Source organism: Pseudomonas sp. R37(2017), assembly GCF_002113375.1.
Lineage (GTDB): Bacteria > Pseudomonadota > Gammaproteobacteria > Pseudomonadales > Pseudomonadaceae > Aquipseudomonas.
Genome location: NZ_NEHO01000010.1, coordinates 112,241 through 208,245 on the forward strand (window position 1 = coordinate 112,241; position 96,005 = coordinate 208,245).

At 59.5% G+C, this 96,005-nt stretch carries 89 protein-coding genes, 4 tRNA genes and 2 pseudogenes (1 of these 95 cut by a window edge); 50 read left to right on the forward strand and 45 right to left on the reverse strand.

From position 1 onward, the window contains the following. Nucleotides 1–81 carry the start of a serine hydroxymethyltransferase gene (glyA, locus tag CAG47_RS17535; protein WP_085726111.1) on the reverse strand. Its footprint begins 1,173 nt before the window's first position, so only the first 81 of its 1,254 coding nucleotides appear in the window; its start codon is at nt 79–81; its stop codon lies beyond the left edge, outside the window. Nucleotides 82–332: 251 nt separating this feature from the next. Further along, on the reverse strand, nt 333–4,181 hold the full coding sequence (locus tag CAG47_RS17540; protein ID WP_085726112.1) for an EAL domain-containing protein: 3,849 nt from the start codon (nt 4,179–4,181) through the stop codon (nt 333–335). 285 nt (nt 4,182–4,466) lie between these two features. Between CAG47_RS17540 and ettA the strand changes: the two genes are divergently transcribed. Beyond that, nucleotides 4,467–6,131, forward strand: coding sequence for an energy-dependent translational throttle protein EttA (gene ettA / locus CAG47_RS17545; protein WP_085726113.1), 1,665 nt, complete (start codon nt 4,467–4,469; stop codon nt 6,129–6,131). A gap of 348 nt (nt 6,132–6,479) precedes the next feature. Beyond that, the gene (gene gdhA, locus CAG47_RS17550; RefSeq protein WP_085726114.1) at nt 6,480–7,817 is read left to right on the forward strand and encodes an NADP-specific glutamate dehydrogenase; all 1,338 of its coding nucleotides are present in this window, start codon (nt 6,480–6,482) and stop codon (nt 7,815–7,817) included. Here the strand turns inward: gdhA and CAG47_RS17555 are convergent. The 4 genes from CAG47_RS17555 to CAG47_RS17570 form a co-directional block, all read right to left on the reverse strand. After that, nucleotides 7,814–8,308 (reverse strand): GreA/GreB family elongation factor, encoded by a 495-nt coding sequence (locus CAG47_RS17555; RefSeq protein WP_085726115.1) that lies wholly within the window; start codon nt 8,306–8,308, stop codon nt 7,814–7,816. The genes gdhA and CAG47_RS17555 overlap by 4 nt on opposite strands. A gap of 70 nt (nt 8,309–8,378) precedes the next feature. Then, entirely contained in the window at nt 8,379–8,735 is a 357-nt protein-coding gene (locus CAG47_RS17560; protein ID WP_085726116.1) for a hypothetical protein, read from the reverse strand. A 123-nt stretch (nt 8,736–8,858) separates the two neighbouring features. Next, complete coding sequence (locus CAG47_RS17565; RefSeq protein WP_085726117.1) at nt 8,859–10,712, reverse strand: DUF4105 domain-containing protein; 1,854 nt, start codon at nt 10,710–10,712, stop codon at nt 8,859–8,861. A gap of 93 nt (nt 10,713–10,805) precedes the next feature. Beyond that, a complete protein-coding gene (locus tag CAG47_RS17570; RefSeq protein ID WP_085726118.1) occupies nt 10,806–11,294 on the reverse strand; it encodes a DUF3015 domain-containing protein in 489 nt (162 codons plus the stop codon). Nucleotides 11,295–11,572: 278 nt separating this feature from the next. Here CAG47_RS17570 and CAG47_RS17575 point away from each other — a divergent pair, with 278 nt between their 5' ends. After that, nucleotides 11,573–14,011, forward strand: a complete 2,439-nt coding sequence (locus tag CAG47_RS17575; RefSeq protein WP_085726119.1) for a Lon protease family protein — start codon at nt 11,573–11,575, stop codon at nt 14,009–14,011. A 300-nt stretch (nt 14,012–14,311) separates the two neighbouring features. After that, entirely contained in the window at nt 14,312–14,653 is a 342-nt protein-coding gene (locus tag CAG47_RS17585; RefSeq protein WP_085726121.1) for a hypothetical protein, read from the forward strand. Nucleotides 14,654–14,659: 6 nt separating this feature from the next. Here the strand turns inward: CAG47_RS17585 and CAG47_RS17590 are convergent, their stop codons facing one another. Beyond that, nucleotides 14,660–16,489 carry a hypothetical protein gene (locus tag CAG47_RS17590; RefSeq protein WP_085726122.1) on the reverse strand — a complete coding sequence of 610 codons (1,830 nt, stop codon included), beginning with the start codon at nt 16,487–16,489 and terminating at the stop codon, nt 14,660–14,662. A gap of 171 nt (nt 16,490–16,660) precedes the next feature. On the opposite strand from CAG47_RS17590, the gene CAG47_RS17595 reads away from it, so the two are divergent. The 3 genes from CAG47_RS17595 to CAG47_RS17605 all read left to right on the forward strand — a co-directional run bounded on the left by CAG47_RS17595 (nt 16,661) and on the right by CAG47_RS17605 (nt 18,308). Continuing rightward, nucleotides 16,661–17,149 (forward strand): TIGR00645 family protein, encoded by a 489-nt coding sequence (locus CAG47_RS17595; RefSeq protein WP_085726123.1) that lies wholly within the window; start codon nt 16,661–16,663, stop codon nt 17,147–17,149. A gap of 130 nt (nt 17,150–17,279) precedes the next feature. Then, the gene (locus CAG47_RS17600) at nt 17,280–17,570 is read left to right on the forward strand and encodes a DUF6482 family protein (protein ID WP_085726124.1); all 291 of its coding nucleotides are present in this window, start codon (nt 17,280–17,282) and stop codon (nt 17,568–17,570) included. A 120-nt stretch (nt 17,571–17,690) separates the two neighbouring features. Then, the gene (locus CAG47_RS17605) at nt 17,691–18,308 is read left to right on the forward strand and encodes an FKBP-type peptidyl-prolyl cis-trans isomerase (RefSeq protein WP_085726125.1); all 618 of its coding nucleotides are present in this window, start codon (nt 17,691–17,693) and stop codon (nt 18,306–18,308) included. 133 nt (nt 18,309–18,441) lie between these two features. Here the strand turns inward: CAG47_RS17605 and CAG47_RS17610 are convergent, their stop codons facing one another. From CAG47_RS17610 to CAG47_RS17620, 3 genes are all read right to left on the reverse strand, one after another. Further along, nucleotides 18,442–18,699 carry a hypothetical protein gene (locus CAG47_RS17610; RefSeq protein WP_085726126.1) on the reverse strand — a complete coding sequence of 86 codons (258 nt, stop codon included), beginning with the start codon at nt 18,697–18,699 and terminating at the stop codon, nt 18,442–18,444. 195 nt (nt 18,700–18,894) lie between these two features. Then, entirely contained in the window at nt 18,895–19,236 is a 342-nt protein-coding gene (locus CAG47_RS17615) for a zinc ribbon domain-containing protein YjdM (RefSeq protein ID WP_085726127.1), read from the reverse strand. Between the two features lie 172 nt (nt 19,237–19,408). Next, entirely contained in the window at nt 19,409–20,377 is a 969-nt protein-coding gene (locus tag CAG47_RS17620) for a polyprenyl synthetase family protein (RefSeq protein WP_085726128.1), read from the reverse strand. A gap of 239 nt (nt 20,378–20,616) precedes the next feature. Between CAG47_RS17620 and rplU the strand changes: the two genes are divergently transcribed. The 5 genes from rplU to CAG47_RS17645 all read left to right on the forward strand — a co-directional run bounded on the left by rplU (nt 20,617) and on the right by CAG47_RS17645 (nt 24,376). After that, the gene (gene rplU, locus CAG47_RS17625) at nt 20,617–20,931 is read left to right on the forward strand and encodes a 50S ribosomal protein L21 (protein ID WP_007950961.1); all 315 of its coding nucleotides are present in this window, start codon (nt 20,617–20,619) and stop codon (nt 20,929–20,931) included. 35 nt (nt 20,932–20,966) lie between these two features. Further along, the gene (gene rpmA, locus CAG47_RS17630; protein ID WP_003281574.1) at nt 20,967–21,224 is read left to right on the forward strand and encodes a 50S ribosomal protein L27; all 258 of its coding nucleotides are present in this window, start codon (nt 20,967–20,969) and stop codon (nt 21,222–21,224) included. A gap of 195 nt (nt 21,225–21,419) precedes the next feature. Beyond that, nucleotides 21,420–22,643, forward strand: coding sequence for an Obg family GTPase CgtA (gene cgtA, locus CAG47_RS17635; protein WP_085726129.1), 1,224 nt, complete (start codon nt 21,420–21,422; stop codon nt 22,641–22,643). A gap of 137 nt (nt 22,644–22,780) precedes the next feature. Beyond that, nucleotides 22,781–23,899, forward strand: coding sequence for a glutamate 5-kinase (proB, locus tag CAG47_RS17640; RefSeq protein ID WP_085726130.1), 1,119 nt, complete (start codon nt 22,781–22,783; stop codon nt 23,897–23,899). A 12-nt stretch (nt 23,900–23,911) separates the two neighbouring features. Beyond that, nucleotides 23,912–24,376, forward strand: coding sequence for a CreA family protein (locus CAG47_RS17645; RefSeq protein WP_085726131.1), 465 nt, complete (start codon nt 23,912–23,914; stop codon nt 24,374–24,376). A 179-nt stretch (nt 24,377–24,555) separates the two neighbouring features. Here the strand turns inward: CAG47_RS17645 and rpsT are convergent, their stop codons facing one another. Further along, nucleotides 24,556–24,834, reverse strand: coding sequence for a 30S ribosomal protein S20 (gene rpsT / locus CAG47_RS17650; protein ID WP_007970922.1), 279 nt, complete (start codon nt 24,832–24,834; stop codon nt 24,556–24,558). 252 nt (nt 24,835–25,086) lie between these two features. Here rpsT and murJ point away from each other — a divergent pair, with 252 nt between their 5' ends. The 6 genes from murJ to ispH all read left to right on the forward strand — a co-directional run bounded on the left by murJ (nt 25,087) and on the right by ispH (nt 32,648). Further along, the gene (gene murJ / locus CAG47_RS17660; protein ID WP_085726132.1) at nt 25,087–26,625 is read left to right on the forward strand and encodes a murein biosynthesis integral membrane protein MurJ; all 1,539 of its coding nucleotides are present in this window, start codon (nt 25,087–25,089) and stop codon (nt 26,623–26,625) included. Nucleotides 26,626–26,755: 130 nt separating this feature from the next. After that, nucleotides 26,756–27,694, forward strand: a complete 939-nt coding sequence (ribF, locus tag CAG47_RS17665; RefSeq protein ID WP_085726133.1) for a bifunctional riboflavin kinase/FAD synthetase — start codon at nt 26,756–26,758, stop codon at nt 27,692–27,694. Between the two features lie 13 nt (nt 27,695–27,707). Then, complete coding sequence (gene ileS / locus CAG47_RS17670; RefSeq protein WP_085726134.1) at nt 27,708–30,539, forward strand: isoleucine--tRNA ligase; 2,832 nt, start codon at nt 27,708–27,710, stop codon at nt 30,537–30,539. Beyond that, nucleotides 30,532–31,044: a signal peptidase II gene (gene lspA, locus CAG47_RS17675; RefSeq protein WP_085726135.1), complete on the forward strand. Its 513-nt coding sequence runs from the start codon at nt 30,532–30,534 to the stop codon at nt 31,042–31,044. Before ileS ends, lspA begins: the two co-directional genes overlap by 8 nt. A gap of 7 nt (nt 31,045–31,051) precedes the next feature. Next, nucleotides 31,052–31,489, forward strand: coding sequence for an FKBP-type peptidyl-prolyl cis-trans isomerase (fkpB, locus tag CAG47_RS17680; protein ID WP_177409028.1), 438 nt, complete (start codon nt 31,052–31,054; stop codon nt 31,487–31,489). A 211-nt stretch (nt 31,490–31,700) separates the two neighbouring features. Then, complete coding sequence (gene ispH, locus CAG47_RS17685) at nt 31,701–32,648, forward strand: 4-hydroxy-3-methylbut-2-enyl diphosphate reductase (RefSeq protein WP_085726137.1); 948 nt, start codon at nt 31,701–31,703, stop codon at nt 32,646–32,648. Here the strand turns inward: ispH and CAG47_RS17690 are convergent. After that, nucleotides 32,602–33,153: a GspH/FimT family pseudopilin gene (locus tag CAG47_RS17690; RefSeq protein ID WP_085726138.1), complete on the reverse strand. Its 552-nt coding sequence runs from the start codon at nt 33,151–33,153 to the stop codon at nt 32,602–32,604. The genes ispH and CAG47_RS17690 overlap by 47 nt on opposite strands. 130 nt (nt 33,154–33,283) lie before the next feature. Here CAG47_RS17690 and CAG47_RS17695 point away from each other — a divergent pair, with 130 nt between their 5' ends. From CAG47_RS17695 to thiO, 7 genes and pseudogenes are all read left to right on the forward strand, one after another. Further along, on the forward strand, nt 33,284–33,757 hold the full coding sequence (locus CAG47_RS17695; protein ID WP_085726139.1) for a GspH/FimT family protein: 474 nt from the start codon (nt 33,284–33,286) through the stop codon (nt 33,755–33,757). Then, a complete protein-coding gene (pilV, locus tag CAG47_RS17700) occupies nt 33,754–34,203 on the forward strand; it encodes a type IV pilus modification protein PilV (protein ID WP_085726140.1) in 450 nt (149 codons plus the stop codon). Before CAG47_RS17695 ends, pilV begins: the two co-directional genes overlap by 4 nt. Beyond that, entirely contained in the window at nt 34,200–34,907 is a 708-nt protein-coding gene (locus CAG47_RS17705; protein WP_085726141.1) for a PilW family protein, read from the forward strand. Before pilV ends, CAG47_RS17705 begins: the two co-directional genes overlap by 4 nt. Nucleotides 34,908–34,917: 10 nt before the next feature. Beyond that, a complete protein-coding gene (locus tag CAG47_RS17710) occupies nt 34,918–35,397 on the forward strand; it encodes a PilX N-terminal domain-containing pilus assembly protein (RefSeq protein WP_085726142.1) in 480 nt (159 codons plus the stop codon). Between the two features lie 187 nt (nt 35,398–35,584). Further along, nucleotides 35,585–35,797, forward strand: a pseudogene (locus tag CAG47_RS17715) (hypothetical protein); the annotation flags it as partial. Nucleotides 35,798–35,811: 14 nt separating this feature from the next. Beyond that, the gene (locus tag CAG47_RS17720; RefSeq protein ID WP_085726144.1) at nt 35,812–36,213 is read left to right on the forward strand and encodes a type IV pilin protein; all 402 of its coding nucleotides are present in this window, start codon (nt 35,812–35,814) and stop codon (nt 36,211–36,213) included. Nucleotides 36,214–36,270: 57 nt separating this feature from the next. Then, nucleotides 36,271–37,371 (forward strand): glycine oxidase ThiO, encoded by a 1,101-nt coding sequence (gene thiO, locus CAG47_RS17725; RefSeq protein WP_085726145.1) that lies wholly within the window; start codon nt 36,271–36,273, stop codon nt 37,369–37,371. A 39-nt stretch (nt 37,372–37,410) separates the two neighbouring features. Here the strand turns inward: thiO and CAG47_RS17730 are convergent, their stop codons facing one another. The 4 genes and pseudogenes from CAG47_RS17730 to CAG47_RS17745 form a co-directional block, all read right to left on the reverse strand. Beyond that, nucleotides 37,411–38,748: a sigma-54 dependent transcriptional regulator gene (locus CAG47_RS17730; protein ID WP_085726146.1), complete on the reverse strand. Its 1,338-nt coding sequence runs from the start codon at nt 38,746–38,748 to the stop codon at nt 37,411–37,413. A gap of 149 nt (nt 38,749–38,897) precedes the next feature. Next, nucleotides 38,898–39,047 (reverse strand): annotated as a pseudogene (locus tag CAG47_RS29380) (hypothetical protein); the annotation flags it as partial. A 46-nt stretch (nt 39,048–39,093) separates the two neighbouring features. Then, a complete protein-coding gene (locus tag CAG47_RS17740) occupies nt 39,094–39,327 on the reverse strand; it encodes a PP0621 family protein (protein ID WP_085726148.1) in 234 nt (77 codons plus the stop codon). A 125-nt stretch (nt 39,328–39,452) separates the two neighbouring features. Further along, on the reverse strand, nt 39,453–40,475 hold the full coding sequence (locus tag CAG47_RS17745; protein WP_085726149.1) for an outer membrane protein assembly factor BamD: 1,023 nt from the start codon (nt 40,473–40,475) through the stop codon (nt 39,453–39,455). A gap of 151 nt (nt 40,476–40,626) precedes the next feature. Between CAG47_RS17745 and rluD the strand changes: the two genes are divergently transcribed. The 7 genes from rluD (at nt 40,627) to CAG47_RS17780 (ending at nt 45,720) form a co-directional block, all read left to right on the forward strand. Next, complete coding sequence (gene rluD, locus CAG47_RS17750; protein WP_085726150.1) at nt 40,627–41,589, forward strand: 23S rRNA pseudouridine(1911/1915/1917) synthase RluD; 963 nt, start codon at nt 40,627–40,629, stop codon at nt 41,587–41,589. Further along, a complete protein-coding gene (gene pgeF / locus CAG47_RS17755) occupies nt 41,586–42,311 on the forward strand; it encodes a peptidoglycan editing factor PgeF (RefSeq protein WP_085726151.1) in 726 nt (241 codons plus the stop codon). Before rluD ends, pgeF begins: the two co-directional genes overlap by 4 nt. A 129-nt stretch (nt 42,312–42,440) precedes the next feature. Beyond that, on the forward strand, nt 42,441–45,005 hold the full coding sequence (gene clpB / locus CAG47_RS17760; protein WP_085726152.1) for an ATP-dependent chaperone ClpB: 2,565 nt from the start codon (nt 42,441–42,443) through the stop codon (nt 45,003–45,005). Nucleotides 45,006–45,305: 300 nt separating this feature from the next. Next, a tRNA-Asn gene (locus tag CAG47_RS17765) sits at nt 45,306–45,381 on the forward strand. A 9-nt stretch (nt 45,382–45,390) separates the two neighbouring features. Next, a tRNA-Pro gene (locus CAG47_RS17770) sits at nt 45,391–45,467 on the forward strand. Between the two features lie 5 nt (nt 45,468–45,472). After that, a tRNA-Lys gene (locus CAG47_RS17775) sits at nt 45,473–45,548 on the forward strand. Nucleotides 45,549–45,643: 95 nt separating this feature from the next. Further along, nucleotides 45,644–45,720: transfer RNA gene (locus CAG47_RS17780), tRNA-Pro, on the forward strand. A gap of 165 nt (nt 45,721–45,885) precedes the next feature. Here the strand turns inward: CAG47_RS17780 and CAG47_RS17785 are convergent. The 4 genes from CAG47_RS17785 to CAG47_RS17800 form a co-directional block, all read right to left on the reverse strand. Further along, nucleotides 45,886–47,184 (reverse strand): NAD(P)/FAD-dependent oxidoreductase, encoded by a 1,299-nt coding sequence (locus tag CAG47_RS17785; protein ID WP_085726153.1) that lies wholly within the window; start codon nt 47,182–47,184, stop codon nt 45,886–45,888. A gap of 329 nt (nt 47,185–47,513) precedes the next feature. Then, nucleotides 47,514–47,687: a DUF3094 domain-containing protein gene (locus CAG47_RS17790; protein WP_007970531.1), complete on the reverse strand. Its 174-nt coding sequence runs from the start codon at nt 47,685–47,687 to the stop codon at nt 47,514–47,516. 53 nt (nt 47,688–47,740) lie between these two features. Further along, the gene (locus CAG47_RS17795) at nt 47,741–48,268 is read right to left on the reverse strand and encodes an MOSC domain-containing protein (protein ID WP_085726154.1); all 528 of its coding nucleotides are present in this window, start codon (nt 48,266–48,268) and stop codon (nt 47,741–47,743) included. Beyond that, nucleotides 48,265–48,891, reverse strand: a complete 627-nt coding sequence (locus CAG47_RS17800; RefSeq protein WP_007970534.1) for a DUF1780 domain-containing protein — start codon at nt 48,889–48,891, stop codon at nt 48,265–48,267. Before CAG47_RS17800 ends, CAG47_RS17795 begins: the two co-directional genes overlap by 4 nt. A gap of 219 nt (nt 48,892–49,110) precedes the next feature. Here CAG47_RS17800 and CAG47_RS17805 point away from each other — a divergent pair, with 219 nt between their 5' ends. The 3 genes from CAG47_RS17805 to CAG47_RS17815 are packed head-to-tail and all read left to right on the forward strand — an operon-like array spanning nt 49,111 to nt 52,963. Further along, a complete protein-coding gene (locus CAG47_RS17805) occupies nt 49,111–50,454 on the forward strand; it encodes an aromatic acid/H+ symport family MFS transporter (protein WP_085726155.1) in 1,344 nt (447 codons plus the stop codon). A 3-nt stretch (nt 50,455–50,457) separates the two neighbouring features. After that, the gene (locus CAG47_RS17810; protein ID WP_085726156.1) at nt 50,458–51,678 is read left to right on the forward strand and encodes a benzoate/H(+) symporter BenE family transporter; all 1,221 of its coding nucleotides are present in this window, start codon (nt 50,458–50,460) and stop codon (nt 51,676–51,678) included. A 16-nt stretch (nt 51,679–51,694) separates the two neighbouring features. Continuing rightward, nucleotides 51,695–52,963, forward strand: coding sequence for an OprD family porin (locus CAG47_RS17815; RefSeq protein WP_085726157.1), 1,269 nt, complete (start codon nt 51,695–51,697; stop codon nt 52,961–52,963). Between the two features lie 8 nt (nt 52,964–52,971). On the opposite strand, the gene CAG47_RS17820 is transcribed toward CAG47_RS17815, so the two are convergent. Further along, a complete protein-coding gene (locus CAG47_RS17820; RefSeq protein ID WP_085726158.1) occupies nt 52,972–53,214 on the reverse strand; it encodes a DUF2790 domain-containing protein in 243 nt (80 codons plus the stop codon). 122 nt (nt 53,215–53,336) lie between these two features. Between CAG47_RS17820 and CAG47_RS17825 the strand changes: the two genes are divergently transcribed. After that, complete coding sequence (locus tag CAG47_RS17825) at nt 53,337–54,269, forward strand: LysR family transcriptional regulator (protein WP_085726159.1); 933 nt, start codon at nt 53,337–53,339, stop codon at nt 54,267–54,269. Nucleotides 54,270–54,339: 70 nt separating this feature from the next. Beyond that, complete coding sequence (locus CAG47_RS17830; RefSeq protein ID WP_085726160.1) at nt 54,340–55,029, forward strand: energy-coupling factor ABC transporter permease; 690 nt, start codon at nt 54,340–54,342, stop codon at nt 55,027–55,029. 18 nt (nt 55,030–55,047) lie between these two features. Here CAG47_RS17830 and yacG read toward each other — a convergent pair whose 3' ends face one another. From yacG to CAG47_RS17850, 4 genes are read right to left on the reverse strand one after another with little or no spacing between them, the layout of a single operon-like run. Further along, a complete protein-coding gene (gene yacG / locus CAG47_RS17835; protein WP_008022439.1) occupies nt 55,048–55,248 on the reverse strand; it encodes a DNA gyrase inhibitor YacG in 201 nt (66 codons plus the stop codon). Beyond that, nucleotides 55,245–55,868, reverse strand: a complete 624-nt coding sequence (gene coaE / locus CAG47_RS17840) for a dephospho-CoA kinase (protein ID WP_085726161.1) — start codon at nt 55,866–55,868, stop codon at nt 55,245–55,247. The genes yacG and coaE overlap by 4 nt, the downstream gene beginning before the upstream one ends. Beyond that, complete coding sequence (locus tag CAG47_RS17845; RefSeq protein ID WP_085726162.1) at nt 55,865–56,737, reverse strand: A24 family peptidase; 873 nt, start codon at nt 56,735–56,737, stop codon at nt 55,865–55,867. Before CAG47_RS17845 ends, coaE begins: the two co-directional genes overlap by 4 nt. A 1-nt stretch (nt 56,738) precedes the next feature. Beyond that, complete coding sequence (locus CAG47_RS17850; RefSeq protein ID WP_085726163.1) at nt 56,739–57,956, reverse strand: type II secretion system F family protein; 1,218 nt, start codon at nt 57,954–57,956, stop codon at nt 56,739–56,741. Nucleotides 57,957–58,184: 228 nt separating this feature from the next. Between CAG47_RS17850 and CAG47_RS17855 the strand changes: the two genes are divergently transcribed. Then, nucleotides 58,185–58,607 (forward strand): pilin, encoded by a 423-nt coding sequence (locus tag CAG47_RS17855; protein WP_085726164.1) that lies wholly within the window; start codon nt 58,185–58,187, stop codon nt 58,605–58,607. Nucleotides 58,608–58,993: 386 nt separating this feature from the next. Continuing rightward, nucleotides 58,994–59,350, forward strand: coding sequence for a BON domain-containing protein (locus CAG47_RS17860; protein WP_085726165.1), 357 nt, complete (start codon nt 58,994–58,996; stop codon nt 59,348–59,350). A gap of 152 nt (nt 59,351–59,502) precedes the next feature. Here the strand turns inward: CAG47_RS17860 and CAG47_RS17865 are convergent, their stop codons facing one another. The 16 genes from CAG47_RS17865 to dksA all read right to left on the reverse strand — a co-directional run bounded on the left by CAG47_RS17865 (nt 59,503) and on the right by dksA (nt 80,293). Next, nucleotides 59,503–59,799, reverse strand: a complete 297-nt coding sequence (locus CAG47_RS17865; RefSeq protein ID WP_085726166.1) for a DUF2845 domain-containing protein — start codon at nt 59,797–59,799, stop codon at nt 59,503–59,505. Next, nucleotides 59,799–62,756 (reverse strand): DUF748 domain-containing protein, encoded by a 2,958-nt coding sequence (locus tag CAG47_RS17870; protein ID WP_085726167.1) that lies wholly within the window; start codon nt 62,754–62,756, stop codon nt 59,799–59,801. The genes CAG47_RS17865 and CAG47_RS17870 overlap by 1 nt, the downstream gene beginning before the upstream one ends. Nucleotides 62,757–62,849: 93 nt before the next feature. After that, on the reverse strand, nt 62,850–63,866 hold the full coding sequence (locus CAG47_RS17875; RefSeq protein WP_085726168.1) for a class I SAM-dependent rRNA methyltransferase: 1,017 nt from the start codon (nt 63,864–63,866) through the stop codon (nt 62,850–62,852). A gap of 177 nt (nt 63,867–64,043) precedes the next feature. After that, complete coding sequence (locus CAG47_RS17880; protein ID WP_085726196.1) at nt 64,044–64,916, reverse strand: oxygenase MpaB family protein; 873 nt, start codon at nt 64,914–64,916, stop codon at nt 64,044–64,046. Between the two features lie 60 nt (nt 64,917–64,976). Next, nucleotides 64,977–66,914 (reverse strand): acetate--CoA ligase, encoded by a 1,938-nt coding sequence (gene acs, locus CAG47_RS17885; protein ID WP_085726169.1) that lies wholly within the window; start codon nt 66,912–66,914, stop codon nt 64,977–64,979. Between the two features lie 192 nt (nt 66,915–67,106). Further along, nucleotides 67,107–68,771 carry a glucose-6-phosphate isomerase gene (gene pgi / locus CAG47_RS17890; protein ID WP_085726170.1) on the reverse strand — a complete coding sequence of 555 codons (1,665 nt, stop codon included), beginning with the start codon at nt 68,769–68,771 and terminating at the stop codon, nt 67,107–67,109. 223 nt (nt 68,772–68,994) lie between these two features. Continuing rightward, nucleotides 68,995–69,375, reverse strand: coding sequence for an aspartate 1-decarboxylase (gene panD / locus CAG47_RS17895; protein WP_003228271.1), 381 nt, complete (start codon nt 69,373–69,375; stop codon nt 68,995–68,997). A 185-nt stretch (nt 69,376–69,560) separates the two neighbouring features. Next, nucleotides 69,561–70,421, reverse strand: coding sequence for a pantoate--beta-alanine ligase (gene panC, locus CAG47_RS17900; protein WP_085726171.1), 861 nt, complete (start codon nt 70,419–70,421; stop codon nt 69,561–69,563). Then, the gene (gene panB, locus CAG47_RS17905; RefSeq protein ID WP_085726172.1) at nt 70,418–71,218 is read right to left on the reverse strand and encodes a 3-methyl-2-oxobutanoate hydroxymethyltransferase; all 801 of its coding nucleotides are present in this window, start codon (nt 71,216–71,218) and stop codon (nt 70,418–70,420) included. Before panB ends, panC begins: the two co-directional genes overlap by 4 nt. A 276-nt stretch (nt 71,219–71,494) precedes the next feature. Continuing rightward, on the reverse strand, nt 71,495–71,980 hold the full coding sequence (folK, locus tag CAG47_RS17910; protein WP_085726173.1) for a 2-amino-4-hydroxy-6-hydroxymethyldihydropteridine diphosphokinase: 486 nt from the start codon (nt 71,978–71,980) through the stop codon (nt 71,495–71,497). Nucleotides 71,981–71,983: 3 nt separating this feature from the next. Next, nucleotides 71,984–73,384: a polynucleotide adenylyltransferase PcnB gene (locus tag CAG47_RS17915; RefSeq protein ID WP_085726174.1), complete on the reverse strand. Its 1,401-nt coding sequence runs from the start codon at nt 73,382–73,384 to the stop codon at nt 71,984–71,986. A gap of 813 nt (nt 73,385–74,197) precedes the next feature. Continuing rightward, complete coding sequence (locus CAG47_RS17925; protein ID WP_085726176.1) at nt 74,198–75,637, reverse strand: sigma-54 dependent transcriptional regulator; 1,440 nt, start codon at nt 75,635–75,637, stop codon at nt 74,198–74,200. A gap of 22 nt (nt 75,638–75,659) precedes the next feature. Beyond that, nucleotides 75,660–78,614 carry a sensor histidine kinase gene (locus CAG47_RS17930; RefSeq protein ID WP_177409023.1) on the reverse strand — a complete coding sequence of 985 codons (2,955 nt, stop codon included), beginning with the start codon at nt 78,612–78,614 and terminating at the stop codon, nt 75,660–75,662. Beyond that, nucleotides 78,598–78,774 (reverse strand): hypothetical protein, encoded by a 177-nt coding sequence (locus CAG47_RS28180; RefSeq protein ID WP_003176118.1) that lies wholly within the window; start codon nt 78,772–78,774, stop codon nt 78,598–78,600. The genes CAG47_RS17930 and CAG47_RS28180 overlap by 17 nt, the downstream gene beginning before the upstream one ends. 77 nt (nt 78,775–78,851) lie before the next feature. Then, on the reverse strand, nt 78,852–79,742 hold the full coding sequence (gluQRS, locus tag CAG47_RS17935; protein ID WP_085726178.1) for a tRNA glutamyl-Q(34) synthetase GluQRS: 891 nt from the start codon (nt 79,740–79,742) through the stop codon (nt 78,852–78,854). 110 nt (nt 79,743–79,852) lie between these two features. Beyond that, nucleotides 79,853–80,293: an RNA polymerase-binding protein DksA gene (dksA, locus tag CAG47_RS17940; RefSeq protein WP_085726179.1), complete on the reverse strand. Its 441-nt coding sequence runs from the start codon at nt 80,291–80,293 to the stop codon at nt 79,853–79,855. Between the two features lie 321 nt (nt 80,294–80,614). Here dksA and CAG47_RS17945 point away from each other — a divergent pair, with 321 nt between their 5' ends. Together CAG47_RS17945 and sfsA are read left to right on the forward strand one after the other, a co-directional pair. Beyond that, a complete protein-coding gene (locus tag CAG47_RS17945) occupies nt 80,615–81,787 on the forward strand; it encodes a pyridoxal phosphate-dependent aminotransferase (RefSeq protein ID WP_085726180.1) in 1,173 nt (390 codons plus the stop codon). Then, nucleotides 81,787–82,500 (forward strand): DNA/RNA nuclease SfsA, encoded by a 714-nt coding sequence (gene sfsA / locus CAG47_RS17950; protein ID WP_085726181.1) that lies wholly within the window; start codon nt 81,787–81,789, stop codon nt 82,498–82,500. Before CAG47_RS17945 ends, sfsA begins: the two co-directional genes overlap by 1 nt. Here the strand turns inward: sfsA and CAG47_RS17955 are convergent. From CAG47_RS17955 to CAG47_RS17970, 4 genes are all read right to left on the reverse strand, one after another. Continuing rightward, the gene (locus CAG47_RS17955; RefSeq protein WP_085726182.1) at nt 82,497–82,814 is read right to left on the reverse strand and encodes a Rieske 2Fe-2S domain-containing protein; all 318 of its coding nucleotides are present in this window, start codon (nt 82,812–82,814) and stop codon (nt 82,497–82,499) included. The two genes, sfsA and CAG47_RS17955, sit on opposite strands and share 4 nt — an antisense overlap. A 481-nt stretch (nt 82,815–83,295) precedes the next feature. Then, the gene (locus CAG47_RS17960) at nt 83,296–83,568 is read right to left on the reverse strand and encodes a TfoX/Sxy family protein (RefSeq protein ID WP_007971093.1); all 273 of its coding nucleotides are present in this window, start codon (nt 83,566–83,568) and stop codon (nt 83,296–83,298) included. A gap of 244 nt (nt 83,569–83,812) precedes the next feature. Then, a complete protein-coding gene (locus tag CAG47_RS17965) occupies nt 83,813–84,157 on the reverse strand; it encodes a pentapeptide repeat-containing protein (RefSeq protein WP_085726183.1) in 345 nt (114 codons plus the stop codon). A 90-nt stretch (nt 84,158–84,247) separates the two neighbouring features. Further along, a complete protein-coding gene (locus CAG47_RS17970) occupies nt 84,248–85,804 on the reverse strand; it encodes a bifunctional aminoglycoside phosphotransferase/ATP-binding protein (protein WP_085726184.1) in 1,557 nt (518 codons plus the stop codon). Nucleotides 85,805–85,920: 116 nt separating this feature from the next. Here CAG47_RS17970 and mrcB point away from each other — a divergent pair, with 116 nt between their 5' ends. The 9 genes from mrcB (at nt 85,921) to msrQ (ending at nt 95,783) form a co-directional block, all read left to right on the forward strand. Then, nucleotides 85,921–88,239 (forward strand): penicillin-binding protein 1B, encoded by a 2,319-nt coding sequence (gene mrcB / locus CAG47_RS17975; protein ID WP_085726185.1) that lies wholly within the window; start codon nt 85,921–85,923, stop codon nt 88,237–88,239. Nucleotides 88,240–88,255: 16 nt separating this feature from the next. Further along, complete coding sequence (locus CAG47_RS17980) at nt 88,256–88,993, forward strand: tetratricopeptide repeat protein (RefSeq protein WP_085726186.1); 738 nt, start codon at nt 88,256–88,258, stop codon at nt 88,991–88,993. Next, nucleotides 88,993–89,328 carry a YqcC family protein gene (locus tag CAG47_RS17985; protein WP_085726187.1) on the forward strand — a complete coding sequence of 112 codons (336 nt, stop codon included), beginning with the start codon at nt 88,993–88,995 and terminating at the stop codon, nt 89,326–89,328. The genes CAG47_RS17980 and CAG47_RS17985 overlap by 1 nt, the downstream gene beginning before the upstream one ends. Before the next feature lie 483 nt (nt 89,329–89,811). Next, on the forward strand, nt 89,812–91,536 hold the full coding sequence (locus CAG47_RS17990) for an acetolactate synthase 3 large subunit (RefSeq protein WP_085726197.1): 1,725 nt from the start codon (nt 89,812–89,814) through the stop codon (nt 91,534–91,536). A 2-nt stretch (nt 91,537–91,538) separates the two neighbouring features. Beyond that, nucleotides 91,539–92,030: an acetolactate synthase small subunit gene (ilvN, locus tag CAG47_RS17995; RefSeq protein WP_003205610.1), complete on the forward strand. Its 492-nt coding sequence runs from the start codon at nt 91,539–91,541 to the stop codon at nt 92,028–92,030. 45 nt (nt 92,031–92,075) lie between these two features. Further along, on the forward strand, nt 92,076–93,092 hold the full coding sequence (gene ilvC / locus CAG47_RS18000) for a ketol-acid reductoisomerase (RefSeq protein WP_085726188.1): 1,017 nt from the start codon (nt 92,076–92,078) through the stop codon (nt 93,090–93,092). 144 nt (nt 93,093–93,236) lie between these two features. Continuing rightward, a complete protein-coding gene (gene pssA / locus CAG47_RS18005) occupies nt 93,237–94,091 on the forward strand; it encodes a CDP-diacylglycerol--serine O-phosphatidyltransferase (RefSeq protein WP_085726189.1) in 855 nt (284 codons plus the stop codon). A gap of 58 nt (nt 94,092–94,149) precedes the next feature. Next, nucleotides 94,150–95,163 (forward strand): protein-methionine-sulfoxide reductase catalytic subunit MsrP, encoded by a 1,014-nt coding sequence (gene msrP, locus CAG47_RS18010; RefSeq protein WP_085726190.1) that lies wholly within the window; start codon nt 94,150–94,152, stop codon nt 95,161–95,163. Then, nucleotides 95,163–95,783, forward strand: coding sequence for a protein-methionine-sulfoxide reductase heme-binding subunit MsrQ (gene msrQ, locus CAG47_RS18015; RefSeq protein ID WP_085726191.1), 621 nt, complete (start codon nt 95,163–95,165; stop codon nt 95,781–95,783). The genes msrP and msrQ overlap by 1 nt, the downstream gene beginning before the upstream one ends. Nucleotides 95,784–96,005: the final 222 nt, after the last annotated feature.

Here is a 96,005-nt window from a genome sequence, read left to right on the forward strand (position 1 = left end):
TTCCTGGCGCTGAGCTTCTTGCTCCATGGCGGCAAAGAGATCGGCGTCGTACTTGGCAATAGTCAAATCACGGCTGAACATGGCGGTCCTCAAGGATCGGGGGGGCGGAAAAGGGGGGCATTCTACCCCAACGGGTTTTGGAAGGCATATGAAACGGCATCATGTCGCAGACAAGTGGGCTTCATGACCGGATATGCGGCGTCTGTGGCGGCCTCTTCGCGAGCAGGCTCGCTCCCACAGGGCTCTCGGTTGTACGCAAAGTGTACAAACACTGCAGATCCACTGTGGGAGCGAGCCTGCTCGCGAAGGCGTCATTGGCTGTACCGAAAATCTCAATCGAACATGAACAACGCATCATTGCTGAATTGCCCTTCGAACCGGCCCGCCGGCATCGGGCGCCCGAACAGGTAGCCCTGCACCTCGTCGCAACCGTGTTCGCGCAGGAAGTCCAGCTGTTCATGGGTCTCCACGCCTTCGGCGATCACCGCCAGGTTCAGGCTGTGGGCCATGGCAATGATCGCCCGGGCAATTTGTGCATCCTGCTCGCCGCTGGGCAGGCCATCGACGAAGGTGCGGTCGATCTTCAGTACGTCGATCGGGAACTGCTTGAGGTAGTTGAGCGATGAATAACCGGTACCGAAGTCGTCGACCGCAATGCTCAGGCCGAGGTTTTTCAGACCGTCGAGGATCTGCATCGCCTCGCTGACTTCGCGCATCAGGATGCTTTCGGTGAGTTCCAGTTCCAGGCACGCCGGCGGCAGGCCGGTTTCCTTGAGGATGGTGGCGATTCGAGTGCCGAGCTGACCATCGGAGAACTGCCGCGCCGAGATGTTCACCGACACCTTCGGTACCCGTACCCTGGCCTGATGCCAGGCCTTGAGTTGACGGCAGGCTTCGCCGATCACCCAGTCACCGACATCCACCACCAACCCGAGCTCCTCGAGCACCGGAATGAAATCTCCTGGCGGCACCAGCCCGCGGCGAGGATGACGCCAGCGCAGCAACGCCTCGGCACCGGTCAGGCGCTTGCCGTCACCGCTGAACTGCGGTTGGTAATACAGCGCGAACTCGTTCTGTTCCAGGGCGTGGCGCAAGTCACTTTCCAGTTCCAGTCGCTCCAGGGCGCTGGCGTTCATGTCCGCCTGATAGAACTGGAAGTTGTTCTTGCCACGCTCCTTGGCGTGGTACATCGCCGTGTCGGCGTTTTTCATCAGTTGGCTGAGTTCATTGCCGTCCTGCGGGCTCAGGGCGATGCCGATACTGGCCGTGACGAAGAACTCGCGGCCCTCGAGCACGAAGGGTTTCACCAGGCTGGCGAGAATCTGTTCGGCCACATGAATGGCCCGGTTCAGGGCGATCTCACGGTTGGCTCGCGGTTGCAGGAGCAGGGTGAATTCGTCGCCGCCCATGCGCGCCACGGTGTCGTCATCGTCGACGCAACCGAGCAGGCGGGTGGCCATTTCCTTGAGCATGCGGTCGCCGGCGGCGTGGCCCAGGGAGTCGTTGATCGGTTTGAAGCGGTCGAGATCGAGGAACATCAGCACCACCCACGACTTCTGCCGTTCGGCCGATTGCAGGGCCGTGTGCAGGCGATCCTGGAACAGCGAACGATTGGGCAGGTGGGTCAGGGCATCGTAGTAGGCGAGGCGGTGAATCCGCTGTTCGCTGGCCTTGCGCTCGCTGATGTCGCTGAAGAAGCACACGTAGCTGGCCAGGTCGCCTTCATCGTCGAGTACGGCGGTGATCCCCACCCAGGCCGGGTAATGCTCGCCATTGCGGCGCTTGAGCCAGACTTCGCCTTCCCAGGTGCTGTGCTGGCCCAATTGCTTGAGCACGTAACGCAGATGGGTTTCCTGCTGTTCGTCGACGGTCAGCATGTTCGGCAACTGGTCGAGCACCTGCTCCACGGCATAACCGCTGACACGGCTGAAGGCTTCGTTGGCCTGGACGATATAGCCGGCCGGGTCGGTGATCAGGATCGCCGAGGTCGAGTGTTCGAATACCGTGGCGGCCATGCGCAAGTCTTTTTCGGCCCGGCGTTGCTGGCTGATGTCGCGACCGACCCCCAGCACGCCTTCGAAAGCGCCGTGTTCGTCCCAGACCAGCACCAGCCGCAATTCGATCGGGATCTTGCGCCCGTCGGCCCGCAGGCAATCGAACAGGAACAGCTGGGTTTGCACCTGGCTGCGTAACAGCGCCAGTTGATCCGGTTTATCCAGCGCTTTGCTGACCCGGTCCATCAGGTGATAGATGCCGGTCAGTTGTTGCGGGTTGGCGATGGTCGATTGCCAGCCGTTCTGGAAAATCCATTCGGTGTCATAGCCCAGCACTGCTTGCACCGAAGGACTGACGTAATTGAGGTTGAGGCGGCTGTCGGTGGAGAAGATCACGTCGCTGATGCTTTCGGCGAGCATCCGATAGCGCTGCTCGCTGTCACGCAGCGATTCGCTGGCTTCGATCTGGTCAGTAATATCCTTGGCCACGCCGATGATCCGCGTGACCTGGTCGTCCTTGTCCCGCGCCAGTGCCTGCTCGCGAATCTCGAAACGTCGCCACTGGCCGTCCCGATGGCGGAAGCGCAACTGGCATTGCATCAACTGGCGATAACCGGCCTGGCGCTGGACCTGGCGGGAGCGATGGTAATAGTCGGCGTCTTCGGGGTGCAGGAGGATTTCCCAGAAGTATTCGCCCATCTGCTGCAGCTCGGTGCGGTTGTAGCCCAGGGTCTGGCCCAGATGGTGGTTGCTGAAGATCATGCGCTGGCTGATCACATCCTGCACATACAGATGATCCGGCACCGTGCGCACCACGTCTGACCAGAACCCTTCGCGCTCCTGCAATGACAGTTCGATGAGCTTGCGGCTGGTGATGTCGGTGATGCTCAGGATTACCGCTTTAAAGTCGTCCTGGGTTTGCGGCAGGCGCAGCACCAGCCACAGATGCTGGTCGCGACCGCTGGCATCCTGCAGTTTGATTTCCAGCTCAAGCTGTTGCTGCCGGTTGAGCACCGCGTCGAGCACCTGATTGCCGATGGCGGCGCCGTCCTGCGGGTTGCCGTCGATCAGCAGTTTCCAGGCCTTGTCGGTGTTATCGACATTAAGCAGCTGCAGTGCAACCTGGTTGACTTCGGTGATCCGCAGTTCCTGCAATAGTTGCCGACGTTGTCCCGCAACCGCCAGCCACGTTTTCAGTTGCTCACTGTCCTGCAATTTCGACTTGTCGAAGAAGTTCTTGAGCCCGGACATGTCGAGGACACACAGGGCCACGCCGGTGCCTTCGAAAATATCCTGGTAACGTCGACGCCCTTCGCTCACCTGACGTTGACGCCTGCGCATGTTCAGCAAGGCGAGAAACGGCAGCATGGAAAACGCCAGGCCCAGCAGGCATTTGCCGATGAACGCCGGCAGCAGTTCTTCCAGTACGCGCTGACGGTCGAACAAACCGCGCATTTGCCAATCGCTACTGCTTAGCGGAACCGTCAGTACGCTGTTGGCGATATCGTCGGCGGTCAGCGTTCCCGGGTTGACCGAGGGCTGCGCTTCGTCGCGGCTGATGATCTGATGATTGATGCGGTTCTCCACCAGCCATAACGGGCGGTCAGCGGCCTCGCTTTGCTTGGTCAGGGACGAAAAGAATGTGGGGGTCAGGCGCAAGGCCCAATAACCTCGGGAGCTGCCGCTGGCCTGATGCAACAACAAATGCACCACGGAGCCGTCGGTGGCGTTGCTGAAGTAGTGCGCCTGGGAGTGGCTGCGGCGTACCAGTTCGCCCAGGTAGTCGCTGTCAGCGCTGTCGGGAGCGCTGTCGCTGATGACTCTTCCCGACGGGCTGAGCAAAGCCAGGCTGCGCAGATCAGGCAGCGACTGTTGCAGCTTGCGCAGCAGCGCCTGCAGTTCGTCGGCGTCCTGCGGTTGCTCGACGATCGGCAACAGATTGAGGGCTATCTGCGCGTTGAGCGCCATGTTCAGGCTGACCTGCGCGGCCAGGTCGGCGGTGTAGTCGATGGTGTACTGACGCTGGTTTTTCTGGGTTTCGCGCAACTGATCGAGCAACTGCCAGAACAGCAGGGCCAGCAGCAATAACACAAGTGTCGCCAATGTGCCCTTCAAGGTCCCGCGCAGGGGCGAGCCGGGCGTAGTGGCCGGCGCGCTGGAAGTCAGAAGCGGAGGAACATTGGACAAGCTGTAATCCTGCGGTTTGGCTGGACTGGCGCGACGTGCACTATAAGCCGGACGCCCGAAGGGCGGCTAGCATGCCTTGAGTTGTGGCGAAGTGCCAGCCCCAGCCCGTCGGCTGGACTGCCATCTGTCATTAAGGTAGCTTTGTCGGTTATGCGGGAGCGTTCCAGCTCCCAGGGCTTTTTCAGCGTCCATGTATTGAAATGCTCTCAATCGGGTGACGCGCACAGCCTGGCCAGGCATCGCCTGTGCCCTAATCATTCATCTGTCACTGACCCTAGGTTCTCCATGGCTCAATACGTATTCACCATGCATCGGCTGGGCAAAGTTGTTCCGCCGAAGCGGGAAATCCTGAAAAACATTTCTCTGTCCTTCTTCCCTGGCGCCAAGATCGGCGTGCTCGGCCTCAACGGTTCGGGTAAGTCCACGCTGCTGAAAATCATGGCTGGCGTCGACACCGAGTTCGAGGGCGAAGCCCGCCCGATGCCGGAGCTGAACATCGGCTACCTGCCGCAGGAACCACAATTGGATCCGGCCAAGACCGTGCGTGAAGTGGTCGAGGAAGCGGTGAGCGTGATCAAGGACGCTCAAGCGCGTCTGGATGAGGTCTACGCGGCCTACGCCGATCCGGATGCCGACTTCGACAAGCTGGCCGCCGAACAGGCCAAGCTCGAAGCCATCCTGCAAGCCAGCGACGGCCATAACCTGGAGCGTCAGCTGGAAGTCGCCGCCGATGCGCTGCGCCTGCCGGCCTGGGATGCCAGGGTCGAACACCTCTCCGGTGGTGAAAAGCGTCGTGTGGCCTTGTGCCGCCTGCTGCTGTCCGCACCGGACATGCTGCTGCTCGACGAACCGACCAACCACCTGGATGCCGACTCCGTTGCGTGGCTCGAGCACTTCCTGCACGACTTCCCGGGCACCGTGGTCGCGATCACGCACGACCGTTACTTCCTGGACAACGTTGCCGGCTGGATTCTGGAACTCGACCGCGGCGCCGGCATTCCCTACGAGGGCAACTACTCGGGTTGGCTGGAGGCCAAGTCCGAGCGTCTGGCTGCCGAATCCAAGCAGCAGTCGGCCCACGAAAAGGCCATGAAGGAAGAGTTGGAATGGGTGCGCAAAGGCGCCAAGGCCCGCCAGTCGAAATCCAAGGCTCGTCTGCAACGTTTCGAAGAAATGCAATCGCAGGAATTCCAGAAGCGCAGCGAAACCAACGAGATCTATATCCCGGCCGGTCCGCGCCTGGGCGACAAGGTCATCGAATTCAAGAACGTCACCAAGGGCTATGGCGATCGCGTGCTGATCGACAACCTGTCGTTCTCCATGCCTAAAGGTGCCATTGTCGGCGTGATCGGCGGTAACGGTGCCGGTAAGTCGACCCTGTTCCGCATGCTGATGGGCAAGGAAACGCCGGATTCGGGCAGCATCGAAGTCGGTGAAACCGTGCAGCTTGCTTGCGTCGACCAGAGCCGCGAAGACCTGGACGGCAGCAAGACCGTGTTCCAGCAGATCTCCGACGGTTCCGACCAGATCCGCATCGGCAGCTACGAGATCCCGTCGCGTACCTACGTCGGTCGCTTCAACTTCAAGGGCGGCGATCAGCAGAAGTTCGTCAAGGACCTGTCCGGTGGTGAGCGCGGTCGCTTGCACCTGGCCCTGACCCTGAAAGAGGGCGGCAACGTCCTGCTGCTCGACGAACCGTCCAACGACCTCGACGTCGAAACCCTGCGTTCCCTGGAGGAAGCCCTGCTGGACTTCCCGGGCGCCGCCATTGTGATCTCTCACGATCGGTGGTTCCTTGACCGCGTCGCGACTCACATCCTGGCGTACGAAGACGACTCGCAAGCGGTGTTCTTCGAAGGCAACTACACCGAGTACGAAGCCGACCGCAAAAAGCGTCTCGGCGAAGCGGCTGCCCAGCCGCACCGTGTACGGCACAAGAAACTGGCCTGATTTCGGGTTGGTTGCATAAAGAACGGAGCCTTCGGGCTCCGTTTTTTTTGGTGTGTTTTTTCAATGATTGCGCAGCGCATTCATCGCGAGCAGGCTCGCTCCCACAGGGGAATGCGTTTCAAGCTGTGGGAGCGAGCCTGCTCGCGAAAGCGATCTCCCTTGTGGTGCAAACGCCAGATCATCAATCCCCATTCAGGTGCAAAAACGCCCAAAAAACCAGGTGAATTTATATCCTGCGCACCATTTAATTTCATGAATGCGACATTCTGCTCTGTTCCTGTGCGCGAATCGTTTGTTACAGTCCGGCCCAATCTCTCCCAACGACAATAAATTTGCCGAGACTTTTCCATGATCGAATCCGTCGAATCCTTCCTTGCGCGCCTGAAAAAACGCGACCCGGATCAACCCGAATTTCACCAGGCCGTCGAAGAAGTCCTGCGCACCCTGTGGCCGTTTCTTGAGGCCAATCCGCATTACATGGACTCAGGCATCCTGGAGCGGATTTGCGAGCCGGAGCGGGCGGTGGTGTTTCGTGTGTCGTGGGTCGACGATCAGGGCAAGGTCCAGGTCAATCGCGGCTTCCGCATTCAGATGAACAGCGCCATCGGCCCGTACAAGGGCGGCTTGCGTTTCCATCCGTCGGTGAACATGGGCGTTCTGAAGTTCCTCGCCTTCGAGCAGACCTTCAAAAACTCCCTGACTTCGCTGCCAATGGGCGGTGGCAAGGGTGGTTCGGACTTCGATCCCAAAGGCAAAAGCGATGCCGAAGTCATGCGCTTCTGTCAGGCCTTCATGAGCGAGTTGTATCGCCACATTGGCGCGGACGTTGACGTGCCAGCCGGGGACATCGGTGTCGGCGCGCGGGAAATCGGTTTCCTGTTCGGTCAGTACAAGCGCCTGAGCAACCAGTTCACCAGCGTAATGACCGGCAAAGGCCCAAGCTACGGCGGCAGCCTGATTCGCCCGGAAGCCACCGGTTTCGGTTGCGTCTACTTCGCCGAAGAAATGCTCAAGCGCCGTGGTTTGGCGGTCGAGGGCAAGCGCGTGGCGATTTCCGGTTCGGGCAACGTCGCGCAGTACGCCGCACGCAAGGTCATGGACCTGGGCGGCAAAGTGATTTCGCTGTCCGATTCCGAAGGCACGCTGTACTGCGAAAGCGGTTTGACCGAGGAGCAATGGCTGGCCGTACTGGAACTGAAAAACGTGCAGCGCGGACGTATTCGCGAACTGGCCGACCGTTTTGGCCTGGAGTTCCGCGCCGGTCAGTTGCCATGGAGCCTGAGCTGCGACATCGCGCTGCCGTGCGCGACGCAAAACGAACTGGATGCCGAAGCCGCCCGCACTTTACTGCGCAACGGCTGCATCTGCGTGGCCGAAGGCGCAAACATGCCGACCACCCTTGAGGCGGTGGACCTGTTCATCGAGGCCGACATTCTGTTCGCGCCGGGCAAGGCCTCCAACGCGGGCGGTGTGGCGGTGAGCGGGCTGGAGATGTCGCAGAACGCCATGCGCCTGGCCTGGACCGGCGGCGAAGTGGACAGCAAGCTGCATGCGATCATGCAGTCGATTCACCATGCTTGTGTGCATTACGGCGAAGAGAATGGCCGGGTCAATTACGTTAAAGGCGCGAACATCGCCGGCTTCGTGAAGGTCGCCGATGCGATGCTGGCCCAGGGCGTCGTTTAAGTCGGTTCGATGCGGATCACTTCTATTAGTTGATCCCCGGCAGGTCGCTGCCACAACACTTCATCGTTGAGTCGTGCGCCGAGCAGTGCCCGACCCAGCGGTGAGCCCCAATTGATCAGGCCGTGGGCGGCATCGGCCTGATCCTCGCCTACCAGTTGTACCCGGCGTTCGGTAGCGTGTTCATCGGCGTAAGTCACCCAACTGCCGATCTGCACCTTATCCCTTGAAGTTGCGGCGAGTACCACCTGAGCGCTGCCCAGGCGCTGTTTGAAGTAACGCAGATCACGTTCGAGATCGACCAGGCGCTGTTTGTCGACCTGCTCGCCTTTGGCCGATTGTTCGGCGTGCAGGGCCTGCAGTTCGGCGACCTTGGCCTGCAGCAGACCCAGACCTTGCGGCGTGACGTAATTGGGCTGCGCGCTGACCTGCCGTTCGACGGGCTGATCGGCTTGCGCGGCGGCGTTATCTTCATTGACGAAGGCACGGCTCATGAAATTCTCCCGGTATAGGGTTTTGGCCATGGTCGCAGGCATTTGGTTTCACTGGATGTCTGAAAGCGACTTACGGCGAGTGATAAGCCCGGGCGGCGTCCTGATCTTTCTGCTGCTGCCAGGCTTTGTCCCGTTCCTCCAGATGACTGTTGCGCCCATCCCCCCTGTCCTGGTTATCGCGCATGGCCTGGCACTGGCGGAAACCATCGCTCCAGCCCTCGGCGTACATCGGGTCCTTGAGGTAACGCGGGACGTTTTTGCGGAACTCGCCAATGATCGCCCCAGCGGCTTGGCGACCACTGCTGCAACCGTCATCGAAGCCATCGGCGAAGGCGGGTGGGTAACCTTTGGCGAGCAGGTCTTCGTGGGTTGACTGGCAACCTGCGATCAGCAACAACACACCCAACCATCCCGCATACCGCCACATCTCACGCTCCCAAGCCGATACGCGGCCCCTAAGGAAAGTCTAGAAGTGGATTTGTCGGGTGGTGGTGAAAGGTGCGCAGGCATTTCGTCGAACACCACACCCCTTGTGGGAGCGGAGGTTGGGTCAGTAGTGATACCACTTCAGCTCAAGCATCACTTCGTTCTCGGCCGTCGCCAAGTGGCTGAACTCACGCTGGGCGCTCAAGCGCAGGCCGAGGTTGCGGGAGATTTCCCACTGCTGATTCAGGCTCAGGCTACGACGCACTTCGCCATTGGTGAAGAAATCCCCCTTGGCTTCCAGGCTCAAATTACCCAGCGGGTTTTTCCACAGCACCCCACTGCTGAAACCGGCGGCCGGGGCAATGAACGCGGCGAAGTCGTTGTTGTGTTCGATGCGCACGGTGCCCAGGGCAAATCCGAGCATGTCATCGCCCAGTTGCCAGGTTCCACCGCCGCCACCGTTGACGTGGCTGACCAGGGTCTGGTCATCATGCTTGCCCGGCACCCGCTCCAGGCCACCGGTGACTTGCCATGACAGCGGTTGCAGCAATTCGTTACGCGGGGTCAGGGAGCGAATGGTCGCCAGGTCCAGTCGCTGCACTTGCCAGTCATTGCCTTCGTACTGGCGCAGTTTCAGTTGCAGGATTTCGATCTGCGCGCCAAGGGGAAAGCTCTCGTTGTTGTCATTGAGGTCGTGATAAGCCATACGCAAGCCGTACTCGCCAAAGGCTTTATCGCCACGGGTGCCGAGACCGAGCTGCCAGGTGCGGGACTCGTGGCCGTCTTCAGGCAGGCCGGGTTGCGGGATGTCCAGTTCCGGTGCCGGGTTCTGGTTGATCGCCCGCAGCAGTTCGAAGCTGCGCTGGGCGCGCGCCGGGTCGCGTTCCTGACCGTTGGCGCGGTAGCGCTCCAGACGATAGGCCGCATCGATGATCAGTGCCTGGCGTTCGCGGGGTTGTGCCTTGAACGCCGGGTCTTGCAATTGCGTCTGGTCGGCGCTGATTTTCAGCACCCATTGCTGCTCTTCAGGGCTCAACGGCTCGGCGCGACTGAGCAACTCGCGTTCCCGGGACGGACGATACTGGATCGATTCAACCAGCCCGGCCTCCTTCACGGCCTTGACGGTGTCGGTGGGAATGGCCGTGAGCGGGAATTGCTCGGTCAGGCGCAGGCTTGGACGGGCCACCTGCAACAGTTCCAGCAAGCGGTATGAGCAGTTTTCGTCGAAAAAGAAGTAGTCGAACTTGATCTGCTTCAGCTCCCAGACGTGCTCGACCATGCGCGCGGTCTCCTGTTGGGTCAGGTTCAGCCGGTATTCCCACAGGTCGCGATTTTCCAGGCTGCGGTATTCCGAGAGTTTTTCCTGATAGGGCACCAGCGCGAACAGACCGGGATAACCGCCCATCAGGCCTTTCCAGGCGTAGATGATGCTGTTGTCCGAGCCCTCGATATAGGCGCCGAAGTTGATGGCGTAGCTGAGCAGCGAGGTCCTGTCGCTCTTTACGCCGGCCTGGTCGATGCGCAGCAGGGTGTGGCCGAACATCGAGGACGGGCTGTTCAGATAGGCCGCCGGGAAGATCATCACCGCGCTGTCGGGCGAGACGTCCTTGAACCATTGCTTGAACCCGGTGCATTCCGGTGTCGGCAAACCGGTCAGGCCAAGTTGCTCTTCGAGCCAGCGGGCGCGGGCAGGGTAAACGCATTGTGCGTGCTGTTCACCGGCGCTGGCCGGCGCATACAGCGCTTGCACGGTGGCCGACAGTTCACGGTCAGGGTGTTCATTGCCATCGGCGGCGAGGAAGAATTTCTGATCGCTGACATAGCTGCGCCAACCGCCGAGCTTGGCGGTTTCGTAATGGCCCAGGGATATCCAGAAAGGGTCGTTGGCCAGTTGCTGCAAACGTTGAGGATCGATATGAGGCGCGGCGGACAGCGGGGCGCAGGCACACAGCGCCAGCCAGGCAAGGCGTTTGAGCATAGGTGGCAACTTAAATACTGGAGAAAAAGACCCAAGAAGGGGCAGGTCCAAAAAACAAAACCCGCTTCCCGAAAGAAGCGGGGCGGGTCGAGCTTAAGCTTGAGTGGCGTACTTGGCCAGACGAGGGTCGGCTTTGAGCACGGCCAGGGTGTTGGCATGCACATCTTCGGCCGTCACGTCAGCTTTGCTGAAGATCTGCTGGAAGTGCTCGTGAGTGACGGCGGCGAAGTGCGCACGGTCTTCCGGCGCCACGCCCAGTACCACGGCATAGGTGGTCAGTGCTTCGCCCTGGCCTTTGGCCATGTCTTCGGACAGCTCGTTCATCATGCCATTCATGGCAAACCAGGATTTGCCGCCATAGGTCAGCGCCGAGTTGGTTGCGCAACCGTTGGTACCGGAGGTCATGCCGAAGGTTGCGTTGCCGGAAGTACCGTTGGTGGTGGATGCCAGGAAGTGAGCCGGGGTACCACGCTGGCCTTCGAACAGCATGTTGCCCCAACCGCAATCCGGACCGCCAGGCGCTTGCGCCATGGCATTGATGGATACAGCGGTGAAGAGAGTACCAAGAAGAATCCGTTTCATAGCTTTGTTCTCTTTTATGTGCGTACCAATAAACAAGGGGTCTGGCCCGTCTGGCGCCAGTGGGCCGGTCATTAGTCCAGCCGCGCAGTTTGGAGTTTAGGCACGATCACGGGGTTCCGTGATCTTTTGCGAAACATTCATGGAAAACGGCGTTACAGGCCCGGCCCGCCTGAGGTTGGCGGCTTGACTATGCTCGGGCCTGCGACGCTCCTTGCCAGTCGGGCATGGGCAGCGCCAGAATGCTGGCATCTGCCCCGCACGATTGTTAAGGAAGCCCGATGCCTGATCCTGTTGCTGCCAGCTTGCGTCTTGCGCCCGAAGCGCTGACCCGTCCGTTTTCCGCTGAACAGTTCAGCTTCTCTACCACCAATGATCTGGAGCCCTTTCGCGGTGTGCTTGGCCAGGAACGCGCGGTCGAAGCCTTGCAGTTCGGTGTGGCCATGCCGCGCCCCGGTTACAACGTCTTCGTCATGGGCGAGCCCGGTACTGGCCGGTTCTCGTTCGTCAAACGCTACCTCAAGGCCGAAGGCAAGCGCCTGCAGACCCCGGCGGACTGGGTCTACGTCAACAACTTCGATGAACCGCGCGAGCCGCGCGCACTGGAGCTGCCATCGGGCACCGCCGGTGCTTTCATCGGTGACATCAACGGCTTGATCGACAACCTGCTGGCGACGTTTCCGGCAGTCTTCGAGCACCCGTCCTACCAGCAGAAGAAAAGCAGCATCGACCGCGCCTTCAACCAGCGCTACGACAAGGCCCTGGACGTCATCGAGCGTCTGGCGCTGGAAAAGGACGTCGCGCTCTACCGTGACGCCAGCAACATCGCCTTCACCCCGATGGGCGATGGCAAGGCGTTGGATGAAGCTGAGTTCGCCCAATTGCCGGAAGCCGAGCGCGAACGCTTTCACGAGGATATTTCCGCACTGGAGGAGCGCCTGAATGAAGAGCTCGCCAGCCTGCCGCAATGGAAGCGTGAGTCGAGCAACCAACTGCGTCATCTGAACGAAGAAACCATCACCCTGGCCTTGCAGCCATTGTTGTCGCCATTGTCGGAAAAATACGCCGAGAACGCTGCGGTGTGCGGTTATCTGCAAGCCATGCAGGTGTACTTGCTCAAGACGGTGGTCGAGCAATTGGTGGACGACAGCAAGACCGACGCTGTCGCCCGCAAGTTGCTGGAAGAACAATACGCGCCGAGCCTGGTGGTCGGTCACTCGGCCAGCGGCGGCGCGCCAGTGGTGTTCGAGCCGCACCCGACCTACGAAAACCTTTTCGGTCGTATCGAATACAGTACCGATCAGGGTGCGCTGTACACCACTTACCGCCAACTGCGACCGGGTGCCTTGCACCGCGCCAACGGCGGTTTCCTGATCCTTGAAGCGGACAAGATGCTCAGCGAGCCATTCGTGTGGGACGCGCTCAAACGCGCCCTGCAATCACGCAAGCTGAAAATGGAATCGCCGCTCGGTGAGTTGGGCCGTCTGGCCACCGTGACCCTGACACCACAACACATTCCGTTGCAGGTCAAAGTCGTCATCATCGGTGCCCGTCAGTTGTATTACACGCTGCAAGACCTCGATCCGGACTTCCAGGAAATGTTCCGCGTCCTGGTGGATTTCGACGAAGACATCCCGATGGTCGACGAGAGCCTGGAGCAGTTCGCCCAGTTGCTCAAAACCCGTACTTCCGAAGAGGGCATGGCACCGCTGACCGCCGATGCGGTGGCGCGCCTGGCGACCTACAGTGCGCGCCTGGCCGAGCACCAGGGGCGTTTGTCGGCGCGTATCGGTGACTTGTTCCAACTGGTCAGCGAGGCAGACTTCATTCGTCACCTGGCCGGCGATGAAATGACCGACGCCGGGCACATCGAGCGCGCACTCAAGGCCAAGGCCACGCGGACCGGACGGGTTTCGGCGCGGATTCTCGACGACATGCTGGCCGGGATCATCCTGATCGACACCGATGGCGCGGCGGTCGGCAAGTGCAACGGCTTGACCGTGCTGGAAGTCGGCGACTCGGCCTTCGGTGTGCCGGCACGGATTTCCGCCACGGTGTACCCGGGTGGCAGCGGTATCGTCGACATCGAGCGCGAGGTCAATCTCGGCCAGCCGATCCACTCCAAGGGCGTGATGATCCTCACGGGGTATCTGGGCAGCCGCTACGCCCAGGAATTCCCGCTGGCGATTTCCGCGAGCATCGCCCTGGAGCAATCCTACGGTTATGTCGATGGCGACAGTGCTTCCCTGGGCGAGGCCTGCACCCTGATCTCGGCGCTGTCGAAAACCCCACTCAAGCAGTGTTTTGCCATCACCGGTTCGATCAACCAGTTTGGTGAAGTGCAGGCGGTCGGCGGAGTCAACGAGAAGATCGAGGGTTTCTTCCGTCTGTGCGAAGCCCGCGGGTTGACCGGTGAGCAGGGGGCGATCATTCCTCACGCCAACGTCGCCACGCTGATGCTCGACGAGAAGGTGCTGGCGGCCGTGCGTGCGGGGCAGTTCCATGTGTACGCGGTCCGTCAGGCCGACGAAGCCTTGAGTTTGCTGGTGGGCGAGCCGGCCGGCGAACCGGACGAGAAGGGCGAGTTTCCTGAAGGCAGCGTGAACGCGCGGGTCGTGGAGCGCCTGCGGGTTATCGCGGAAATGATCAGTGAAGATGATCTCAAGGAAGCCGAGAAGGAGTTGGCGCAAGAGGCTTTGGCGCAAACCAAGCCTGCGTGATACCTGGCTCGCCTCGGAACTGTGGGAGCGAGCCTGCTCGCGAAAGCAGACTTTCAGCCAACCCGTTCGTTGGATGTCAGGCCGCCTTCGCGAGCAGGCTCGCTCCCACTGTTTTTTGTGGTGAGCGTCGAAAAAGCGTCGTCAAGATTCACGCTATGACCATTCGGCGCCTTTCGGTCTCGCCTGACCTGCAAGCCAGACTTTTCTTCTATTCTCTGGTCAAGGATATCGACAGCAATCACAGGATAGAAACAGCCTTCCCGCGGGGGCTGAATACCGGATCTACCGAGGGTCGCCGCCATGTCGCGCAACCTCTGTCTTACCCGTCAATGCCTGGGCCTTGTGACCCGTATCGAATGTGCCATCCGTCCATTGGCCGGAGATACGGGCATGTGGACTCTGCTCTTCGCCGCCGGAATGGCCGGCGAACAACCTTCGGCCATCAAGGCCCAGGGACCGTTTCACGGTCCGATCGTCGCTGAATCAATCCTCGACACCATCGTTGAAAGCCTGACCTTGCACGGCTATGAGTTGGCCGACGATCCGCAAATCTGGTGCCTGCACCTGCAAGCCCAATTGCGGGAAATCAACGGTGGCCGCTGCCGAAACGTGGGCGGCTTCGAGTTTCACCCCGAGCATTGAGTCGCACTATTGATCAAGGCGCGTCATGTCGGCCTTGTCGAGTTTGACCTCGAAACCATATTGCACAGTGGCGAGGTCAGTGCGCTGATAGGTTTCCAGGCGCGTAGGCTGCCCGTAGAAGTAATGCACGGCAAACTGCGCCGGACCCTGTGTGCTCGCACCATGGCTGACCGATAGAATTTCCTTCAAGTAATTACCGGTGTCGTCCTTGGCGAAGAAACGCCAGTCCTGGGCGGGAAACGCCTTCAGGTCCACCACCAGCGCGTTGTCTTTGAGCTCAAGGCCCTTGGGCAGTTGACGGGCCTCGACGGTTTTTTGCTCGACTGTTGCCAGGAACAGCGGCATCGAGCCCACCGCGTAGGCCGGCGTTTCCGGAAACAGGTTCAGGTCGTAGGTGATGGTGCCGCGCAGGGGATCGATCTGGTAGGCCTCGGGTGACAGTTCGATCGGTTCATCGCGTTTACCGCGAGCGTCTTCGGTGAAGAAGCTCACCGGACTTTCTCCGGGATTGAACGATGTACCGAGCAGCTCATCGTTGAAGCTGCGCAGGTGGGTGAATTCGATTCGCGCGGCACTGGGTTCGTCTACCGATTGACTGATGCTGACGTTCTTTTTCAGTTGGTCCTCGCTCAGCGTTGCTCCTTTTAGCCAGGTCGGCGCCTGGTCGTCATAGACCACGACGTGCAGGTTCAAGGGCTGGATAGACTTGTCCGTGGTCTCGGCATCGAAGCGCCGGATTGGCAGGTCGAGGTCCTTGCGGGTGACTGTGGCGGCGGAAAAATCCAGGATGCTGACTTCGAGGGTATCGATCGTCCCGTTGAAGTACACCTTCGAATAATGTCGAGCCTGCTGTTTCTCAAAGTTGCGCTGTTCTTCGTCGAGCTGTTTTTCCAGGGACTCGCTCCAGCTCTTTTGCTGCTGCATCTTGGCCAACTGTTGCTGGTAGAAGGCGATTTGTACCGCGGTTTCGTTGATTGAACCGGCGCGCGAGATGAATTGCCCGGTGCTGTCCCTGGCCTGGACGATCAGCGGGTTCAGCGGTGTCTCACGGACTTCGGGTGCCAGCGGCGCGCTGTTGTGGTATTCGATTTCCGCGTAGTTGTTCGTCAATGCAAGCAGGGTGACGCTCAGGTTGTCATTGGTGCGGGTCTGGCCCACGTCCTTTTTCGTCAGGTCGAAGCTATAGAGGCGGTGTGGCGCGATGACCTCGACTTTGCCTTGCAGGCTGACCGGTTGTGGCTGCTGCTTTCTGTCGATGTCGAGGCCTTCGATGAAGGGGTAGGCGACGGTCAGGTCATCGGGGTTGGTCAGGTTGGAGCTCGATGGGCTCAGTTGGATGCCAGGGTCGGTTTCCGACCATTCCGGCTGGAAGGGAATCACTCGCTTATTGCTCAAGGTCACCGACTGCCATTCCAGTCCGTGGGGAAACAAAAACGCGGCAGGAACGCTGAAGGTGAATGGAAACACCGGTTGCAGATCGGTCAGGTAGTCGGAGCTGGAGTCCTTCTGCAGCACGAATAGCCCGTTGATGTAGGTATCGACCAGAGCTTGCGGGGTCGGGTAGTGCTTGAGCATGGCGAGGGCGTCTTCGCCGTATTCGGTCTCGACCGGCTTGCTGTCGAGCTTGAGTTGCGCACGCTCGAGAAGCAGCAGTGAGCTGCCAAGCTCCGATACGGCATCCTTGAGTTTCGGATCCTGAATGGCGTCCAGCGACTTTTCGAACTGCGCGGTTTTTTCTTCGAGGCTGACCTGGCGTTTTTCATCGCTGGGTGAGCAGCCGCTTAGTAACAACACCAGGCAAATTCCGGCACTCGTCAAAGGCAATCGCACATCCATTTCCTGTCTTCCTGTCCGATATCACTTTGCAGTCAATGATTTGGACACTAGCAGAAAAACCTTGATACACAGGCGCAGGTGGCGGATTTTTCGACGGTTTCTGGCCGCTTCTGGGTTTGGACGAGCGGCTGGTATACTCGCCGCCATTTTCAGCCCCACATGTGAGATTCAATGGAACGCTTTGTCGAAAATGCAATGTACGCCTCGCGCTGGCTGTTGGCGCCGATCTATTTCGGCCTGTCCCTCGGGCTGTTGGCGCTGGCGCTGAAATTCTTCCAGGAAGTCCTCCACGTCATTCCGAACGTGTTTTCGATGGCTGAGTCGGATTTGATCCTGGTGCTGCTGTCGCTGATCGACATGGCCCTGGTGGGCGGTCTGCTGGTGATGGTGATGATTTCCGGCTACGAGAACTTCGTTTCGCAACTGGACATCGACGACAGCAAGGAAAAGCTCAACTGGCTGGGCACCATGGACTCTTCTTCGCTGAAGATGAAGGTGGCGGCGTCGATCGTGGCGATCTCGTCCATTCACCTGTTGCGCATCTTCATGGACGCCAAGAACGTCGACCCTGAACACCTGCAGTGGTACGTGATCATCCACATGACCTTCGTGGTCTCGGCATTCGCCATGGGTTACCTGGATAAAGTCACCAAGCACTGATCCTTGCTGGCTGTACCAAGCGCGCCGCCCGTCTGTTGCAAAACAGACGGGCGGCGTCGTTTGTGGCTTGTGCTTTGATGCGCCGAAGCCTATCCCTGTAAAGAGGCTCGCTACTGCGTGAGGTGCGCTCATGAACCTGCAAGAGTTGAATGCGTATGCCATCGCCGGGAAGGTCGATGAGCTGAACCTGATCTCTATGGAGGGGGGCATCTACCTGCTGGAAGCGAGGATGCATGGCGCGGCGTATCCATTGAACGATTCCCATGGGCACATGATGAGCCTGCGTTCGGTGGAGCATGCCCGTGAGGTACTGCGTTCCTTTCCCAAGCTGCACTTCAACCTTGTGCACACGGTCGTGCATGACGAAATGTGCGGTCTGGTTGCGGATGTCGAGGAAAGCCTGAAGGTGCCGATCGCCTGACGTCCTCATCAATGGCATGACATCTGTGCTAGTCTGCTGGCCCTTTTGGTTCCGGGCGCTCCGGGACGCGCTGTGCACGCATGGCAAGTTCCCGAGCCGTCCGCACAGCGGAGCAGTGTCATGTCCGAAGTAAATCTGTCCACCGACGAAACCCGCGTCAGCTACGGTATTGGCCGTCAGCTGGGCGACCAACTGCGCGACAACCCGCCACCGGGCGTAAGCCTGGACGCGATCCTGGCCGGTCTGACCGACGCATTCGCCGGCAAGCCAAGCCGTGTGGGTCAGGAAGAAATGTCCGCCAGCTTCAAGGTCATCCGCGAAATCATGCAGGCCGAAGCTGCAGCCAAGGCTGAAGCGGCCGCTGGCGCAGGCCTGGCTTTCCTGGCTGAAAACGCCAAGCGTGAAGGCATCACCACTCTGGCTTCCGGCCTGCAGTTCGAAGTGCTGACCGCGGGCGAAGGCGCCAAGCCATCCCGTGAAGACACTGTGCGTACTCACTACCACGGCACCCTGATCGACGGCACTGTGTTCGACAGCTCCTACGAGCGCGGCCAGCCTGCAGAATTCCCGGTTGGCGGCGTGATCGCCGGCTGGACCGAAGCCCTGCAGCTGATGAACGCCGGCAGCAAATGGCGCCTGTACGTGCCGAGCGAATTGGCTTACGGCGCTCAAGGCGTTGGCAGCATCCCGCCGCATAGCGTACTGGTGTTCGACGTCGAGCTGCTGGACGTTCTGTAATACCTGGCCCGATATGACGCCGGGCTAATGTGGGAGCGGGCTTGCTCGCGAAGGCGTTTATTCAGTCAACCAATTAGTTGCTTGATGCACCGCTTTCGCGAGCAAGCCCGCTCCCACAGTTTTTTGCAGCGCTTCATATTTCGATCTTGTGGTGCAGTTCGCTGTGCGGGCGCAATGCCCGGGCATAGCAGAATAGAAACAGATTACGCACCAGTTCCTTGAGCACCAGCGGCTCGCTGGAATTCAGGCTGCTGACATCCAGATCACCTTGGTCTTGCAGTTCATGCAAGGCTTCTTCTTCAAGCACTGCGCAGACTTCCCCGGTTTCCCGATGCAGAATCCTCAGGTACGGGTGCGGGCGGTCCAGCCAGGCATCGATCAGATAAGTCATGTCTCATCTCCATTGATTGGGTTCCAATGAGAATAATTCCTATTCAATAAATAGCAAGAGACGATTCGCAGATTGGTCTTTTTTCCGGGTAAAGATTGCGTTAGGTCAAAGCGACTGGCGCTTTGCTATTGCGGAGACTTGATCAAGACGGGGGAGGGGCATCCCGCGGCGGGCGCGGGATGGAGTGCAGCGAAATCAGACTTTTCTGACGAACTCGGACTTGAGTTTCATCGGGCCGATGCCGTCGATCTTGCAATCGATGTCGTGATCGCCATCGCACAGGCGGATGTTCTTGACCTTGGTGCCGACCTTGACCACCAAAGACGTGCCCTTGACCTTGAGGTCCTTGATCACGGTGATGGTATCGCCGTCCTGCAGGACATTGCCGACCGAATCCTTTTTCACTGTGTCGTCGGACACCACATCGGCTTCCCCGTTGGCGGACCACTCGTGGGCGCACTCGGGGCAGATCAGCTGGGCGCCGTCTTCATAGGTGTATTCGGAATTGCATTTTGGGCAGGGTGGCAACGTGCTCACTAAGGCTCCTTGGATTCAGGATCGCTAAAAGCGCACATTATATAGGGTTTTTGCAATCTCTGTAGGAGCGAGCACGCTCGCGATGGTCGTAAACGATAACGCGGGCTAGCTGAATGCCCATGTCATCCCGACGTTTTTTCGCGAGCATGCTCGCTCCTACAGGAGGAGGGGCTTAGTGCGTGCGGGCTACCGCAAACTCACTCAGTTCAACCAGTGCATCGCGGTATTCGCTGGCAGGCAGTGCGTCGAGGCACTTGATCGCGCGGGCCACGTAATCGCGGGCCAGTTGCGCGGTGTATTCCAGCGAGCCCGAGGCTTCCACGGCTTGGCGGATGCTTTCCAGGTCTTCGATTCCGCCTTTCTGGATCGCCTTGCGTACCAGGGCGGCCTGTTCCGGCGTGCCTTCGCGCATGGTGTAGATCAGCGGCAGGGTCGGCTTGCCTTCGGCCAGATCGTCACCGACGTTCTTGCCCAGGGTTTCGGCGTCGCCTTTGTAATCGAGCAGGTCATCGACCAACTGGAAGGCCACGCCCAGGTGATCACCGAATGTACGCAGGGCTTCGGCCTGCTCCGGCGTGGCCTGGCACAGGGCCGCGGCGCTATGGGTCGAGGCTTCGAAGAGCATCGCGGTCTTGCCGCGGATGACTTCCATGTAGGTTTCCTCGGTGGTGCTGGCGTCGCGTACCTTCGACAACTGCAACACTTCGCCTTCGGCGATGATGCGCGTGGCTTGCGAAAGGATCTTCATCACTGGCATGGAGCCCAGTTCGACCATCATTTCGAAGGAGCGCGAATACAGGAAGTCGCCGACCAGCACGCTTGGCGCGTTGCCCCACATGGCGTTGGCAGTCGAGCGGCCACGGCGCATGCCGGACATGTCGACCACGTCGTCATGCAGCAGGGTCGCGGTGTGCAGGAACTCGATGGTAGCGGCCAGCAGGCGCAGATCGTCGCCTTCGCGACCAAGGGCCTTGCCACACAGCAACACCAATAAAGGACGTAGGCGTTTGCCGCCGGCCGAGGTGATGTAGTCGCCGATTTTCGATACCAGCGGCACTCGGGAAGTCAGCTGCTTCTTGATGATGCCGTCGACGGCGTTAAAATCGTCCGCCACCGCGCGGTAGAAAGCTTGGGGTTGCATCAGCGACAGGTGCTCCAGAAGGGTTGCGCGGCATGCTAGGACCCACGCCAGCAGGTGTCAAGGCGCGATGGACGGCCCCTTGCAAGGGACTCGTGCGTTGCGTACAATCGCGCACCCTGAACTTCCTGGGCAGCACCTGCCTTACGCAATTGCAAGCGGGCCTCCAGCCCCATGCAGCCATGCCAGCCAATACCTCTTCTTATAAAGAGCTGGGTGAGCAGGATTATCGGAGAAATACCATGTCTTATGCAGTAATCGTTACTGGCGGCAAGCAGTACAAAGTCGCCCCAGGTGAATACCTGAAGATCGAAAAACTGGAAGTCGCTACCGGCGAATCCGTTACCTTTGATCGCGTTCTGTTGGTTGCCAACGGTGACGACGTGAATATCGGCGCTCCAGTTGTTGCTGGCGCTACCGTTGTGGCTGAAGTGATCTCCCAAGGTCGTCACGATAAAGTCCGCATCATCAAGTTCCGTCGCCGTAAGCACCACATGAAGCGTATGGGCCACCGCCAGTGGTACACCGAGATCAAAATCACCGGTATTCAGGCTTAATTTCAGCCTAATTCCTCACTAGGAGAATTGAACTCATGGCACACAAAAAAGCTGGTGGTAGTACCCGTAACGGTCGCGACTCAGAAGCCAAACGCCTTGGCGTGAAGATGTATGGCGGCCAGGCTATCAAAGCAGGCAACATCATCGTGCGTCAGCGCGGCACCCAATTCCACGCTGGCTACGGCGTTGGCATGGGCAAGGATCACACCCTCTTCGCTAAAGTCGAAGGCGTGATCAAGTTCGAAGTAAAAGGCGCCTTCGGTCGTCGTTACGTGAGCGTAGTCGCGGCTTAATTGCGCGATCGCTGGAAAAGCCCTGTCTCGCGACGGGGCTTTTTCGTTTGTGGGGTGAGTCTCTTGCAAAGCTGTTTGTATGGGCTGTCGGCGTACGATGTAGGTGTCGTGGTTTGGGGTCGCTGCGCTCATTTTTGCAAGAGTCTTATGTCTTGATTGTTTTTCGGCTCGTCCGTATGGCGAGAGGCGTTTGTTATGAAGTTTGTTGATGAAGTATCGATTCGAGTAAAGGCCGGTGATGGCGGCAATGGCTGCATGAGCTTCCGTCGCGAAAAATTCATCGAAAACGGCGGTCCTAACGGTGGCGATGGCGGTGATGGCGGTTCCATCTACATGATGGCCGACGAGAACCTCAATACCCTGGTGGACTACCGTTACACCCGGCACTTCGATGCCGAGCGTGGTTCCAACGGCGGCAGCACCGATTGCACCGGCAAGAAGGGCGAAGACCTGATCCTGCGTGTACCGGTCGGTACCACGGTGATCGACTCTGCCACTCAGGAAGTCATCGGCGACCTGACCAAGGCTGGTCAGAAATTGATGGTGGTGCAGGGCGGCTGGCACGGTCTGGGCAACACCCGTTTCAAATCCAGTACCAACCGTGCGCCGCGCCAGACCACTCCGGGCAAGCCGGGTGAGCAGCGCGACCTGAAGCTGGAGATGAAAGTACTGGCTGACGTAGGTCTGCTGGGTTTGCCGAATGCTGGCAAAAGCACCTTCATTCGTTCGGTATCGGCCGCCAAGCCGAAAGTTGCCGACTACCCGTTCACCACGCTGGTGCCGAACCTGGGCGTGGTCAGTGTCGATCGCTGGAAGAGCTTCGTCATTGCCGATATTCCGGGTTTGATCGAAGGTGCTTCCGAAGGTGCGGGGCTGGGTATTCGCTTCCTCAAGCACTTGGCGCGTACGCGTCTGCTGCTGCACCTCGTGGACATGGCGCCGCTGGATGACGCCAGTGCTCCGGATGCCGCTGAGGTGATCGTCAACGAGCTGATCAAGTTCAGTCCGTCTCTGGCTGAGCGTGATCGCTGGCTGGTCCTGAACAAGTGCGATCAGATCCTTGAGGAAGAGCATGATGCTCGCGTCAAGGAGATCGTTGATCGCCTGGAGTGGACTGGTCCGGTCTATGTGATCTCGGCCATCTCCAAGCTCGGTACCGAGCGTCTGTGCCACGACATCATGCGTTACATGGAAGATCGTGCCGATCGCCTGGCCAATGACCCGGCCTACAAGGAAGAACTGGCCGATCTCGATCAGCGCATCGAAGACGAAGCTCGCGCGCAACTGCAGGCGCTGGATGACAAGCGTGCCCTGCGTCGCAGTGGCGTGAAGTCGGTCCACGACATTGGCGACGATGATTGGGACGAGGAAGATGTGGATGACGAGGACGGTCCGGAAATCATTTACGTGCGTGACTGATTTGTTGCGATAAACTTAAGCGCCGCTCAATCGAGCGGCGTTTTGGTATCTGGAAATCGATTGTTGGTCACGAATAACCACGAATAACGTCACGGGCAGTGCTGGGTCGCGCTGTCCTCAAGCTAAGGTTGAAGATGATGCGGAGCAAGGTGACAGGTGCGCAGCGTTGGGTCGTGAAGATCGGCAGCGCGTTGCTGACGGCGGACGGCAAGGGCCTGGATCGCGCGGCGATGGGTGTCTGGGTTGAACAGATGGTGGCCTTGCATGAGGCGGGTGTCGAGCTGGTGCTGGTGTCCTCCGGGGCGGTGGCGGCTGGTATGAGCCGGTTGGGCTGGACCTCGCGACCCAGTGCGATGCATGAGCTCCAGGCTGCCGCTGCAATCGGTCAGATGGGGTTGGTGCAGGCCTGGGAGTCGAGCTTTGCCGAGCATGGCCGGCATACCGCGCAGATTCTCCTGACCCACGACGACCTGTCCGACCGCAAGCGTTACCTGAATGCGCGCAGCACCTTGCGTGCGCTGGTCGAGCTGAGGGTCATTCCGGTGATCAACGAGAATGACACGGTAGTCACCGACGAGATCCGTTTTGGCGACAACGACACCCTGGCGGCGCTGGTGGCCAACCTGGTCGAGGCTGACCTGCTGGTGATCCTGACGGATCGGGATGGCATGTTTGATGCCGATCCGCGCAACAATCCGGACGCCAAGTTGATCTACGAGGCGCGTGCCGATGATCCGGCGCTCGATGCGGTGGCGGGCGGTACGGGTGGTGCGTTGGGGCGTGGTGGCATGCAGACCAAGCTGCGTGCTGCGCGTCTGGCTGCCCGTTCCGGCGCTCACACCATCATCGTTGGTGGGCGGCTTGAACGTGTGCTGGATCGCCTCAAGGCGGGTGAGCGCATTGGTACGCTGCTGTCGCCGGAGCGCGGCATGCTGGCGGCGCGCAAGCAGTGGCTGGCCGGTCATCTGCAAACCCGTGGCACCCTGGTGCTGGATGCCGGGGCGGTGACAGCCTTGTCCCAGGGCAACAAGAGCTTGCTGCCGGTAGGGGTCAAGTTGGTGCAGGGCAGCTTCCGTCGTGGTGAGATGGTGGTCTGCGTGGCGCCGGACGGTCGGGAAATTGCCCGTGGCCTGGCGAACTACAGCGCGTTGGAAGCACAAAAAATCATCGGTCAGTCGTCAGAGGCGATTGTTGGTCTGTTGGGGTATATGGCGGAGCCGGAGCTGGTTCATCGCGATAACCTGATCCTGGTCTGAAGGAATACCCGAATGCGCGTGGCAAAAGGATTGTTGGGGTTGTTGCTGGCGATGCCGTTGCTGGCTTCGGCTGAAGAGATAGGTCAGGTGTCGACGGTGTTCAAGTTCGTCGGGCCGAATGACCGGATCGTGGTCGAGGCCTTTGATGATCCCAAGGTCGATGGCGTGACCTGCTATCTGTCGCGCGCCAAGACGGGTGGCGTGAAGGGTGGCCTGGGGTTGGCCGAGGATCGTGCCGAAGCGTCCATCGCTTGCCGCCAGGTCGGGCCTATCAGCTTCAAGGGCGAGCTCAAGGATGGCGACGAGGTGTTCAAGGAGCGCACGTCCCTGGTGTTCAAGACCATGCAGGTGGTGCGCTTCCTCGACAAGAAACGCAATACGCTGGTGTATCTGGTGTACAGCGATCGCTTGATCGAGGGCAGTCCGCAGAATGCGGTGACGGCGATTCCGATCTTGCCGTGGGCTCGCGCTCAATAGGCCTGTAGGAGCGAGCATGCTCGCGATGGTCGTCAACGATTACGCGGGCTTCCTGTAAGCGCGCGGTGTTTTTTAGTCCATCGCGAGCATGCTCGCTCCTACAGTGTCTTTTGGGTGATCATCAAATCGCAGGCAATAAAAAACCGACCCTGAGGTCGGTTTTTTAATGAACGGGTCGCTTAGGCAGCAGCGGCAACGTTCAGGGCCTTTACGTGGCCATTCAGGCGGCTCTTGTGGCGAGCAGCCTTGTTCTTGTGGATGATGCCTTTATCGGCCATGCGGTCGATAACTGGCACAGCCAGAACGTAAGCGGCTTGAGCTTTGGCAGCGTCTTTTGCGTCGATGGCTTTAACTACGTTCTTGATGTAGGTACGAACCATGGAACGCAGGCTGGCGTTGTGGCTGCGACGCTTCTCAGCCTGTTTAGCACGTTTTTTGGCGGAAGGTGAGTTGGCCACCGTCGAGCTCCTCGAAAGACTTTTTAGGAAATAGCAAACAAAATAGGCCGCGAATCATGCCGATGAGTTGGTGTGTTGTCAAGGGCAGTTGAGACGTTCCGCTAAGTGGTAGGTATAAAGAGGCGGGAGATTCATTTCCGGCGTTTGACCTGTAAACTCGCGAGCTTTGGCTCTGTGCTGTTGCGGCGCGGAGTATCGCACAAGCGGGCGCTTTATTCGCCTGCTGTTTATCGACAGGCACAAACTCTTTCAATGAATCTGCTCAAATCGTTGGCCGCCGTCAGCTCTATCACGATGCTTTCCCGGGTTCTCGGGTTTGTTCGTGACACCCTCATTGCGCGGACATTTGGCGCGGGAATGGCGACCGACGCCTTCTTTATTGCCTTCAAGCTGCCAAACCTGCTGCGCCGGATTTTCGCCGAGGGAGCGTTTTCCCAGGCATTCGTGCCGATTCTTGCCGAATACAAAAGCCAGAAGGGTGAAGAGGCGACCCGAACCTTCATTGCGTATGTCTCGGGCCTGCTGACGCTGGTGCTGGCATTGGTCACGGCGTTGGGCATGATCGCCGCGCCGTGGGTCATCTGGGTGACCGCGCCGGGTTTCACCGATACTCCGGAAAAATTCGAGCTGACGTCCAGCCTGCTGCGGGTGACCTTTCCTTACATTCTGCTGATTTCCCTGTCGTCGCTGGCCGGCGCGATCCTCAACACCTGGAACCGCTTTTCGGTGCCAGCCTTCGTGCCAACCCTGCTGAACGTCAGCATGATCATCTTTTCGGTGTTTTTGACACCGTACTTCGACCCGCCGGTAATGGCGCTCGGCTGGGCGGTACTGGTCGGCGGTCTGGCACAGTTGCTCTATCAACTGCCGCACCTGAAAAAGATCGGCATGCTGGTGCTGCCGCGCCTGAATCTGCGCGATACCGGCGTCTGGCGTGTCATGAAGCAGATGTTGCCAGCGATCCTCGGTGTCTCGGTGAGCCAGATTTCGTTGATCATCAACACCATCTTCGCGTCGTTCCTGGTTGCCGGTTCCGTGTCCTGGATGTACTACGCCGACCGTTTGATGGAGTTGCCATCCGGCGTGCTGGGCGTGGCGCTGGGGACGATTCTGCTGCCGACCCTGGCCAAGACCTACGCCAACAAGGATCGCCAGGAGTATTCGCGCATTCTCGACTGGGGGTTGCGCCTGTGCTTCGTGCTGGTATTGCCGTGCGCCCTGGCCCTGGGGATTCTGGCGGAGCCGTTGACGGTTTCGCTGTTCCAGTACGGCCAGTTCGATGCCCATGATGCGGCCATGACTCAGCGCGCTTTGATTGCCTATTCCGTCGGTTTGCTCGGGATTATCCTGATCAAGGTGCTGGCGCCGGGTTTTTATGCGCAACAAAACATCCGTACGCCGGTGAAAATCGCAATTTTCACACTGGTCGTCACTCAGCTATTCAACCTGCTGCTGATCGGCCCGTTGGCTCACGCGGGCCTGGCGCTGGCTATCAGTGTCGGTGCCTGTCTCAATGCAGGGTTGCTCTTCTATCAGTTGCGTAAACAGCAGATGTACCAACCGCAACCGGGCTGGGCAAAGTTCGGCTTCAAGCTGGTGATTGCGGTCGGGGTGATGTCTGGCGTATTGCTGGCAGGGATGCATTTCATGCCGGCCTGGGGTGAGGGGCAGATGCTTGAGCGTTTCCTGCGTCTGGGTGCCTTGGTCGTTGCTGGTGTGGTGGCTTATTTCGGCATGTTAGTGTTGATGGGCTTCCGTTTGCGCGACTTCAATCGCAAGGCGCTGGGGTAGAGGTTCTGGCCTCGATAAACACGGGCGAGCCGGCGGTTTTGTCGGTTCGATCACTTTGGGTTACGGTGTTGCCTGTCGTCGGCCGCCGGGTGTGGTTATAATCGACCACTTTATGAGCAAGAAGCGCGTTATGCAGCTGGTTCGAGGCCTTCACAATCTGCGCCCCCAGCATCGGGGCTGTGTCGCCACTATTGGCAACTTTGACGGTGTACACCGTGGCCACCAGGCAATCCTGGCGCGGCTGCGTGAGCGTGCGCTCGAGCTGGGCGTGCCCAGCTGCGTGGTGATTTTCGAGCCGCAACCGCGCGAGTTCTTCGCTCCGGAGACCGCACCGGCCCGTTTGGCCCGTTTGCGGGACAAGCTCCAGCTGCTGGCGGCAGAAGGCGTCGACCGTGTTTTGTGCCTGGCTTTCAACCAGCGCTTGAGCAAGCTCAGCGCCAGTGAATTCGTCGATACCATTCTGGTGGATGGCCTTGGCGTCCAGCACCTGGAGGTCGGGGATGACTTTCGTTTCGGCTGCGACCGCGCGGGAGATTTCGATTTCCTGCAACAGGCCGGCATCCTTCAGGGGTTTACCGTCGAAGCGGCGCAAACCGTCGAGCTCGATGGCATCCGGGTCAGCAGCACACAGGTCCGCAATGCCCTGGCCGCCGCTGATTTTGCCCTGGCCGAACGCCTGCTCGGGCGGCCGTACCGGATCGCCGGACGTGTATTGCATGGCCAGAAGCTCGCCCGGCAGTTGGGTACGCCCACCGCCAACATACAACTCAAGCGTCGTCGCGTACCGTTCACCGGGGTTTACCTGGTGGATGTAGAGATCGGCGGCAAGACCTGGGCCGGCGTCGCCAATATCGGCGTGCGGCCCACGGTTCAAGGTGATGGCAAAGCCCACCTGGAAGTGCATCTTTTAGATTTTGCCGGCGATCTGTATGACCGGCGTTTAACGGTGGTTTTCCACCACAAGCTGCGAGAAGAGCAGCGTTTCGCCTCTCTGGAGGCGCTGAAAACGGCGATCAACGCGGATGTCGCCGCCGCCCGTGCACTAGCCGCACCTAGCGCCCATCGCTAATGAAGAGCCTTAAATGACCGACTATAAAGCCACGCTAAACCTTCCGGACACCGCCTTCCCAATGAAGGCCGGCCTGCCTCAGCGCGAACCGCAGATTCTGCAGCGCTGGGACAGCATTGGCCTGTACGGAAAGTTGCGCGAGATTGGCAAGGATCGTCCGAAGTTCGTCCTGCACGACGGCCCTCCGTATGCCAACGGTACGATCCACATCGGTCATGCGCTGAACAAGATTCTCAAGGACATGATCATCCGCTCGAAGACCCTGTCGGGCTTCGATGCGCCTTATGTTCCGGGCTGGGACTGCCACGGCCTGCCGATCGAGCACAAGGTCGAAGTGACCCACGGCAAGAACCTGGGCGCGGACAAGACCCGCGAACTGTGCCGTGCCTACGCCACCGAGCAGATCGAAGGCCAGAAATCGGAATTCATCCGTCTGGGTGTGTTGGGCGACTTTGCCAACCCGTACAAGACCATGGACTTCAAGAACGAGGCCGGTGAAATCCGCGCCCTCGCCGAAATCGTCAAGGGCGGCTTCGTGTTCAAGGGCCTCAAGCCTGTGAACTGGTGCTTCGACTGCGGTTCGGCCCTGGCCGAAGCAGAAGTCGAGTACGAGAACAAGAAGTCCTCGACCATCGACGTGGCGTTCCCGATTGCCGACGAAGCCAAGCTGGCTGCCGCCTTCGGTTTGCCAACCCTGGCCAAACCGGCTTCGATCGTGATCTGGACCACCACCCCGTGGACCATCCCGGCCAACCAGGCGTTGAACGTTCATCCTGAATTCAACTACGCCCTGGTCGATATCGGCGACAAGCTGTTGGTACTGGCTGAGGAGCTGGTGGAATCCTGCCTGTCGCGCTACGGCGTCGAAGGCTCGGTACTCGCCACTGCTTCGGGCTCGGCGCTGGAACTGATCAATTTCCGTCATCCGTTCTACGATCGTCTGTCGCCGGTTTACCTGGCCGACTATGTTGAACTGGGTGCCGGCACCGGCGTGGTTCACTCCGCTCCGGCCTACGGCGTGGACGACTTCGTGACCTGCAAGAAGTACGGCATGGTCAACGACGACATCCTCAACCCGGTTCAAAGCAATGGCGTGTACGTGCCATCGCTGGAATTCTTTGGCGGCCAGTTCATCTGGAAGGCCAACCCGGCCATCGTCGACAAACTGACCGAAGTCGGTGCGCTGCTGCATACCACCGTCATCGAACACAGCTACATGCACTGCTGGCGCCACAAGACCCCGCTGATCTATCGCGCTACCGCGCAGTGGTTCATCGGCATGGACAAGCAGCCGACCACCGGTGACAGCCTGCGTCAGCGTTCGCTCAAAGCCATCGAAGACACCAAGTTCGTTCCGGCCTGGGGCCAGGCGCGCTTGCACTCGATGATCGCCAACCGTCCGGACTGGTGCATTTCCCGCCAGCGCAACTGGGGTGTGCCGATCCCGTTCTTCCTGAACAAGGAAAACGGCGAGCTGCACCCGCGCACCGTCGAGTTGATGGAAGAAGTTGCCAAGCGCGTTGAGGTCGAAGGCATCGAGGCCTGGTTCAAGCTGGACGCCGCTGAACTGCTGGGCGATGAAGCGCCGCAGTACGACAAGATCAGCGATACCCTGGACGTCTGGTTCGATTCGGGCACCACGCACTGGCACGTCCTGCGCGGTTCGCACCCGATGGGCCACGAAGCCGGTCCACGCGCCGACCTGTACCTGGAAGGCTCGGATCAACACCGTGGCTGGTTCCACTCGTCGCTGCTGACCGGTTGCGCCATCGACAACCACGCACCGTATCGCGAACTGCTGACTCACGGCTTCACGGTCGACGAATCCGGCCGCAAGATGTCCAAGTCTCTGGGCAACGTGATTGCGCCACAGAAAGTCAACGACACCCTGGGCGCCGACATCATGCGTCTGTGGGTTGCCTCGACCGATTACTCGGGTGAAATGGCGGTTTCCGAGCAGATCCTGCAACGCAGTGCGGACGCTTACCGGCGTATCCGTAACACCGCGCGTTTCCTGCTGTCGAACCTGACCGGCTTCAACCCGGCCACGGACCTGCTGCCGGCCGAAGAGATGCTGGCACTGGACCGTTGGGCCGTGGACCGTACCCTGCTGCTGCAACGTGAGCTGCAAGAGCACTACGGCGAATACCGCTTCTGGAACGTGTACTCGAAGATCCACAACTTCTGCGTGCAGGAGCTGGGCGGCTTCTATCTCGACATCATCAAGGATCGCCAGTACACCACCGGCGCCGACAGCAAGGCCCGCCGTTCGTGCCAGACTGCGCTGTTCCATATCTCCGAAGCGCTGGTGCGCTGGATCGCGCCGATCCTGGCGTTTACCGCCGACGAACTGTGGCAGTACCTGCCGGGCGAGCGTAACGACTCCGTGATGCTCAACACCTGGTACGAAGGCCTGAGCGAGTTGCCGGAAGGCTTCGAGCTGGGTCGTGCCTACTGGGACCGCATCATGGAAGTGAAGGTTGCGGTCAACAAAGAGATGGAAATCCAGCGTGCAGCCAAGGCAGTAGGCGGCAACCTGCAAGCCGAAGTGACGCTGTTCGCCGAAGACGCGCTGACAGCCGACCTGGCCAAGCTGAGCAACGAACTGCGCTTCGTACTGATCACGTCGACCGCCAGCGTTGCACCATTGGTGCAGGCACCGGCCGATGCCGTGGTTACCGAAGTCAGCGGCCTGAAGCTGAAGATCGTCAAGTCCGCCCACGCCAAGTGCGCCCGCTGCTGGCACTGCCGTGAAGACGTCGGTGTGAACCCGGAGCATCCGGAAATCTGCGGCCGTTGCGTCGACAACATCAGCGGCGCTGGCGAGGTCCGTCACTATGCCTAATGCCGTTGGCCGTTTCGGGCGGCTGAGCTGGCTCTGGTTGAGCTTGCTGGTCCTGGTCATCGACCAGGCCAGCAAGTTCTACTTCGAAGGCAGGCTCCAGATGTACCAGCAGATCGTGATCATCCCCGATTACTTCAGCTGGACCCTGGCGTACAACACTGGCGCGGCGTTCAGCTTCCTGGCCGACAGCTCCGGCTGGCAGCGCTGGCTGTTCGCGTTGATCGCAGTCGTGGTCAGTGCGGTGCTGGTGGTATGGCTCAAGCGTCTGGGGCGCAACGAGACCTGGCTGGCCGTTGCTCTGGCCCTGGTACTGGGCGGCGCGCTGGGCAACCTTTATGACCGCATTGCCTTGGGCCATGTGATCGATTTCATCCTGGTGCACTGGCAGAATCGCTGGTACTTCCCGGCATTCAATTTTGCCGACAGTGCCATCACTGTAGGCGCTGTCATGCTGGCACTGGATATGTTCAAAAGTAAAAAGACCGGAGAAACCGTTCATGACTGAACAGGTATTGGCTGAGCAACGCATCGGCCAGAACACGGAAGTCACCTTGCATTTCGCATTGCGCCTGGAGAACGGCGACACGGTGGACAGCACCTTTGACAAAGCCCCGGCGACCTTCAAGGTAGGTGATGGCAACCTGCTTCCAGGTTTCGAGGCGGCGCTGTTCGGTTTCAAGGCTGGTGACAAGCGTACACTGAGCATCGAGCCGGAAAACGCTTTCGGCCAGCCAAACCCGCAAAACGTGCAGGTTATCCCGCGTTCGCAGTTCCAGAACATGGAGCTGTCGCCAGGTTTGCTGGTGATCTTCAACGATGCGGCCAATACTGAATTGCCGGGCGTGGTCAAAGAGTTCGACGATGGGCAAGTGACTGTCGACTTCAACCATCCGCTGGCGGGCAAGACGTTGACCTTTGATGTGGAAATCATCTCCGTCAAAGCACTGTAGATACTGTGAATGCGGGCTTGTGTGGCGAGGGGGCTTGCCCCCGTTGGGGTGCGAAGCGCCCCTGAAACCGGCCTCCGAGATTCTGAATGAGTCAGCGGTGACTGCTTTACGATTGCTGCGCAATCGAACGGGGGCAAGCCCCCTCGCCACAAATAGCTCGCTCCCACGGTTTGTTTTTCATTGTTTTCGCGCGCAAGACACGAGGCACAGCATGCAAATCAAACTCGCCAATCCCCGTGGCTTCTGCGCCGGTGTGGACCGGGCGATCGAAATCGTCAACCGCGCCCTGGAAGTTTTCGGGCCGCCGATCTACGTGCGCCACGAAGTGGTTCACAACAAGTTCGTGGTCGAAGACCTGCGCTCCCGTGGCGCGATCTTCGTCGAAGAACTGGATCAGGTGCCGGACGACGTCATCGTGATCTTCAGTGCCCACGGCGTTTCCCAGGCCGTGCGCAGCGAAGCGGCCGGTCGTGGGCTGAAAGTGTTCGACGCCACATGCCCGCTGGTGACCAAAGTCCACATCGAGGTAGCGCGCTACAGCCGCGATGGCCGTGAATGCATTCTCATCGGCCACGCCGGTCACCCGGAAGTCGAAGGCACCATGGGCCAGTACGATGGCAGCAATGGCGGGGCGATCTACCTGGTCGAAGACGAGAAAGATGTCGCGGCTTTGCAGGTGAACAACCCTGAAAAGCTCGCCTTCGTGACCCAGACCACCTTGTCGATGGACGATACCAGTCGTGTTATCGACGCGCTGCGTTCGCGCTTCCCGGCTATTGGTGGACCGCGCAAGGACGACATTTGCTACGCCACGCAAAACCGTCAGGATGCGGTCAAGCAACTGGCCGACGAGTGCGACGTGGTGCTGGTGGTCGGTAGTCCGAACAGCTCCAACTCCAATCGCTTGCGCGAGTTGGCAGAGCGCATGTCCACTCCGGCTTACCTGATCGACGGTGCCGAAGACCTGCAAAAGAGCTGGTTTGATGGCGTCGAGCGTATCGGTATCACCGCTGGTGCATCCGCCCCGGAAGTTTTGGTGCGCGGCGTGATCCAGCAGTTGCAGGCCTGGGGGGCTACCGGTGCCGATGAACTGGCCGGTCGCGAAGAGAACATCACGTTCTCGATGCCCAAAGAACTGCGCGTTCGCTCGGTGCTCTGAGTTTTTTCCTGTCGCATAACGCTTGCTCAGCCTTGTCGCTGCGCAGGCTGACGCGACCGGTCCGTGCCAACACCACTTGATGTTGGCTGACCGGCTCGCGAACGGCGCAAATGTGCAATGTCCCGCCAAACAATGACTCGCCCTGACCTCTGAATCGTATAGAGCTTCCGACTGGACCGTTCCCTACAATCGACATTCGTGCGCCGTTCTGGCGTTCGGCCAGTACTGGATTGTCGCTATCCATCTCCCCTTTGCCGCTGACATCCAGAATGATCCGCCAGCCTTGGCTCCAGTCACCATTGATGCCGTGAATCACCACGGCCTGGTTGCGGACGATGGCTTCGTTCCGGGCGGTGCGAATGCCACTGAAAAGAGTCTGTGCCGCTTGCTCTCTTTGGTTCGACTCGATCAGCGAGGCGAACGCCGGACTGGTCCAATGCAGAACAATTCCTGTAATTGCCAGTCCCATGAGCAGTTCGAACAGGCTGAAGCCTTGTTGCCGCATGACATCTCCCTCCGTGGCGTGCTGTGGCCCGCGCAATCCTTGCGCGAGAAATGACAACGCACACGCACTGCATCGCTCGAATGTTGCGCTGCGCAAGAGCAGGTATAGCCGAAGGAAACAGAAGGCCCCGATGGATCATCGTACAAAAGGTTTCACGCTGATCGAGTTGCTGGTCGCGCTCGCGATCCTTCTGATCCTGCTGACTCTGGCTGTCCCGGCGTTTACCCGCTCGACGCAAGCAACCAGGGCCGATGCTGAAATCGCGGACCTGCGACGAGCCCTGAATTTTGCCCGGCTCGAAGCCGTGGATCGAGGTAACACCACACGGGTTCGTCCGACGGCCGGCGGGGATACCTGGAGTGGGGAGCTGGCGGTTTACGACGGTACTGGCGCTTTGGCCAATGTATTGCGGGTTGTTCCGGCGATGAGCAGCGGTGCAACTCTGGCACTAACCTCTGGCGTCACCGCCATTGATTTCAACGCAATGGGTGGATTGTCGGCGCCGTCCTCGGAGGTGTCGATCAGCTATGGGCGAGGCGCACAAAGCAGGACGCTGACAGTGTGTTTGAATGGGCGAATTCTTTTGGGTGGAAGTTGCGGATGAGGGCAGGGGGCCAAGGCTCGCAGCAGGGCATGACGCTGGTCGAAGTCCTGGTTGCGTTAGTCATTCTGGGCGTGGGGTTGCTGGGGGCTGCGGCGTTCCAACTCAATGCGCTGAAATACACGGACAGTGCGCGTATGACCAGTCAGGCCAGTTTCATCGCCTACGACATGATGGACCGCATTCGCGCCAACGCCGCTGCGGACTACAGCATTGCGCCGCCAGCTTCGGGCAACCCGGACGTTGCTCGGGATCAGGACCTGTTTGATTTCAATACCAACATCGCCAGCTCATTGGGTGCCACCGCGACGGGCAGTATCACCGTCAATCGGCAGGTGTACACCATCACGATTACCTGGGATGACTCACGGGCTGCGAATGCTGCCGACTCGCGGCGCAGTTTCGTCCTGAGCAGCCGTACGGCCATTGATCCGGTGGTGATCCCGTGAGTCATCGCAGCAAGGGCTTTGGCCTGGTCGAGTTGCTGATCGCCCTGGCGTTGAGCTCGATCGTGGTGCTCGGTGTGGTGCAGGTTTTCATCGCGGCCAAGAACACCTATCTCAGCCAGAGCGCGGCCGCGAACATGCAGGAGGACGCGCGTTTCGTGTTGAGCAAAATGATTCAGGAAATCCGCATGGTCGGGATGTTCGGTTGCGTGCAAACGATCGCTGATTCGAGTGAGAAACGTGATTTCCATGCCAGTCAGCTAACGCCGATCCGTTGGGACAAAGGCAGGCGTAGTTTGACGCTGGTTACAGCGGATGTCGGCGTTAATGGCGACAAGCCGGACTGGACTGTGCTTTCCGACTGTCGAGCCAGTTCGACGGCCTACAGTGAGCGGCGGTCGCCAGTGGCGGGGCAATTGGCCTTTCCGATCCGGCGGCTGGTTTACAGCTTCAGCGACGACCAACTACTGATGCAGGGTGGATCAGCTTCAGCCCAGGTATTGGTGGATAACGTCAGCGCTTTTGACGTGAGCTTCGGCTTGGCCAGCACGGCCACTGATCTGGCTGCTTCCCGCTACAGCAGCAACCCGCCGGACCCCGCGCTGATTCGTAGTGTTCGCCTGAGCCTGACCCTCACCGATCCGCACCGCCGGGTGAGCGATCAAACCTTCAATGTGGTTGCCGCTCTACGCAATCGCTTGCCATGAGGGAGTGCCGATGAGTCGTTCTTCCATGACCTGTTGCACCCAGCGCGGCATGGCACTGCTGGTCACTCTGGTGTTCTTGCTCTTGCTGACGCTGACGGGGCTTTCATCAATGCAGAGTGCCACCCTGCAGGAAAAAATGGCCGGTAGCGTCGCCTTGCGCAACCAGTCGTTCCAGAGCGCGGAAGCCGCCTTGCGGGTGGGCGAGAGTGGAGTGCAAAGGGACAGTTATGCGCTACCCGTTTGTAGCGGCATTGTTCAGTGTGCACCACCGGCTGAGTCCTTGACCATTACCGCCGCTGGTTTCAACGCCACGTCCGGAGTGACCTGGATTGCATCGGGCAACGGTTTTTATGGCGTGCAAAACATCGGTGTCAGCGAAGATGCGGTGAATGTGCCAATCAATACCCAGGCGACCTTGTATCGGGTGACGGCTATAGGCATCGCGGGTCATTCGCGAAGTGTGGTGGAGAGCATCTATGCGAAGTACTGAGCGACTTTTGCGGTTAAGGTCACAGCTGGCTGGTGTCCTGGTCGCGCTTGGCGTCTCAGTGTCGACGCAGGCTGCCACGTCAGTGGATTCGCCAGCGCTGAACCGGCCAACCTGCCTGGCCAATGGCAACTGGTACGGTTTTTACCACGGCAATCAGGGCTTGAAGGCCGTCTGCCTGAAGCTGCCCGATGCGATCAGCGTTAAGATGCTCGACAGCAACGCCGATGGAGTGGTCGACAATAGCGACACGCTCTCCGAGGGCGTGATCTTTATCGGCGAACATTCGACCCAGGACGCCGGCGACAATGGTGGGGCGGTGAACGATTCCACTGGCGACGGTACGCCGGGGATGGAAAAATCCGGCGGCAGCCGTCGCATCATGTGGCGACAAATACAGTGAGTGAGAGTTGAGGCATGCGTAGTTCCAACCGCGGTTTTACCCTGATCGAAATCATGATCGTGATTGCGATCATTGGTATTGTCATGACCATAGCCGCCCCGAGTTTCACTGAGTACCTGAACAAGGGCCGTCGCGCAGACGTGACCGGCCTGCTCTCGGAGCAGGCGCAGCTCCTGGAGCGGTTCTACTCGCAGAAAAATGTCTACACCGATGCGACGGGCCTCAGTGCAGGTAATGATTACTACAGCATCATTCCGACCTTGGCCGACCAGACCTTTCTGCTGACGGCGGTGCGCAAGACCGGTTCAAGCATGGCCACTGACAAGTGCGGTGATCTGACCATCACCAACACGGGTGCCCTGGGCATGGTCAACGCAAAATCCGGCCTGACCAGCAAAGACTGCTGGGGGCGCTGAGATTCTTTTTTCAGGTGCTTTTTGCACCCTCTGTCTATTTAACGATTGGATCAGAACATGACCAGGCAACAGCAAGTGGTGATTGTCGGCGGTGGGGTGATTGGCCTGCTGACAGCCTTCAATCTCGCCTCCGAAGTGCAAAGCGTTGTGCTGCTGGATCGCTCCAGCGTCGGCCAGGAGTCGTCCTGGGCTGGCGGCGGTATTGTTTCGCCGTTGTACCCGTGGCGCTACAGCCCGGCGGTCACCGCATTGGCTCACTGGTCCCAGGACTTTTATCCACAACTGGGTGAGCGCTTGTTTGCCGCTACCGGCGTTGATCCTGAAGTGCACACCACCGGTCTGTACTGGTTGGATCTGGACGACGAGGCTGAGGCCCTGGCATGGGCTGCCCGGGAAAAACGTCCGTTGAGTGCGGTTGATATCTCGGCGGCACACGATGCTGTGCCGGTGCTGGGCAGCGGTTTTTCCCGGGCGATCTACATGGCTGACGTCGCCAACGTGCGCAATCCGCGGCTAGTGAAGTCTCTCAAGGCTGCTTTGCTGGCGCTGCCGAACGTGACGATCCATGAGCAGTGCGAAGTCAGCGGGTTTGTTCGCGACGGCAATAAAGTGGTCGGTGTGCAGACGGCCACAGGTGCTGTTCTCGGCGATCAAGTCGTCCTGACGGCCGGTGCCTGGAGCGGCGATTTGCTCAAGTGTCTTGATCTGACGCTACCGGTCGAACCGGTGAAAGGGCAGATGATTCTCTACAAGTGTGCGGCGGACTTTCTGCCAAGCATGGTCCTGGCCAAGGGCCGTTATGCGATTCCCCGGCGTGACGGGCACATACTGATCGGCAGTACGCTGGAGCATGAAGGCTTCGACAAGACGCCGACAGGGACGGCACTGGAGAGCCTGAAGGCGTCCGCGGTGGAATTGATTCCGGCACTGGCCGACGCCGAAGTGGTCGGGCATTGGGCTGGCTTGCGTCCGGGATCGCCCGAGGGTATTCCTTACATCGGCCGGGTGCCGGGGTTTGACGGGCTCTGGCTCAACTGCGGGCATTACCGTAACGGGCTGGTGTTGGCGCCGGCGTCATGCCAGTTGTTTGCCGATGTGATGCTGGGCCGGGCGCCCATTATCGATCCGGCGCCTTATGCACCTGCCGGGCGGCTCTGACTGCCGGGCAGTTGTTGTCAGTCAGGTTGCGATGGGGTCTCAATCCAGTCCCAACTTCTTGAGCCGGTAACGCATCGACCTGAATGACAGATTCAACCGCTGAGCCGCCGCCGTGCGGTTCCAGCGGGTTTCCTCCAGGGCCTGGAGCAGCAGTTGGCGTTCGACGTTTTCCAGGTAGGTTTCCAGATTGTCGATCCGGGTAAGGTCCGGCACGCCACCTTCAGTCCCACAGTTGCCCTCAGCCAGGCGCAGGTCGCCGGCTTCGATCTGATTGTTCTCACACAGGGTATGCGCTCGTTCGAGCATGTTTTCCAGTTCCCGTACATTGCCCGGGAAACGATAGTTTTTCAGCGCATCGAGAGCTTGGGGGTGGAGTGTCGCCGCTGGCTGACCGGTACTGGCGGCCAGGCCCTTGAGCATGTGGCTGGCTAGCATTTCGATGTCATCACGACGCTCGCGCAGGGGCGGCACCCGGAGCTCGATTACGTTCAATCGGTAGTAAAGATCATGGCGAAATCGCCCGGCGGCGACTTCGGCGCCAAGGTCCTTGTGGGTGGCGCAGAGAATGCGCACATCCACCGCCACTTCCTGCTGTCCGCCGACACTGCGTACGGCTTTCTCCTGAATCGCGCGCAGCAGTTTGACTTGCATGGTCAGAGGCAGGTCAGCCACTTCGTCGAGAAGCAGGGTGCCACCGTGAGCCGTCTGGAACAGGCCGGGTTTGTCTTCGATGGCGCCGCTGAAACTGCCTTTGCGATGGCCGAAAAACTCGCTCTCCAACAGTTCCGAGGGAATCGCCGCGCAGTTGATCGGTATGAACGGCTGATTGGCGCGAGCGCTTTGATCATGGATCAGGCGCGCGACCAACTCCTTGCCGCTACCGGATTCTCCGCTGATGTATACCGTCGCATGGCTGCTGGCCAGTTTGGTGATGTGCTTGCGCAGGTTGCGCATGGGCAATGAGTCGCCCAGCAAGCGACGATCGATGCCGGTCCCGAGGGCCGGACGCACCAGCGCTTTGGTGACCAGTTCGCGCAGGCGCGCAAGATCCACCGGTTTGGTCAGGAAGTCGAACGCCCCTGCCTTGAGCGCATTGATCGCGGTTTCGAGGTTGGCGTAGGCGGTGATCATGGCCACCCGGACCTGGGGGTGGCGTTGCTGGATGTGCTGCACCAGCTCCAGGCCGGTACCATCCGGCAACTGCATGTCGGTCAGGCATAGATCGAAGGATTCGCGTTTTAGCAGGGATCGCGCTTCGCCGACGTTGCGGGCGTTGAACGTCTCGAGCTTCATCCTTCCCAGGGTGATTTCCAGGAGTTCGCGAATGTCCGGTTCGTCATCGACGATCAAGACTTTTTGTCGGGGTCTCGTGTTCAACCTGGGTTCCGTCCGTGAGCAAGGGTCATGCAAAAGCTGTCGCTTTCCTGGCGTGCCTTGAAGTCTAGGCGGGACACAGTGCTTTTGCCCGGCTGGCCGGACCGATAAGGCCCCAGGTCCCTGATATGGGGGGTGGGGGCCTTGCCATGAAACATTTCCAGTGATTTCAGGTCGAGCCGTAGCGGCGACATTTGCCCGCGACGTTGCAGGTGCAGGACGTTTTCGATTACCCGGTTCATTCGCAGCGTTTGGTCTTGAATAATCTGCGTCAGACGTCGATCTACGCCCTTCAGTTCCTTGGGTATTCGCGATAGACCTCAATCAGCCGTCATTTCGGCTGAGGTGTCAGCGGCCGCTGGAGCCCTTGTCTTGCTCGAGATGAGCCTGGCTGCAATACCAGCGTTGGTCGAGGCTCAATGCGTGGTCACGAGGCAGGTGAACACCGCAATGGGCGCAACGGACCATGGGCGCCGCTTCCCGCTCGGCAGGGGATGCGGGAGTGGAAGCCTTGCCCTTGAACTTGCGCCAGAACCATACGGCAGCGGCAATCAGGGCAATCCAGAACAATAAACGAAGCATGGTGAGCTGCTTTTTGATTGATGAAGCGGCAGTTTAGCCAAGGACCTGACAGGCGCACAGTGTAATAAGGCGCTGAAACAAAAAAGGGAGACTCGAAAGTCTCCCTTTTTACACAACCGCAGCTGTCAGTCGAACATGCCGAAGGTCATGTAGCTGAACCACGAGCGGTCGCTGTTGTTGCCTTCCGCTTCATGATTTTCTTCTTCGACCGCGTCGCTATTGTCGTCTTTAGGCCTGAGCTCGGCCGGGATTGCATCCTTGGCATCCTGGAACTGCTTCTGTACGTCCTGGTTGGCGCGGGTTTCGCCCGGTGGCAGTGGCGGACGGGACTCGATCAGGCCCAGGGTTGCCTTGCTCAGCCACGAACGGTTGTCGGCTTCGGCCACGGTCGGTACGAACTGACCGTCCACCAGCGTCGGGTGGTTCGGGTAGTTGAGCTTCAGGGTTTCCAGGCTGGTGGCCGCCAGTTCATCCAGGTGCAGGCGCTGGTAGGCCTCGGTCATCACCGCCAGGCCGTCGCCGACCGAAGGGGTTTCCTGGAAGTTTTCCACAACGTAACGACCACGGTTCGCGGCGGCGACATAGGCCTGACGGGTCAGGTAGTAGTCGGCCACGTGAATTTCGTAGGCTGCCAGCAGGTTGCGCAGGTAAATCATGCGCTGCTTGGCGTCTGGCGCATAGCGGCTGTTCGGGAAACGGCTGGTCAGTTGGGCGAACTCGTTATAGGAGTCGCGGGCGGCGCCCGGGTCGCGCTTGGTCATGTCCAGCGGCAGGAATCGCGCCAGCAGGCCGACGTCCTGGTCGAAAGAAGTCAGGCCCTTGAGGTAGTAGGCGTAATCGACGTTCGGATGTTGCGGGTGCAGGCGAATGAAGCGCTCCGCTGCGGATTTGGCGGCTTCTGGCTCGGTGTTCTTGTAGTTGGCGTAGATGAGCTCGAGTTGTGCCTGGTCGGCATACCGACCGAACGGATAACGCGATTCCAGAGCCTTCAGCTTGGCGATGGCGCTGGTGTAGCTGCTGTTGTCCAAGTCATTTTGAGCCTGTTGGTACAACTCGACTTCACTGAGGTTTTCGTCTACGACTTCCTTCGATGAGCAAGCAGCGGTCAATGCGAGGATGGCGATCAGCAGCAGGTGTTTCACTTGCATGGCGGCTTGCGTCCCTATGACGGCCGCTGTCTTGGGCGTGGCCGTCCTGTTATGATGAGCGCCCCGTTGAATAGCCTCGGGGCAAAAGACGCCGTATTTAACCACAAGCGCGCAGCCGAAACCAAAGGCTGTGCCGACGCCTAGTCTGAGCATGTCCGATAAAATTGAACTCCGCGCAGAGGTGCCGTCCGAATTGGGCGGCCAACGCCTCGATCAAGTCGCCGCACAATTATTCGCCGAGCACTCGCGCTCGCGCCTTTCCGCCTGGATCAAAGAAGGCCGCCTGACTGTGGATGGTGCGGTCATCCGACCGCGCGACATCGTTCACGGCGGCTCCATTCTCGAACTGACTGCCGAGCAGGAAGCCCAGGGTGAGTGGGTCGCCCAGGACATCGAGCTGGACATCGTCTACGAAGATGACGACATCCTGGTGATCAACAAGCCTGCGGGCCTGGTGGTGCACCCGGCTGCAGGCCATGCCGACGGTACCTTGCTCAACGCCTTGCTGCACCATGTGCCGGACATCATCAATGTGCCCCGCGCCGGTATCGTGCATCGTCTGGACAAGGACACCACCGGTCTGATGGTGGTGGCCAAGACCATTCAGGCGCAGACAAAGCTCGTCGCCCAATTGCAGAGCCGCAGTGTCAGTCGTATCTACGAATGCATCGTGATCGGTGTGGTGACTGCCGGCGGCAAGATCAACGCGCCGATCGGCCGTCATGGCCAGCAGCGCCAGCGCATGGCCGTGATGGAGGGTGGCAAGCCGGCCGTCAGCCATTACCGCGTGCTCGAACGCTTCCGCTCCCACACTCACGTGCGGGTGAAGCTGGAAACCGGCCGTACCCACCAGATTCGCGTACACATGGCGCACATCAACTACCCGTTGGTCGGGGATCCCGCCTACGGCGGCCGCTTCCGTATCCCTCCGGCCGCGAACCCAACCATGGTCGAATCCCTGAAAAACTTCCCGCGTCAGGCGCTGCATGCGCGTTTCCTGGAACTGGATCATCCGACCACCGGCAAGCGCATGAGCTGGGAATCACCGTTGCCGGAAGATTTCGTCTGGCTGCTGACCCTGCTCAAGCAAGACCGCGAGGCGTTCATCGGATGAGTGACTGGCTGATTCCTGACTGGCCCGCGCCGGCCGGGGTCAAGGCCTGCGTCACCACCCGTGCGGGCGGCGTCAGTGTGGCGCCGTTCGACAGCCTCAACCTCGGCGATCACGTCGACGACAGCCCTGAAGCTGTTACCGAGAATCGCCGTCGTCTTACCGAACACTTCTCCATTCAACCGGCCTGGCTGCAGCAAGTCCACGGCATCGTCGTGGCCCATGCCGATCCGGATCAGGTGGTGACTGCCGACGCCAGTTGGACATCGACACCCGGTATCGCCTGCGCGGCGATGACGGCCGATTGCTTGCCAGCGTTGTTTTGTGATCGTGCCGGCACTCGTGTCGCAGCGGCCCATGCCGGTTGGCGCGGATTGGCGGCGGGCGTGCTGGAAGCCACCCTCGACAGTCTGGCGGTACCACCTGCCGACGTATTGGTCTGGCTTGGCCCGGCCATCGGCCCGCAGGCCTTTGAGGTCGGCCCGGAAGTGCGCGAAACCTTCGTGCAGCAGTTGCCGCAAGCGGCAGAGGCGTTTGAGCCGAGTCAAAACCCCGGCAAGTTCATGGCCGACATCTATATGCTGGCCCGCTTGCGTCTGGCGGCTCGTGGTGTAACGGCTGTCTATGGTGGTGGTTTCTGCACCGTAACCGACCCTCGCTTCTTTTCCTATCGCCGAGCGTCCCGCACCGGCCGATTCGCCTCCTTGATCTGGCTCGACCGCTAGACTTCCCTGACCTGCATCAACGTCACGACGCTTGAATCTTCCAGAATCGGCCACATCTATTGTGGTATCTGGCAGGTTTCTTCATTCAGGATGTTTATAGGTCCGGCCTGCTCAAAAGGAGGGTGACCCATGCGTATAGACCGTTTAACCAGCAAGTTGCAGTTAGCGTTGTCCGATGCCCAATCCCTGGCTGTCGGCCACGATCATCCGGCCATTGAACCGGCGCACTTGATGCAAGCCTTGCTCGAACAGCAGGGCGGCTCGATCAAGCCCCTGTTGATGCAGGTGGGCTTCGACGTCAACAGCCTGCGTAAAGAGCTGACCAAAGAGTTCGACCAGCTACCGAAAATCCAGAACCCGACCGGTGACGTGAACATGTCGCAGGATCTGGCGCGCCTGCTCAACCAGGCTGACCGTCTGGCCCAGCAGAAGGGCGACCAGTTCATCTCCAGCGAACTGGTGCTGCTCGCTGCCATGGACGAGAACAGCAAGCTCGGCAAACTGTTGCTCGGTCAGGGCGTGAGCAAGAAGGCCCTGGAAAACGCGATCAACAACCTGCGTGGTGGTGAGGCCGTCAATGACCCGAACCACGAGGAAGCGCGTCAGGCGCTGGACAAGTACACCGTCGACCTGACCAAGCGCGCCGAAGACGGCAAGCTCGATCCGGTGATAGGTCGTGACGACGAAATTCGCCGGACCATCCAGGTGTTGCAACGCCGCACCAAGAACAATCCGGTGCTGATCGGTGAGCCTGGCGTGGGTAAGACCGCCATTGCCGAAGGCCTGGCCCAGCGCATCATCAACGGCGAAGTGCCGGATGGCCTCAAGGGCAAGCGCCTGCTGTCCCTGGACATGGGGGCGCTGATCGCCGGTGCCAAGTATCGCGGTGAGTTCGAAGAGCGCCTCAAGGCCTTGCTCAATGAACTGGCGAAGCAGGAGGGGCAGATCATCCTGTTCATCGATGAACTGCACACCATGGTTGGCGCCGGCAAGGGCGAAGGCTCGATGGATGCGGGCAACATGCTCAAACCGGCCCTGGCTCGCGGTGAGCTGCATTGCGTCGGTGCCACTACGCTCAACGAGTACCGCCAATATATAGAGAAGGACGCCGCTCTCGAGCGACGTTTCCAGAAAGTGCTGGTGGACGAGCCGAGCGAAGAGGACACCATCGCCATCCTGCGTGGCCTCAAAGAGCGTTATGAGGTTCACCACAAGGTGGCGATTACCGACGGCGCGATCATTGCCGCGGCCAGGCTCAGTCATCGTTACATCACTGACCGGCAGTTGCCCGACAAGGCCATTGACCTGATCGACGAGGCCGCCAGCCGCATCCGCATGGAGATCGACTCCAAGCCGGAAGTGCTGGACCGTCTGGAGCGTCGCCTGATTCAGCTGAAGGTGGAATCCCAGGCGCTGAAGAAGGAAAGCGACGACGCGGCGAAGAAGCGTCTGGAAAAGTTGCAGGAAGAAATCGCTCGTCATGAGCGTGAGTATTCGGATCTCGAAGAAATCTGGAACTCGGAAAAAGCCGAAGTCCAGGGTTCCGCGCAGATCCAGCAGAAAATCGAGCAATCCCGCCAGGAACTGGAAACGGCCCGCCGCAAAGGCGACCTGAATCGCATGGCCGAGTTGCAGTACGGGGTGATCCCGGACCTGGAGCGCAGCCTGCAAATGGTCGACCAGCATGGCAAAGCCGAAAACCAGTTGCTGCGCAGCAAGGTGACTGAAGAAGAGATCGCTGAAGTCGTGTCGAAGTGGACCGGTATTCCAGTGTCGAAAATGCTCGAAGGCGAGCGCGACAAACTGATGAAAATGGAAGCCCTGTTGCACCAGCGTGTGATCGGCCAGGAAGAAGCGGTGGTCGCGGTTTCCAATGCGGTGCGGCGTTCCCGCGCCGGGTTGTCCGACCCGAATCGCCCGAGTGGCTCGTTCATGTTCCTCGGCCCGACCGGTGTCGGTAAAACCGAGCTGTGCAAGGCGCTGGCCGAATTCCTCTTTGATACCGAAGAGGCGATGGTGCGGATCGACATGTCCGAGTTCATGGAAAAACATTCCGTGGCTCGCTTGATCGGTGCGCCACCGGGCTACGTGGGGTACGAAGAGGGTGGTTACCTGACCGAGGCCGTCCGTCGCAAGCCTTATTCCGTGATCCTCATGGACGAAGTCGAGAAGGCGCACCCGGATGTGTTCAACATCTTGCTGCAAGTGCTCGAAGACGGCCGTCTGACCGACAGCCATGGGCGCACGGTGGATTTCAAGAATACCGTGATTGTCATGACGTCCAACCTGGGGTCGGTGCAGATCCAGGAGCTGGTCGGCGATCGTGAGGCGCAGCGTGCAGCGGTGATGGATGCGATCTCCACGCACTTCCGGCCGGAGTTCATCAACCGGGTCGATGAAGTGGTGATCTTCGAGCCATTGGCGCGAGACCAGATCGCCGGCATTACCGAGATCCAGTTGGGTCGCCTGCGCAGCCGCCTGACCGAGCGGGAGCTGAAGCTTGAACTCAGCCCCGAGGCCATGGACAAGCTGATCGCGGTCGGTTACGACCCGGTGTACGGTGCACGGCCGCTCAAGCGAGCGATCCAGCGTTGGATCGAGAACCCGTTGGCGCAGTTGATCCTGTCCGGTCGATTCATGCCGGGCGATACCGCTCACGGCGTGGTGGAAAACGACGAAATCGTCTTCGTCTGATCCTTGGCGGCAGGAAAATTGAAGAGGCCTTGCATTGCGAGGCCTTTTTTTTGTCAGGCTGTTGATCTTAAAGGAAAAGGCTTGTAAAGTGCGCCCCGCAGTCAGTCACCCGCCAGGGTTTCAGCCTTCCGGGCAGGAATCCAAAATAAGTTGCAAATCATTAACTTGAAAGCAAATTAGGGGGTTGACAGAGGTGCTGAAGATTGTAGAATAGCGCGCCTCAGACACACGAACGCAGCGATGCGAGCGGGTCGAAGAGAACGCAGTAAAGCTACAAAGTTGTAAATTGAAATGTGTAGTTCCGTGATAGCTCAGTCGGTAGAGCAAATGACTGTTAATCATTGGGTCCCAGGTTCGAGTCCTGGTCACGGAGCCAATTTCAAGCCGGGGTATAGCGCAGTCCGGTAGCGCGCCTGCTTTGGGAGCAGGATGTCAGGAGTTCGAATCCCCTTACCCCGACCATTTTTGGGTCGTTAGCTCAGTTGGTAGAGCAGTTGGCTTTTAACCAATTGGTCGCAGGTTCGAATCCTGCACGACCCACCATTTTTGAAACCAGGTAACACTGGGATCGAATCTTAAGATCAGACGCCAAAAGCTCTGTTCGCAGAAGGCGCCTTTCGAAGGTGCCTTTTTTTTACCGGGGTATAGCGCAGTCCGGTAGCGCGCCTGCTTTGGGAGCAGGATGTCAGGAGTTCGAATCCCCTTACCCCGACCATATTAAAAATCCTCGTATCGAAAGATACGGGGATTTTTTTTGCCCATGAGAAACTCCGCAAAGCCACTGTGCGAGCCTGCTCGCGAAAGCGTCATTACAGTCGACATCATCGTCATCTGAAAGACAGCTATCGCGAGCAGGCTCGCTCCCACATCAGGTTTTACATCAGTGAAGCTTGAGGCGTGGCTCGGTGCCTCGTCCGATCTTGCTGCCCAGCATCAGCATCGCCGTGCGGAACGGCCCATACAGCGCCATTTGGTGCATGCGGTATAGCGATATGTAGAACATCCGCGCCAGCCAGCCCTCGAGCATCACACTGCCGGTGAGGTTGCCCATCAAGTTACCCACAGCCGAAAAACGCGACAGCGAGATCAGCGAGCCGTAGTCGGTGTACTTGTACTCCGGTAGTGCCTTGCCTTCGATGCGCAGTTTCAGCGATTTGGCCAGCAACGAAGCCTGTTGGTGAGCGGCCTGGGCACGTGGCGGTACATTGCGGTCGCTGCCAGGTTGCGGGCAGGCGGCGCAGTCGCCGAACGCAAAGATGTTTTCGTCACGGGTGGTTTGCAGGGTCGGCAGCACTTGCAACTGATTGATGCGATTGGTTTCCAGGCCATCGATGTCCTTGAGGAAGCCCGGTGCGCGAATACCGGCGGCCCATACCTTCAGGCTGGCGTTGATCACTTTGCCGTCGGCGGTAATCAAGGCGTCAGCCGTCACTTCGCTGACGGCGGCATTGGTCATGACGTTGACCCCGAGTTTCTCCAGGGTTTTATGCACAGGCCCGCCAATCCGCTCCGGCAGCGCCGGCAGGACTCGTGGCCCGGCTTCGATCAGGGTGATGTGCATGTTTTCCGGTTTGATCCGGTCCAGGCCGTAGGCTGCCAATTCATGGGCGGCATTGTGCAGCTCGGCGGCCAGTTCGACCCCGGTGGCACCGGCGCCGACGATGGCGACGCTGATTTGTTCGACGGCGTCGGCCTGGCCGGCGTGAGCGCGCAAATAGTGATTGAGCAGTTGCTGGTGGAAGCGCTCGGCCTGTTTGCGCGTGTCGAGGAACAGGCAGTGCTGCGCCGCGCCCTGGGTGCCGAAATCGTTGGTGGTGCTGCCGACGGAGATCACCAGCGAGTCGTAAGGCACTTCGCGGGCCGGCACCAACTCCAGACCGGCTTCGTCATAGGTGGCGGCCAGCTGGATTCTTTTCTTCGCGCGATCGAGCCCGCTCATGCGCCCCAGCTGAAACTCGAAGTGGTTCCATTTGGCCTGGGCAACATAGTTCAGTTCATCTTCGGAAGAGTTCAGGGAGCCGGCCGCCACTTCGTGCAACAACGGTTTCCAGATGTGGGTCAGGTTCGCGTCGACCAGCATCACACTGGCCGTGCCGCGCTTGCCCAGAGTCTTACCCAGACGGGTAGCCAACTCCAGACCGCCGGCGCCGCCGCCAACGATGACAATACGATGAGTCATGGGGATATCTCGCAAGGCTAAAAGAAATCGTTGTCTTCGTTACCCAAGCGAGCATGAGGGTCTGTTGACGTTTGATGACGACCGCGACGGATGCCCACGTGGTGCAGGGCAAGGCGCGAGGAACGTGATTTGGTTGTTCCAAATGAGTTCCGAGCAACGCTGCCCTGCGCCACGTGGGCGTCCGTCCCTTCGGGTTGCGCTCCAACGAGCGCGAGGCTGCGTTGCGGGATTTGCCAAGGGAACAACCATTGGCGGCATCCCGCGCCTTGCCTCGCACTCGTTGGAACGCAACGCGGTTCGTCATCAAACGTCAACAGACCCTCGGCAGCTCATAGCGTCAGGTAACTGATAAGTCGGCTCAACAGGCCCAGACCAATGGTCACTGCCAATACCAGTACAAGGAGCATCCACGGCCGGAAAGGCCGGCGCTCGACTTGGTGCTGGGACAACTGCAGGTACTCTTCGACATGCTTCTGGTCGTCGGGGTTCAGGCGGCTGGTCATATCGGGCCTCGTCAGGGGTAGACGTTGCTGAATGTGTAGAAGCTACAGTGTTTTTACCCAGGGTTGAACGCAGCATAGCCGCTGTCCGGAACAGGTTCGACGCTCACGATATCGTCCAGGCGAATGATTCCACTTTGTAACACCCGGGCAGTGATTCCGCCATGTCCGCGCACGGCCTGAAAGGTACCGATGCCCAGGTTGCTTTCCAGGCGCGCACAGGGCTGGCACCAGCCGGTAGTTTCGAACGTTGCCTGGCCGATCCGGAAGCGGCGGCCCTTGAGGCTGAACAGATTGATGCCACTGATAACGAGATTGCGCCGCAGATCTTCAGGCCGGACCGGGTGATCCTGCGCTCGCCCCATCAGTGCGCTGATCACGGCCAAATGCTCCCACTGGATCAGCGTTACCTGCCGCGCATTGCGCACGCCGGGGCGGGCGTGGTCGCCGGTCAGGCCGGCCTCCAGGCGCGCTTCCACGGCATCGAGTTCAAGCATTTGCGAACGTGATTGCGGGCGCACGCCGATCCAGCGTACACGACCTTGCTGCGGCACCTCGGCGATCAGCTGTTGCAGCGGGCTCACAGACTGATCCCGACGTCGAACACAATGCTGCGCCCCAGGTTGCTGCGCAAAAAGTCCGGTGCATCCGGGTGTGCGAACAGCACGCGGGCGAAAGTCGGCCCCACCAATGACAGCGAGCGCCAGCCCTGACGCAGGTATTCGGTCGGTGGCGGGAAATGGCTGTTGAGGTCCAGCACTTCGCGTTTGAGGCTGGCAAAGGCAATGATGTCCAACTCACCCAGATCCATGCCGCGTTCTTTGTAGTTGTGCGCTTTTTTGCGCAAGGTCGGCGCCAATCGCAGCAAAAATTCGTTGGCTGGAATGCGCCGGGGCTTGGCCTCGCGGCGCACCAGTTGGCTGAGGGAAAACGCGCTGCGACGGCGTTGCAGTTCGTCGCGCCATTCGTCGTTGAGGCGCCGGCCCTCGTCGAGCACGAAGAACACCTCGAAACTGGCATCGCGAAACAACACATCCGGCGGCTCCCCGGCGGGGGCGAACTCATCGGCACGATAGGGAATGTTCAAGCCTTGCAGCAGGCGCTGGCAGACCCAACGCTCCCGCTCCCATTTGCGGGCATTGGACAGGAAGGCGTTGGCCTGCTCGGCCGCGATGGTCAGCAGGCGTAAGTAATCTGAGTCATCCATAGGCCCAAGCTTAGCGTTCAAACGTGATCGCAAAGAAGACAATTTGTCTCCGAGGCTCGATGCCTCCCGTTCCCATGCCCGTTTCAGGGCTCTGCACAAAATGGATAGTGGTCTGCGCGCACTGGCTATTGCCTCGTATCGGGCGTCTCTACCCTCGGCTGTACGGACGTAAGCCGTGTTACCGACGCTCTAAAAAAACAACAACAAGAGAAATACGCCATGCGCAAGATCGACGTACATGAGGTTATCGACAACGCTCGTTTCAACCGCTTTCACTGGATGGTGCTGTTCTGGTGTGCCTTGATCATCATCTTCGACGGTTACGATCTGGTGATCTACGGCGTGGTCTTGCCGATGCTGATGAAAGAATGGGCGCTCAGTCCTTTGCAAGCCGGTGCACTGGGCAGCTATGCACTGTTCGGCATGATGTTTGGCGCGCTGTTCTTCGGTCCGCTGTCCGACAGGATCGGCCGCAAGAAGGCCATCACGATCTGCGTGATGCTCTTCAGTGGCTTCACCGTGCTCAATGGTTTCGCCCGAAACCCCACCGAGTTCGGCCTTTGTCGCTTCATTGCCGGGCTCGGCATTGGCGGCGTGATGCCTAACGTCGTGGCACTGATGAACGAGTACGCGCCGAAAAAAATCCGCAGCACTCTGGTCGCGATCATGTTCAGCGGTTACTCGGTGGGTGGCATGTTGTCCGCCGGGCTGGGCATTGTGCTGATCCCGAGCTTCGGCTGGCAGTCGGTGTTTTACGTGGCGGTCCTGCCGTTGCTGTTGTTGCCGCTGATCATGTATTTCCTGCCCGAATCGGTGGGCTTCATGTTGCGTCAGGGGCGTAATGAAGAGGCGCGCAACATTCTTCAACGCATCGATCCGGCCTGCGTCGCACAACCGTCTGACCAATTGCACATGGCCGAAGTGAAAGGCACGGGCACCCCGGTGCTGCAGTTGTTTCGTGAGGGCCGTGCGCTGCGCACGCTGATGCTGTGGCTGGCGTTTTTCTGCTGCCTGTTGATGGTCTACGCGCTGAGTTCCTGGCTGCCGAAACTGATGGCCAACGCCGGTTACAGCCTGGGTTCGAGCCTGTCGTTCCTGCTGGTGTTGAACTTCGGGGCGATCTTCGGCGCAGTCGGCGGCGGGGTGCTGGGTGACAAGCTCAATCTGCCGAAAGTGCTGGCGGTGTTTTTCGCCATGGCGGCGGTGTCGATCACGCTGTTGGGCTTCAATAGCCCGATGCCGGTACTGTACCTGCTGATCGCCATTGCGGGTGCCACCACCATTGGTTCGCAGATTCTCCTGTACGCCTGCGCCGCGCAGTTTTATTCCATGACGATTCGTTCGACCGGTCTGGGCTGGGCGTCGGGCATTGGGCGCAACGGGGCCATCGTCGGCCCGTTGCTGGGCGGTGCTTTGCTCGGGATCAGCTTGCCCCTGCAACTGAACTTCATGGCGTTTGCCTTGCCCGGTGCGGTGGCAGCCCTGGCCATGACCGTGTTCGCCATCAGCAGTCGACGCAGCGTGGCTGGCGTCAATCCAGCGTTGTCAGCGACCGGTGCCTGAATCATGAAAGCGTTTTTCCAGGACTTCTCGTTGTCAGCCGCCGTGGCTGGATTCATTGCCACGGTGATTTCCTACGCCGGCCCATTAGTGATCATTTTTCAGGCGGCAGAAGCGGCACATCTTTCACGGGAAGTGTTGTCGTCCTGGATCTGGGCGATCTCTATTGGCAGTGCCGTGCTCGGTATCGGTTTGAGCCTGCGCTACCGCGTTCCGGTGATCATCGCCTGGTCGGCGCCGGGTTCGGCGTTGCTGGTGACACTGTTGCCTGACATCTCCATGGCAGAGGCGGTGGGCGCTTATTTGGTCAGCAGCCTGATCATTTTCGTGGTTGGCATCTCGGGGGCTTTCGACCGGATCATCAGCAAGCTGCCCGCCGCCATCGCGGCGGCGATGCTGGCGGGGATCCTGTTCAGTTTCGGCACCGGGTTGTTCGTATCGATGCAGCACAAGCCGTTGCTGGTCCTGGCGATGTTTGCCTGCTACCTGATCTGCAAGCGTGTGATACCGCGTTTTGCGGTGATGATGGTGCTGTTGGTGGGGTGTTCGATTGCCGCGCTCACCGGTGATTTGCATCGTGAAGCGCTGGTGATCGGCCTGGCCACGCCGGTGTGGATTACGCCCGAGTTCAGCCTGGGCGCGATCCTCAACATCGCCTTGCCGCTGGTGATGGTGGCGCTGACCGGTCAGTTCGTGCCCGGCATGGCGGTGCTGCGCGCCAGTGGATATCCAACGCCGGCGAGCCCGATCATCGCCAGTAGCGCCCTGGGCACGGCATTGCTGGCGCCGTTTGGTTGCCATGGACTGAATCTGGCGGCCATCACTGCGGCGATCTGCACCGGTCGCGAATCCCACGAAGATCCGCGCAAACGCTACGTGGCCGGGGTCGTCGGCGGCCTGTGCTACCTGCTGTTGGGGATCTTCGGCGCCACGCTGGTCTCGCTGTTTTCAGCGTTCCCCAAGGAGTTGATCGCGGCGCTGGCCGGGCTCGCCCTGTTCGCCGCCATTGCGGGTGCGTTGACGGGCGCGATGGCGGTGCCGAGCGATCGTGAAGCCGCGCTGGTGACCTTTCTGGTCACGGCTTCGGGCATGTCGTTGTTCGCTTTGTCCGCGGCGTTCTGGGGGCTGATTTTCGGCATGGCCACCCATGTGCTGTTGAGCGCTCGTCGTTCCGTTCCCCTTCGCAAATCCACTGCAACCGAAGCTCTTCAACCCGTCGATCAATAACAATAAGAGACAAACGATGAAACAGATTCTCCCAACAACCGGTTCGGCGTTGGCCCTGGCTGTCGTCTCGAGTTTTTCCACAGGCACGATGGCCGCTGAAAAAGGCTTTGTCGAAGACACCACCGCGACGTTGCAGGCGCGCAATTACTACTTCAGCCGCGACTATTCCGACATCGTCGGCGCCAACCAGCAATCGAAGGCTGAAGAGTGGGCGCAAGGTTTCATCCTCAACGTGAAGTCCGGATACACCCAGGGCACCGTTGGGGTTGGGGTGGATGTCATCGGCTTGCTCGGCCTCAAGCTCGACAGTGCTCCGGACCGGACCAATACCGGTTTGCTGCCAGTGCAGGACGACGGTCGTGCGGCGGACAACTACAGCCGCCTGAAAGGCGCGTTGAAGATGCGCTACTCCAGAACCGAGCTGAAAGTCGGTGAGCTGCAACCCAATCTGCCAGTGTTGGCATTCAGCGATATTCGCCTGCTGCCGCCGAGTTATCAGGGCGCAAGCATCACCTCCAACGAGATCAATGGCCTGACGGTGCAGGGGGGGCACTTGAGTTCCACCAGCCTGCGCAACGAGGCTGGCGACGAAAAGATGCAAGCGATGCTGGGTCATGTGCCGCAGCGTCAGGTCAGCAGTGATGGTTTCAATTTTGCCGGCGCTGATTATGCCTTCAACGACAAGCGCAGCTCGGTCAGCGCCTGGTATGGGCAACTGGAAGATATCTACAACCAGCGTTTTCTGGGTTTAAAGCACAGTGAGCCGGTGGGCGACTGGACCCTCGGCGCCAACCTCGGATACTACGATTCGCGCGAGGACGGCAAAAAACTGCTGGGCAACATCGACAACCAGGCGTTCTTCTCGTTGCTGTCGGCCAAGCGTGGCGGTCATACGTTCTACGTCGGCTATCAGGGCATGTTCGGCGACAGCGCATTTCCGCGGGTGTTTGCCAACATCTCGCCGCTGGGCAACGAAGTGCCGACCTACGAGTTCGCCTTTACCGATGAACGTTCCTGGCAGGCGCGCTATGACTACGACTTCGCGGCGCTCGGCGTACCGGGGCTGACCAGCACCGTGCGCTACATCAGCGGCAACAACGTCGATACCGGCAAGGGCTATGAAGGCAAGGATCGCGAGCGTGACCTGGACATCGGCTATGTGCTGCAGAGCGGCAGCCTCAAGGGCCTTGGCATCCGTGTGCGCAACGCGATGGCGCGTTCAAACTACCGCAGTGATATTGACGAGAACCGCTTGATCCTCAGCTACACCTGGACTTTGTTATGAGCCATTGATCACAGGCTGCTGGTGCAATCACCGATGACGTCGTAGGTCACGCGGTGGGTCTGGCCCTGATGATCGACATACTCCATGGTCGCCGGTACAACCCCGCACGCGGTCGCAGTGGCGGACACGGAAACCACCTTGGCGATGTCCAGTGGCTGCGCCGGGTTGTACAGGACTGCGAGAGGCTCGTTGTCAGCGGCCATGGCCGAGGTGGCGATGACGGTCAGCAACAGGCTGATCAACGTTTTCATGTTGGCGTGCTCCGTGTCGGTGTCGATGTCTGAATTTTAGTCTTTGCCACCAACGGATAAAGGGGCGAGCGATGGATGCAGCCTTACATAAAACGTAACAGTCATCGCCCGCAGGGGGGCTTATGGATGTGCTTAACAATTTGCGCGTGTTCATCCGGGTGGTGGACTGCGCCAGTTTCACCGGGGCAGCCGATGCGCTGGATCTGTCGACCGCGCAGGTATCCCGCTTGGTGGCGGATCTGGAGGAGCATGTTCAGGCGCGTCTGTTGCAGCGAACCACGCGACGCTTGAGCCTGACCGACGCCGGCGAACGTTTCCTGCTGCGCAGCCGGCAAATCGTCGAAGCCATGGATGAGGCGACCGCCGAGGCCCGCGGCGCTCATATCAATCCGGCTGGACGCCTGCGGGTGCACTGCATGAACGGCCTGGGCGTGCTGCTCACACCGTTGATTGCCCGCTATACCGAGCTTTATCCCGATGTGGTGTTCGAACTGACCTTGTCGCAGTGCAATCCCGATCCACTGGAGGAGGGGCACGATGTGGTGATTTCGATTGCTCCCGAACTGGTCGACTCGCAAATGGTTGCCCAGGCCATCGGGCAAATCTACAGCGTGCCCTGTGCCGCCCCGAGTTACTTGCAGCGCCGGGGTGTGCCACAGCAGCCGCTGGCGCTGAACGATCATCGATGCCTGCGCTTGCTCGACCCGTTGTACAGCGATCAATGGCTATTTCAGGACGAGTACGGCGAGCACGCCGTCAGCCCGGCCAAGACCTTTCAGTGCAATGTCGCCGAGTCGATGGTCAAGGCTTCGGAAGCGGGCATGGGCATCAGCCTGCTGCCGTTCTACACCGCGACGCGGCCCTTGAGCGACGGCACATTGCTGCGCGTGTTACCGGCTTGGCGCCTGCGCGAACGCAATGTGTATGCGCTGTATCCTTCGCGACGTTTTCTCGATGCCAAGGTCCGTACCTGGGTGGACTTTCTCAAGTCAGAGCTACCGAAGCTGTTCGCCGAACATGACGCGGTGATGAGCGATCCGCGACATTGGGCTTGAAGGCAAAGGGCAGGCGAGCAGCGGTGTAGACTGAGGGCCTGTTGTTCTTCGCCTGGAGGTGCGCGTAGCCATGATCGGTGCAGAGTTGCTGTCATCGCAAACCCTTGCGGTCGGCTGGCTGATTTATGTGCCGGTGCTGATTTGGGCGATCTGTCGCGCGCCGTGGGTTGAACTGTTCACCGACAGTCGTCGTCAGCATCTGCTGTTCGGAACGGTGTTTGCGCTGTTTCTGTTGTGGATGGTGCGGCGCGACTTTGATACCGGTGTGTCTTACCACTTCATCGGCATGACCGCGGTGACGCTACTGCTGGACTGGCCTCTGGCACTGGTGGGTGGCCTGGTGGCGCAATCGGGGCTGGTGCTGCTTGGTCGACAGGACCTGGTGGCGGTCGGGGTCAATGGTGCGCTGTTGATTGCTTTGCCGGTACTGGTCACCGAATGCTGCGCCATTCTGGTGGAGCGTGCGCAGCCGCGAAATCTCTTCGTGTATATCTTCGTTTCCGGATTCTTTGCCGCCGCGCTGTCCGCGTTGCTGTGCCTGCTGCTGGCGCTGTGGTTGCTGTGGTTCGATGAGCGTTTCGAGATGCCTTACTGGCTTGAGGATTTTGTCGGCTACCTGTGGCTGATCATTTTCCCGGAGGCGTTTATCAACGGCATGGTGGTCAGTGCGCTGGTGGTGTTCTGCCCGGAATGGCTGGAAACGTTCAACCGCACCCGCTACCTCTCGGCCCCCTGGAAAGACGACGATCCCAAGTCTTGAAATCGTCGACTCGGTGGATCAATGACGCGGGTCGAAGTCGCCGCTGAACAACTCGTCCTCGGCGTCGGGAGCTACCGGGATCTTGTGTTCTTCGGAGGCCCAGGCACCCAGGTCGATCAGTTTGCAGCGGTCGGAGCAGAAGGGCCGGAATTTGCTCTCGGCGGTCCATTCCACAGGGGCGCCACAGGTTGGGCATTCGACGGTTGTTGGTTGGCTCATGACTGGCCTCCACGCAAAGTAAGATAAAAGTGATGCAGGCGTTCGACCTCGCTGTGCAACCAGGCAAGGTCGCGGTCATTGACCACGACGTCGTCGGCATGGCTCACGCGGTCCTGGCGGCTGGACTGGGCCTTGAGGATCGCCTGGACTTGCTGTTCGCTGGTCTGGTCTCGTTGCAGGGTGCGTTCAATCTGCAATTGTTCCGGGGCATCGATCACCAGCACCCGATGGGTCATGGCGTATTGCCCGGACTCGATCAGCAGCGGCGAAACCAGAATGGCATAAGGTGATTTTGCCAGCGCCAGGTGGTGAGCGATTTCCTCGCCGATCAGTGGATGCAGCAGGGCCTCCAGCCAGCGGCGCTCTTCGGGCACTTCGAAGATCAATTTGCGTAGCGCGGCACGGTCCAGTTGCCCGTCGGTTTGCAACACACGTGGGCCGAAGTGTTCGGCAATCCGTGCCAGTGCCGGGCGACCAGGCTCAACTACCCAGCGAGCGGCATGGTCGGCGTCGATCACGTGCACACCCAGATCGATGAAGTGTTGGGCCGCGGCGCTTTTGCCGCTGCCGATGCCACCGGTCAGGCCGAGAATCCAGGGTTTTTCCACAGGGGTATTCATTTCAAACCGACAAACTGCCAATAGAGGTCGGTTATTTGACCACCCCAGAGCAAGGCAATCCAGCCGGCAATGGCCAGATAAGGGCCGAAAGGGATCGGAGTCGAGGTTTTCGCACTGCGCCAGCGCAGCAGCATCAAGCCGATAATGGCACCCACCAGCGAGGACAGCAGGATGGTCAGTGGCAAAATCTGCCAGCCACCCCAGGCGCCCAGCATCGCCAGCAGCTTGAAGTCACCGTAGCCCATGCCGTCCTTGCCCGTTAGCAGCTTGAACAGCCAGAACACCGACCACAGCAAGCTGTAGCCGGCAATCGCGCCCCAAAGCGCTTCGTGCAGCGACACGAACAGGCCAAAACTGTTGATGATCAACCCCAGCCACAGCAACGGCAGCACCAATACGTCCGGCAATATCTGATGTTCGGCATCGATCAGGCTCATCGCCAGCAAACCCCAGCTCAGGACCAGCACCAGGCAGGCCGGCCAACCAAAGCCGAAGTGCCAGGCGACAAACGCCGACAGCGCGCCACAAGCCAGTTCAGTCAACGGGTAGCGTGGGCTGATCGCCGTCGCGCAGGCTGAACAGCGGCCGCGCAAAAACACATAACTGAGCAGCGGGATGTTTTCCCATGCGCGGATTCGGTGACCGCAGTGCGGGCACTGGGAGTGAGGCAGCAGCAGGTTGAAGGTCGGCATCGGCGTTTCGCCAGGCAGCCCGAGAATGTCATGGGCCTGTACACGCCAGTCGCGTTCGAGCATTTTCGGCAGGCGCCAGATCAGCACGTTGAGGAAACTGCCGACCAACAGGCCAGTGATGCCTGCGACAAGGACAAAGGCCAGCGGATAGTGAGTCAGAATTTCATTCAAGGGCATGTCAGATCGCTGAGCCGAGTTGGAAGATGGGCAGGTACATGGCAACTACCAGTCCACCGACGATAGCACCCAGCACCACCATGATGAACGGTTCCATCAGGCTGGTGAGGTTATCGACCATGTTATCGACATCGTTTTCGTAGAAGCCCGCGACTTTGTCGAGCATATTGTCCAGAGCACCGGACTCTTCGCCGATGGCGGTCATTTGTATCGCCATGTTCGGAAAAACGCCGGAGGTACGCATGGCGAAATTCAATTGCATGCCGGTAGAAACGTCTTGCCGGATGCGTGACACCGCACGCTTGAACACGATATTGCCGGTCGCGCCGGCCACTGATTCCAGGGCCTCCACCAGCGGCACGCCGGCAGCGAAAGTGGTCGACAGCGTACGGGCGAACCGGGCAACCGCGGACTTGTACATCAGCGTGCCCACCAGCGGCAGCTTCAGCAGCCAGGTGTCCACCAGATCACGAAAGGCCGGGGATGTCTTGAGGGCATGGCGCACACCCAAGGTCATGGCGATCAGCGCGCCAAGGAGCGTCCACCACCAGGCCTGCATGAATTGCGACAGGCCAATGACCATTAGGGTGAAGGCCGGCAGTTCGGCGCCAAAGCCTTTGAACACCGATTCGAACTGCGGCACGACATTGATCAGCAGAATCCCGGTGACAACCGCCGCGACGAACACCACCACCAACGGGTAGGTCATGGCCTTTTTGATCCTGGCCTTGAGGCTTTCGCTTTTTTCCTTGTAGGTCGCGACCCGCTCCAAAAGGGTGTCGAGGGCACCGGCCTGCTCGCCGGCATCCACCAGGTTGCAATACAGCTCATCGAAATACCGGGGTTTCTTGCGCAGGGCGGCGGCGAAGCTGTTGCCAGCCGCGACTTCCTGTTTCAGTTCGTCCACCAGTGTGCGCATGGCCGGATTGTCAAAGCCTTCGCCGATGATGTCGAACGACTGCAGCAACGGCACGCCGGCTTTCATCATCGTCGCCATTTGCCGGGTGAACAGGGCAATGTCCCGGGCCTTGATGGGCTTGCCCAGGTTGAAAACCGATGGACTTTTCTTGCGAACCTTGCCGGGATTGATGCCTTGCTTGCGCAGTTTCGCCTTGATCAGCGCCGGGTTCTGGCCGCTGAGCTCACCGGTTACCTTTGTGCCTTTGCGGTCAATGCCTTCCCATGCATACACGCTGATTTTCGCTGCCTTGACCGCCATGTTCAGTCCTGGGTAATACGGTTGAGTGGGGTTTTATAGCCTAGTCAAACGACGGAGCCAAACCACCCAGGGCGAGGTGACAAAAAACGTCAGATAGTGCTGATCCAGGCGGGAGGAAAGGGCTTCATGGCCGCCACGCCCCCTGCCAACCGGGGCTTTGGGTCTTGGCACAGGCTGTGCTGCCACGGGGCAGGTCATGAACCTTCGACTCATGCATGGAGCTTGTACATGAACAATCAAAAAGGTTTTACCCTGATCGAACTGCTCGTCGTGGTGGCGATCATCGGGATCCTGGCGACACTGGGGTTGCCGATGTATTCCAAGTACCAGGCCCGGGCCAAGGTCACGGCGGCGCTGGCCGAGCTGACTGCAATGAAGGTGCCGTTCGAGGATGTGATCAACCTGGGAGAATCCCCGACAATCGCCAACGTGGCACCCGCCGGCGAGGCCTCCACCAATCACTGCACCCTCGCTGTCACGGCTACAACTGCGGCGGGAGGGGGATCGATCGTTTGCACCTTGCACAATGCCCCGGGGGTGGTCCAGGGTAAAACCGTCACCCTGACACGGGATGAAACCAAAGGCTGGTCATGCAAGAGCAGCGTTTCCCCGGACTACTTGCCTAAAGGGTGTTCCGGTTCTGCGGCGTGAATTGCTGAACAAAGTCCCCGCTGAATTAATGTAGGAGCGAGCCTGCTCGCGAATGACTTAAGAGCGCCGCGTTTAGCCGGTAAACACGCGTTATCGTTAACGACCATCGCGAGCAAGCTCGCTCCTGCAGTCGACCCGTCTTCAAATACCGCAGATAAAGCCCAGAAATTTCAGCATCTTAGGAACTTTCCATAAACCCGCAACTTGCATGCAGTGTTTCTGCTTCTCGTGCATTTTGCATGATTTCGAAAAACAGCAGATTCTATAAGTTACTGATTTATAAGGTTTAATTATTATCAGGAAGTTGGCACAGCGTTCGCAACATCTCTGGTAACCCTGCCGACATGGCACCCGGCAGACTTTTCCGAAAAACAGGAGTTACTCGTATGAAGAAGTTCGCTATCACTGCCGCTGCTGCTACCGCGCTGACCCTGACCATGGCCAACGGCGCGTTTGCTCAAACCACCCAGGCAACCCAGTCGCCAATGGTGCTGGCCGCCGGTGAAATGACTCAAGCGAAAGAGGCTACTTCCGATACCTGGATCACCACCAAAGTCAAAGCCGACCTGATGACCGAAAAAGGCATCCCAGGTAGCGATATCAAGGTTGAAACCAACAAAGGCGTGGTATCGCTGTCGTCGACCACCGCTGTGACCAGTATGCAAAAAGACACGGCAGTGGCCATCACCAAGAAAATCAAAGGCGTCAAAGCGGTTTCCGCTGACGGCCTGAAAGCCGAGTAAGGCAAGGCTTCTCGCCAGGACCGAGAAGGTGCGACAGACAGGCCGAGTCCTGGGTCTGTTGCAACCTGAGTGTTCATGCGAAGGGCCAAAAGGAACTTGGCCAGCCGGGCCCCGAGCACATTGCCGGGGCCTGTTCTATTTGCTGCGCTAGATTAGTTTCCGCGTTTGCTGGTGATCTGTTTCAGCCGGTTGCCTTCGAATCGCAAGTATTGATACATGCCGCCATTCGGCCCGTAGGTCCATTCCTCTACCTGAAACTCCTCGCGCCGATCTGCACTGCGCTTGTAACCCAGCAGGTCGCGACTGGCCGGCTCGCCGCATTTCTGCAAGACCTCACTCGAGCGATCACCGACGCTGATCAGTTGGCTGCCACAGCGCAGGGTGTCGGCCGCCCAGGTCTGATGGGCCGATAGCGCCAGAACCAGACCTGTCAGCAACCACCGGATCATCACTCGGCGTCCAGATGCATCGGCGTTACCACGCGGCCGTCACTTTCTGCCTCGCCCAGATTGGCGTCGATGAAGTACACCCGGTCGTCTTCCAGCTGGGCCTTGTCGACCAGGTAGTCCTTGATGCTGCTGGCGCGCTCCTGGCCCAGTTGACGCAAGAGCACGTCGCTGGTGCTCCAGAACTTGATCACCTCGGCACGCATTTTCGCGGTGCGCTCTTCCTTGCCCAGGTCCTTCCATTCGGCAGGGGGCTGGGTTTTCAGGCGGGTGCGGTAGATACCTTCGAGCAGCGGGCCTTTTTCCCCGTCAGGCACTTCCAGCAACGAAGCCTGGGCCGGGACCTTGTCGCCACGGCGCTGGAGCATTTTGTAGTAGTTGTACTGGTATTCACGTTCCAGACGCTGTTCGGCGATCAGCGGGCCATCGCTGCTCCGGGCGGCGGTGCCTTCGATTTCCAGGCGCAGGGCGGGGCGTTCCTTGAGCGCCTTGGCGAGTTTGTCCAGGGCGCCTTCGGCGTCTTTGCTCAGGTCGCTGGAGCCCGCGGCGAACGACACACTGCCCAGATCTTCCGCGCCACCACCGTTGACCAGCCCGCCAATGAGCTTGAATGGTGCTGCCGCGGCTTTGACGATCAGGTTACGCAGGGTCTGCCAGATAATCGGCATGATGCTGAATTGCGGATTGTTCAGGTCGCCGCTGACCGGCAGTTCGATGGAAATCTTGCCATCGACGTCCTTGAGCAAGGCAATAGCCAGTTTCAGCGGCAGGCTCACGGCATCCGGGCTGTCGACTTTTTCACCCAGTTGCAGTTGTTCGACCACCACTTTGTTTTCAGCTTTGAGCTGACCCTTGGTGATCTGGTAGTGCAGGTCGAGATTCAGCCGGCCCTTGCGGATGCGGTAGCCGGCGAACTTGCCGGAGTAGGGCGTCAGTGTGGTCAGTTCCACGCGTTTGAAGCTGGTGGCGATGTCGAGGCTGGCCATCGGGTCGAACGGATTGACGGCGCCCTTGATGGTCACCGGAGCGTAGCGATCGACTTTGCCCTTGACGTCGACACCGGCCGGTTTCGGCTGGCGGCTGTCGATGGTGCCAATCTGCCCGTTGAGTTGCTGGATGGCGGTGGCGAAGTTCGGCGTCAGGCTGAAGTCGGCGAAGTTGGCCGAACCGTCATTGATGAAAATGCCACCGATGTGGATGCCCAACGGCTTGTCGTTGCTGGCCGGTCTGCTCGCAGCGGTTTTTGCCCCGGAGTCCGCCGGCTGCGGAATCAGCAGGTCATCGATGTTGGTCGTTCGATCATCATTGATCATGAAGCGCGCATAGGGTTGGAACAGATTGATCCTGTCGATCGACAGGCTGTCCCCATGCTGATAGTTCAGGCCTTCGACCACGACCTGTTGCCACTTGAGGAAGTCGCGGGTTTTAAGGGTGTCCAGGGTATGCAGTTGATCGACCTGGGCGCGGCCGGTGACGTTGAATGCCAGGGGCTCGGTGCTTTTCAGGTCGACCGCCAGATCGCTGCCGAGCATGCCGCTGCGCAGTTCCAGGCGAATGAACGGCGTGATGTAGGACTGGGCAACCCGCAGGTCGATGTCCCGGGTCTGTACGTTCAGCCTGGCGCTGACCGGGGCCAGGTTCACCTCGCCGTCGGCCGTGATCTTGCCTTGCTTGCCCACGCCGGTATCGAGCTTGAGTGTAAAGGGCGAGCCGTTGAGGCTGTCGAAGTTTTGCAGGTCGAGGTTCAGCGGGCTCAGATCCAGGGCGACGGCGGGTTGTGCCTTGCGATCAGCCAGATGCACCTGGTAGTTGCGCAACTGCACATCCTTGAGCAGCACTTGCCAGGGTTTGTCCGGCGTGGCCGGTCCGGGTTTCGGTGAGTCTGCAGCCGCCGGAGTACTGGCCGGTTCGGCGTCCGCCGTGGCTTTGGCAGCAGGTTTTGACGGCTGGCTGGCGAACAGTTTCTGCCAGTCGAGTTGGCCGTCCGATTCCAGTGCCGCCCAAGTCTCCAGTTTGTTGCTGCGGATCTTGCCGACCACCACTTGCTGTTTGGCCAGGTCCACTGTGGTTTCGCTGATGTCCAGGCGCTCAAGCTTCACCAGCGGTCGCCCGTCCGGGGCCTTGATCGCGAAGGGGGCGATGTTGACCGCTACATTGCTCAGCAGCAGTTCGGTTTCCTTGGCCAGGTTGAGTTTGTAGTCGGTACTGATGCTCATCACGCCGTTTTCGAGGTCCAGTGGTACGGCATCGCGTACGTAGGGCCAAAAGGCTTTCATCTTGCCATCAGTGATTTTCAGCTTACCTTCGGAGGCGATCGGGACCAGGCTGAAATTACCGGTCCAGTCGATCTTTCCGCCGTTGGGACCGATGGCCACCAGGGTCATGTCGGCGCTGTCTTCGGGCAGGGTGCTGAGGTTTTTCAGCTCGAAGTCGAGCGTGTCGTAGAGAAACTCGATGGGCTCGCTGGGCCGGGCATCTTCAAAGTGCACGGCGCCACCGGCCAGATTGATCCGCTCGATGCGTAGCGGAAACGGCTTGGCATCCGGGTCGGCCGGTGCCGGTTCGCTCGCTGGCAGTTTGAACAGCCCAAGCAGATTGAGTTTGCCGTCCTTGCTGAACAGGATTTCGGTCTTGGGCTTGTCCAGTTCGATATCGGACAGGTGCACCGCCTTGGTCCACAGGCTGTCGAGTTGCAGATTGGCATACAGGCGTTCGAAGCCGACCTGCTGCTTGCCGGATTCGCCGATGTTCAAGCCCCAGAGGGTCAGTTCGAGGCTGAACGGATTGAATTCGATCCGCTGGAGGGTGGCGGGGGTGGTGGCGTAGTTGGCCAGTTGCTGGTTGGCAACGCGCAACGCGACCCCCGGCAAAATCAGAAAGCCCAGCAAGCTGTAGAGGGCCAGAGCAGTCAACAAGGCGCCGATGACGCGTATCAATCCTTTGTACATGTGTGGCTTCATCTGTCTGAATCGGAGTGCCTTGGAGTATGGCACGCGTTTCCGGTTCCGAAGCGATCGGCCTGTTCAGGAATTTTCAGATTTCTCCGGCAACGGTCAGAGTTGCAGGATCAGGGTTTTCAGCGGTGGTTGCTGATCCATCGACGGGAAGTCGGCACCTGGTTTCATCACGGTCCACTCACGTACGGGTCGCCCGGCCTTCTCTGCACAACGCAGAACCTGTTCGCGCCAGTCGTCCATGCTGACTTTCGCCAGGTTGTTGCAACAGATCAGCACGCCGTTGTCGGCGGTGGTCAACAAGGCTGGTTTGAGCAGGCTCTGGTAATCGCGCAACAGGTCGACGGTGCCGAACGCACTCTTGGCCCAGGCCGGAGGGTCCAGCAGCACCAGGTCGTACTGGCGCTGTTCCAGGCGCTGATAGCTCGGCAGTCTTTGTCCGCGGCGCTGGCTGATCGGCAGGCCTGCCATTTGGCGAATGGCCGGGAAGTAGTCGGACTGGATAAATTCCATGGTCGGTAACTGCGGATTGAGTCGGCCGTTCTCCCGACCAACCGCCAGGTTGCCTTCGGCGAAGTCCAGGTTGCACACCTCGCGCGCACCACCGGCGGCCGCACTTAGACCGACACCGCAGGTGTAGGCGAACAGGTTCAGCACGCTTTTGTTCTTGCTGTGAGCCTTGACCCAGCCGCGGGTGTTGCGCAGGTCGAGGAACAGCAGCGGGTCTTGTCCGGCATGGCGGCCACGGACCCGATAGTTCAAGCCCCACTCGTGGCCGACCAGGTCTTGCAGGGCGGCTTCGTCGGCGCGGTAGACGACGTCTTCGCGATCGATGCGCGAATTGCCTCGGGACCGGTCGTTGTAGACCAGCAGAGTGTCAAAACCCAAATGTCGATTGATCGCTTCGTGCAGGTGCAGCAGCGTTTCGCGTTCCAGCGACTGGTGGAAACTCTGTACCAGCAACTGCGGGCCGTAACGGTCGACGGTCAGGCCTGCGGCACCTTCCTGGCTGCCGTGGAACAGGCGATAGCAATCGGTGCCTTGCTGGTGCAGTTCGGCGAGCAGGTCCTGGCGTTGATCGAGGGCGGCGCGCAGCGCCTGATTCAAGGAAGACATGCTGGGCGCCTTGCTGGAGGGAATTGGGCGCGGGAGTTTAACACTGTGGCGAGGGGGCTTGCCCCCGTTCCAGTGCGTAGCACTGGCAAAATTTCGGAAATGCTCGAGAGCTTGGGGCTGCTTCGCAGCCCAACGGGGGCAAGCCCCCTCGCCACAGAAAAGTCGCGGAAATGCCTTCTAGGTCGGCAATCCCATCCGTCGCTTGGCCCGCTGCACCGATCCATTACGCACGGCCCAGCGCAGCATCGGTACACTGCGATTGACGCTGGCGCGAATCAGCTTGCGCTGCAACGGGTTCTGGCTGACGCCGAGCATGTCACTGGCCCAGTCCGGCAGCAAATCTATTCCGGCCTGCATCATCAACCCGCCAAATGGTTTGGCCAGACGGCTGGGGGAGGGCGCGTTCAGCAACAGGCGCAGGACCTCCCGACTGCGTTCGTCGCATAGCAACTGTGGACGCATGCGCTCGAGGTAGTCGGCGATTTCCTCTCGCGAACGGGGCACATCCCGGGCGCCGAGGCGTTCGGCGACCAGGGCAATTTCAGCGTAGTAACGATCCTGGTCGGCCGGGGACAGGTGCGGATTGCGGTAGCGCAGATGTGCGGCGAGGAAGTTGCTGACCTCCGCCACATGCACCCACGTCAGCAAATGGGGATCGCTGGCGGCATAGGGCCGTCCATCCGGTGCCGTGCCGGTGATCTGCAAATGAATGGTGCGGACTTTTTCGATCAGCCAGTCGGCATCTTTTCGAGAGCCGAAGGTGGTGCCGGAGATGAACTGCCCGGTGCGGCGCAAGCGACCGAGCATGTCTTCACGAAAGTTCGAATGGTCCCAGACCCCGGCCAGCGCCAGGGGGTGCAGGGCTTGCAACATCAGGGCGCTGATGCCGCCGATCAGCATGCTGCTGAAGTCGCCATGGACTTGCCAGCTCACCGAGTCCGGTCCGAACAGGCCGGGATCGCCCTTGGGGTTTTCCAGGTCGAGCTTGCCCAGGGATAAACCGGTCAGGCTCATGATCTGGGTTTCGATGCGGGTGCGTATGAATTCCATGGTCATTCTGTAATTCTGTAATTCTGTAGGAGCATGCTCGCTCCTACAGAAGACAGTACGTTATTGATTCAGGCGCTTGTCGATCAGCCCTTGCACCACGCTCGGGTCAGCCAGGGTCGAAGTATCACCCAGGTTGTCGAGTTCATTGCAGGCGATCTTGCGCAGGATGCGCCGCATGATCTTGCCTGAGCGGGTTTTCGGCAAGGCTGGCGCCCACTGGATCAAGTCCGGCTTGGCGAAGCTGCCGATTTCCTGGCTGACAAGGGCCAGCAATGCTTTCTTCAGTTCATCGTTGGTTTCGACACCGTTCATGGGCGTGACAAACACATAGATGCCCTGGCCCTTGATGTCGTGGGGATAGCCGACCGCAGCGGCCTCGGCGATGCTCTCGTGCAGTACCAGGGCGCTTTCCACTTCGGCGGTGCCGATGCGGTGACCAGACACGTTGATCACGTCGTCGATGCGCCCGGTGATCCAGTAATCACCCTCCTCATCGCGCCTTGCGCCATCGCCGGTGAAGTAGTAGCCGGGGTAGGGCTTGAAGTAGGTGTCGACCATGCGCTGCGGATCGCGGTATACGCTGCGGATCTGTGCCGGCCAGCTGGCTTTTATGGCGAGTACGCCGCTACCGGCGCCTTTGATCTCCTTGCCCTGCTCGTCGAGCAGCACCGGCTGCACACCGAACATCGGTTGTGTCGCACAACCAGGCTTGATCCGCTGTGCGCTGACCAACGGGCTGAGCATGATGCCGCCGGTTTCGGTCTGCCACCAGGTATCGACAATCGGGCAGCGCTCTTCGCCAACCTCATGGAAGTACCACTCCCACGCTTCGGGGTTGATCGGCTCACCCACCGTACCGAGCAGCCTGATACTGGCGCGGGATGTTTGCTTCAAGGGTTCGGGGCCTTCGCGCATCAGCGCGCGCAGGGCCGTCGGGGCGGTGTAGAAAATGTTCACCTTGTGCTTGTCGATGACTTGCCAGAAGCGCGAGGTGCTTGGGTAGCTCGGCACGCCTTCGAAGATCAGCGTGGTCGCGCCGTTGGCCAGGGGGCCGTAGACGATGTAGCTGTGCCCCGTGACCCAGCCGACATCGGCAGTGCACCAGAAGACTTCGCCGTCGCGGTAGTCCAGCACGTACTTGAAGGTCATCGCGACTTGCAGCAGGTAGCCGCCGGTGCTGTGCAGCACACCTTTGGGTTTGCCGGTGCTGCCGGAGGTGTAGAGGATGAACAACGGGTCTTCGGCATCCATCGGCTCGGGGGGGCAGTCGGCGCTGATATCGCGCAGGGCCTGCTGATACTTGATGTCCCGGCCTTCGACCCAGTTCACCTGTCCCTTGCTGCGCTCGACCACCAGCACGCTGCTCACGTCCGGACAGCTTTGCAGCGCCTTGTCGACGTTCTGCTTGAGTGGCACGACCTTGCCTCCGCGCACGCCTTCGTCGGCGGTAATCACGGTGCGGCAGTCGGCGTCAAGGATACGGTCGCGCAACGATTCCGGGGAGAAGCCGCCGAACACCACCGAATGCACCGCACCGATACGTGTACAGGCGAGCATGGCGTAGGCCGCTTCGGGAATCATCGGCATGTAGATGCACACGCGGTCGCCTTTTTTCACGCCACGGCTTTTCAGCAGGTTGGCCAGGCGACAGACGTTTTCATGCAGTTGCGTGTAGGTGATCGATTTCGAATCGGCAGGGTCGTCGCCCTCCCAGATGATAGCGACCTGATCACCGCGTTTCTCCAGGTGCCGGTCGATGCAGTTGTAGCTGACGTTCAATTTCGCGCCGGCAAACCAGGTGGCCTCACCGGTCTTCAGGTCGTAGCGTTGAACGGTCTGCCAGGGGGCGCTCCAGTCGAGGAAGCGGGTGGCCTGTTCGGCCCAGAACGTACTGGGGTGTTCAATGGATTCGCGGTACAGGCGCTTATAGTCGTCTTGACTCAGTTGTGCAGCCCGGCGGACGGCATCGGCTTTGGGGAACGTGCTGATATCGAACATGACGGTTCCTCATTCTTGTTTTGCGACAAGGATAAAGATGCGCCGAGAGGTCAATGGGTTCAAGTCGTTCACAAAACAACCGTGGGAGCGGGCCTGCTCGCGAAAGCGTTGGGTCAATCAACATCAACGTTGACTGACAAACTGCATTCGCGAGCAAGCTCGCTCCCACAGGGATGGCAGTGTGGCTTTAAATCACCCGCGGTGACGCCCACGGAAGTAATTGATCAGCCCTTGGGTCGAGGCGTCCTCGGCCGGTGCTTCCTCGCTGCCCACCAGGCGGTTGTAGACGCCTTTACCCAGCTCCTTGCCCAGCTCCACACCCCACTGGTCGAAGGCATTGATGCCCCAGATCACGCTCTGCACGAAGACTTTGTGTTCGTACATCGCCACCAGAGCGCCGAGGCGGCGCGGGCTGATGCGCTCGACCACCAGGGTGTTGCTCGGACGGTTGCCCGGAATCACCTTGTGCGGCGCGAGCTTGTGCACCTCGGCTTCACTCATGCCTTTGTCACGCAACTCGGTTTCGGCTTCGGCAAGGGTCTTGCCGAGCATCAGCGCCTGGCTCTGCGACAGGCAGTTGGCGTACAGCCACTGGTGGTGGTCGGCCACCGGGTTGAAGCTGACGATCGGCACGATGAAGTCGGCCGGGATCAACTGGGTGCCCTGGTGCAGCAACTGGTGGTAGGCGTGTTGACCGTTGCAGCCGACGCCGCCCCAGATCACCGGCCCGGTGTCGGTGGAAACCGGCTTGCCGTCCTGGCGCACGCTCTTGCCGTTGGATTCCATGTCCAGCTGTTGCAGGTGCTTGGTGATGTTACGCAGGTAGTGATCGTACGGCAGGATCGCGTGGCTCTGCGCGCCCCAGAAGTTGCCGTACCACACGCCGAGCAAGGCCAGCAGCACTGGCATGTTCTGTTCGAACGGCGCGCTCTGGAAGTGCTGGTCCATGGTGTAGGCGCCGGACAGCAATTCCTTGAAGTTGGACATGCCGATGGCCAGGGCAATCGGCAAACCGATGGCCGACCACAGCGAGTAGCGGCCGCCCACCCAGTCCCACATCGGAAAGATGTTCTCTTCGCGGATGCCGAATGCCACGGCGGCGGCATTGTTACTCGATACCGCAATGAAGTGGCGATGCAGTTCTGCTTCCGAGCCACCCTGGGCCAGGTACCAGGCACGGGCGGCCTGGGCGTTTTTCAGGGTTTCGAGGGTGTTGAAGGATTTCGACGAAACGATGAACAGCGTGGTCTCGGCGCGCAGCTTCATGGCCAGCTCGTGGAACTCGCTGCCGTCGATGTTCGCCAGGTAGTGGCAGCGCACGCCTTTCTGGGCGTAGGCCAGCAGTGCCTCGGATACCAGTTCGGGGCCGAGGAACGAGCCACCGATGCCAATGTTGACCACGTCGGTGATCGGCTTCTCGGTGTAACCGCGCCACAGGCCATCGTGGATACGGCCCACGAGATCGGTAATCTGGTTCAGCACCTTGTGCACTTCAGGCATCACGTTGACGCCATTGACCGACAGCTTGTCGCCAACCGGGCGACGCAGGGCTGTGTGCAGGGCAGGACGGCCTTCGGAAGCGTTGACGATTTCGCCGTCGAACAGGGATTTGATCGCGCCCTTGAGGTCGACTTCGTTGGCCAGGCCCACCAGCAGGTTGCGGGTGTCAGCGTTGATCAGGTTCTTCGAGTAGTCGAGAAACAGTCCGCAGCTGCTGAGGGTGAATTGAGTAAAGCGCTGCGGATCGGCATTGAAGGCTTCGCGCATGCTGAAATCCTGCATGGCTTGGCGGTGGTCATTCAGCGCTTGCCAGGCAGGCAGAGCGGTAACGTCGTGAGGAGTGCGGTAATACGCCATCGCTGCGGGTTTCCTTATTACTTGAACGGCCTTTTGAACACTAAAAATCCCGGAGCGCTGTAGGTGGGCGTTCCGGTCAACTGCGTCGACACGATCTCATGGCGCAGGGCGAATACAGTAAACCCCGCGCAATGATCTGTCTTGACTTTGTCTGACCTGTTTCCAGTACTTTTTTAACATCGCAGTTAGGAAAGTCCGACAAACGGAAGAGACAGGAGTGGGATCAGGCGACCTGGACCGGAATGGCGTTGCTGGTGTGGCTCAATTCATTGCCCGGTGCCATGTAGAGCATGCGTGGCTTGAAGTTGAGCAGCTCGGCTTCGCTGTAATGGGCGTAAGCGCAGATGATCACGCGATCGCCAACCTTGGCCTTGTGCGCCGCGGCGCCATTGACCGAGATCATGCGCGAACCTTCTTCGCCACGGATGGCGTAGGTGGTGAAGCGCTCGCCGTTGTCGACGTTGTAGATCTGGATCTGTTCGTACTCACGGATACCGGACAGGTCCAGCCATTCACCGTCGATGGCGCAGGAACCTTCGTAATCGAGTACGGCGTGGGTGACTTCGGCGCGATGCAGCTTGGCTTTGAGCATGATGGCGTGCATGGGTGTTTCCCTGGTCGGCGGGCACATGGCCCGAAGGGTTTGTGGGCGTCAATAAGGTCTTGGTGGGCGCAGCAGAACCTCTGTAGGAGCGAGCCTGCTCGCGATGGCGGATTGTCAGCCAACTCAAATGTTGAATGTCATTCCCTCATCGCGAACAAGCTCGATCCCACAGGTTTTGTTGGTATTTATACGGGGGCGTCGAGGTTCAGGTGCAGGTTGTCGATCAACCGCGTAGTCCCGAGGAACGCCGCCACCAGAATCACCAGGTCACGATCCTGCGCCGTTGCCGGGCGCAAGGTCAGGGCGTGGCGGATTTCCAGGTAATCCGGGCGCAGGCCGGCAGCTTCGAGCTGTTGCAACTTCATGCCGATCAACGCCGGGAAGTCCCGCTCGCCTTGCTTGATCGACCCGGCGATCTCGCTCAACGTGCGATACACCACCGGCGCCACGGCCCGCTGCTCTTCATTGAGGAAGCCGTTGCGCGACGACAGCGCAAGGCCATCGGTGGCCCGAACGGTCGGCTCACCGATGATCTGGATCGGCATGTTCAGGTCATGTACCAGCGCGCGAATCACGGCCAGTTGCTGGAAGTCCTTCTCGCCGAAAATCGCCAGGTCCGGCTGAACCATGTTGAACAGCTTGCTGACCACCGTCGCCACGCCTTCAAAATGCCCCGGACGGCTCGCGCCGCACAGGCCTTCGGACAATTGCGGGACGCTGACGCGAGTCTGGCCGGTCATGCCGTCGGGGTACATCTCGTCAACCGTGGGTGCAAACAGCAAATGGCAGCCGGCCTGGAGCAGTTTTTCCTGGTCGGCGGCGAGAGTGCGCGGGTACTTGTCGAGGTCTTCGCCAGCACCAAATTGCAGCGGATTGACGAAAACGCTCGCGACCACGAAGTCCGCCCGTTGGGAGGCTTTGGTCACCAGTGCAACGTGGCCGCTGTGCAGGTTGCCCATGGTTGGCACAAAGGCGATGCGCTTGCCTTCGCTACGGGCCCGGGCCACGGCGGCCCGCAGTTCGCGTACGGTTTTTACGGTGTTCATGCAGAGAATCCGTGTTCGATCCCAGGGAAGGTTGCCGCTTTGACTTCAGTCACGTAGGCATTCAGTGCAGCTTCGATGCTGGTCTGGCCAGTCATGAAGTTTTTCACGAATTTTGGCACGCGGCCGGTCATGGACAGCCCCAGCATGTCGTGCAGGACCAATACCTGGCCGTCGGTGCGATTGCCGGCACCAATACCGATCACCGGAATTTTCACCGCCTGGGTGATTTCTTCCGCCAGTTCGCTCGGGACGCACTCGAGCAGCAGCATCGCCGCGCCAGCCTGTTCCAGAGAAATCGCATCGGCACGCATCTGCCGCGCCTGGTTTTCATTGCGACCCTGGACCTTGTAACCGCCAAGGATGTTCACCGATTGCGGTGTCAGGCCCATGTGCGCACAAACCGGAATGCCGCGTTCGGCCAGCAGGCGGATCGAGTCGGCGAGCCACAACGCCCCTTCAATCTTGACCATGTGCGCGCCAGCCTGCATCAACAGGGCGCTGTTGGTCATGGCTTGCTCGGTGGTGGCATAGGCCATGAAAGGCAGGTCGGCGAGGATCAAGGCATCGCTGTTACCGCGTTTGACGGCGGCCACGTGGTAAGCCATTTCTGCGGTGGTGACAGGCAAGGTGCTGTCGTGGCCCTGCAAAACCATGCCGAGGGAGTCGCCCACCAGCAGCACTTCGACGCCGGCCTGATTGCAGGCGTGGGCGAAGGTTGCGTCGTAGCAGGTCAGCATGGTGATTTTTTCACCTTTTTGCTTCAGACCTTGCAGGGTGGTCAGGGAGATGGCTGGCATGAAAAGTTCCTCATTCAGGCGCTGTGGAAACTACTGCGAGTAACGCGCGTGATTCTTCGTTGAATGCAGGCGCACGCTCTGTTGTCGTGCTTTTAAGGCCTGGATTGCGCCCTTGAACGCCGTGTTGGCGGCAGCGGGACGCCTATAGTCGTGAGGAGAACGAGGGAAGTCAATTGCGTGTGTTACCGCATTGTTACGGGTGGGGTGTTACCGGGGTAACTGATGCGATTCAGCAGCAGATCTTGTGCGCGACACAATACCAATGTGGGAGCCTGGTCAATTCTGGGGCAGGCGTTCCAGGCCGACGAACGGGCACCCCTTGAGCAGCTCGACCAAGGTCCGGCCATCGGCCAGGCGCAGGTTCGCAGTTGCCAGTTCGGCAAGCGGATACAGCACGAAGGCTCGCTCCTGCATGTGGTAGTGGGGAACCTTGAGGCGCGGTTCGTCGATCAGGCGGTCACCGAACAGCAAGATGTCGAGGTCCAGCGTGCGCGGTCCCCAGCGCTCAAGACGCTCGCGCCCCTGGTCGTTTTCAATGGCTTGCAAGGCATCCAGAAGCTCAAGCGGTGCCAGCGCGCTGTCGAGAGCGGCCACCGCATTGGTGTAACGCGGTTGTCCGGGTAGCAGCGAGTCGCTTTGATAAAACGCAGAAACCCCGACCAGCGCCGTTTGCGGCAACTGTGCCAGCGCCTCGAGGGCGCTGCGCAATTGTTCGGCGGGGTCAGCCAGATTGCTGCCCATGCCGATGTAGATGCGTTCCATGGATTACTCGCCTGTGGTGCTCGAAGCGCCAGCGGCGCGTTTGCGCTTGGAACCACCGCTGCGGCGACGCTTGCGCGGGCCACCGGCTCCTTCTTCCTTGCCGCTGAGGTCGCGGATCATGTCGCGGCGCTCGCTTTCGTTGGCGTCCTGATAGTCGGTCCACCATTCGCCCAGACCGTCGGTTTGCTCACCGGCGCTTTCACGCAGCAGCAGGAAGTCGTAACCGGCGCGGAAACGCGGATTGTCCAGTAACAGATCGGCACGCTTGCCACTGCGGCGCGGCAGGCGTTCCTGCATGTCCCAGATCTCGCGGATCGGCATGGTGAAGCGTTTCGGAATCGCGATGCGCTGACACTGTTCGGCAATCAGTTCGTGCGCCGCTTCCTGCATCGCCGGAATCGGCGGCATGCCACGCTCCTGCAGGTGCAGGACGCGGGCCGGAAGGGCAGGCCAGAGCAGGGCTGCAAACAGGAAGGCCGGGGTGACCGGTTTGTTCTGCTTGATCCGCAGGTCGGTGTTGATCAGGGCTTCGCTGATCAGGGTGTGGGTGTACGTCGGGTTATGTTCCAGTGCGTCGGTGCTGGCAGGGAACAGTGGATCGAACAATTGCAGGTCGACCAGCATTTCAAACGTATCGGCGGCGTAGCCGGAGAGGAAAAGCTTGAGCACCTCTTCGAACAGGCGGGCCGACGGAATTTCGCGCAGCATTGGCGCCAGGTCGCGGATCGGCAGGGCGCTGTGTTTTTCGATGCCGAAGTTCAGCTTGGCGGCAAATCGCACGGCCCGCAGCATGCGTACCGGATCTTCCTGGTAGCGTTGCTTCGGATCGCCGATCAGGCGGATCAGGTGATTGCGGATGTCGTGTACGCCGTTGGCGTAGTCGAGGATGCGTTCGCTGACCGGATCGTAATACAAGGCATTGATGGTGAAGTCGCGACGTTGCGCGTCTTCTTCCAGGGTGCCATAGACGTTATCGCGCAGGATGCGCCCGCTTTCGTTGCGCGAAGACTGATTGCTGTCTTCCTCGTCTTCGTTTTGCGGGTGGTTGGCGCGGAAGGTCGCGACTTCGATGATTTCGCGGCCGAAATGGATATGCACCAGTTTGAATCGGCGCCCGATGATCCGCGCGTTACGGAATTCGGCCCGCACCTGCTCGGGTGTGGCGCTGGTGGCAACGTCGAAATCTTTTGGTGTGATGCCCAGCAGCATGTCGCGCACGCAACCGCCAACCAGGTAAGCCTGATAACCGGCGCTCTGCAGGCGTTCAACGATATTCACCGCGTAACGGCTGAATTGCGCCTTTTGCAGCGAATGTTGGCCGCTGTTGAGCACTTCAGGCGTGCTGCGAATGTGTTGCGTAGGACGCTTGGGAGAACGGAATGACTGGAACAGCTTCTTCAGCATGGGATGCACTGTTTGAAGGAATATTCGGCCATAACAGAAGAATGACCGCATGATGGGCGGGGATTCTAGCATTTAGTCGGGGGATGGTGTAGGAGACAGCAGATATGAGCTGTAGGAGCGAGCATGCTCCGGGTGGCGTCCCGATGATGGTCGTGAACGATTACGCGGGAAACCAGATGTCCAGCGTTGCCTGTGGGTTTTTCGCGAGCATGCTCGCTCCTACAGGTATAGGAAGTGGGGGGGCGCAGAAACCACAAGGGGAGCCGAAGCTCCCCAAGAAGTAGTTGCATGCTCTATTTTTATTTTTGGTTTCGGGCTTTTTGTTTTTGTTGAGTGCCCTCGCCATGAAGCTTCCTTCATGACCCTCCCAATCGGGAGCCAAGAGCAAACGGATTGCTTTGGTCGCTGTGTTGCAGTGATCTTTCGATCCAACCAGTACAGGCTCTGTCTTAGGACAGTTTTTGTTGTTCTCGGCCTGGTCGTGGGGCTAGCCCCAAATACAACGCCTCTCCAAAAGAATCAGTTAGCTGCGCCTCTCGCCGTCTTGTTTTTATTGTGCGTGAGTCGATTCGTCTTATTTTTATTGTCTTCTGCATTGCTTGTTATTGTTCTTGTACCAAACATATAGCAGGGTGCGTGCCAACTTTTGTGAACCCCAATAAAACAAGGGGTTAGGCCGGCTTTCAGGTATTTTGAGGGCCAAAAAAAACCGGGGCTTCGTTACCGTAAGCCCCGGCTTCTGTTACGTGAAAAAGCTGAGGTAACAGTTTTTTCATAAAGTCACGTGTTACCCGCACATGAGACAGGTGAGGTTCAGCTTTCGCTGGTCACTCCTGTCTTGCGCCGCGGGATGCCCAGGCGCTGACGGCGCTCCCACAGGCATTTGCGGCTGACCCCGAGTTTGCGGGCCAGTTCGGTCTCCGTCATGTGGTCCTGATGCTCGAGGACGAAATGCTGGAAGTAGTCTTCCAGGGAAAGGTCTTCGGTGGGCTCGTGATTGTTGTTACTGGCGTTGCCGTTGCCCTGTTGTGGGGGCAGGCCAATGAATTCGTCGTCTTCCAGGTCACCCAATTCGATGTCGATGCCCAGCAGTTCGGCGGAAATTTCCGGGCTTTCGCACAGGATAACGGCGCGCTCGACAGCGTTTTCCAGTTCGCGAACGTTGCCCGGCCAGGAGTAGTGGCGAATGGCTTGCTCGGCATCCGCGGCGAATTTCAGGTCGGTGCGGTTGATTCGCGCACTTTGCCGCGCCAGGAACGCATTGGCGATTTCGTTGACGTCCGCACCGCGTTCACGCAGGGCTGGCAGTTTCAGCGCAATAACGTGGAGGCGGTAATACAAGTCTTCGCGGAACTGGCCGATCTTCGCCAGGTTCTTGAGATCGCGGTGAGTCGCGGCGATCAGGCGCACATCGACTTTTTGCGACTGTACCGAGCCTACACGCCGAATTTCGCCTTCCTGCAATACGCGCAGCAGACGTGCCTGGGCTTCCAGTGGCAGTTCGCCGATTTCGTCGAGGAACAAGGTGCCGCCGTCCGCCGCTTCCACCAGGCCGGCGCGCCCGGCGCTGGCGCCGGTGAATGCGCCTTTTTCATGGCCGAACAGTTCGGACTCGATCAGGCTTTCCGGGATGGCCGCGCAGTTCACCGAAATCATCGGCGCCTTGGCGCGTCTGGACAGGTTGTGCAGGGCGCGCGCCACCAGTTCTTTACCCGTACCCGATTCGCCCTGGATCAGAACGTTGGAATCGGTTGGCGCGACCTTGCGGATCTTGCCATACAGGTCCTGCATCGGCGGGCACGAACCGATAATGCCGATTTCGCCGTTACTGTTGTCAGCACCGGATTTCGCCGCACCGTTGGCGGTTTTGCCGGCAACCACTTCGCCGCCGGTTTGCGCCGTTTGCCGGTCACGCAGGATTCGCGCGGCGGCTTGCAGCATTTCGTCGTGGTCGAATGGCTTGGCAATGTAATCAACCGCGCCCATTTTCATCGAGTCGACCGCCGAGCGCAGGCTGGCGTAGCTGGTCATGATCAGCACCGGCGTGCCTTGGGCGAGCTTGATCAGCTCAGTGCCGGGCGCGCCCGGAAGACGCAGGTCACTGACGATCAGATCGAACGAGGGAATGGTGAAGCGTTCTTGTGCTTCCTGCACTGAACCGGCTTCGCTGACCTGATACTGGTTACGTTCCAGCAGGCGGCGCAAGGCGGAGCGGATAATGGTTTCGTCTTCGACGATCAGAATGTGCGGCATTGATTCGATACTCTCGACGGTCTCAGTTCACAGCGGACGTCGCTTCGACATGACGCGGCAAGGTAACCCTGATCCGGGTGCCGCGTTGGCTCTGAACATCAGCCGGGCTGTCGATGGTGATTTGTCCATAATGCTCTTCAACGATGGAATAGACCAGTGCAAGGCCCAGGCCGGTGCCTTCGCCAGGATCCTTGGTGGTGAAGAAGGGTTCGAACAATCGGTCCATGATGCTCGACGGAATACCGCTGCCTTCGTCCTCCACGATCAGATCGACCGTGTGTTCGCCGGCTTCGCTCTTGACCCGTACAGCGCTGCCGGGAGGCGAGGCGTCACGGGCGTTTGAAAGCAGGTTGATCAATACCTGGGCCAGCCGTTGCGGGTCGCCTTCGACCCAGTGTTCGGGGTCGCACAGGTTGTAGAACTGCACTTCGAAATTGCGTCGGTTCAGGGCCAGCAGGCCGATGGCATCCTGGGCCACTTCGGCCAGACAGACGGGTTCGTCGCTGTGCTGGTGACTGCCGGCATGGGCAAAGCTCATCAGCGACTGGACGATGCGTGACACGCGTTTGGTCTGCTCGAGAATCTGGCCGCTGATTTCCTTCAGCTCGCCGTCTTCTTCCCGTTCTTCGCGCAGGTTCTGCGCCAGGCACGCGATGCCGGTGATCGGGTTGCCGATTTCATGGGCCACACCGGCCGCCAGTCGACCGATGCTGGCCAGGCGCTCGGAGTGCACCAGTTTGTCCTCGAGCATCTGGGTTTCGGTCAAGTCTTCCACCAGCAACACCAGGCCGCTGTTGCCAGGCGCGAGGGGCTCGTCGATTGCCGCTTTGTGCAAGTTCAGCCAGCGGGTCTGGCCGTCGAGGGCCAGGTGCTGTTTGTGCAGGTGCTCGTCCGGCAGATTGATGAAGCCTTGCAGCAGTCCTTTCCATGGATCGGCAATGGTACTCAGGCGCGAGCCGACCACGCGCTGCGCGGCGATGCCGGTCAACTCCTCCATGGCCTTGTTCCACATGAGGATTTCCTGGTCCTTGGCCAACGAGCACACACCCATCGGCAACTCCTGCAGGGTCTGGCGGTGATAGCGACGCAAGGCGTCGAGTTCGGCGGCCAGGCCGGTCAGACGCGAGTGGTAATCCTCGAGACGGCTTTCGATGAAGTGGATGTCTTCGGTGACGTAGTTTTCGCCGCCAGCCTTGTACGGCAGGAAGGTTTCGACCATGTCCTGGGCCACGCTCGGGCCCATCAGGCCGGAGAGGTTGGCCTCGATGCGGTCGCGCAATCGGCGCAGGGCGTATGGCCGGCGTTCATCGAAAGGCAGGTAGAGGTCGCGCAGAGCTTGCTCGACTTCTTTCTGCGCAGCCTTGGCCCCCAAGGGTTTTGCCAGCTGAGTAGCGAACTCCTGGGGCGAAGCGGCGTGCAGTTCCCGACGCTGTGGGCGGCGCACGTTATCCACGGCGCAGGCTTCGGCGGCGCTGGCTTCTTCGGTGCTGGCATTGGTGAACAGCGAGATCAGGGTGAACATCAATACGTTGGCCGCCAGCGACGCAATCGCCGCCATGTGCCAACTGGTGTCGTCCAGCACGTAGATCATGTTCAGCAGCGGAATGTAGAAGCCCTGAAGGTTGCCAACCAGCGGCAGCAGCATGGTCACCAGCCACACCAGAATCCCTGCCAGCAAGCCGGCGATGAAGCCGCGACGGTTGGCGGTGGGCCAATACAGGACAGAGAGCACGCCCGGCAGGAACTGCAACGTGGCGACGAACGCGACAATGCCGAGGTTGGCCAGGTCCTGCTCGACACCGAGCATCAGGTAGAAGCCGTAGCCAGCCATGATGATCGCGACAATCAGCGCCCGGCGAGTCCACTTCAGCCAGCGGTAGATGTTGCCTTCGGCCGGCGGCTGATACAGCGGCAGTACCAGGTGGTTCAAGGCCATCCCGGACAGCGCCAGCGTGGTGACGATAATCAGGCCACTGGCGGCGGATAATCCGCCGACATAAGCCAGTAACGCCAAAGCCTTGCTGTTGGCGGCGATGCCGATGCCCAGGGTGAAGTATTCCGGATTGGTGGTGGCGCCGAGCTTCAGGCCAGCCCAGAGAATCAGCGGTACCGCCAGGCTCATCAACAGCAGGAACAGGGGCAGGCCCCAGCTCGCACTGACCAGCGAGCGAGGATTGAGGTTCTCGGTAAAGGTCATGTGATACATGTGCGGCATCACGATCGCCGAGGCGAAGAACACCAGCAACAGCGTACGCCACGGGCCTTCCTGCAAAGGCGTGTGCAGGGCGGCGAGGGCGGTCTGGTTTTGCAGCAGCCACAGCTCAAGCTGTTGCGGGCCGTCGAACACGCCGTACAGCGCATACAACCCGACACCGCCGAGGGCGATCAACTTGATCACCGATTCGAACGCAATCGCGAACACCAGGCCTTCATGCTTCTCGCGGGTGGCGATATGGCGGGAACCGAAGAAAATCGTGAACAGCGTAATCAATGCGCAGAAGCTCAGGGCCACGCGATGTTGCACCGGCTCGCGGGTGAGGATGCCGATGGAGTCGGCGACCGCCTGAATCTGCAAGGCCAGTAGCGGCAACACGCCGACCAGCATGAAAACCGTGGTCAGCGCTCCGGCCCAGGTGCTGCGAAAGCGGAACGCAAAAAGGTCCGCCAGCGACGACAGTTGATAGGTGCGGGTGATTTTCAGGATCGGATAGAGCAGCACCGGCGCCAGCAGAAATGCCCCGGACACGCCCAGGTAGCTGGACAGAAAACCGTAGCCGTACTGGTAGGCCAGGCCGACGGTGCCATAAAACGCCCAGGCGCTGGCATACACACCCAGCGACAGGGTGTAGGTGAGCGGGTGGCGAATGATCGCCCGCGGGATCATGCCCCGTTCACTGATCCAGGCCACGCCGAACAGCACCGCCAGGTACGCGGCGCTGATCAGGATCATCTGGGTCAGGCTAAAGCTCATCGGCATCTTTTTGGCTCTGCAGGATGAAGGTCACGACGATCAGAATCAGCCAGAGCAGATAAGGGCGATACCAGGCGCCAGTGGCGTCGATCCACCAATCCATGATGGCCGGGGAAAACAGGTAAATCCCCACTACCAAAAGCAGGACCAAGCGATAGATGTACATCCCGGCCTCTCTTTTTTATGCGCGTGCCCGAAAACGTGCGGCGATGGTAACGGATGGGCGCGCTACTGCAAGTGCCATCACCATAACTGTGCCTCGGGCAGGTTCAGTGTGCGCGGGATCAGCGAGGCATCCCAGTGGGTAATGCCCCAACTCAGTACCTCCCGGGGCGTGGCGTACGCCAGTTCGGGTCCCGGTTTCTGTCCCAGCGCCCGTAGCGCCCGTAGCAGCAGCGGTGTTGCCTGGTCCGCGGTCAATGGCGGCGAACGGTAGGATTTACCGAGTTTATTGCCATCTGGCTGGGTAATCAGTGGGATATGCAGATAACGCGGCTGCGACAGGCCGAGCAGCTCCTGCAGGTAGAGCTGGCGGGGTGTGGAGTCCAGCAGGTCGGCTCCCCGAACGATATCTGTGACGCCTTGCCAGGCGTCGTCCAGAACCACGGCCAATTGATAGGCGTAGAGACCGTCGCGGCGGCGGATCACAAAATCGCCGACTTCCCGGCCCAGATGCTGGCGGTACTCGCCTTGTACCCGGTCGATGAAGTGGTACTCCAGTTCCGGAACGCGCAGGCGGATGGCAGCATCATCAGCGCCATGGCCAGCATTGCGGCACAGCCCCGGATAAATCCCGTGATACGGTTCCAGCTGTTTGCGCGAGCAGGTGCAAGCATAGGCCAGGCCGTGCTTGAACAGGCGATCGAGCACCTCGGCGTAGGCATCGTGCCGCTCGCTCTGGCGAACCAGATCGCCATCCCACTCGAAGCCGTAGCTTTCCAGTGCCTTGAGGATGGCCGCCTGGGCGCCGGGCTCCTCGCGGGGTGGATCAAGGTCTTCCATGCGCATCAACCAGCGTCCGCCTACCGAGCGTGCATCAAGGTAGGAAGCCAGTGCGGCGACGAGCGAGCCGAAATGCAGATGGCCGCTGGGGGTGGGGGCAAAACGCCCGATGTAAGGGGTGTTGGCGGTCATGAATGCAATGTCACTGTTTCGGGCTTGCGCCAGGCACCTGTGGGGGGCGAGGTGAACCCTGGAAACAAAAACGGAGCGTTCGCACGCTCCGTTCTTCGCTCAAGTCGCAATTATTTGCCGACTTGCTTTTCCTTGATTTCCGCCAGGGTCTTGCAGTCGATGCAAAGGTCGGCGGTAGGGCGCGCTTCGAGGCGCTTGACGCCGATCTCGATGCCGCAGGACTCGCACCAGCCGTACTCTTCGTCTTCGATCAACTGAAGTGTCTTGTCGATCTTCTTGATCAACTTGCGTTCACGATCGCGGGCACGCAGTTCGAGGGCGAATTCCTCTTCCTGGCTGGCACGGTCTGCCGGATCGGGAAAGTTGGCCGCTTCGTCCTTCATGTGGTCCACGGTCTTGTCGACAGTTTCCATCAGCTCTTGTTTCCACTGATTCAGGACCTTGGTGAAGTGCTTGCGCATGGGCTCGCCCATGTACTCTTCGCCGGCTTTCTGAACATAGGGCTCGAAGCCGCTGATCGTCTGGTTTTGCTGCTTTGCTTGGGTGGACATGAAATAGACCGCCTCTACTCTTGTAATCCATCTGCGCAGGATTGCTCCATCACCGACACCTGCCGGCCCCGCGGCTGCAAGCGGGCGAACTTACCAGATCAACTCGGGCCGCGCTACTCCCGCGCGGCACAGGGTGCTTGCCAATGACGACAAACCGTTGTCTGGCAGCTCTGGAAGCCTGCTCAATTATTGATTTTAGTCAAACCTTGGATACGCGCTTGAGTCGTTTGTGTCTGGGGTCACAAGGCCTCTGACCGCTTTAGGTTCTCTCTCGTTCCTGTGCTTGGGTAGAATCGGTTCTTTTTCCGTTGAGGAAGGCCAATGGCTCAGTCCTATAGTGCCCGTAGTCGTGCAATCGAACCTTTCCATGTCATGGCACTGTTGGCGCGAGCCAATGAACTACAGGCCGCCGGGCACGATGTGATCCACCTGGAAATCGGTGAGCCGGACTTCACCACCGCCGAGCCGATCATCCAGGCTGGCCAGGCTGCGCTGGCGGCAGGGCGGACCCGTTACACCGCCGCACGCGGAATTCCGGAGTTGCGCGAGGCCATTTCGGGCTTTTATCAGCAGCGTTATGGCCTGAATATCGACCCGCGGCGCATCCTCATCACGCCTGGCGGCTCCGGTGCCTTGCTGCTGGCCAGCGCTTTGCTGGTCGATCCCGGTAAGCACTGGCTGCTGGCGGACCCGGGCTACCCGTGTAACCGGCACTTCCTGCGGCTGGTCGAAGGCGCGGCACAACTGGTGCCGGTCGGCCCGGATGTGCGTTATCAATTGACGCCTGGCCTGATCGAGCGCCATTGGGATCACGACAGTGTCGGTGCATTGGTGGCCTCGCCAGCCAACCCGACCGGCACGATCCTGACCCGCGACGAGCTGGCGAAGTTATCCGTGGCGATCAAGGAGCGCCACGGTCACCTGGTGGTCGACGAGATTTATCACGGACTGACCTACGGCACCGATGCTGCCAGCGTGCTGGAAGTCGACGACAGTGCATTCGTTCTGAACAGTTTTTCGAAGTATTTCGGGATGACCGGTTGGCGACTGGGATGGCTGGTGGCCCCCGACGCGGCCGTCGGTGAGCTGGAGAAACTCGCCCAGAATCTCTACATCAGTGCTCCAAGCATGGCGCAACATGCTGCACTGGCCTGTTTCGAGCCAGCAACCATCAGCATTCTGGAAGAGCGTCGCGCCGAATTCGGCCGGCGTCGGGATTACCTGCTGCCAGCCTTGCGTGAATTGGGCTTCGGCATTGCCGTGGAGCCTGAAGGCGCTTTCTACTTGTATGCCGATATCAGCAAGTTCGGCGGCGATGCCTTCGCGTTCTGTAAGCACTTTCTAGAAACCGAGCATGTGGCATTCACCCCGGGGCTGGATTTCGGGCGCTATCAGGCCGGGCATCATGTGCGGTTCGCCTATACGCAAAGTCTTGAGCGTTTGCAGGAGGCGGTCGAGCGTATTGCCCGTGGGCTGCGGAGCTGGCAAGGCTGATGCGATTTCATCCTCCCCTCGAAGAAGGTCGCCTGATTCGTCGCTACAAGCGTTTTCTCGCCGATATCGAAACCGTTGGCGGCGAGTTGCTGACCATTCACTGCCCGAACACCGGCTCGATGCTTAATTGTCAGGTCGAGGGCGGGCAGGTCTGGTTCAGTCGCTCCAACGACCCGAAACGCAAGTTGCCTGGCACCTGGGAGATCGGTGAAACCCCGCAAGGGCGGCTGTTTTGCGTGAACACCGCCCGGGCCAATGGTTTGGTCGAAGAGGCGCTGCGAGCGGGTGTCATCACCGAGCTCAACGGTTTTACCGGACTCAAGCGTGAAGTGGCTTATGGTCAGGAAAACAGTCGCATCGATTTCCGCCTTGATTATCCCGATGGGCCGGCCTACGTAGAAGTCAAAAGCGTGACCCTGGGCTTCGAGGGGACGGCGGTGGCGGCGTTTCCCGATGCAGTCACCCAGCGTGGTGCCAAGCATCTGCGGGAGCTGGCTCACTTGGCCAGGGACGGTATTCGCGCGGTGCAATTGTACTGTGTTTGCCTGACCGGCATCGACGCTGTGCGCCCGGCACAGGAAATCGATGCGGCTTATGCGCAGGCCTTGCGTGAGGCTATTGCCTGTGGGGTCGAGGTATTGGCATACGGTGTGCGGTTGAGCAATGAAGATATGGTTGTCGACCGGCGTCTGGACGTGTTCCCGGGTGACTAAAGGCTGATCCAGATGCCTTGTTCATCCTCGCGACAGGCCACGCCGATCAGGGATTGCCCCGCACAAGGGCCGGCGACGCACTCGCCGTCTTCGATCAGGAACAGTGCGCCATGGGTTGCGCACTGGATCAGGCTGTTGCTGGGGTCGAGAAACTGGTCGGGATGCCACTCCAGGGCGACGCCCCGGTGCGGGCAGCGATTGATGTAGACGTAGACCTGGCCGCTGCGGCGCACCGCAAAGAACTTTTGGCCATCGATGTCGAAACCGCGGCTGCTGTCATTGACCAGCTCGGCACCTGCGCAAAGCAACTTCATGTCTATCCTCGGTCCCGCCGCTCGTTATCGGATATGTCCAGGCAAGACGGCTAAATGCTTTCATTTGGCCGTCTTGCCCGCCGGGGGACAAGTGCCTGTCTTCGAGGATACTTGGCTTGATCGTTCGATGCCCGGGAAACCTTCAAGTAAAGCTGTTTGTGCGCCTGGCCAGCCGTGTCAGCGTGATCGCCATGGAGTATCCATCACCTGCGTCCGCCAGTACTTTTCCACAGGCAAAAAAAGACCCGGCAAGCGCCGGGTCAAATAACCGTGATTAGCCTGATGAGGAGATAATCCGAGAGTCCGAACCAAGGGCTTTTCAGAATATCGACCGGTCTCGCGACCAGTTGTGATAATCATATCGATTCTCATTACCAAGTCAACCGCTGTTTTTCGGTTTCTTTGCGATTTGTCGAGTTTCTGCCTGCAGGCCCCGTATTCATTGGGGGCAGGTTGAAAAGCTATAGCGCTGTTTGTCGGATCAGTTCTTGTGGCGTGAAGAGATTGCTTCCAGTTGTTTGTTCAGCGCTTCCTTGCGCTCTGCGGGAATGTCATTCCAGTGAACGTCCATCAGGGCGCCTTCAATTGCGTACAACAACACCTTGGACGCCCGGAAACCGCGCGTGCGCACGGCCCGATAAGCATCCACCGCCCCGAGGCGACGCAAGTCCGAAGCGCTATGGATGCCCACCGCATGCAGCCATTGCGCTGATGTCTTGCCAAGATTCTTCAGGTGTTGCAGTTCATCATTCATCAAGCCTCCTTGCGATGGCCGAATGGAGAGCGTGGGCAATCTTCTGAGGAGTGTAGCCATCAGTAGGAAAAGCGTGATTGTTTGCTCGTTTTCGGCGCAAATGCTTCTAAGAGACGAGCATTGGCGGTGTGAGAAAAGTCTGCGAACGCGGGAGAAAGAGGCGGGGAATAATCGGCAATTACGGGTAAACATCCCGGCAGTCCAGGGCAGCGGGAGCACTGGACACGTCAGTCGGCGATCTTGATCAGCGGGTGCGGTAGCGCAGTCGCGTGCCGAAGTTCATCGACATCAGAATTTCGTCGGCGCTGAGTTCCACTGGAAAATACGCACCGGAGATCTGCGCGTGGGCCAGGCTCGCGCCTTCAAGGTTTGCCTTGCGAAAATCGATGCCGCGCAAGTCGGCGGAACGGAAGTAGGCGTCGCTGAAATCCACACCATCGGCGTTCAGTTCGCGCAGGTCCAGCCCCCGAAAGTCTCCACCCGCCATGTCGATAGGACCATCCTTGGGGCGTTCACTGTTGAAGCCTCTTATGTCGTCTTTGTGCAACAGGGTGTAAAGCGGTGTGTCGAGAAGTTTCGGCTGGCTCATGTCACATCACCTGATGGTTTTATGACGCCAGTATAGTGCCGCTATTTGACAGTCGTGAAGCCAGGGCGGCCTCACGACTGAAATAGTTTCCTACAGGCCTGGCAGGCGCTGGCGAATCTGTTCCACAACGGTATCGAGCGTCCCGCTTTCATTGGTCTGGACGCGCTTGCTGCAGAGAATTTCTGCGGGTGTCAGGGCTTCGCGGCTGGCTTGCTGAGCTGCGATAACGGCCAAAGTGGCGTCGGACGGGTCCTTTCTGTCTGCCTGGCGCACGGCCAGCCAGCTTTCGATGACGGCCTGGGGTGCATTGCAATCGAGGATCAGGAAGGGGGCACCCGTGGCCTCGGCTACCTTCGCGGCGCTGTCACGTTGATCATGCTTGAGGTAAGTGGCGTCGACCACCACCGGGAAGCCCGCACGCAGGATGACGTCGGCGATTTCGTGCAGGCGGCCATAGGTCGCCACGCTGGCGTCGGCGCTATAGATGCCGGCCTGTACGTCATTTTCGACGGTTTGCTCGCCGAACAGGCGCTTGCGCTCAACATCGGAGCGCAGGCGAATCGCGCCCAGGGCTTCGACCAGGCGCATGGCGACATGGCTCTTGCCGACGGCGGAAGCACCGTGGGTAATGGCCATGAAGCGCGAAGGAATGGTGCTGTAGCTTTCCGCCAGGTTGGCGTAGTTGCGGTACTGGCGCAGGGTCGTGGCGCGCTGCACCGCCGTGGCTTCGGCTGGCATGCTGAACAGGGCGACCTTGGCGCGAACCAGTGCGCGGTAGGCTTTATAGAAGTTCAGCAGTTCGAGGCCGCGGTAATCACCGGTCAGTTCCAGGTACTGGCTGATGAAGCGACGGGCCAGGCACTTCAGGCCGCGATCTTCCAGGTCCATCGCCAGGAAGCCGGTATCGGCATAAACGTCGGTGAAGCGAAACGGTTCGTTGAATTCGATGCAGTCGAAGATCACGACCTTGCCGTCGATCACAGTTGCGTTGCCCAGGTGGATATCGCCGTGGCATTCACGAATGAAACCTTCGGCCTTGCGCTGGGCGAGCAGTGGTTTAAGGCGTTCGAAGCTGCTTTCGGCCCAGGCTTGCAGGGCATCGAGTTGCAGCAAGTCGGCTTTGTCGCTGAGGAATGGACGGATCTGTTCGAAGTTCTGCCGCACGGGTGCCATGACGCTGTCCGGGGTGCCGGCTTCGTGTCCGGCCGGCACTTTCGGTGCGTTGAGGTGGAAGCGGGCGATTTGCTCGGCCATCTCGTCGATGTGCGCGGTGGTCAGTTCGCCATTGGCTTGCAGGGTGCTGAGCAAGCCGTTTTGCGGGAACTGGCGCATCTTCAGTACATATTCGATGGCCGGACCTTCGCCGCCCAGTTGTGGAGCCTCGGCGCTGCCGGTGACGGGCAGCACTTCGAGATACAACTCGTCGGTCAGGCGCTGGTTCAGGCGCAGTTCTTCAGCGCAGAAGTGTGCGCGAGCCTCAAGGCTGGTGAAGTCGAGAAAGCCGAAATTGACCGGCTTCTTCACTTTATAGGCATAGTGGCCAGTGAGCAGTACCCAGGAAATATGGGTCTCGATGACCTGGAATCCCTCAACAGGATGCGGGTAGAGGGCAGGGTTTTGCAGGGCAGCGATCAGGGACTGGCTCACAGGCGATCCTTCAGAGTCTGGGAAATTCAAGGTCGTCATTATGGCCGCAAGTCCGCTCGACGCAAACCTTGGAGCGCTCCTGTTGAGCGTGAATAAAGTGCGTATAATCCGCCGCCATGACTCGTACCCGAACTCCCCGTACCCCAAAAAAACCACCCTCCAGGGGCTTGCGCCCGTGGCTGGGCTGGGCCATTAAACTCAGTCTGGTCGGCCTGGTAGTGCTGGCTGGATTCGCTGTTTACCTTGATGCGATCGTCCAGGAGAAGTTCTCCGGCAAGCGCTGGACCATTCCGGCCAAGGTTTACGCGCGCCCACTCGAGCTGTTCGTCGGACAAAAGCTGAGCAGGGACGATTTCCTGACCGAGCTCGACGCCCTGGGCTATCGCCGTGAAAGCGTGGCCAACGGTCCGGGCGCGGCGTCGGTCAACGGCAATACCGTTGATCTGAATACCCGTGGCTTCCAGTTCTATGAAGGCATGGAACAAGCGCAACCGGTTCGGGTGCGCTTCTCCGGCGACTACGTGGCCGACTTGTCGGGTGCAAAAGACTCGAAACTTTCAGTCGTGCGCCTGGAGCCGCTGCTGATCGGCGGGCTGTACCCGAAAAACCTCGAAGACCGGATCCTGATCAAGATCGATCAGGTGCCGCCGTACCTGCTGGAAACACTGGTGGCGGTCGAGGATCGTGATTTTTATCATCACTTTGGTGTTTCGCCGAAGTCGATCGCCCGTGCAATCTGGGTCAATGGCTCGTCCGGTCGCATGCGTCAGGGCGGCAGTACCCTGACTCAGCAGTTGGTCAAGAACTTCTACCTGACCAACGAGCGCAGCCTGAGCCGCAAGCTCACCGAAGCGATGATGGCGTTGCTGCTTGAGCTGCATTACGACAAGCGCGAAATCCTTGAGGCCTACCTCAACGAGGTGTTCATCGGGCAGGACGGTCAGCGCGCGGTGCACGGTTTCGGCCTGGCCAGCCAGTTCTTCTTCAGCCAGCCGCTGGCTGAACTCAAGCTGCATCAGGTCGCGCTGCTGGTGGGCATGGTCAAGGGGCCTTCGTCCTATAACCCGCGTCGTTATCCGGAGCGAGCCCTCGAGCGGCGTAACCTGGTGCTCGATGTGCTGCAAGAGCAGGGCGTAGCGACTGCCGAGCAGGTTGAAGCCGCGAAGAAGATGCCACTGGGCGTGACCAAGCGCGGCAGTCTGGCTGACAGCTCGTTCCCCGGCTTCCTCGATCTGGTCAAGCGTCAGTTGCGCGAAGACTATCGCGACGAAGACTTGACCGAAGAAGGCCTGCGCATCTTCACCAGTTTCGACCCGATCCTGCAGATGAAGGCTGAAGCCTCGGTCAACGACACCTTCAAGCGCCTGGCGGGGCGCAAGGGTTCCGATGACGTCGAAGCGGCCATGGTCGTGACCAATCCCGAGACTGGCGAAGTACAGGCGATGATCGGCAGTCGCCAGTCCAGCTTTGCCGGGTTCAACCGGGCGTTGGACGCTGTGCGACCGATCGGCTCTTTGATCAAGCCGGCGGTTTACCTGACGGCGCTGGAGAAGCCAAGCCAGTACACCTTGACCAGTTGGCTGTCGGACGAATCGTTCTCGGTCAAGGGCGCCGATGGCCAGGTCTGGAAACCGCAGAACTATGATCGTCGTTCTCACGGGACCGTTTTCCTCTATCAAGGCCTGGCGCATTCCTACAATCTGTCGACCGCGCGGCTCGGTCTGGCGGTCGGTGTGCCGAACGTCCTGAAGACGGTGGAGCGCCTGGGGGTGTCTCGTGAATTCCCGGCGTTTCCATCGATGTTGCTCGGGGCCGGCGGCATGACGCCGATCGAAGTGGCGACCATGTACCAGACGCTCGCCAACGGCGGCTTCAATACGCCGATGCGCGGGATTCGCAGTGTGCTGACGGCCGAGGGTGAACCGCTCAAGCGTTATCCATTCCAGATTCAGCAGCGATTCGACCCGGCCTCCATTTACCTGATCCAGAGCGCCATGCAGCGGGTGATGCGCGAAGGTACCGGCAGTTCGGTTTACAACGTGTTGCCAAGGACTCTGAACCTGGCGGGTAAAACCGGTACCAGTAACGATTCGCGGGACAGTTGGTTTGCCGGATTCAGCCAGGACTTGCTGGCGGTGGTCTGGCTGGGGCGCGATGACAACGGCAAGACGCCATTCACCGGCGCCACCGGGGCACTGCAGGTCTGGACCAGCTTCATGCGCAAGGCCGACCCGTTGCCGCTGGACATGCCGCAGCCGGATAACATCGTTCAGGCCTGGGTTGACTCGAGAACCGGGCAAGGTTCCGACGCAGGTTGCCCGGGGGCCGTACAGATGCCGTATATTCGCGGCAGCGAACCGCCTCCCGGCGCCGCTTGCGGTGGTGAAAACCCTGCAGAGTCGGTGATGGATTGGGTCAAGGGCTGGATGAATTAAGCAAAGAGGGTTTCAAGTGAACAAGTGGTTGATTCCAGCGGTTACCGCCGTGGCTTTGCTCAGCGGTTGCTCCACCGTACAACGTGGCTCGATTCCGGTCGTGGACTCCGGCACCGCCGTTTCCAACAGTGAGCGGATCTCGGCCAATGGCGGCTTCCGCCAGACAACGGTCAAACGCCCCGTGCAAGGTCAGTCACAGGCCCGGGCGATTCCGCAAGGCGACAGCGGTGTCGTGGTAATGGTGCCGGGTGCTGCAACGACCTCAACGCCGATCAGCACCACGCCGATTACCCCGGGGCCGATCACTCCGGGGCCGATTGACACGTCGCCGGTCCAGTCGGCGCCAATCAATCAGGGCAACTACAGCATGCCGTCGTCGCCAAGCGGGATTCCGTCGGCCAGTTCGGGCGGACTGTCTGCCGATGAGCAGCTGGATGGGCCGGTGCTGGCTTTGCTGACCACTGCTCAACAGCAACAGGCGAGCGGTGATCTCAACGGTGCCTCCTCCAGTCTCGAACGCGCCCAGCGCGTTGCTCCTCGCGAGCCGCAGGTGCTTTACCGTCTGGCGCAGGTGCGGATGGCTCAAGGCGATGCCGCCCAGGCCGAGCAGTTCGCTCGCCGTGGGCTGACCCTTGCCAATGGTCGACCAGACCTTCAGGCCAACTTGTGGGATCTGATTGGCCAGGCGCGTGAAAAGCAGGGTGATTCCCAAGGTGCGGCATTGGCGCGCCAGAAGGCCAAGGTAACGCTGTAATGGATGCGCGCTTTCTGAAAATCGCCAATCAACTGCTGTTGATCGAGCGCGAGTTGCGGGTGCAAGGATGGTGGGATGAAGTCTCGCCATCTGCCGAAGCACTTTCCAGTGTCGAGCCGTTTTCGGTCGATACACTGGATTTCGAGCAATGGCTGCAATGGATCTTCCTGCCACGCATGAAAATGATCCTTGAGCAGAATTTGCCGCTACCCAATGCGTCGGGCATTCAGGAAATGGCTGAAATGGTCTTTGCCGGGCGCAATGTCCAGGGCAAGGATCGGCAGCTGCAGGAATTGCTCAAACAGTTTGATCAGTTGATCACGGCGTCTCGCTGAGCCAGAAGCTGCCAGCGTCCGCTGGCAGTTGTTCACAATCCCTTTCTGTTTTGTCGGCCATCGCAGGGTAAGCGCATGCGCGTGCCAATTTTTCGGCAAAAGTTGCGCAATCGAAGCCAACAAGCGGCGGATTTAGAGGTTTTTTCTTGCGTTCTCATGTGCTTACCAGAATAAAGCTCATAGACGACTTGACTTGCAAGGGACGAAACAGAAGAATCCAAAGTCCGCTGTACAGGGACTGCCAGAAGCAGACCCTCTCAGCAGATCATGAGGCGCATATCCGCGTCGACCTGTTACACCCGCAACGCGTTACCTCGCGCTGGGTGGGAAAGGCCCGCAACACTTGGGACGATCCCAATACTTGCTCAGTCAGTGCTGACGTAGTCGGCGACCACCGTCGCTCATGCTCTGCTGAGAAGTAAACCTATTAAGACCCGTCCCATTTTTCGTGGGCGGTATTCTGGCGTTTTAGAGGTGAGCAACGTGGAGCTTTTATCTGGCGGTGAGATGCTCGTCCGCTTTTTGCGCGACGAAGGCGTCAAATATATCTACGGGTACCCGGGTGGTGCTCTTCTTCATGTTTACGATGCCCTGTTCAAAGAACCGGAAGTGACCCACATCCTGGTTCGTCACGAGCAAGCGGCTACCCATATGGCTGACGGCTACGCCCGTGCCACCGGTAAAGCCGGTGTGGTACTGGTGACTTCCGGTCCGGGCGCGACAAACGCCATCACCGGTATTGCCACGGCGTACATGGACTCCATTCCGATGGTGATCATTTCCGGCCAGGTGCCGAGCACCATGGTTGGCACCGACGCATTCCAGGAAACCGACATGATCGGTATCTCCCGGCCGATCGTGAAGCACAGCTTCATGATCAAGCATGCGTCGGAAATCCCGGAAGTCATGAAGAAAGCCTTCTACCTGGCGCAATCCGGTCGTCCTGGTCCGGTCGTTGTCGATATTCCGAAAGACATGACCAACCCGGCCGAGAAGTTCGAATACGTCTTCCCGAAAAAAGCCAAGCTGCGTTCCTACAGCCCGGCTGTTCGCGGTCACTCCGGTCAAATCCGCAAGGCGGCAGAAATGCTCCTGGCGGCCAAGCGTCCAGTGCTGTACTCGGGCGGCGGCGTGATCCTCGGCGGTGGTTCCGCACCACTGACCGAACTGGCGAAGATGCTCAACCTGCCAGTGACCAATACCCTGATGGGCCTCGGTGGTTTCCCTGGTACCGATCGCCAGTTCATCGGCATGCTTGGCATGCACGGCAGCTACACCGCCAACCTGGCGATGCACCATGCCGACGTGATCCTTGCCGTCGGCGCGCGTTTCGACGATCGCGTGATCAACGGCGCACCGAAGTTCTGCCCGAATGCCAAGATCATTCACATCGACATCGACCCGGCTTCGATCTCCAAGACCATCAAGGCTGATGTGCCTATCGTTGGTCCGGTCGAGAGTGTCCTGACCGAAATGGTCGCGATCCTCAAGGAGATCGGCGAAACCCCGAACAAGGAAGCGGTGGCCAGTTGGTGGAAGCAGGTCGATGAGTGGCGTGGTGATCGCGGCCTGTTCCCTTACGACAAGGGCGACGGCAGCAAGATCAAGCCGCAGACCGTTATTGAAACCCTGTGCGAAGTGACCAAGGGCGATGCCTTTGTGACCTCCGACGTGGGTCAGCACCAGATGTTCGCTGCACAGTACTACAAGTTCAACAAGCCTAATCGCTGGATCAACTCCGGTGGCCTGGGCACCATGGGCTTCGGTTTGCCGGCGGCCATGGGTATCAGCCTGAGCTTCCCTGACGCTGACGTTGCATGCGTCACCGGCGAGGGCAGCATCCAGATGAATATCCAGGAGCTGTCGACCTGCCTGCAATATGGTTTGCCGGTAAAGATCGTCATCCTGAACAACGGTGTGTTGGGCATGGTTCGCCAGTGGCAGGACATGAGCTACGGCAGCCGTCACTCTCACTCCTATATGGAATCGCTGCCTGATTTCGTCAAGCTGGCGGAGGCTTATGGCCACGTTGGTGTGCGCATCACCGATTCGAAGGATTTGAAGTCGAAGATGGAAGAAGCGTTCGCCATGAAGGATCGCCTGGTGGTGATCGATATTTCGGTCGATACCAGCGAGCACGTCTACCCGATGCAGATCAAAGACGGCTCGATGCGCGATATGTGGCTGAGCAAGACGGAGCGTACCTAATCATGCGGCACATTATTTCCTTGCTTCTGGAAAACGAACCTGGCGCTCTGTCTCGTGTGGTTGGCCTGTTCTCGCAGCGTAACTACAACATCGAAAGCCTGACCGTGGCCCCAACCGAAGACCCGACCCTGTCGCGTCTGACGCTGACCACTGTGGGCCACGATGAGATCATCGAGCAGATCACCAAGAACCTGAACAAACTGATCGAAGTGGTAAAACTGGTCGACCTGTCGGAAAGTGCTCACATCGAGCGCGAACTGATGCTGGTCAAGGTCAAGGCCACCGGCGCCCAGCGCGCCGAGATCAAGCGCACTACCGATATTTACCGTGGGCAGATCGTCGATGTCAGCGCCAGCGTGTATACCGTTCAACTGACCGGTACCAGCGACAAGCTCGACAGCTTCATTCAGTCCATTGGCACCGCATCGATTCTGGAAACCGTCCGTAGTGGCGTGACCGGCATTGCCCGCGGCGACAAAGTACTCAGCATCTAAACCAAATTAGCGAACGGCCCGAGCGGCCTGATATAGGGGAAATTCATGAAAGTTTTCTACGATAAAGACTGCGACCTGTCGATCATCCAGGGCAAGAAAGTTGCCATCATCGGCTACGGTTCCCAGGGTCACGCTCAAGCGTGCAACCTGAAGGACTCCGGCGTTGACGTTACCGTTGGCCTGCGTAAAGGTTCGGCCACTGTTGCCAAAGCTGAAGCTCACGGCCTGAAAGTGGCTGACGTGGCTACCGCTGTTGCTGCTGCCGACCTGGTCATGATCCTGACCCCGGACGAGTTCCAGGGCGCGTTGTACCGCGACGAAATCCAACCGAACATCAAGAAGGGCGCTACCCTGGCCTTCTCCCACGGTTTTTCGATCCACTACAACCAGGTTGTGCCGCGCGCTGACCTCGACGTGATCATGATCGCGCCGAAAGCTCCAGGTCACACCGTACGTTCCGAGTTCGTGAAGGGCGGCGGTATCCCTGACCTGATCGCTATCTACCAGGACGCTTCCGGCAATGCCAAAAACGTTGCGCTGTCCTACGCAGCTGGCGTTGGTGGTGGCCGTACCGGCATCATCGAAACCACCTTCAAGGACGAGACTGAAACCGACCTGTTCGGCGAACAGGCCGTTCTGTGCGGCGGTACCGTTGAGCTGGTAAAAGCCGGTTTCGAAACCCTGGTTGAAGCTGGCTACGCGCCGGAAATGGCCTACTTCGAGTGCCTGCACGAGCTGAAGCTGATCGTTGACCTCATGTACGAAGGCGGCATCGCCAACATGAACTACTCGATCTCCAACAACGCCGAGTACGGCGAGTACGTGACCGGTCCGGAAGTGATCAACGCCGAATCCCGTCAGGCCATGCGCAATGCCCTGAAACGTATTCAGGACGGTGAATACGCCAAGATGTTCATCAGCGAAGGCGCTACCGGCTATCCTTCGATGACCGCCAAGCGTCGTAACAACGCCGCTCACGGTATCGAAATCATCGGCGAGCAACTGCGCTCCATGATGCCGTGGATCAGTGCCAACAAGATCGTCGACAAAGCTAAAAACTAAGTCACGCGCTTGTACGAAAAACGCGGCTTAGGCCGCGTTTTTTCGTTTGGGAGGTCGGTTCTGGTATAAAGCTGCATCATTTGTGGCCGAACCGTCGTCCCAGACACCTGTCCAAACTTTCCACCCCGTTGCAAGGTAATGTCCATGAGCGAACGCCCCGAAGAGCCAAACCAGGCTTCTGACGCCGAAAGCCTGCTGCCCGTCGATGAACATGTCGAGGAGGGCCATGACGCTGAAGGTCGTAAAGTCCGGCATCGTGGTATCTATCTTCTGCCGAACCTGTTCACCACTGCGAACCTGTTCGCAGGGTTCTATTCCATCATCAACTCGATGAGCGCCCAGGCAGCCCTGAGTGCTGGTGACTCGGCCAATGCGAGCAAGTATTTCGCGTTTGCGGCCATCGCGATCTTCGTCGCAATGGTGCTCGACGGCCTCGATGGTCGCGTGGCCCGCATGACCAATACCCAGAGCGCCTTTGGTGCCGAGTACGACTCGCTGTCGGACATGGTTGCTTTTGGTGTGGCACCGGCATTGCTGGCTTTCGGTTGGGCGCTGGGCGACATGGGCAAGGTTGGCTGGATGGTTGCCTTCATCTATGTGGCGGGCGCGGCATTGCGTCTTGCGCGCTTCAACACTCAGGTCGGCACTGCGGACAAGCGTTACTTCATCGGTCTGGCCAGTCCTGCCGCTGCGGGTGTGGTTGCAGGCATCGTCTGGGCGTTCAGCGACTACGGTATCCAGGGTTCCAAGATGTCTTTCCTGGTTGCGCTGATGGTTGCCGCCGCCGGTATGCTGATGGTCAGCAACATCAAGTACAACAGCTTCAAGGAGCTGGACCTGAAGGGGCGAGTGCCTTTCGTGGCGATTCTCGCTGTGGTACTGGTGTTCGCGGTGGTGTTCAGTGACCCTCCGCGCATTCTGCTGCTGGTGTTTCTCGCCTATGCGGCCTCCGGTCCGGTTCAATACCTGTTACGTCTTCGCCGTAACAAGAGCGCGTAATTTCCCTCATACTCCGCAGTCTATGGGTGCATCTGTCCTCCAAAGCTGCGGAGTAACCATGCTGATCAAAGTCTCCAAAGCGTCCGACTGCCACGAGTCGGACGTCACGCCTGAATCCCTCTATCTGTCTCGACGCAAAGTGCTTGGCGCCACGGTTGCCGGCTTTGCCCTGGGCAGCCTGTCGCAATGGGCCAGCGCTGGCGACGCTGTGCGCTACTCGGATGTTGAACCCGGCAAGGCGCCTTCGTGGTTCAGTGAAAAACTTCCGGCTACCCGGTGGGGTGCGATCACCGTCAAGGACGAGGCAATCACGCCGTTCAAGGATGCGACCCACTACAACAACTTCTACGAGTTCGGCACCGAAAAAGGTGATCCGGCCGCCAATGCCGGCACCCTTAAGACGGAACCGTGGACAGTGGTGGTGGACGGGGAGGTAGGCAAGCCAGGGCGATATGCACTGGAAGACTTCATGAAGCCGTATCGGTTGGAGGAGCGAATCTACCGGCTGCGCTGCGTCGAAGCCTGGTCGATGGTCATTCCCTGGATCGGTTTTCCTCTCTCGACCTTGCTCAAGGAAGTCGAGCCGACCTCGAAAGCCAGATTCATCCGTTTTGAAACCCTGCGGGACCCCAAAAGCATGCCGGGTCAGCGCTCTGGTTTTGCCTTGATTGACTGGCCGTATGTAGAAGGGCTGCGGTTGGACGAGGCGATGAACCCTTTGGCGATTCTTGCGGTGGGAATGTATGGGCGTGAGTTGCCGAATCAGAACGGTGCACCACTGCGTCTGGTGGTGCCATGGAAGTACGGCTTTAAAAGCATCAAGTCGATCGTTCGGATCAGTTTGGTAAGTGAGCAGCCAAAAACCACCTGGCAGAGTATTGCTTCGGACGAGTACGGCTTCTACGCCAATGTTAATCCGACGGTAGACCATCCGCGCTGGACTCAGGCTCGGGAGCGGCGTTTGCCGAGCGGCCTGTTCAAGCCGAATGTGCGTGACACGCAAATGTTCAATGGTTACGCGGATGAAGTCGCTTCTCTATATGCAGGGCTCGATCTGCGGAAGAACTACTGATGCGATATTCGCTTTGGCGCCTGTCTGTTTTTGTTGTAACGATGGTGTGGCCGCTGTTGTGGTTGTACCAGGCCTGGACAGATGTACTTGGACCGGACCCGGGCAAAGTGTTGGTTGATCGATTGGGACTGGGCGCACTTGTTCTTTTGCTTGTTACATTGAGCATGACGCCGCTGCAGAGGTTGACTGGTTGGGCGGGGTGGATTGCGGTCCGGCGGCAACTGGGGTTGTGGTGCTTTGCTTATGTAGCGCTGCACTTGAGTGCCTATCTGGCATTTATCCTTGGTTTCGATTGGTCGCAGCTTGGAGTGGAGCTGCGCAAGCGTCCGTACATTATTGTCGGGGCATTGGGTTTCTTGTGTTTGCTGGCGTTGGCGTGCACTTCCAATCGATACAGTCAGCGACGTTTGGGAGGGCTATGGAGGAAGCTGCATCGTCTGGCTTATTTGATTCTCGTGCTTGGATTGCTGCATATGCTGTGGATTGTGCGCGCCGACCTGAAGGAGTGGGCGATCTATGCATCTATAGGTGCGTTGCTTTTAGTGCTGCGGCTGCCGCCGTTGGCTCGTCGAATCCCGCGTTTTATGGCCAAAAAGGTCACTTCTGCCAAAAAGGCGTAATTAGTGGTTGACGGCAGATTCCAGATGTCTATAATTCGCCCCACTTCCGGCGCAGTCGAAACGAAAAACTCCTTGATAAACAACGAGTTACGCAGTTTTGACAGCAGGTTGCTTCAGTTCATAGAAGCCGCCAGGGAGTTGAAAAAGAGGTGTTGACAGCAGCGAGTAACGCTGTAGAATTCGCCTCCCGCTGACGAGAGATCTGAAGCGCAAGTGGTTGAA

What these genes read in the sequence shown, in the direction of transcription:
- ettA (WP_085726113.1), top strand. Translation starts at nt 4,467, where the DNA reads ATGGCTCAATACGTATTCACCATGCATCGGCTGGGCAAAGTTGTTCCG.
- gdhA (WP_085726114.1), top strand. Translation starts at nt 6,480, where the DNA reads ATGATCGAATCCGTCGAATCCTTCCTTGCGCGCCTGAAAAAACGCGAC.
- CAG47_RS17555 (WP_085726115.1), bottom strand. Translation starts at nt 8,308, where the DNA reads ATGAGCCGTGCCTTCGTCAATGAAGATAACGCCGCCGCGCAAGCCGAT.
- CAG47_RS17560 (WP_085726116.1), bottom strand. Translation starts at nt 8,735, where the DNA reads ATGTGGCGGTATGCGGGATGGTTGGGTGTGTTGTTGCTGATCGCAGGT.
- CAG47_RS17565 (WP_085726117.1), bottom strand. Translation starts at nt 10,712, where the DNA reads ATGCTCAAACGCCTTGCCTGGCTGGCGCTGTGTGCCTGCGCCCCGCTG.
- CAG47_RS17570 (WP_085726118.1), bottom strand. Translation starts at nt 11,294, where the DNA reads ATGAAACGGATTCTTCTTGGTACTCTCTTCACCGCTGTATCCATCAAT.
- CAG47_RS17575 (WP_085726119.1), top strand. Translation starts at nt 11,573, where the DNA reads ATGCCTGATCCTGTTGCTGCCAGCTTGCGTCTTGCGCCCGAAGCGCTG.
- CAG47_RS17585 (WP_085726121.1), top strand. Translation starts at nt 14,312, where the DNA reads ATGTCGCGCAACCTCTGTCTTACCCGTCAATGCCTGGGCCTTGTGACC.
- CAG47_RS17590 (WP_085726122.1), bottom strand. Translation starts at nt 16,489, where the DNA reads ATGGATGTGCGATTGCCTTTGACGAGTGCCGGAATTTGCCTGGTGTTG.
- CAG47_RS17595 (WP_085726123.1), top strand. Translation starts at nt 16,661, where the DNA reads ATGGAACGCTTTGTCGAAAATGCAATGTACGCCTCGCGCTGGCTGTTG.
- CAG47_RS17600 (WP_085726124.1), top strand. Translation starts at nt 17,280, where the DNA reads ATGAACCTGCAAGAGTTGAATGCGTATGCCATCGCCGGGAAGGTCGAT.
- CAG47_RS17605 (WP_085726125.1), top strand. Translation starts at nt 17,691, where the DNA reads ATGTCCGAAGTAAATCTGTCCACCGACGAAACCCGCGTCAGCTACGGT.
- CAG47_RS17610 (WP_085726126.1), bottom strand. Translation starts at nt 18,699, where the DNA reads ATGACTTATCTGATCGATGCCTGGCTGGACCGCCCGCACCCGTACCTG.
- CAG47_RS17620 (WP_085726128.1), bottom strand. Translation starts at nt 20,377, where the DNA reads ATGCAACCCCAAGCTTTCTACCGCGCGGTGGCGGACGATTTTAACGCC.
- rplU (WP_007950961.1), top strand. Translation starts at nt 20,617, where the DNA reads ATGTCTTATGCAGTAATCGTTACTGGCGGCAAGCAGTACAAAGTCGCC.
- rpmA (WP_003281574.1), top strand. Translation starts at nt 20,967, where the DNA reads ATGGCACACAAAAAAGCTGGTGGTAGTACCCGTAACGGTCGCGACTCA.
- cgtA (WP_085726129.1), top strand. Translation starts at nt 21,420, where the DNA reads ATGAAGTTTGTTGATGAAGTATCGATTCGAGTAAAGGCCGGTGATGGC.
- proB (WP_085726130.1), top strand. Translation starts at nt 22,781, where the DNA reads ATGCGGAGCAAGGTGACAGGTGCGCAGCGTTGGGTCGTGAAGATCGGC.
- CAG47_RS17645 (WP_085726131.1), top strand. Translation starts at nt 23,912, where the DNA reads ATGCGCGTGGCAAAAGGATTGTTGGGGTTGTTGCTGGCGATGCCGTTG.
- murJ (WP_085726132.1), top strand. Translation starts at nt 25,087, where the DNA reads ATGAATCTGCTCAAATCGTTGGCCGCCGTCAGCTCTATCACGATGCTT.
- ribF (WP_085726133.1), top strand. Translation starts at nt 26,756, where the DNA reads ATGCAGCTGGTTCGAGGCCTTCACAATCTGCGCCCCCAGCATCGGGGC.
- ileS (WP_085726134.1), top strand. Translation starts at nt 27,708, where the DNA reads ATGACCGACTATAAAGCCACGCTAAACCTTCCGGACACCGCCTTCCCA.
- lspA (WP_085726135.1), top strand. Translation starts at nt 30,532, where the DNA reads ATGCCTAATGCCGTTGGCCGTTTCGGGCGGCTGAGCTGGCTCTGGTTG.
- ispH (WP_085726137.1), top strand. Translation starts at nt 31,701, where the DNA reads ATGCAAATCAAACTCGCCAATCCCCGTGGCTTCTGCGCCGGTGTGGAC.
- CAG47_RS17690 (WP_085726138.1), bottom strand. Translation starts at nt 33,153, where the DNA reads ATGCGGCAACAAGGCTTCAGCCTGTTCGAACTGCTCATGGGACTGGCA.
- CAG47_RS17695 (WP_085726139.1), top strand. Translation starts at nt 33,284, where the DNA reads ATGGATCATCGTACAAAAGGTTTCACGCTGATCGAGTTGCTGGTCGCG.
- pilV (WP_085726140.1), top strand. Translation starts at nt 33,754, where the DNA reads ATGAGGGCAGGGGGCCAAGGCTCGCAGCAGGGCATGACGCTGGTCGAA.
- CAG47_RS17710 (WP_085726142.1), top strand. Translation starts at nt 34,918, where the DNA reads ATGAGTCGTTCTTCCATGACCTGTTGCACCCAGCGCGGCATGGCACTG.
- CAG47_RS17720 (WP_085726144.1), top strand. Translation starts at nt 35,812, where the DNA reads ATGCGTAGTTCCAACCGCGGTTTTACCCTGATCGAAATCATGATCGTG.
- thiO (WP_085726145.1), top strand. Translation starts at nt 36,271, where the DNA reads ATGACCAGGCAACAGCAAGTGGTGATTGTCGGCGGTGGGGTGATTGGC.
- CAG47_RS17740 (WP_085726148.1), bottom strand. Translation starts at nt 39,327, where the DNA reads ATGCTTCGTTTATTGTTCTGGATTGCCCTGATTGCCGCTGCCGTATGG.
- CAG47_RS17745 (WP_085726149.1), bottom strand. Translation starts at nt 40,475, where the DNA reads ATGCAAGTGAAACACCTGCTGCTGATCGCCATCCTCGCATTGACCGCT.
- rluD (WP_085726150.1), top strand. Translation starts at nt 40,627, where the DNA reads ATGTCCGATAAAATTGAACTCCGCGCAGAGGTGCCGTCCGAATTGGGC.
- pgeF (WP_085726151.1), top strand. Translation starts at nt 41,586, where the DNA reads ATGAGTGACTGGCTGATTCCTGACTGGCCCGCGCCGGCCGGGGTCAAG.
- clpB (WP_085726152.1), top strand. Translation starts at nt 42,441, where the DNA reads ATGCGTATAGACCGTTTAACCAGCAAGTTGCAGTTAGCGTTGTCCGAT.
- CAG47_RS17785 (WP_085726153.1), bottom strand. Translation starts at nt 47,184, where the DNA reads ATGACTCATCGTATTGTCATCGTTGGCGGCGGCGCCGGCGGTCTGGAG.
- CAG47_RS17790 (WP_007970531.1), bottom strand. Translation starts at nt 47,687, where the DNA reads ATGACCAGCCGCCTGAACCCCGACGACCAGAAGCATGTCGAAGAGTAC.
- CAG47_RS17800 (WP_007970534.1), bottom strand. Translation starts at nt 48,891, where the DNA reads ATGGATGACTCAGATTACTTACGCCTGCTGACCATCGCGGCCGAGCAG.
- CAG47_RS17805 (WP_085726155.1), top strand. Translation starts at nt 49,111, where the DNA reads ATGCGCAAGATCGACGTACATGAGGTTATCGACAACGCTCGTTTCAAC.
- CAG47_RS17810 (WP_085726156.1), top strand. Translation starts at nt 50,458, where the DNA reads ATGAAAGCGTTTTTCCAGGACTTCTCGTTGTCAGCCGCCGTGGCTGGA.
- CAG47_RS17815 (WP_085726157.1), top strand. Translation starts at nt 51,695, where the DNA reads ATGAAACAGATTCTCCCAACAACCGGTTCGGCGTTGGCCCTGGCTGTC.
- CAG47_RS17820 (WP_085726158.1), bottom strand. Translation starts at nt 53,214, where the DNA reads ATGAAAACGTTGATCAGCCTGTTGCTGACCGTCATCGCCACCTCGGCC.
- CAG47_RS17825 (WP_085726159.1), top strand. Translation starts at nt 53,337, where the DNA reads ATGGATGTGCTTAACAATTTGCGCGTGTTCATCCGGGTGGTGGACTGC.
- CAG47_RS17830 (WP_085726160.1), top strand. Translation starts at nt 54,340, where the DNA reads ATGATCGGTGCAGAGTTGCTGTCATCGCAAACCCTTGCGGTCGGCTGG.
- yacG (WP_008022439.1), bottom strand. Translation starts at nt 55,248, where the DNA reads ATGAGCCAACCAACAACCGTCGAATGCCCAACCTGTGGCGCCCCTGTG.
- coaE (WP_085726161.1), bottom strand. Translation starts at nt 55,868, where the DNA reads ATGAATACCCCTGTGGAAAAACCCTGGATTCTCGGCCTGACCGGTGGC.
- CAG47_RS17845 (WP_085726162.1), bottom strand. Translation starts at nt 56,737, where the DNA reads ATGCCCTTGAATGAAATTCTGACTCACTATCCGCTGGCCTTTGTCCTT.
- CAG47_RS17850 (WP_085726163.1), bottom strand. Translation starts at nt 57,956, where the DNA reads ATGGCGGTCAAGGCAGCGAAAATCAGCGTGTATGCATGGGAAGGCATT.
- CAG47_RS17855 (WP_085726164.1), top strand. Translation starts at nt 58,185, where the DNA reads ATGAACAATCAAAAAGGTTTTACCCTGATCGAACTGCTCGTCGTGGTG.
- CAG47_RS17860 (WP_085726165.1), top strand. Translation starts at nt 58,994, where the DNA reads ATGAAGAAGTTCGCTATCACTGCCGCTGCTGCTACCGCGCTGACCCTG.
- CAG47_RS17865 (WP_085726166.1), bottom strand. Translation starts at nt 59,799, where the DNA reads ATGATCCGGTGGTTGCTGACAGGTCTGGTTCTGGCGCTATCGGCCCAT.
- CAG47_RS17870 (WP_085726167.1), bottom strand. Translation starts at nt 62,756, where the DNA reads ATGAAGCCACACATGTACAAAGGATTGATACGCGTCATCGGCGCCTTG.
- CAG47_RS17875 (WP_085726168.1), bottom strand. Translation starts at nt 63,866, where the DNA reads ATGTCTTCCTTGAATCAGGCGCTGCGCGCCGCCCTCGATCAACGCCAG.
- CAG47_RS17880 (WP_085726196.1), bottom strand. Translation starts at nt 64,916, where the DNA reads ATGGAATTCATACGCACCCGCATCGAAACCCAGATCATGAGCCTGACC.
- acs (WP_085726169.1), bottom strand. Translation starts at nt 66,914, where the DNA reads ATGTTCGATATCAGCACGTTCCCCAAAGCCGATGCCGTCCGCCGGGCT.
- pgi (WP_085726170.1), bottom strand. Translation starts at nt 68,771, where the DNA reads ATGGCGTATTACCGCACTCCTCACGACGTTACCGCTCTGCCTGCCTGG.
- panD (WP_003228271.1), bottom strand. Translation starts at nt 69,375, where the DNA reads ATGCACGCCATCATGCTCAAAGCCAAGCTGCATCGCGCCGAAGTCACC.
- panC (WP_085726171.1), bottom strand. Translation starts at nt 70,421, where the DNA reads ATGAACACCGTAAAAACCGTACGCGAACTGCGGGCCGCCGTGGCCCGG.
- panB (WP_085726172.1), bottom strand. Translation starts at nt 71,218, where the DNA reads ATGCCAGCCATCTCCCTGACCACCCTGCAAGGTCTGAAGCAAAAAGGT.
- folK (WP_085726173.1), bottom strand. Translation starts at nt 71,980, where the DNA reads ATGGAACGCATCTACATCGGCATGGGCAGCAATCTGGCTGACCCCGCC.
- CAG47_RS17915 (WP_085726174.1), bottom strand. Translation starts at nt 73,384, where the DNA reads ATGCTGAAGAAGCTGTTCCAGTCATTCCGTTCTCCCAAGCGTCCTACG.
- CAG47_RS17925 (WP_085726176.1), bottom strand. Translation starts at nt 75,637, where the DNA reads ATGCCGCACATTCTGATCGTCGAAGACGAAACCATTATCCGCTCCGCC.
- CAG47_RS17930 (WP_177409023.1), bottom strand. Translation starts at nt 78,614, where the DNA reads ATGCCGATGAGCTTTAGCCTGACCCAGATGATCCTGATCAGCGCCGCG.
- CAG47_RS28180 (WP_003176118.1), bottom strand. Translation starts at nt 78,774, where the DNA reads ATGTACATCTATCGCTTGGTCCTGCTTTTGGTAGTGGGGATTTACCTG.
- gluQRS (WP_085726178.1), bottom strand. Translation starts at nt 79,742, where the DNA reads ATGACCGCCAACACCCCTTACATCGGGCGTTTTGCCCCCACCCCCAGC.
- dksA (WP_085726179.1), bottom strand. Translation starts at nt 80,293, where the DNA reads ATGTCCACCCAAGCAAAGCAGCAAAACCAGACGATCAGCGGCTTCGAG.
- CAG47_RS17945 (WP_085726180.1), top strand. Translation starts at nt 80,615, where the DNA reads ATGGCTCAGTCCTATAGTGCCCGTAGTCGTGCAATCGAACCTTTCCAT.
- sfsA (WP_085726181.1), top strand. Translation starts at nt 81,787, where the DNA reads ATGCGATTTCATCCTCCCCTCGAAGAAGGTCGCCTGATTCGTCGCTAC.
- CAG47_RS17955 (WP_085726182.1), bottom strand. Translation starts at nt 82,814, where the DNA reads ATGAAGTTGCTTTGCGCAGGTGCCGAGCTGGTCAATGACAGCAGCCGC.
- CAG47_RS17960 (WP_007971093.1), bottom strand. Translation starts at nt 83,568, where the DNA reads ATGAATGATGAACTGCAACACCTGAAGAATCTTGGCAAGACATCAGCG.
- CAG47_RS17965 (WP_085726183.1), bottom strand. Translation starts at nt 84,157, where the DNA reads ATGAGCCAGCCGAAACTTCTCGACACACCGCTTTACACCCTGTTGCAC.
- mrcB (WP_085726185.1), top strand. Translation starts at nt 85,921, where the DNA reads ATGACTCGTACCCGAACTCCCCGTACCCCAAAAAAACCACCCTCCAGG.
- CAG47_RS17985 (WP_085726187.1), top strand. Translation starts at nt 88,993, where the DNA reads ATGGATGCGCGCTTTCTGAAAATCGCCAATCAACTGCTGTTGATCGAG.
- ilvN (WP_003205610.1), top strand. Translation starts at nt 91,539, where the DNA reads ATGCGGCACATTATTTCCTTGCTTCTGGAAAACGAACCTGGCGCTCTG.
- ilvC (WP_085726188.1), top strand. Translation starts at nt 92,076, where the DNA reads ATGAAAGTTTTCTACGATAAAGACTGCGACCTGTCGATCATCCAGGGC.
- pssA (WP_085726189.1), top strand. Translation starts at nt 93,237, where the DNA reads ATGAGCGAACGCCCCGAAGAGCCAAACCAGGCTTCTGACGCCGAAAGC.
- msrP (WP_085726190.1), top strand. Translation starts at nt 94,150, where the DNA reads ATGCTGATCAAAGTCTCCAAAGCGTCCGACTGCCACGAGTCGGACGTC.
- msrQ (WP_085726191.1), top strand. Translation starts at nt 95,163, where the DNA reads ATGCGATATTCGCTTTGGCGCCTGTCTGTTTTTGTTGTAACGATGGTG.